Below are 115343 nucleotides of genomic sequence, written 5' to 3'. Positions count from 1 at the left end.
GATGTTCGCGATGAAACCTTATTTGAAGCACATCAGCGTTTTAAAACACAAATTATAAATGATAGTTTTGACAATACTGAAGCACCTTGGGAAGCGCCAGCAGAAATATTCAATGTAGTTAAATATCCGGCCAAACTAGGTGATATGTATGCTTATTTAACCCCTCCGCCGGCGAATAAAAAAAAATAAACTACCTGCGGTGATTTGGCTGAATGGAGGATATGGTGGGATAGGAGGAGATGATTATTTTTGGACACCACAACCAGTTGAAAATGACCAAACAGGAGCGACGTTTCGTGATCCTAATATGGTACTCATGATACCTTCTTTTCGTGGTGAAAATACCAACCCTGGTCGCTATGAAATGTTTTATGGTGAATTAGAAGATTTAGACTCAGCTAGAGAATATTTAGCGTCATTACCTTATATTGATCCTAAACGTATTTACGTAGTAGGACATAGCACTGGGGGAACGAGAGCATTATTGGCTAGTGAATACAGTGATAAATTCAGGGCAATATTCTCTTTAGGAGGAATACCTGATCTTAAACTACGCACAGAAGGGCGGATGATGGTTGAATTACCCTTTGATAAAAACAACGAAGAAGAATTTAATGTCCGCTCTGTATACCGCTATATTAAATCAATAAAAACACCAACATTTTATTTTGAAGGTCATGATTATTTTTGGAATGAATTCAATGAATTACGTGTGGTTGCAATGGAACACGATATTCCTCTGAAAATTTATAATATAAAAAATGGAGACCATTTTAATATTATTGTCCCTGTTAGCCAATTAATTAAAGACAAAATCTTGCAAGATACTGATACAAATAAAGAAAGCAATATTCGATTCACGAACGAAGAAATTAAGTGGATCAATAAAATGGTGAAATAAATTTCAAAATGATAAAACCGCTCTATTATCAATTAGATAAAAGAGCGGTAGTGTCTATTTTGAGCCGATATAGTGAGTCTAAAATTTCATCATATGTGCTTAAAAGTATTTAGAACTTTGTTGATTGTCTCTTTCAATAATCAAAACAGAAGATGTTAGAATTGCTTATACTGTCTTATAAACATATAGTTTTAGGTAAGAATATTAAGTATATTATATATGATATGAAAGAATACAATTTTAAAATAGAAAGGATTGAATATGAAAACTAAAATAGTTTATCAATGGAAGGAAAAAAGACGGGATAGACTCTCTTTTTTAGGAGCAGAAGTGGTTTTTTCTGTGTTATTTGGTATTGTAAACGGTTTAATATATATGTTATTTATGACCTTGTTACCTGATTCCGTTGAGAATGATCCTGATAAATTATTTTTCTACCAATTCTCTTTTAGTTCTTATGGTATAGTCGAATTCATATTATTAATAGCACAAATCTACGTATTTGCACTTATTTTAACTCAACGAGTAAGAGATTTCGGTTTCAAATATCCTATCACTATTGCACTGATCTTTACCATAGGCACCATGGTCCTTACACCATATCCATTACTTATTTCTTCAGATACAATGGTGATAGTGCGTTTTATTTTATTATTAGGATATATTATTGCATTATTATTGCCATCTTCGAATAATGTTGAGTGTAATAACGATGAAAATAACAAGATAACTATACTAAAATAGTTAACTAACAAGTGAATTAGCCTAAGTGTATCAGGCGTAATGGATACACTTAGGACATTATAAAAATAATCTTATAATAGTGATATAAAAATAAAATAGTGAATAATAACTTCTATAATTACAATATATACAGTGGCTAATGAGGTTATAATGGAAGGTGTTCAACTTAGGCTTGCGGAGCCTCATGAAGCAAAACGATTATGGTATTTAAGAAATAAAGCGTTACGTTTTGGCTGTCAACATGTCTATCCGCCCGATATATTAGCCGCTTGGACTCCTGATGAAATGCCTGACGGCTATAGACAATCTATTATTAATAATCCTTTCTATGTTATTGATGATAAAAAATTATCTATTCCCGTAGCTTCTGGATTTTTAGATCTTAAAACAGGCTTTGCTGAAGCTATTTTTACATTACCGGAATGCATGGGAAAAGGATATGCAGGACTTATTCTTAAAAAGCTACAATATGAAGCTAAACAAAGAAATTTTGTTAAATTATTTTTAGATGCAACGCCTAATGCGATGCTATTTTATTTAAAACAAGGGTTCACTGTTTTAGAAGAGCGAGAGTACTATTCTAGCTTGGCTCAGGCAAGTTTACACTGTTATCGAATGTATATTGATTTATAAAATTTATAAATAGTGCCTTATTGACATAAAAATTATACCTAGCATTATAGAACAGAAAAAGTTGGGCTTAAAATGCGAAAATTTTTTATTTTTATCATTTTTTGAATTAGCTTTTATATTAACAATATCAGTTGGTAATTTTGCTAATGTTACGATATTGTAAATTATGACTATTTTTCTGGGGCAAACACTATGCAAAATGTGTTGTTAACGTTATGGCCTTTATTTGCGTTAATTGCGCTAGGCGCTATTTTAAGAAGAAATAAAGCATTTGAACCTGCATTTTGGGTAGGGGCTGAAAAATTAAATTATTTTTTACTCTTTCCTGCATTACTTCTCAATAGCTTGGCTAATGCTCCTTTATCTGATCCTCAATTACCTCACCTTGCTGGGGCTATTTTCTCAGTAGTCATCATTACCACTATTTTGTGTGTTATTTTTAAAAAAATAACCGGCTGGTCTGCTGGCCGCTTTGGTGCGATCGTTCAAGGCAATATTCGGTTTAACACTTATTTAGGTTTAGCTATTGTCGCTGATTTATTTGGCGTTGAAGGTTTAGGAATAGCTGCTTTGATATTAGCAACCTTGGTTCCTCTATCAAATGTGACTTCAGTGCTTTGTTTAACCGCAGGGCAAAATGTAACTTTTCGTCAATTAATCTTCCCAATTATTAAAAATCCATTAATTATCTCTTGCGTAATAGGGATTGTTATCAATTTATCAGGAATAGGGCTTCCTTTTGGTAGCGATCAATTTCTAAAATTGTTAGCTGCGACTAGTTTACCTTTAGGGCTTATCTGTATTGGTGCGGCATTACATTTATCAACACTAAAAGCAGAAAGTAAAATGATTAGTATTAACACAGTGACTCGGTTGCTTATTGTACCGATAATTGCATATAGTGTTGCTAATTTTTTAGGTTTGTCTCCATTAGTTATGATGCTTTTAGTCATTTTCTTTTCTATCCCTACAGCCCCAACTTCTTATATTTTAACTCGACAGCTAGGAGGGGATTCTGAGCTAATGGCGGGGATCATTACATCACAAACCATGCTTGCAGCAGTTACCTTGCCGATCGTATTAAGTTTTTTAATTCCATAAACTTAAAGGAAATACGACTAATATGATTTATAGTGGGTGATTTTTTATAGCATAGTTTCACTAAAAGTGTTCTTCTCTTAAATGTAATTTTAATTATTATATGGTTAATTTAAGAGGAAAATATGATGAGTGTAAAAATTAATCACAATGATATTTCTAATTCACAAATATTAAGAATATCACAAGGAGAAAAAACAAAAGATGTGATGTCATTATGGGATAAAATAAAAGACTGGTTCCAATCAAACAAAAGAGAAAAAGCACTAAAAACAGTTGAAAATATTGTATATCAAGATCTATTTGATGACAAAAATCATTTTAAAATGCTATATCATGTTTTAATGCTAAAAACTATGGCTTCAGATGCATATAAAGAAAGAATAAAAATTGATATTAATGATAGAAATATTACGATTTCAATAGATAATTATAATATTTCTATAACGGATATAGACAATGAACAACTTAATAAAATGTCAACAATAATTAATGCATTTAATCGGCATTCATCAATTTTTTCTAATGAAATTGCATTGAAATGTCTATATGAAAAGTTAGATAAAAATGAGCTTAATGATCAAATTTTTGCTGAGTTGTATATTGAATTAGATAATAAAATACGTTCTGGTGAAATAGACTTAAAGCTTAATAAAAGTAACTTTAATCAAGTTAACTTTAGTGCAATAAGACAGCTCGTAAGCAAAGCGATAGAAAATAGTAATGTTAACTTAGAAACAGAAAATAGTAATACTAACTTAAATATAAAAAATGCACTAATAAAAGATATAAATAGAAATACTTATATTTTCAATGGTGAAAAAATAAAAAGTAAAGATCAAAACGAGGCAATGGAAGAATTTGAAACTTTAACTAAAGATATCTCAGAGGAAAATAAAAAGGCAATTTATTATTTACTAAATCAAGAAGGGATCACCTTAATTAAATCATATAATGATTCTTTTGATTACTACACATTAACAACATCTTTTTCTATGAGTAATGTTGTTAAGCAAGAACAAATTTATAGTATAAAGACTCTTTCTGATGATTTAATTGAATTAAAAATAAAATTTTTTAAAAAAAGTAGCGATAAAATAAATCTAGATATTCCCTTAGCTCAACCATTTGAAAGTAAGTTATATAATTTTATCTATGATATGGTTGCTATTAATAATAATATCGAAATAACTTATGATAAAATTTTAAATGAAAAGATGAACGAGATAATAAAACAACTAAATAATAAAAAACCAAGGCTAGGAGAGCTATTCTCCCATCTATTGAGTCGAAATAAAATCATTAAAGAAGACAGCGTTGATATTACGTTAAAACTAAATAAAGGACAACTAGTCTCATTAGGTGGAAAATGCTCATATAATTTTTATTAATTTTATTCTTTGGTCAAAATAGAGCTTCTTGCTATGATGTGAAAAACGTGAGAATAAGTAGAGGCTCCTTTATGTCAAAACCTCATAACCCAGAAATTCAAAAAATTATTAATGAGTTAAAACAACAATATCAAAATGCTGTTGATGCCTTACGTAATGCTATTATTATGTATGCTCAAGATGGAAAATTACCTGATATAAAACAAAGGGCTGAAGGTCTATTTGCTTATCCGCAATTAACCGTACATTGGTATGGTGATGTTAAAAAAGAAGATAAAACAAGAGCTTATGGGCGTTTATCAAAATCAGGTACTTATTCTACTACTATCACCAATCCAACTTTATTTGAAAATTATTTAACTGAGCAACTGCAACTTATTGCGGATGCTTATCATGTCTCTTTTGAAGTGACGGCCTCAAAACAAGAGATACCATATCCTTTTGTCATTGATGGCACTGGCATTGGTTTTGATCGGTCAATGAGCGCCTCTTTAGCAAAATATTTTCCGACTACCGATCTCTCTAAAATTGGTGATGATATTACCGATGGTTTAATTGATGACAGCGAGCTTTTACCTCTTTCACATTTTGATGCACTACGGACGGATTTTTCTTTGGCTCGTTTAAAGCATTATACCGGAACTTTACCTGAAGATGTGCAACCTTATATTTTATTCACCAATTATAACCGCTATGTGGATGAATTCGTTCGTTGGGCCTGTGCACAAGTTGCTGATAAAAATAGTCCATATTGCGCACTTTCTTGTGCAGGTTTTCAGCAAATAACCGCCGATACGGTTGATCCGGAAAAATTAATTTCTGATCTGACATGGAAAAAATATCAAATGCCCGCCTATCATTTAATTGCAAAAGAAGGGCCGGGAATAACATTAGTGAATATTGGTGTTGGGCCGTCAAACGCCAAAACAATTTGTGATCATCTGGCGGTTTTACGTCCTCATGTTTGGTTAATGATTGGTCATTGTGGAGGCTTAAGAGAAAGCCAATTATTAGGTGATTACGTTTTAGCTCATGCTTATTTACGAGATGATCATATTTTAGATGCTGTATTACCGCCAGATATTCCTATTCCTAATATTGCTGAAGTTCAGCGTGCACTTTATGATGCCACTAAAGCCATTAGCGGTAAGCCTGGACATGAAATCAAACAACGATTAAGAACAGGAACGGTTGTGACAACAGATGATCGCAATTGGGAATTACGTTTTTCAGCAACATCAAGGCGATTTAGTTTAAGTCGAGCCGTTGCCGTGGATATGGAAAGTGCCACTATTGCCGCTCAAGGTTATCGTTTTCGCGTTCCTTATGGCACTTTGTTATGTGTATCTGATAAACCGTTACATGGTGAAATAAAATTACCAGGACAAGCTAATCACTTTTATGAAGGTGCGGTATCAGAGCATTTACAAATAGGTATTCATGCAATTGAGTTATTAAAAGACGAAGAAGATAAATTACATTCTCGTAAATTAAGAACCTTTAATGAGCCGCCATTTAGATAAGCCATAGCTAAAATTAATAAGATGAAAATTTATATACCCAATATCATTGATTGAATTGGGTATATTTTTACAATATAAAAGGCTAAAAACGTAAATGTCGAGCCGCTTTTCTAAGACGATCATCACCACGTCTATCATAGCGCTGTGTAGTCATAATACTGGCATGACCCATGGCATCTTTTACGGTTACAATATCTTCGCCATTATCTAACATTGCAGAGGCAAAAGTGCGTCGCAGATCGTGAGGAGCAAATTTATCAATGCCACTTTCTTGTTGACGTGTCTCTAAAATATAATAAATGGCTTGGTCTGTTATTCGTTCATCCGTTACATCATCAAAGCGGCGAATACGTGTGAAAAGGGCGCCATCTTGTGATCCCCTTATTTCATCGATCCATAATTGAACACGCTCCCAAGTATCTTCTGGCATATAGGATATTCTTTCTTTATTACCTTTTCCTCTAACAATAAAAGCTTGATCACGAAATTGAATATGCTCGTAATTAAGCGCAACAATTTCTGAACGGCGTAATCCACAACCAAGTAGTACACTTAATATGGCCGCATCTCTTAAACCTTTTGAGGAGTGGTCTTTTTCACAACAGCGAAAAAGTGCGCGAATTTCATGTCCAGTAAGCGCTCGACCTTTAGGTAATCGACTGCCTCTTACCGATTTTACTTGGCGAATATGTTGATAGCTTTCTGTATCCATCAACTTCATCGCCCATGCTTCTAAAGCGACACCTTTTAGTGCAGCTAAATAAGTGTTAATCGTGGCGGGTGCTTTATCCGCATCAGATAACATGTCGATAATTGCTTGAATATGGTGGCGGCGAAGTGCTCCCCATTGGCAATGCTTTATTGAAGAGAAGCCAATCATTTTTGCCACGATCGTTAAAAACGATCCCATCGTTTGGCGACTACGTTTAGAGCCTAAACTGCGTAAATAAGCCAGTGCAGGGTTAGTTTGTGTCGGAGAGGTGAAAGTTGCATTGAGATCTAATAATGGTTGTTTTTCCGCTAATACAAGTGATGTTTCTGGTGTTATTTCTTGATCGTCGTGGTGAAAATCCACAGCAATTTCCTTATTAAATCAATATAACTATGCTGAATATTCTAACAGATCTAAAAAAGAAAAAAGCTACTTTTTCAAAGGATCATTTTAATAAGTAGAGGCGATCGTGTTTGTTTTTAGTCCATAACGTTTGTTTTATAAACGGTTTTGGAGTGAAAAGTGAACAGTGGGTTTTACCCATGAAAGGAATAAAGAGATCAAAATAGGGGGATGATCGTGGAAATGGCTTAATATTATGCCCTTGGTTTATCTGTATTTTTAATAACAGTCGCTAAAAACCAAAGGCATAGTTTTAAAATAATGAAGGTTAATCTTTATAAATGGCGACTAGTGGTTTGCCATCATTACCAATGGTGCCTCGATACATTCCCTCAGAGTTAAAGCTCATCGTATAGTTTCCAGATTTGTCTAATACGATAACACCACCACTTCCATTTATCGCTTTTACTTCATCAAGTGCATTTTGTGCCGCTTGCTCTAGTGGTAGTTTTTGATATTTAACTTGGGCTGCAATATTAAATGCGGTCAGCGTTCTAATAAACATTTCACCTGATCCTGTTGCCGATACCGCAACCGTTTCATTATCCGCATAATTACCTGCACCGATAATAGGGGAATCGCCCACACGACCATAACGTTTATTGGTCATTCCACCTGTTGATGTTCCCGCCGCTAAATTACCATGTTGGTCTAATGCAACAGCGCCAACAGTGCCGTATTTATAATCATACATCATCGGATCAGCAAAAAGAGCCGCAGTTTTACCATCATGATCTAATACAACTTGTTCTTTTTCTAATGCTTTTTGTAGTTGTTGCCAACGATATTCAGTACGGAAATAACTCGGATCAACGATGGTTAACCCTTGCTCTTTGGCAAAAAGATCAGCCCCTTGAGAAACCATCATAACATGTGGACTTTTTTCCATTACCGCAATAGCGGCATTAATCGGATTTTTTACTGTGGTAACACCAGCAACAGCACCCGCTTTGCGCGTTTTACCATCCATAATAGAAGCATCAAGTTCGTTTCTACCATCGTGAGTAAAAACAGCACCTTTACCTGCATTAAAAAGAGGAGAGTCTTCCATAACATTAATCGATTTTTGTACAGCTTCAATACTGGTGCCTCCGCTATTTAAAACAGCATATCCAGCATTTAATGCTTCGGTCAGTTTGGCTTTATATTCTTTTTCTTGTTCTGGGGTGATGGTATCTTTAGTTATTGTACCTGCACCACCATGAATAACGAGGCGGATAGGGGCTTGTGTATTATTAGCTAACGCAGAAGAGGCAAAAAGAGTACAAAGGGTAAGTGTAGCGAGCTTATAGTTAATGTTTTTCATATAAACCTTCTCTTAATCGGATTGAGTTGTGTATTTGCAGGGAAGTTATTACTTTAATTGTATATTGTTATTTGATATATAATTATTAACTGCAATAATCACTATATAAAAACTTTACCTAATAAGTGGTCTGATGACAGGCAAAAATAACAAATAATTTTAATTTAAATTAATGCTATAATAATCAAACTGTTATATTTAAGGAGTTTTATGCAATTAATTTAAAATTAAATCTTGCAAATAAAATATTAAAATAAAAGTATGTTGGTTATTATTTATTTTTAACGTTGTTAAATTTATAGCAAAATCAAAAAATAACTAACTTCATCAACATTAAATATGTGACTTCGATCAATTATCGTAACCAAGTGTTATTATTATATTTTGATTTTAATGAAGCTAATGGATGCTAAATTTTATACATTTTGTGTGTTATCTCGAATAATCAAATTTTGATAGTGTATTATGTGATAAAAGTACTACATTAAATTCACACAACACACTATCATATTCTTATTATATTTTATAATTCATATGGTTAACTTTTGTTTTTCTCTTTTTTTATTTTATTTTAATTCGCTTTATATATATAAATGGACTATTTTTAAAGTAGATGAAATAAAATTAAAAATTGTTATTTAACTATTTTCTTACACACAGTAAATCACAAAAAATTGGGTTATTTATGGCAAAAGGAAGGTTAAATAATTTATATGAAAAATCAAAAAACGAATCGTTTTTTTGTTTACGGCATTATTATTGTTGCAATTATTGCAGCAGGTATTTTTTGGTGGAAAACACAAGCACCAGCACTCCCTGATGGGTTTGCTCAAAGTAATGGGAGAATTGAAGCTACTGAAATTGATATTTCAACCAAAACACCAGGAAGAATTGACACTATTTTGGTCAAAGAGGGGGATTTTGTTAAAGCGGGTGAAGTGTTGGCAACAATGGATACTCGTACCTTAAAAGAGCAACTTCATGAAGTTCAAGCCCAACTAGAGCAAGCCAAAAGTAGCGTTATGACGGCAGAGTCGGCACTTTCTCAACGTCAAAGTGAGCAAGTTGCAGCGCAGGCGGTTGTTCGTCAGCGTATTGCAGAGCTTGACGCATCAGTAAAACGCCTTAATCGCTCCCGAGCATTAGTTAAAACAAAAGCAATTTCCATTCAACAACTGGATGATGATATAGCAAGAACCGAAGGGGCTCGTGCTGCTGTTGAAGCTGCAAAAGCACAAGTGACTGCAACTATTGCGGCAATTGATTCGGCAAAGTCTGGAATTATTCAAGCAAAAACTAAAGTTGATGCAGCAACAGCTACCGAACGACGTATTATGGCTGAGTTGGATGATAGTATCTTAAAAGCTCCTCGTAATGGCCGTGTACAATATCGTGTTGCGGAACCCGGTGAAGTGCTAGGCGCTGGCGGTCGAGTGTTAAATATGGTCGACCTTAGTGATGTGTATATGACATTCTTTTTGCCAACTGAAGCCGCTGGCAAAGCAGCCTTAGGCAGTGATGTCCATATTATTTTGGACGCAGCCCCACATATTGTGATCCCTGCGAAAACGACTTATGTTGCCAGTGTTGCACAGTTTACCCCTAAAACGGTTGAAACTGACAATGAACGTTTGAAGCTAATGTTTCGTGTAAGAGCGAGGATCTCCCCTGAGTTACTAGAGAAACACCTTGAATATGTCAAAACAGGTTTACCGGGACGTGCCTATATTCGCTTAGATAATAGCCAACCTTGGCCGACTGATTTAGAGGTGAAATTACCACAATGAGTCAACTAATGAGAACGCAAAGTCATTCTCATATCATTGAATTGACTCATGTATCCCAACATTATGGTGATACCAAAGCACTTGATGATGTGACATTGACTATTCCTGCCGGAAAAATGGTCGGCTTAATAGGCCCGGATGGTGTCGGAAAATCGAGTTTAATTTCTCTTATTTCAGGAGCCAGAGAAATTCAGCAAGGGCAAGTGATAGTACTTAATGGTGATATGAATGATGTTAATCACCGGCGAGCTGTTTGCCCAAAAATTGCCTATATGCCGCAAGGGTTAGGTAAAAATCTTTATCACACACTTTCTGTTTTTGAAAACGTCGATTTCTTTGGTCGCTTATTTGGTCAATCAAAACAAGAGCGAGAAGAGCGCATCAATGATTTACTTGAAAGTACTGGGTTAGCGCCTTTTAAGGATAGACCTGCGGGTAAACTATCTGGTGGTATGAAGCAAAAACTGGGGCTTTGCTGTGCATTAATTCATGATCCACAATTGCTGATCCTTGATGAACCCACCACAGGGGTTGACCCATTATCACGGGCGCAATTTTGGGAGTTAATTAATCGTATTCGTAAACGTCAAACCAATATGAGCGTATTGGTTGCAACGGCTTATATGGAAGAGGCTGAACGCTTTGATTGGCTGGTTGCAATGGATGCAGGTAAGGTTTTAGCCACTGGTCATGCGGAAGAATTAAAGGCGCAAACGGCGACAGATGAATTAGAAGCTGCTTTTATTGAGCTTTTACCGGAAGAAAAACGTAAAAACCATCAAAAAGTGATTATTCCTCCACGGGATAAAAGTGATGACGATATTATCGCCATTGAGGCCAAAGAGTTAACAATGCGCTTTGGTCAGTTTGTTGCTGTTGATCATGTCAGTTTTCGTATTCCTAAAGGCGAAATTTTTGGTTTTCTAGGCTCGAATGGTTGTGGTAAATCCACCACCATGAAAATGCTTACAGGTTTACTTGAGGCAAGTGAAGGGCGCGCTTGGTTATTTGGGCAAGAGGTTGATCCAAAAGATATCGAAACCCGTAAACGTGTTGGTTATATGTCGCAAGCATTCTCACTGTATAGCGAATTAACGGTTCGACAAAATTTAGAGCTACATGCCAAACTCTTTCATATCCCAGAACAGGATATTCCTCAACGTATCAAAGAAATGAGTGAGCGTTTTAATTTGACCGATGTGGAAGATATGATGCCTGATGGTTTACCTTTAGGTATTCGACAACGCTTATCGTTAGCGGTGGCAGTGATCCACAAACCAGAAATGCTGATCCTTGATGAACCCACCTCTGGGGTTGACCCTATCGCTCGAGATATGTTCTGGAAGCTGATGGTTGATCTCTCAAGACGTGACGGTGTCACTATCTTTATCTCTACCCACTTTATGAATGAAGCGGCGCGCTGTGACAGAATGTCTCTGATGCATGCCGGAAAAGTGCTAGTGACAGATACTCCGGCTAATTTAGTGAAAAATAGTCAATTTGATACACTAGAAGAAGTATTTATTGATTATTTGAAAAAAGCATCCGGTGAAACAGAAGCGCCCGATATTGAAGATAAACAGCTACAATTGCCCGCCTCTAGTGAAGAAAGTGCGGAAAAAGCGTTAAAACAACGATTTAGTTTACGCCGTTTATTTAGTTATAGCATTCGTGAAGGGATGGAATTACGCCGTGACCCAGTACGCCTTACCTTAGCATTACTAGGCACGGTAATATTGATGTTTATTATGGGTTACGGCATCAGTATGGATGTTGAAAACCTACGCTTTGCCATTATGGATAGAGATCAAACAGGGCTAAGTCAGGCTTATAGTCAAAACCTATCAGGCTCTCGCTATTTTATTGAAAAAGCGCCGATTACCGATTATAACCAACTTGAGCGTCGTCTCCGCAGTGGTGATATTACTGTTGCGATTGAAATTCCGCCTAATTTTGCTCGAGATGTTGCTAAAGGACATAAAGTAAAAATAGGGGTTTGGATTGATGGCGCGATGCCAAATCGTGCAGAAACTGTCCGTGGATATATTCAGGCAATGCATCTAACTTGGATGTTAGATATGGCCATGCGTCAACCTACCAATATGGTTGATCAATTTTCCCCCATTGATATCGAAACCCGTTATCGCTATAACCCTGATGTAAAAAGTTTACCCGCCATAGTACCTGCGGTTATTCCGTTGTTGTTGATGATGATCCCCGCGATGTTAAGCGCCTTGAGTGTGGTACGTGAAAAAGAGCTAGGCTCTATTATTAATTTATACGTTACTCCAGTCACTAAAGCCGAGTTTTTATTAGGCAAACAGATCCCCTATATTTTATTGGGAATGTTTAACTTTTTTATGCTCTGTGCGCTTTCGGTATTTGTTTTTGGTGTCAGTTTTAAAGGAAGCATGTTGACACTCTCATTAGGGGCGTTGCTTTATATCACTATTGCTACGGGAATGGGATTACTGATTTCTTGTTTTATGAAAAGTCAGATTGCGGCTATTTTTGGTACTTCAATTATTACCTTAATTCCTGCTACACAATTTTCCGGCATGATTGACCCAGTATCATCCTTAGAAGGTATTGGTAAATGGATAGGGCATATTTATCCGACTTCTCACTTTCTTACTATCACTCGAGGAACGTTTTCAAAAGGACTTAACTTATTTGATTTGCCTTGGTCTTTTATTCCGTTACTTATCACGATCCCCATTGTGATTGGGCTGAGTGTCTTTTTCTTGAAAAAGCAGGAGGCTTAAATGTGGCATACCGTACAAAATATTTTTAATTTAGGAATAAAAGAGTTACGAAGTTTATCCCGTGATAAGGCGATGCTGGCATTAATTGTGTTTGCCTTTACCGTATCAATATACTCATCGGCTACTGTAACACCAGGCTCATTACACCATGCGCCGATAGCGGTGGCTGATCAGGATAAATCTCAACTTTCGGCCCGTATTGTCAATAGCTTTTATATGCCTTACTTTTTACCCCCTGCAGATATTACACCCGAGCAGATTGATGGTTTATTAGATAGAGGAACTTATACTTTTGCGTTAGATATTCCGCCTAATTTTCAACGCGATCTACTCGCAGGACGTAAGCCAGAAATTCAAGTCAATATTGATGCAACACGGATGAGCCAAGCTTTCTTAGGAAATAGCTATATTCAAAATATCGTTATGGGAGAAGCGAAAACTTTTCTTGCTAAAGAGCGCACTAACGATCCACTGCCTGTGGATTTAGAAGTTAGAATGAGCTTTAACCCAAACTTAACACAATCTTGGTTTGGCTCAGTTATGGCGATAATCAATAACATTACCATGCTATCTATTGTATTAACCGGGGCGGCACTAATACGAGAGCGAGAGCATGGCACTATTGAGCATTTATTAGTTATGCCTGTCACACCATTTGAGATCATGCTGTCTAAAATATGGTCAATGGGATTGGTTGTATTGTTAGCGTCGGCCATGTCTTTAGTGCTAGTGGTTAAATCACTGCTACATGTGCCGATCGAAGGCTCTGTTTTGTTATTTATGTGTGGGGTCGCGTTAAGTTTATTTGCAACGACATCCATTGGTATTTTCTTAGGCACTATGGCGCGCTCAATGCCACAATTTGGTTTATTGATGATTATGGTATTGTTGCCATTAAATATGTTGTCTGGAGGGATGACCTCAAGAGAGAGTATGCCTCAGTTTGTACAAGATGTGATGCAAACTATGCCAACCACACATTTTGTCAGCCTTGCACAAGCGATATTATATAGAGGCGCAGATTTCTCGATTGTTTGGCCTCAATTTATCGTTTTAATTATTATTGGCTCAGTATTTTTTGCATTGGCACTGTTACGTTTTAGAAAAACGATATCTGCAATGGCTTAGTCGTTCTGATAAACCGAAAAAAGAGACTTAAGGCATAAAACGATAACCGATCCCCGTTTCAGTAATTAAGTGCACTGGACAGGTGGGATCGGTTTCTATTTTCTGACGTAGATGCCCCATATAAATTCGCAAATAATGGCTATGCTCTACAAAGTTAGGCCCCCAAACATGCTGCATTAAATGACGTTGAGTTAATACTTTTCCACTATTGTTGACAAGTTCACTGAGTAGACGAAACTCGGTCGGAGTAAAGTGAATGGGTACGCCTTGGCGAGTGACTATTCTTTTAACCCAATCAATAGTGATATCACCAAATGTAAATTGAGTCGTTTCTGTTTCTTGTTTGACAAAGCGACGTAATGAAGCACGAACCCGAGCTAGTAATTCACTCATACCGAAGGGTTTAGTTAAATAATCATCAGCTCCAGCGTCTAAAGCATCAACTTTATCTTGTTCAGAATCTCTGGCGGATAACACAATAATCGGCGTGCTACTCCATTGACGGAAATCTTGAATAAAGCAAAGCCCATCTTTATCAGGTAATCCCAGATCAAGAATGACTAAATCAGGTTTTCTTGATGCTGCTTCTATTAATCCTCGTTGACATTCTGAGGCGTCATAAACACGAAAACCTTCGTTCTCTAATGCAAGGCGAACGAATCGTAAGATCTCTTTTTCATCTTCAACAATCAATATGTTATATGGCGTCACTGTTTTATTTCAATCTCATCAATATTCGGTAGTGATTTTAAAGGTAAAACAAAGTGAAAACTGGCTCCACCTTTTTTATTATTTTCAGCCCAAATTTTACCTTCATGTAAGTGGATAATAGCACTGCAAATAGCAAGCCCCAGCCCAACCCCCGGAATGGCGGACTCTTTTACTGCACGTGAAAATTTATTAAAAATAAGCTGCAATTGTTCAGTGGGAATACCTGCGCCTTCATCCCAAACTTCAACATGAATTTGATCCTCTTCAACCGTAGCTTTTATGCCTAATTTAGTTTGTGATGCGGTATATTTGACTGCATTTTCTAACAAATTAGTTAACACGCGCTCAATTAACAGACTATCGCAATAGAGTAATAAATCAGCTGGAATATCAATTTGTAATGGGTGTTTATCAAGTAAATAAGAGAGTGAACGTATTGCACTTCCAGCAATTTCTTGCAGTAAATTCCACTGCAAGTTGACTTGGATCCCACCTGATTGAATACGTGCCATATCCAGCAAATTGTTGACTAAGCGGGAGGTCGTCAAAATTTGTTGGCGGATCTGACTGACTTGTTCAGTATGAGCAGAGCCTTCAGCACTTAAGTCTAGAAGAAGAATTTCAGACTGGCCAAACAGGACGGTAAGTGGTGTTTTTAGATCATGAGAAAGGGCGGCTAAGAGCGCATTTCTTAATTGTTCTCGTTCTATATTAATACGAGATTGTTCGGCCATTTCCGCCTGTTGTAACCGTTCAAGAGCATTGGCAATTAGGCCATTAAATGTCTGTAGGAGTTGCTGTTGTTCAGGAATAAGTACTTGGCGTAGATTATTTGGCTCAATCGCTAAAATCGCTAATACTTGTTGAGATGCGCTAATAGGGTGCAACTGATAAGGGACACTAGGTAGGGTATCCGTTCCTGCACCTGCGATTTGATCTTTATCCCAACACCAACGGGCAATACCACTATCAATGGGAAGTTGTCCCATACCTTCAGCATTGTATGGCATTAATTCACCATGATGATTAGGCATTAATAAACAAACTTTGGCATCAAAAGCACTTGATAAAAAATGATAACTAGTACGTACCACTTCTTGTAAAGTCAGTGCCCGACTCAGCTCTCGGGTCATTTCAAATAAATGACGAGTGCGTTGTTCTCTATAACGAGCAACCCGGGTTTGATAACGCATTCCCGCAGTTAAATTACCCACCACTAACCCAACAATGAGCATTACGGAAAAAGTCACTAAATACTGCATATCTAATACAGCCAGTGAAAAATGCGGTTGCACAAAGAACAAATCAAAGCTTATCACATTGATTAAAGCAGCAAAAATAGAAGGGCGACGACCAAAAAATAGCGCGATAAGAACAACGCCTAATAAATAAAGAGTAACTAAATTTGCCTTATCTAACGCTAACAAAAAAGTACGTGAAAAAAGCGTAATAGCTAGACATAAACCAATAGCTGTTAGATAGCCTTTAAGATTTTGGCGCCATTTATCATTTTGTGGCACAAATGTTTTTGTTTTATAACGCGGCTCTTCTTCATTTAAAGCGACACTGATAACATGTAAGTCAGGTGCATAACGCGCTAACCTTTCTGCGAAACGCATGCGAACCCAACGTTTTAACCATTGCCACTTTTGATAGGGGCGTTGACCGATAATCACCTTGCCTAAATTATGCTCTCTGGCATAGCGGATCACCGCTTTTTCCGCTTGATTATCAGAAAGGATCGCCGTTCTTGCCCCTAGGTGTTGTGCTAACTTGAGGGAATGTAAAATAGCACGGCGTTTATGCTCACCTATCTGATGTAGCTTTGGTGTTTCAACATAAATAGCATGCCATTGGCAACCAAAAGCAGCAGCATAACGAGCAGCAGTACGCACTAATTTATCATTTCTTCCATGAGCACCAAGACAAACCATTAAACTATCAGTAGTATGCCAAACAGGCGTACCACCTTGGCTATCACGGAATTCTTTTACTTGGGAATCAACGCGATCTGCCATCCGTCTTAGGGCAAGCTCTCGTAATGCAATCAAATTACCTTTACGAAAAAAATGCTCTATTGCACGCTCTGCTTGTCCTGCCAGATAAACTTTGCCTTCATTTAAGCGCTGTTGTAGGTCGTCTGGTGGTAAGTCGACCATAACTACTTCATCGGCATTATCAAAGATATAATCAGGAATCGTCTCTTGAACGCGAATGCCAGTAATACTACCAACAATATCATTAAGACTTTCAATATGTTGTACATTAATGGTGGTTAAAACATCGATGCCCGCATCAAGTAACTCTTCAACATCTTGCCAACGTTTTGGATGGCGACATTTATGTGGATTACTAAAAGCCAATTCATCCATTAAGATCACCGCAGGATGTCTTGCTAAGGCCCCATCTAAATTAAAGGCAGAGAGCTTTCTACCACGATAATGTAATTTTAATGGCGGTAATAACGGTAATCCCTCAAGTTGTTGTGCCGTTTCTTGGCGCTGATGGGTTTCTACAACCCCAGCTAAGACATCAATACCTTGCTGATGTAAACGTTGAGCTTCTTGTAACATGGCGTAGGTTTTACCTACGCCGGCACAGGCACCAAAAAAGATCTTTAATCGTCCTCGATGGGGTGCTCGCGTTAATGCCAGCAAATCATCAGGAGAAGGGCGTTGCCACTGCGGAGCTTGTTCCATTTTATTACCCGCTCACTTTATTGTTTTTTTCTGCACTCAATCTATCAAGTGCCTGATTGAGTTTAAAGACATTCACCACAGGTTCACCTAAAAATGGTATTAATGGCGATGTCGTATTTTCTGTAATTAATTGTTTTATTTCATTTATTGTGAATTGACGTAATAACGCAATATGCGGTGCTTGGTAATAAGCGGCAGCCAATGAAATATGAGGATCAAGCCCACTGGCGGAAGCGGTCACTAAATCAACAGGAACGACTTGATGATTATCAACCCTTTTTTGCCATAAACGAACACCTGCAGCCACTTTCTCGCTTAAGAGTGGATTTGATGTAGCAAGTTGGCTAGCGCCGGAAGCCATACTATTGTAAGGCATTTCACTTGTCATTGAGGGGCGACCTTGAAAGTAATCGGCTCGATTAAATGACTGTCCAATCAATTCAGAGCCAATCAGTTTATCGTCCTGATAAACCAGTGAACCATTTGCTTGCCAAGGAAAAAACAATTGAGCTAATCCGGTTATAAATAAAGGATAGGCTAATCCAGTGATAAGTGTCAGTAATACTAACATCACTAAAGATGAACGAAAAAGATGCATAGTATTCTCCTTAAAGCCCAATAATAGCTAAAATCATATCGATGAGTTTAATGCCTAAAAAAGGAACAATTAACCCACTTATTCCGTATAAAGAGAGATTACGGCGTAATAATGAATGAGCAGAAACAGGACGATAATGCACACCTTTCAACGCTAAAGGGATCAAAAAGACGATGATCAAAGCATTAAAAATAACGGCTGATAACATCGCGGATGCCGGGGAGTGTAATCCCATAATATTGAGCATATTCAATTGCGGATATGTCACCGCAAAAGCTGCGGGAATAATGGCAAAATATTTTGCGATATCATTGGCAATACTAAAGGTGGTTAGGGCGCCACGGGTCATAAGCATTTGTTTACCAATATGAACGACTTCAATTAATTTGGTGGGATTTGAGTCCAAATCAACCATATTGCCTGCTTCTTTAGCGGCTTGCGTTCCTGAATTCATGGCCACAGCAACATCGGCTTGCGCTAAAGCCGGCGCATCATTAGTACCATCTCCGGTCATAGCGACAAGTCGACCTTCTGATTGATATTGACGGATCAACGCCAGTTTAGCCTCTGGAGTGGCTTGCGCAAGAAAATCATCTACACCGGACTCGGCAGCAATGGCCGCCGCAGTAAGATGGTTATCACCGGTGATCATCACGGTTTTAATGCCCATTTGGCGAAGTTGAGCAAAGCGCTCTTTGATACCCCCTTTGACGATATCTTTAAGTTCAACTACACCAAGGATATTTTGATTTTCAACGACGACTAATGGCGTAGCACCAGCTCTTGCGACTTGCTCGACTATGGTGTTGACTTCTTCGGGAAAATGACTATGACTAACTTCGATATGGCGACGAATAGCATCAACCGAGCCTTTACGTATAATACGCTCGCCAATATTTACGCCACTCATTCTGGTCATCGCTGAGAATGGAACAAAAGAGGCTCCCATCGAAGTTAAATCTCGTTCACGTAAATTAAAGCGCTGTTTGGCTAATATAACGATGCTACGACCCTCAGGTGTTTCATCTGCTAAAGAGCTTAATTGCGCCGCATCTGCCAATTGTTTTTCAGTTATTCCTGATAGAGGAATAAAACGAGAAGCTTGGCGATTACCTAAAGTAATTGTCCCTGTTTTATCGAGTAATAAAACATCAACGTCTCCTGCGGCTTCTACTGCACGTCCACTCGTCGCGATCACATTAGCGTCTAACATCCGGCTCATACCTGCCACACCAATAGAAGAGAGTAGTCCGCCGATGGTTGTAGGGATCAGACAAACTAATAATGCGATTAACGTTACAACAGAAATAACCTCACCATGCTCTTGGAATTGCACGGCAAACACACTAAAAGGATAGAGTGTGGTACAAGCGAATAAAAAGATCAGCGTTAGGGCCGTTAATAAAATAGTTAATGCAATTTCATTCGGCGTTTTTCTGCGTTTAGCCCCTTCCACCATACCAATCATACGATCGAGGAAAGAATTACCTGCTTCAGCACTACAACGAATAATCAACCAGTCAGATAACACACGAGTCCCTCCAGTAACAGAAGAAAAATCGCCACCTGACTCACGAATAACGGGAGCTGATTCACCGGTGATCGCACTTTCATCAACAGAAGCGCCACCTTCAATCACTTCACCATCACAAGGAATTACCTCGCCAGCATTGACCAAAACAATATCGCCTTTATGTAATAAAAGTGAATCAATGATTTCTTGGGGAGCGTGAAGATCAGCATGCTGTAAGCGCACCGCTTTAGATTGTTGTTTCGCACCTCGTAAGCTTGCCGCCTGTGCTTTACTACGACTTTCTGCTAAAGATTCAGCAAAATTGGCAAATAGTAGGGTTATCCATAACCAAAGCATGACTTGAAAAGTAAAATGATTATCTGGTGGTAGATACCCCAGTAAAACGGCAAACCAAATACCCGTAGTGAGTAGTGCACCAACATAAACAATAAACATCACCGGATTATGCCATTGCGCTTGAGGGGTGCATTTTTTGATAGCATCCAAGAAAGCCGACATCATTGTTTTTCTATTAAAAAGAGGTGTTTTTTTCATGATGAGTGTCCTTATTTAGCCCATAACAACTGTAAATGCTCAGCAATAGGGCCTAGTGCTAATGCCGGAACAAAGGTGAGTGCACCAATCATTATTACTGTGAGGAACAATAGAAAAATAAATAGCGGTGAAGTAGTGGACAATGTGGCTAAACTTTCAGCTTGGCGTTTTTTTATTGCCAAACTACCGGCGATAGCTAAGACAGGCAACATGACACCAAAACGTCCGACAAGCATAGTGATACCTAATAACAGATTATAAAAAACAGAATTAGCATTCAGTCCGGCGAAAGCACTGCCATTGTTATTGGCAGCTGAAGTAAAAGCGTATAAAACTTCACTAAAACCATGAGGACCAGGATTTAAAATCGCTTCGCGACCTACTTCGCTAAAGAGGGCAAGTGTTGTACCTAATAAGGTGATTGCTGGTGATATTAAAATAGCGACAGCAACCCATTTCATTTCTGCTACACCAATTTTTTTGCCGAGATATTCAGGTGCTCGACCCACCATTAATCCAGCGATAAAAACAGCTAACAAAACATACAAGATCATGCCATAAAAACCAGAACCAACACCGCCGAAGATGACTTCTCCAGTTTGCATTAACCACATAGGAACCATACCTCCTAATGCAGTTAATGAATCATGCATGGCATTTACTGCACCACAAGAAGCGGCTGTAGTGACGGCAACAAATAACGCACTGCCTATTAAACCAAAACGACTCTCTTTACCTTCCATATTTAATGAACTATCCGCACCCATTAAAGTAAATTGTGGGTTACCTCGCCATTCAGCCCAAACAATTACGCTAACCGCAACAATAAAAATCAATGTCATTACCCAAAGTAAGGTATAGCCTTGCCGTTGTGTACCACTCAGTCGGCCAAAGGCGAAGCATAGCGCGGTAGGTAACAGGAATATGGCAAGTATTTGCAAAAAGTTACTGAAAGAGGTTGGGTTTTCATAAGGATGAGCAGAGTTTGCTGCAAAATAGCCTCCTCCATTGGTTCCTAACAGTTTAATTGCCTCTTGAGAAGCAACGGGGCCCATTGGTAACCATTGCTGATTTTCAAGTCCTTGGCTTAATAGCGCGGGATGGAAATTTTGGATCACGCCTTGGCTAACAAATAACAGTGACCAAATAATGGCTAAAGGTAGTAACAGATATAGGGTAATACGACCAATATCTACCCAAGCATTACCAATGGAATGGCAAGAAGATTGTGTTAATGCTCTGATCAATACAAAGGCAACAGCGATCCCCGTTGTTGCTGATAAGAAATTTTGTACTGTAAGCCCCATCATTTGGCTTAAATAGCTGACGGCTGTTTCACCGCTATAGGCCTGCCAATTGGTATTAGTAATAAAACTAATGGTGGTATTTAATGCTAAATCCCAACTCATATTAGGTGCAAACTGTGGATTTAAAGGTAAATAACCTTGATTAAGTAAAATTACCAATAATAAAAATGCTCCCATTGAGTTAAAAATTAACAGGGCGAACATATAGTGATACCAACTCATAGGCTGAATTGCTTTGCCGGCAGGTTTAAAACCACAGCTACGCCAAATAACCTGTTCTGTTTTTGTTACCCAACGAGGTAAATCACCTTCTATGAGACGAGCAAGATAATTGCCAATCACTTTTCCCATAATCAGTAAGACGGTGAGAAAAACGGCAATATAGATCAACGTTGTTGTTGCCATTTTTAAAATGCCTCTGCATGAAACAACACATAAATAAGATAAGCAGTGAGCACAATCACTAATGCCACAGCACCGAATATCAACATTTGAACTATCCTTTTGTGATTTAGATTGAGTAAAGCTACTGAAAGAGGTGTAAAGATGTTGATAAAAGCGCTATGGCGGATGTAAAAAAAGTATAAAAATGCTGACCAAACCTAAATCAAGGCTTAATGGTGGAATATTTTATTCCTCAATGGGTTGAAATAATGCCATCCCTTTGTTAGATGTAATAAATAGTCGAATAATCTGCTGATTAAGCAGGCTGAAAATACCCCTTCACGAGGAGAGATTGAATGAATGCTATCTATTTAAAGACCAAGTGGTTTTTCTACTTCTTAGGCCTATTAATGGTTTCATCTATCTTTATGGTAAAAGCAATGGCAAATTCTGATAAAGCAGATCTAGTAACACTGGCACAAGAGGGAAACTTGCCAGAATTAAAGCGCCAGATAGCGCAAGGAGAGAATATTGAACAACGAGATATCAAATTGCGTACACCGCTAATGGCGGCTACTCATGCGAATCAAATTGAGGTGGCAAAATACCTGATTGAACAAGGGGCTAACGTCAATGCCCGCGATGCTATCTATGATTCACCTTATCTTTATGCTGGAGCGAGAGGATTGCAGGAAATTTTAGCTTTAACCTTAGCTCATGGCGCAGATCTGAATAGCATCAACCGTTATGGTGGTACGGCATTGATTCCTGCGGCGGAGCGCGGCCATGTTGCCACAGTAAAAACCTTGATTGATGCCGGTGTGGATGTCAATCATGTTAATCGCCTTGGTTGGACTGCGTTAATTGAAGCCATTATTTTAGGTGATGGAAGTCAAAAATATGCAGATATCGTGACGTTGCTGATCGATGGTGGGGCGGATGTTAATTTGGCTGATGGATCTGGACGTACACCATTAACCTTAGCGAAAGATAAAGGCTATACCAATATCATCAATATTCTTCAACAAGCAGGGGCAAAATAATGTCAGATAAGCAATTTATACAGCAAGCCATTTCGCTTGCCACAGAGAATGTGAAAGTTGGTGGGCGTCCCTTTGGCGCGGTGATCGTGAAAAATGGCCAAGTGATTGCTCATGCTGTTAATCAAATTACAGCGACAAATGATCCAACTGCACATGCAGAATTATTAGCATTACGAGAAGCCGGAAAAGTGTTAGGACGAGCAAAATTGGATGATTGTGTGGTTTATGCCAGTGGTCAACCTTGTCCAATGTGTTTGGCGGCTATGCGTATGGCGGGGATCTCACAAATATTTTATGCTTACTCTAATGATGATGCCCAGCCTTATGGATTATCGACAGCCAATATTGCTAAGGCATTAAGAGTCGCTCCGGAGCAACAAGAAGGGTTGCAATTTGTGCAAATAAAACCTGAAGACGAAAAACAACCGGCACTTTATCAGCTGTGGTCTCAACAATCTTAACTAAAAATAACAGCCCAATTAGGGCTGTTCTTCTTTTGATCAAATCAGTCGATTAGCAAAATAGCTGTTTTTCAACAGGAGTAATCGAGAGTAGGGATTGCCAGCTTTTAAGCGTTAACGTTGCTAACATGGCAAGACCTTCATAATAAGGGAATGCCCCTTGTAATGACAATTTCTCTAGATAGCGATAAGCCCAAGGTAATAAATGTTCAGCAAGTAGTTCAGTTAATTTTTCAGGGCGTGTTTCTGCAACCCATGCCACCATCATCACCATTAAACCAAAGTGATCTTCAGGTTCATTTTGAGTCAAGGCAATATCAATACCATTCTCCAGCATCCATTCACGTAAATCTAAGGTTGAATCACCAAATAAGACATTCTCATGATCAAGATACACCGATCCCCAAGGTGGTGCAGGTAGCGCATAAGGCCCAATAAATAAACGTTGATAGGCTTGTGCTAATGTTTCATCTTGATAGGTAGTTTGCGCCAATAATGAGGCAATGCGTTGTTTTTCTTCTTCAGAGCCATAAGGCCATTCAGTTAACCATTTGCCGCTTGAGAGTAACTCAACAATGTCACTTTTTTCAGTTGGTGGGTAATAGAAAGCAGCCCCAATAATACGGGCAGAGAGAGAAATATCTGTAATAACTTGTTGTTCCATAATATTTTTATTATCCGCTGAAATGTATATTATCTATAATAGGTTATTCCCTATATAAACATAATGACTAAGATTAAAAAAGGGTAACACAGTAAAAGAAAACCGCCATTACGGCGGTTTTTAAGGATAAATAGGTTGATTAACCTACAACAGCCATTCCTACTGTCATATGTAAGCCATAGAATACGCCACGACCAATAAATTCACCAACAAACACCAAAATAAAACCTAACACCATTAAAGAAACAGAAGGATTATTTTTGCGTAATAACGGTGCTATCCAACAAGCTAACCCTAATGTTAGGGCAATCAATTTAATGCCCATTAAAAAACCGTAATCAGGAACTAAATCAACCGCTTTTTGTACGGAGGTTTGAATTGAACCCAATTCAAAGCCTTGAGAGGTAGCCACAATAGCACTGATAATAATGGCGATGACACTTAATAGCGGTAATGCACTAATACAATTTAAGTTAAAACCGGCAATACGCATTAACAGTGCCGCTAAAATAGGGCCGCCAATAAATGCGGTTAGTACGAAGTTAACTGTGGTATAGCCATTATACCAAGTAGGTACAGTATCAATTTGATAAACTCGCGAAATAGCCGTGATAAATAGCACCGCAAGGATCATGACAACCACTAGCCACAATTTACCTAATGCAGCAGGCATTTTATTTAACACACTAATTAGCCAATATAAGCCACCTAAAGCAAAGAATGTGGCACCACTGGCAATTTCATTACTTAACGATGAATGACCAAAACGGATAAAAGAGTTAAAGGCACGCATTGGGGTTCCCATGTGGATCATGGAGAGTAAAAAACCAATCCCCATTAATAACCACAAACCAAACATGCTGTAATGCACTTTGCGATTTAACGCTTCAGGCAGTTTGCCTGAAAGAATGGCGCAACCCATAATAATAAAGGCGCCAGCCACACTTTGACCAATAACGGTAAAGAACATCAGTGGCCATTCATGTAATCCCATGCCCATCTTAAACCTCCTCTGGGTTAGCCAGATGCCCGGTGGTGTCACCTACAGGTCGGCTATTGGCATTTAATTTAAGTACAATATTCGGTTTAGTGTATTTCGCAGATGGAAGAGGGGCTATTTCAGCAAGATCACCATATTTAGCGCGTAACTCTTCAATCGGTGCCATATCTAATGCACGCAATGGGCAAGATCCGACACAAATTGGCTTTTTGCCTTCAGCAACACGCTCATAACAACCATCACATTTGGTCATGTGGCCTTTGACTTCATCAAACTGCGGTGCACCATAAGGACATGCCATATGGCAATAACGACAGCCTATACACACTTCTTCATTCACCACCACAAAACCATCTTCGCGTTTGTGCATGGCGCCACTTGGACAGACTTTTACGCAAGCCGGATCGTCACAGTGGTTACATGAAATAGATAAGTAGTAAGCAAAAACGTTTTGCGTATACACACCATCTTGCTCGGTCCAATCACCACCGGCATATTCATAAATACGGCGGAAATTGACCTCAGGGGATAAATTTTTAAAATCCTTGCACGCGAGTTCGCAGGTTTTGCAGCCGGTGCAACGACTTGAATCGATATAAAAACCATATTGCGTTGACATAACCAGACTCCTTACGCCTTGACGACTTCAACAAGATTACTGTGAGAAGGATTACCCTTAGCAAGTGGTGAAGGGCGTTGGGTCGTTAACACGTTAATGCAACCTGCATGATCAATACGGTTACTGTCTGGGTTATACCAAGCCCCTTCACTTAATCCCACAACGCCCGGCAAAATACGTGGTGTCACTTTAGCGTTGATACGTACTTCACCGCGATCGTTATAAATACGAACTAAATCGCCATGTTTGATACCACGTTTTGTAGCATCAACAGGGTTTATCCAAATTTCTTGTGGACAAGCCGCTTTTAATACATCTACGTTGCCATAAGTTGAGTGGGTACGAGCTTTATAGTGAAAACCCGTCATTTGTAATGGGTATTTATCCATAGCAGGGTCGCCATAGCTTTCAAAACCTGCGGAGTAGATTGGCAGTGGATCAATCACATCGTCTGCCGCTAATTCCCATGTCGCTTTAATTTCAGCTAATTGCGAAGAATAAATTTCAATTTTTCCTGACGGCGTTGTCAGTGGATTGTTGAGTGGATCAGCGCGGAATTCACGGTAAGCCACATGATGGCCTTGTGGATCACGTTTTTTAAAGATACCTTGTGCCCGAAATTCTTCAAAGGTAGGTAGTTCTGGTAAATTTTGACGAGATTGCTCATAAAGATGGCGTAGCCACTCTTCTTGGGTACGATTTTCGGTAAATTTCTCACCCACCCCCATACGTTTAGCAATTTCGCTGGTCATCTCATAGATATTGCGACTTTCAAAACGTGGCTTAATCGCTTGGTCAGCGAAAATCACGTAAGCCATATTCCCCGCAGAAGCATCCATACAGAAATCCATTTGCTCTGATGCCGTGCAATCTGGCAGTAAGATATCTGCATATTTTGCCGATGCGGTCATATGATTATCGATAACCACAATCATTTCGCATTTTTTATCATCTTGTAGGATTTCATGAGTACGGTTTATTTCTGAATGTTGGTTAACTAAGCAGTTCCCCGCATAGTTCCATACCATTTTAATAGGTACATCCAGTTTATCTTTACCTCGCACGCCATCACGTGTAGCGGTCATTTCAGGGCCACGTAAAATGGCATCTGTCCACATAAACATAGAAATACTGGTCGTGACAGGGTTAGTTAAGGTTGGCATACGGACAAAAGGAATGCTGTAAGAGCCTTCACGGGCACCAGTATTACCCCCGTTTATTCCCACATTACCTGTTAAGATAGCGAGCATTGCAATAGCGCGAGAGGCTAATTCGCCATTTGAACGGCGTTGTGGGCCCCAACCTTGAGTAATATAAGCCGGCTTAGCACCAGCGATTTCACGGGCTAATTTGACAATACGTGCCGCGGGAATACCGGTAATTTGTGCTGCCCATTCTGGGGTTTTGGGTTGACCATCTGCGCCATCACCTAAAATATAGGCTTTATAGTGGGCGTTTTTAGGTGCCCCTTCTGGCATCGTAGTTTCGTCGTAACCTACGCAGTATTTATCTAAGAAGGGTTTATCGACTAAATCTTCTTTGATCATGACATAAGCTAACGCATTAACTAAGGCTGCATCAGTACCTGGACGAATGGGGATCCACTCATCCTCACGACCTGCACCCGTATCAGTATAGCGAGGATCAATAATTATCATGCGAGCATCTGATTTTTCACGAGCTTGCTCAACATAATAAGTTACACCACCGCCACTCATACGTGTTTCGCCGGGATTATTACCAAACATAACAACCAATTTAGTATTTTCGATGTCTGAAGGACTATTGCCATCAGCCCATCCCCCGTAGGTGTAATTTAAGCCTGCAGCGATCTGCGCAGTACTATAATCGCCATAATGGTTGAGATAACCACCACAGCAATTCATTAAACGGGCAATAAGGGTTGCTCCTGGTGGCCAAGATTTTGTCATGGTGCCACCGAGGGTGCCTGTACCGTAATTTAGATAAATAGATTCATTGCCATAATCTTTTATCAGGCGTTTCATGGTGTCGGAAATAGTATCAAAGGCTTCATCCCAAGAGATACGTTCAAATTTACCTTCACCACGTTTACCTACGCGTTTCATGGGATAACGTAAGCGATCTGGATTATAAACACGCCGACGCATAGAGCGACCACGTAAGCAAGCTCGTACTTGATGGAACTCGTCGTAAACGTCATTGCCGGTATTGTCTGTTTCAACGTACTTAATTTCGCCATCAACGACATGCATACGCAATGGACAACGACTACCGCAATTGACGGTACATGCACTCCAGACGACTTTTTCTTTATTGGTAGAAGATGTCGGCGCTGTTTGCTCCGAAGCCATGGCTTGGCTAAAGGGGAGAGATAATCCACCCGCCGTTGCAACTAATCCACCAGCGGCTCCCACTTTGACAAAGCGTCGGCGAGATAGGGGGGTGGAAAGTAACGCCATCTCTTTGATGTTTTTCATACATTACTCACTTAATTATATTTTTAAGAAGAAAAATAAAGAGCTTATATAGAAATTATTGTTATCATTTTTGTTAATAAATAAGCACGCTAACGTAAGATAATAAAACCCAACTGTTAATGTGGATATTACTTACTTATAAAAAGTGGTAGTTGCTTTACATCAAAGAAACATGATTTATTACGAAGGTTATCAATTGTCGCCGTTTTCTTAACCCTATGTATTATTTAAAGTTAATCAATTGATTAATATTGATGTATAATTTAATACATATCGATTAATAAGAAAAAATAAACTAAATAACTAAAATAGCCCAATAGCGTCCAATTTATAATGTGTAATATACAGAATCATTAACTCATTATTTTTATCAATGATTACATCTGTGTATTTTTTATTATTGTTATTTAACAAGTGTCATTTGATATCGAGTAAACATTAAAAAATGTCGGGTAGCTTGAACTGCGTATCAATAATCTCTTATGTAATAAAACAAATAAGTCGTCAGTTAACATGGTATTTACAAAATCAACTGGTTCTAAAATAGAACATTGAAAATCAATGTACTTATAATAGACTGATTTTTCTTACGGTTAACAAACTCCTCATCAGATAAAGATTCGTTTCATCTCTCATTTTCCAGCTATCACAATTGAATTACTGTTAAAAAAATGTGATCTAAGTTGTTCGGATTTGGTTTTGCTTCCGTTTTTGGTTTTTTGTTTTGAATGTTATCGCAAAATCATCGGCTGGATATCCTTATTCTCGTATTAATGATACGGAGGCACTTTATATGTTTTCAGAAGAAAGACGACAGGAAATCTATAGCATTATTAGGGAACAGAAAAAAGTTAAAGTGGCTCAGCTAGCGGAAAGATTCAACGTCACATTAGAAACGATCCGCAGTGATTTGAAATACCTCGAAAATGAAGGGTTGATCAAACGTTGTCATGGTGGCGCCATACTAGGGAAACAAGAAATAAAAAAGATCAGTAAATTTAGTGATAGTTTTGATATCTCATGTTTACTACACGATTTATTGATCGTCAAAGAACATAAAAAGAAAACACCAGAAGGTAAAGTGTGTGTATTAGGCTCTTTTGTGGTGGACATTATTGCTAATGTTGATGCATTTCCTCGTGTAGGGGAATTGGTAAATTCAAAAGGAAACTCAATAGGTCCGGGTGGAAAAGGGACGAATCAAGCCATTTCTGCCAGTTTTTCTGATGCAAAAGTGCATTTAATTACCAAAGTCGGCGAAGATCATTTTAGTAAGTACGCTTATAAATATTTGCAAGAGAGCGGTATTGATTCATTTACTATTTTTCAAACAGAAATAGAGCCGACAGGTAGCTCAATTAGCTATTTAGCAGATAAAACCCAAAATAATATTACGGCTACCTATTTAGGCGCAAATAACACTTTTACCCTGCAAGAGGTTGATATCTCACTGCCTTATATTAGTGAAGCTGACGTGCTATTACTGCAAGGGGAAATTAATATTGATGCTAATGTGAAAGCCGCTTCTTTTGCTCATTCTATTAATAAAACCGTCATACTTAATGTCGCTCCGTATAGTGATGATTTAAAACAACTTTATTTATATGTGGATTTTATTACGTTAAACGCTTACCAAGCTTCAGATTGGTCAGGTATTGAAATTAATACGATTAATGATGCCAAGCAAGCAGTAGAGATTATTGCCGGTAACGAAAAGAAAAAAGTGATTATCTACATAGATGAATTAGGCGTGGTGTATTTTGATGGGAGGAATACTTTTCATATTCCGCCACTACCTTCTCTACGTGTTGATACGATGGCAGCAACAGATGCTTTTAATGGTGCATTTGCCTCAAAAATAGCCGCAGGAGGCACAATGCCAGAAAGTGTTTTATTTGCTAGCGCTTTCTTGTCTGCATTTATAGAACAAAAAGGGGTGACTTCAATGCCTTCACTATCACAAGTACAAGCCCGTCTTAAATTAAGAATTGAAGATATTCGACCACAAGTAATCTGCAATGAGAAAAGGTGCATATAATGAAAAAAACTCTCTTAGCTCTGACCCTATGCAGTTCTGTTTTTACTGTTCCTGCTTTTGCACAATGGCCTGAAAAACCTATTACGATTATTGTTCCTTGGGCTGCTGGTGGCAATACCGATACCGTTGCTCGTTTAGCAGCAAAAGGATTACAAGAAGAATTAGGTGTGACGGTTAATGTCGTTAATAAGACCGGAGGAAGTGGCGTTGTTGGACATGATGCTATTAAAAATGCCAAGCCAGATGGTTACACATTAGGTATTGCCACGGTTGAAATTGCGATGATGCATCATCAGGGGATGACTAATTTAACCTATCAAGATTATACCCCGATCACACGTTTAGCGGTAATCTACGGTGGATTACAAGTTGCAAAATCATCGCCTTTTAATAATGCACAAGAAATTATTGATTATGCCAAAGCCAACCCAGGGAAATTAAAAGCGTCAGGGAGTGGATTAAACTCTATCTGGCATCTTAATAATATTGGTATGTTACGTGCAGCAGGTTTACCTGATAACGCAATCCGCTTTATTCCTTCCCAAGGAGCCAGTGCGGCATTACAAGAGTTAGCTTCAGGGGGCGTTGATATTGTAACGTCTTCATTAGGTGAGGCTGACAGTATGGTCAAAGCCGGATTAGTCAAACATATGGCCATTATGTCTAATGAAAAATCGGCATTTTATCCTGATGTTCCTCTCTTTAAAGAAGCAACAGGTTATGATTGGGATTTACAAGCATGGAATATGTTAGTTGCCCCTAAAGGACTTGATAAAGAAGCACAAGATAAGCTTACCGCAGCAATGAAGAAAGTTTATGCTTCAGGTGAATTAGCTGAATTTGCTAATAAACAAGGATTTGAAGTCATTGAATTGTATGGTGATGATGCGACACAATTTATGGCCAATGAAGATAAAAAGTTTGGCGAAATTATAAAAAAATAACTGAGGAAACGGCTGATAATAGCCGTTTTTATGCCTATGCTAAATCGTCATATATTATCATTTATATTTTGCCTATTTGGATTATTTCTTATTATTTATAGCGCCTATTCATTAGGTGATTTTAGTGAATATGGTGCGGCTTTTATGCCTTCACTAATTGGTGGAGGAATGATTGTTTTTTCATTATTAGATATTTTTGCAAAAAAGCAGCAAATGGATACACCTTTGGTGACATGGCATGAAATAAAATTTGTGTTATTAATTATTGGTATCATTCTATTTTATGTGTTTTTTGCTGAATACCTTGGTTTTATTGTTACAGGATTTATTGTTATTGCACCATTAATGATGAAATACGCAAAAGTAAAACCGATATTTAGTTTCATTATTTCTGCTGGAATTGTATTAGGCGTTTACTATTTATTTACTGCTGTACTGTTAGTACCGCTACCTCAATTATTTTAATAAATAGAGAAAAACAGTATGGATATATTTATTAGCGCATTAGCTTATATTGATTACACGACAATACTTGTTGTCATAGGCGCTTGCTTATTTGGTTTATTTGTTGGAGCAATTCCGGGATTAACATCAACCATGGCAATTGCTTTAATGGTGCCTTTTACTTTCTTTCTTGATCCAATTCCTGCATTAGCACTGATGATCTCCGTAGGTGCATCCTCGATATTTGCCGGCGATATTCCAGGGGCATTATTAAATATTCCCGGAACACCCGCCTCTGCAGCTTATACTAACGATGCCCATACATTGGTTAAAGAAGGTAAAACTAATCGTGTATTAGGGATGTCATTAACAAGCTCCGTTATTGGTGGGGTGATCGGCACAATTATTTTAGCGTCAACCGCTCCGTTGTTAGCCGAGTTTGCACTTAAATTTAGCTCTTACGAATATATGTGGCTTACTTTAATTGGATTAAGCTGCGCCACTATTGTTTCTGGCGCTCAAATTAGAAAAAGTTTGCTAGCACTGTTTTTCGGTATTGCTTTAGCCACTATTGGCTACGATGAATTTACAGGACAAGCCCGTTTTACCTTTGGTGAAGTCTCTTTAATGCAAGGTGTTAGTTTTATTCCCGCCATGATAGGGCTATTTGCTATCTCTGGTGCGATTAAATATTACGTCGATCGCTGGAAAGAAAAGCAAATTAAATTAGCAGTTAATACAGATAATAGCTCATATAATATTTTTAAAGGGGTGGGAAAGGTTGTTTGCCAACGTAAAGGGGGCATTTTCCGTAGTGGTATTATTGGTACATTGATAGGTGCTTTACCCGGTGCTGGTGCCGATATCGCTGCGTGGATCTCTTATGCGGTATCTAAAAAATTATCAAAAAAACCGCAAAAGTATGGGCAAGGCTCAGAAGAAGGTATTGTTGATGCATCAGCAAGTAATAATGCTAGTTTAGCAGGAAGTTGGATACCTTCATTGGTTTTTGGTATTCCCGGTGATTCTGCGGCAGCTATTATCATTGGTGTATTGTATATGAAAGATATGCAACCTGGACCAACTCTCTTTTTATTTAATCCAGATAAACTGTACGCCGTTTTTATCATTTTCTTTATTGCGAATTTAATCTTATTACCTATAGCTTTTATTGTTGTTAATTTTTTAAAGAAAATTGTTGCTATTGATAATGCAATTCTTTATCCAGCAATTATTTTATTTAGTATTGTCGGTTCATTTGCTATTACCAATACGATGTCATCCATTGTGGTTATGATGGTGATGGGAGTTATCGGCTATTTTCTTCAACAGCGTAACTTTCCTATCTCACCGATTATATTAGGGATGATTTTAGGACCGATGCTAGAGAAGAATTTACTTTCTTCGTTGATGAAATCGGACGGAGAGCTAATTAATTTTGTTAATAGACCTATTTCAATTGTATTAGCCAGTGTTTTCCTATTAATTGTCGCTATGCAAATTAGGAGCGCATTTAAAACCAAATAACTAATAAGCTATTTATTATTTTCAAAAATATACACATATTCTATCCAATACCAGGGAAAATGCTTCTTAAATAATTAATTTTTAATTTAAGAGGGCAATATCCGTAGATAAATAAAAATATCGGGTGTTTTTATGAAAAAGATATTAAATAAACCAGAAAATTATGTTGATGAAACATTAGCTGGCTTATGCCTTGCACATAATGATATTTATCGTCAACCACAACCACGTTTAATTACGCGAGCTAACAGCTCAGATAAAGCTAAAGTGGGAATTGTTACTGGCGGAGGATCAGGGCACCTTCCCGTTTTCACCGGATATGTAGGTGAAGGTTTATTAGATGCCGCCGCAGTCGGTGATGTATTTGCCTCACCGTCAGCAGATCTAATGGCTGATGCGATACGCGCTGCGGATAATGGGCAGGGGGTATTACTGCTCTATGGTAATTATGGTGGCGATATTATGAATTTTGATATGGCTTCTGAAACGGTAGATTTTGAAGATAATATTCGATGTACAACGGTGTTAGCGACAGATGATATTGCTTCTGCAACACCAGAAGAAGCGCATAAACGTCGTGGTGTGGCTGGAATGATTTATGGTTTTAAAATGGCAGGGGCCAAAGCTCAAGAAGGGGCATCTCTTGATGAGGTGACCCGCATTGCTCAAAAAACCATGGAAAACACGCGAACAATAGGCTGTGCCTTAACATCTTGCACCTTACCCGCTGTTGGACATCCTACCTTTGAAATAGCTGACGATGAAATGGAAATGGGAATGGGGATCCACGGTGAACCAGGAATTTGGCGCGATAAATTACGTAGTGCAGATGATATTGCTGAAGAAATGTTTCAACGTTTACAAGCCGAATTATCACTAAAAAAGGGTGATAAAGTCTCAGTACTAGTCAACTCGTTAGGTGCAACGCCTTTAGAAGAACTCTATATTTTATATAATAAAGTTGTTCAACTTATTGATAATACAGGGGCGACTATCATTCACCCATTAGTCGGCCGTTATGCAACATCAATGGAAATGACCGGTGCTAGCTTAACTTTTTGTAAACTTGATGATGAGCTTGAAGCTTTATTGAATGCACCTGCTCACTGTGCATTTTGGAGAGTGTGATGATGACTAATATTACACTCGATAATATAAAACTTGCTGTACAACGTATCGCGATTGCCTGTGAACAGTCTCAAAATAGACTATGTGAAGCAGATAGCCAACTTGGTGACGGTGATTTAGGGGTAACCATGCAAAAAGGATGGCGACAAATTGCTAACGATGCCCAAGATTGGCCTGACGATTTAAGTAAAGCGCTTTTTCAATGCAGCAAATCATTACAAAAAGCCTGTGCGTCTTCTTTTGGTACTTTGCAAGCAACGGCTTTTATGGCAATGGCCAAATATTGCAAAGAAAACCACCTGCAAGAAATAGCGCTTACTGATATTTCCCCACTATTGACGGTCGCATACCAAAGCATGATGGCGAGAGGAAAAGGGGAATTAGGGCAAAAGTCAGTATTAGATATTCTTTATCATTTATCTGAAGATCTAGCGTCGATCTCATCTCTGACTGAACTAAAACCCACTGCTTTAAAAAGTATTAATAATACGCTAAATGAATTTCGCCCTAAGCCTAATTTATTGGGACGTGCCCGTATGTTCCCAGAAAAATCGATAGGATTAGACGATCCCGGTATGTTAGCGATTAACGTTATTGTTGAAGCAATTTGATTGAATAAATAAAAGGCTCTTACATGAAAAAATTATTTGGCGTTACAGTGGCGATGGTTACTCCGTTTGATTCAAATGATCATGTGGACATCAACGCGTTGTCTGCATTAACTAATATGTTGATCACTAAAGGTGTTGATTGCCTTTATCCTTGTGGCACGACCGGAGAAATGTTGCGTTTATCCGCATCAGAGCGTAAAAGTGTGGCGCAAACCGTAGTAGAGACGGCAAATAAACGTTTACCTGTTTTTATTCATGTTGGCGCAATGACGGTAACAGAAACCATTGAACTCGCCAAACATGCTGTAGAAATTGGTGCCGATGGTATTGGTGTAGTGACGCCACAATTTTTTGCTGCCACAGACAGAGAATTAGAGCACTATTTTGTGACTATCGCCAATAGCGTACCAGAAAATTTCCCAATCTATCTTTATAACATTCCACAATGTGCGGCTAATAATATCAAGCCTGAATTAGCGGCTAAAATTCAGCAACAATGCAAAAATGTGATTGGTATAAAATACAGTTTTGCCGATAACAATACGACACTTGGCTATTTAGCGGTTGCAGATAATTTTTCAGTACTTCATGGCTACGATAAATTATTCCTTGGTTTATTAGATGCAGGATGTGATGGCACGGTTTCAGGATGCGCCTGTGTTTTCCCTGAACCATTTGTGAATATGTATCAAGCCTATATTACGGGTAATTATCAAGAAGCGAAGCACTGGCAACAATTTTGTGTGAAATTTAGTGATGCTTTGAAATCAGGCGCGAACATGGCGATATTTAAGTCAGCATTAACTATGCGTGGCTTAAATGGTGGTCATATGCGTTTACCTCAACTTGATTTATTACCTGAAGAAAACCAACAATTGAAAGAAGATCTAACGCAATTATGCAAAGAAGCGGGGATCGCTTTTTCAATTAATTAACAGAGACTCAGCTTCAAAATATCTTTATTATATTAAGCAGTATAAAAAACAAGCTATACTGCTTTTTTATAATAAATAACATCTAGTTATTCAATTATTTTTGTGATAAAAAGTGACCATATTGCATAATATCGACATTGCCACCACTGATAATAATGCCAATTTTTTTGCCTTTTAACTTATCACCAAATTGACGAGCTGCAGCTAAACTTAAACAGCCTGTAGGCTCTACAATGATTTTCATTCTCTGAGCATAAAATTGCATAGCAGAAATTAGTTCTTCATCTGTTGCTGTTAAAATATCGTCTACGTTGTTGCGAATGATCTCAAAAGTATAATCGCCTAAATGCTGAGTTTGTGCGCCATCTGCAATAGTTTTTGGCGTATCAATATAAATTATCTCACCTTTGCGTAATGATTGTTGTCCGTCATTTCCCGCTAAAGGCTCAACACCAAAAATTCTACAATGTGGCGAAAGGGCTTTGGTTGATAATAATGAACCTGAAAGTAAACCACCTCCCCCTAAGGGAACAAACAGCATATCTAACTCACCAACTTCCTCGAATAACTCTTTAGCTGCAGTACCTTGACCGGCAATAACGTGAGGATGATCGTAAGGTGGTATTAAAGTTAATCCTTCTTCTTGAGCAAGCTTTTGTCCTATCTCTTCGCGATCTTGTGTATAACGGTTATATAGAATGACTCTACCACCATAGCCTTTTGTTGCTTGCATTTTAGCGGTGGGGGCATCTTCAGGCATGATAATTGTAGCTGGAATACCTAATAATTTTGCCGATAGTGCAATAGCTTGAGCATGATTACCTGATGAAAAAGTTATCACACCATTTTTGCGCTGTTCGTCCGTAAATTGTGATAATGCATTCATTGCTCCGCGAAATTTAAAAGCGCCTATGCGCTGAAAGTTTTCGCATTTAAAATAGAATTGAGCACCCGTTAACTCATTGATAGTGCGAGAGGTTAAGATAGGTGTTTTATTAAGATATGGCAAAATACGTTGATGTGCTTCAACCACATCTTGGTAAGTAGGAAGCGCTAATTTATTCATAAAGTTTGCTCCTTGATCACCATGGCTTCAATTTCAATTTTACTGCCAAAATGAAGCTCTTTTACACCCGCGACTAATCTGGCCGGTTTATGTTTACCAATCCATTTTGCATATAACTCATTGACAACAGGCCATTCGTTAATGTCTGTAATATACATCTTAACTTGGGCAATATCGGTTTTTTGTGCTTTTATTCCTATAAGGCAAGCGTTTAAATTTTCAAGCACTTGATTAATTTGAAATTCAATAGGTTTATCCGTTAATGGGACGCCGTTTTTATCTAAAGGTAATAGGCCTGAAATAAAGGACATATTATTGGCTGTAACAACATGAGAGTAGTGCCCCCCTGGCGATGAAAGAGCTTCAATATTTTGCATCACAAGATGTGAACTCATAGTATTTTCCTATTTCACTCTGGTTAGATTAAATGTATAACAACTTATACATTATGTCTAACTCTAGATCAATAGTGTAGTTTTAGCTAGTAAATCAAATAATAAATACGAGGAAATTGACGATAGCTATGATAGCTATATAGAAAGTAGTTATTAGCAAGGTAAAATTAATCGCCACTGTTTGGAGGGAAAGTAATGGCTTAATGGTGTTATTTTAACATAGATAACATAGCGTTAGCATTTGCTTTGTCGTAGGCCTTTTAAAGGTTGAAAAGAAGGTTCAATAACTTGATTGAGCCTTCTTAATGTATGCGGTTATTCGTTAATAAAGCTTAAATAGTTAAAAAGTGGCTTAAAACCAAATTTACGATATAGCGCTAGACCATCCGCTGACGCATCTAAGAAACAACGCTCGACACCTTGCTCTCGACAAAACTCTAATACGTGAGTAATTAAATGTGTGGCATAACCATTGCCTTGATAGGCAATATCCGTCCCAATATCGTCAAATCTTGCTAGTTTATCATGTAATGTCAGCGTTAATGATGATACAGGCTGCCCTGCAACTAATAATGCATAATGAAGGATCGTCGCACCATTATCTAACGCTTTTTGGTGATAACGAATATATTCATTAGTTATCGTATCGTCACCAACAGGAAAGGCGGTTTTCAATGGTTGCGCCCACTGTTTAAGATCATGGTTAGTTAAAATAATATCGCACGGGTTATTTTTATAGGGGGGATAAGTCGCATCAGACAATGAGAGATACATAGCGGTTGTCATACCGTCACCCGTATAACCTGCTTTTTTTATTATCTCTTCAAATTCAGGCAACAGAGATTCCGGCAGAACCAGCATGTGACCTTTTTTTTGCGAGGAGAACAGCGTACTTGCTTGTTGGAAAGTATTTTCGCTAGCGCCTTGGCGAAGGTAGATAAAATTAAAAATAGGCGCGTCCATCGGTGTCATAAAGCAGTGGGTATGATCACCAATACGAATATTGTTTTCACATATCTCTGACCAAAACGCTTTTTCTATAATTTTAAACTCTTTATACAGTTGTGCATCCATAATGGTTCTCTAGATAAATCATGATAAGCGATAAGAGGCTAACAGAGGATCCGCTTGTGTAGATTAATTTGGTTCAACTTACTCACCTAATAAAAGTGACAGTGTCACCAATGTGTCTGTTGCTACATGTAAATCTTTTAGCAAATAGGACATCGGGCTATAATCGATGTTCCATCTTTAGTAGTCGTTGCTGAGCAATTATAGCCTTTTTATCATACGTTTTCCGGTATCACTAAAGTTACCATAAAAAGTCATCTTAGTGGCTTAGCATTTGCTCAGGGTGATGTATATCACTAATTTCAATGTAATATGTGTAAGATTACGTTATCGGTAATCTACAATAGGGATAGATCTACTAAAGAATAATCACTTTGGTAAATCCTTGTGAATATTATACTCACTTTATGTGCTAAAAAATGCAAAATTTATAAAAAATAATTATTTTTCATAAAGATATATGGTTATTTCTATATAAAAAATGGCTTATAACAGTGATTCTCATCACAAAGAGATAAATAGACTATAACATTAACGATACAATAGGTTGTTCTCCCCATAAATAACCAAAAACCCAGCCAATAATTCTTATTAAAATGATTTATTAAGAATTTTATCTATATAAAAAAAGCAATTTCAGCACCATACTATTACCCGCATTCAAACCAGTCATATAATCCAAACATAAATGAAAAAATGAATCATTAGACTATATTTAAGCTCTAAAACCAGTTTAATTTACTTATTTATCGTTAAATATAAGTTTATTGTTTTACAAAAAAATTAATATCGATATGATAGCCCACATATACAGCATATTATTTTTTTAAAAAAGGCGTCATATGTTAGAAAGTATTGGTATTTCAAATATTTGGACATACCTTTTAGGCGTTATTTTTATTACACTAGTACCAGGTCCAAATTCAATTTTCGTCCTAACTTCGAGTGCGAAGCATGGCGTGAAAGGGGGGTATAAAGCCGCTCTTGGTGTTTTTACGGGTGATGCATTATTAATCTTTTTGGCATTTTTGGGGGTTGCTTCATTAGTCAAGACTTCACCCGTTTTCTTTATTGTGATCAAGTATGCCGGTGCACTTTATTTAACCTATTTAGGTTTAAAAACACTCTATGCGACATTCCATAAGAAAAAAGAGCAGCCGGAACAGGTTGCAGTAGAGGTTGTAAAAGCGAAAAATGGCTTATATATCAAAGCGCTTTTCTTAAGTTTATTAAATCCAAAAATGATCATCTTTTATGTGTCATTTTTTATTCAATTTATTGATCCTAAATATGAAAATGCAGGGGTTCCCTTTTTTGTATTAGGTGTAATATTAGAAATATGTAGCATGCTTTACTTATCTGTACTTATTTTTGGTGGCGTTGCTATTACTAATAAGGTTAAGCATAACAAACGATTAGCATCATTATCGAATAGTTGCATTGGTGCTGTGTTCTTATTATTTGGTGCCAAACTCGCTTTAACGGCTTAACAGATTGATAAGATTGATGAAAAGGTCACATTTTATGGTGACCTTTTTTTTATACGAAATTTGTATATGATGAGAATGAGCTAAATGATAACAAGGCCACCTTATGAAAAATATCGTTGTAAAAGATCTGAAAACACTGGAAGAGATTTATGGTCACCCCGCCGAACCATCGGTCTTAAAAGAAGTGGATTTTATTCACCCCCTTTATCGCCCTTATATTGAAGCTACACCATTTGTTGCATTAGCCACTTATAGTGCTGATGGTATGGATGTTTCTCCTCGTGGCGATGAGCCCGGTTTTATTCATATTGAAGACGACCATACTTTATTATTACCCGATAGACGTGGTAATAACCGCATTGATAGCATGCGCAATTTGTTAATTAATCCCGCGATTGCTTTATTAGTGCTAGTCCCTGGCATTAATGAAACATTACGAATTAATGGTCATGCAGAAATTTTAATAGATGAAGAAACACTCGCACGCTTTAAATATAACAATGCACTACCTCGCTCAGTCTTGCGCATCCATGTTGAGCGCGTATTTTTCCAATGTGGTAGGGCACTTATTCGTTCAGGTTTGTGGGAAAACAAATATTTAGCTGATAAATCAACTATTCCAGCACCGGGACAAATATTGAAATCCATTTCTCATCAACAATTTGATGGTGATAAATATGATGCACAATTGCCTGAACGTATTATGAAAACATTATATTAATCATATAGTTTGCTCTTTTTATATTAACATTTGCTAAAAAGAGCAAGAAACAGAGTGCATAATGGGGGGAAGTGCACGCTATACTGTTTTAATAAATACCTTAATTAGTAGCGTGATTTTATGTATTTTCAGTATGGTGAAAAAGAGATCTCTTTTTTAAAACAAAAAGATAAGCGTCTAGCCGCGGTAATGGAAAGAATAGGGGAAATTAAACGTCCACTTACTCCTGATTTATTTACCGCATTAATTAAAAATATTATTGAACAGCAAATTTCTGTTGTGGCTGCTACCACGGTTCAGCAACGCTTACTTACCCTATGTGATGGTATTTATACTCCTGCACATATTGCTAGTTTATCAGAGCAAGATATTCAGCAATGTGGAATGACAATGCGTAAAGCCGGCTATATTAAAGGTATCGCAGACTCAGTTATAAATCATACGTTAGATTTAGACCAAATCCCCGCTATGTCTGATAAAGCGGTGATCAATACCCTGATAAAATTAAAAGGTATTGGTATTTGGACAGCTGAAATGTTATTAATTTCATCACTTAATCGTCCTGATATTTTAAGTTGGGGGGATTTAGCTATTCAGCGTGGTATCATGCGTTTATATCGCCATCAAAGCTTAGATAGAACACGCTTTGAACGCTATCGTAAACGTTATTCTCCTTATGGTTCAACGGCTTCACTCTATTTATGGGCATTATCTAAAGAAAGCGCAGACTAAAGAGCAATAATCGGAGTGATCTAAATAGAAGTTTATTGATAATGGACTTCATCCAGCATACATAAATGTAGGAACTAAAATGGAAAAGAGACATTATCAACTTATTGAACAAGCCTGCCGTTTTATTGAAGAAAATCAGGGTGATGTTTCTCTTGCCGACATCGCCGCACATATTCAATCCAGCCCATATTATTTCCATCGACGATTTAAATCTATAATGGGAATTACACCTAAAGAGTATGCGAATGCTTATCGGCACAAACTAATTAAGAAAGCATTAGCTGGCGATAAAACAATTACAGATGCGATATATCAATCAGGCTTTAATGCGAATAGCCGATTTTATGAAAATGCGACAGCCATATTAGGTATGACGCCAACCCATTGGCGCAATGGTGGACAAAATATCGTGATTTTTTTTGCTGTAGGGATCTGCTCATTAGGCCATATCCTTGTAGCTCAAAGTGAAAAGGGCATTTGTGCGATAACACTTGGCGATGATCCTGCGTGTTTATTAGATGAATTACAAAAACAATTTCCTCAAGCTGAACTTGTTGGTGCAAACCAAGAGTTTGAAAAATTGATTGCCCAAGTCATTGGTTTTGTTGAACTGCCAACACAACCTTTGGCATTACCACTTGATATTCAAGGAACAGTATTTCAACAAAAAGTTTGGCGGGCATTATTAGATATTCCTTTTGGTTGTACCATGACATATCAAGAAATTGCTCAAAAAATTGGTTCGCCAAAATCTTATCGAGCAGTGGCGAATGCCTGTGCATCAAATAAACTAGCAGTGGCGATCCCTTGCCATCGAGTTATCAGACAAAATGGTGAAATATCTGGATATCGTTGGGGGATTGAGCGCAAAGAAAAATTATTACAAAGAGAAAAATCCCTTCATCATCAGCATGATAGATTGGCTATTAGCAAGAGCGATTAACCGTTATAATAAACATAATATCAATTTATAACAGATGAAATAAAATGGCATCAACAGCGATTGTACCAACAGATATTACATTTTTTGAGCGTTTAATCCCTTCAATTTTAGCTGGTATTAAAGTGATCACAATTAGGGATGAAGCAGAAAGCCACTATAAACCAAACACTATTGTTGATTTATTATCTAATGAACATGGCACTTATTATGGAAAGTTACAAATTATTTCTGTATCACCCTTAAATTTTAATGAGATAAATGAATTTCATGCTCAACAAGAGGGTATGAGTTTGCCTACTTTAAAGGCCTTAATTAAAGACATTTATCCTACAACGGAAAATCTTTATTTAATAGAATATAAATTAATACAATAAGTAGTTCTCTCTTATTAGTTAATACCAATAAAAGCGGAGGAGTCCCTCCGCTTTGTATTATAACTTAAAATCAATAGGTTAATCGTTAGAAAAATTAAGCTAAATCAAGTTGTTGCTTTAAGATCTCTATTTCTGCTTGCCATTGAGCCTGTAATATAGGCTTTTGATGAGCAGATTTTCTTGCTAAATCAGCATTCAATTTATCTTCAAGTGCTATCAATTTCATTAGCAATTCATCTTCATTATGATGTTTTACTATTTCAACAGATGGAGCATGATGGCCATTTTGCTCATTAGAGACCGATGACATATCTTGTTGAGAAATAAGCTGATAAATTGTTTCAATATCATGATGTTCGCTAAGAATACCATTGTGAATATACCAAAAACGATTACAGCTTTTCTCTATCAATTCTCTATCATGGCTGACGAGTAAAATTCCCCCTGAAAATCGTTGAATTTGCTCAGCTAATGCCTGTTTACCTTCCATATCAAGATGGTTTGTTGGTTCATCTAGCATTAATAATGAATATTTTGCCAAACTGAGACCAATAAAAAGTAAACGAGCTCGTTCACCACCACTTAATGACTTTACTTGCTGATTATGGCGAGAATAAACAAAACCTGCATTTATTAATGCCATTTTCCTTTGCTCATCTAATAGCGGTGCAAAGGGCTTTAGTGCATCGGCAAGGGTATCATTATCATTAAGTTGTGCGAGGCTTTGATCGTAATAACCTAACTCAACTCTGGGATGAAGCCTGATCATATTTTCTGTTGATGTGGTTGAACCATGAAATGATGACCAAATCATTTTTAATAATGATGACTTACCTGTCCCATTAGCACCAACAATAGCGACTCGATCACCACTTTTGATCCGTTGATTATCGATGGTATATAAAATCGGTGCATCTGGCGCAGGGATCATTGAAAGCTGATGCAGCTCAAGCAATCTATCTGCCCGTAATATTGTTCCTGATAACTGTAACGTCCATTGATTGCCTTCTGTTACATCGACTTGTTCGTCTTTTAAACGAACAATTTGTTTTTCCATTTGTTTGGCTTTACGTGACAAACTTTCGTTATCATACACTTTTCCCCAGATGGCCAATTGCTTCGCACTTTGTGCAATACGATCTATCTCTTTTTGTTGTGCATCACAACGATGTTGCGCACTGATATCTTGTGCTTCTTGCTCTTGTCTTGCCTGAGAGCAGGGCAAGCGAAAAACAGATAGGGTTTTATCACGAATGATCCACGTACAATTGGTCACTTTATCTAACAACCTATTGTCATGTGAAACAAGAATAAAACTTCCTCGCCACTGTGTTAAAAATGTTTCTAACCACAAGATAGTCGGTAGATCTAAGTGGTTACTTGGCTCATCTAATAGCAGTAAGTCTGGTTGTAAAATCAATGCTCTCGCAAGTAATAAACGAGTATGTTGACCACCACTTAATTGTGAGACTAATAGATTGATTTCATTGGCTTTAAATCCCATTTCACTTAATAATAATTCACTGCGCCAACTTTCAGATATGCGTAGCTCTTCAGGTAATTTATGAAGAACCGCATCAATGAGACGCATTGACTGTAGCTCACTTGGTAACTGTTGTTCGACATAAGCCATAATGACTTGATTGGCGATAGTAATAGAACCATCTGTTGGTATTAATTGGTGTGATAAAAGTTTTAATAGGGTACTTTTTCCACAACCGTTGTAGCCAATTAAACCAATTTTCTCACCTTTAGTGAGTGCCAAAGAAATATTACTCAGCAATATACCGTGATTATTATGAAAAGAGAGATTTTGTGTAGATAATAATGTGCTCATAGCTTACTCATTTTTTAAGCATAAAAATGCTTTGGGTAATATCACGCGATAACCCAGTAAGCTGAGGAGAGGTAATAGTTAACGTCGCTCAGGCAGGTTAACGCAGTAAAGAACTGTGAAAGCCTGAGCTATGGCGATTACCAAAGAAGTGTGAGTATTCAACAAGATCACACAACAACATAATTAGCCTCCTTTTAAAATTTATCAGTTAATCGGTAAAGTGAGTTTAGCAAGACAGGTTTCTTGATTGCAAGAATGTAATGATGAGAAACCGTGTCTTTTTGTGTGAAAGAGAAGGGAATAGGCGTTGCTGAATTAATATCAAAAATAGCTATTTTTTGCACACTAAATCATAGAATTTCATCATTTTATCGTAAATTTTCCTAGATAAGAACTATCTCCCTACATTGCGTGTTTTTATCATGATATATTGCTATTTATTCGCTATAGCTGTCCTATAAAAGGTTAGAAAATGAGTAAATTAAGAGTCGCTATTATTTTTGGTGGAAAATCAACCGAGCACCAAGTTTCATTACAATCAGCAAAAAATATTATCAATGAATTAGATCGAACGAAATTCGACCTTTGTTTAATTGGGATTAATGAACAAGGGCAATGGCATGAATATGCTGAAGACAATTATTTAATTAATAGCGATAACCCCTCAACTATCTCATTAAGCCAACCTTTGCGTCCAGTGGCTATTATTCCTGGCAGTACCCGTCAGCAATTTATCTCTTTAACTGATGGGCAACCTCTTGCACAAATAGATGTTGTATTTCCTATTGTGCATGGTGCTTATGGTGAAGATGGCACCCTACAAGGACTATTACATATGATTGATATGCCATATGTAGGCCCTAATATCATGAGTTCTGCAGCATGTATGGATAAAGATATCACTAAGCGCTTACTGGATGATGCAGGATTAGCGGTTGCACCATTTATTACACTGATGGCTCACCAATTAAATGATATTTCCTATAATGAAGTTGTTGAACAATTAGGGCTCCCTTTATTTATTAAACCAGCAAATTTAGGTTCTTCTGTTGGTATCAGCAAAGTCAATAATGAAGCCGAGTTTAATGCTGCCTTATCCATGGCATTTGAATATGATCTTAAAGTAATTATCGAAAGTGCTATTGTTGGCCGTGAAATAGAGTGTGCCGTTTTAGGTAATGAAGAGCCTGAAGTTAGCCCTTGTGGTGAAATTGTGTTAAATGATGCTTTTTATGCTTATAACACAAAATACATTGATGACGATGGTGCAAAAGTAGTAGTACCTGCTGATTTAGATAATGCGATTAGCTTACATATTCGCCAAACGGCATTGAAAGCTTACCAAGTTTTAAACTGTTTAGGTATGTCGCGCGTTGATGTATTCTTAACCGAAGATAATCAAGTTATTATCAACGAAATTAATACCTTACCAGGTTTTACTAATATCAGTATGTATCCTAAACTGTGGCAAAGTACGGGATTAGATTATCAATCACTCATCACGAAATTAATTGAATTAGCGCTAGAACATCATAAAAAAACAGCCGTATTAAAAACTAAGTGTGAGCTTTAATCACAATAATACTCTAACAGCGAAGTGAGGTTCAGATGAAAATTACACACCTTGATCATTTAGTATTAACCGTGGCTGATATCGAGGCGAGTTGTCATTTTTATCATAATGTATTGGGTTTTGAGATAATTACCTTTAAACAAGGGCGTAAAGCCCTTGCTTTTGGTCATCAAAAAATCAATCTTCATCAGCTAGGAAAAGAGTTTTTGCCTAAAGCTGCTAAACCAACGGCAGGCTCTGCGGATTTATGTTTTATTACTGAAACGCCATTGTTAGACGTGATAGAGCATATAAACCAGCAGGGTATCAATATAGAAGAGGGTCCTGTACCAAGAACAGGGGCTACAGGGCCTATTATGTCAGTTTACTTACGTGATCCAGATAATAACTTATTGGAAATTGCTAATATTATTGAATAGATTAACCACATATTCTAAATAAAATATAATAATATTTAGCTAAAAAGCTATAAGTGTTCTTTTTAGCTTAAATATTCTAAATTATTTATATTCAAAAAATGAACCCTCCAAATATGATAGTAATAAATAGACCTATTTGTGGCTATTTTCGCCTGATTAAAATAAAAAATAATAGATATAATTTAATGATATAGCCTTTCTTATTATAATAATGTTAGCATTATTCAATTATTTTTCAGGTAACAATGGATGGTATGATGAAAAAAGTTATTTTTGTAAGTGCAATATCAGGGGGGATCTTATTTTGGTCAATACATTTACAAGCGGATAATTTTGATTGTCGTAATGCGGAAACACAAACAGAAATTAACCAATGTGCATACCAAGATTTTCAACAAAAAGATGAAGAGCTGTCACAAATTTATCAACAATATTATGCGAAATTAGAAACTAAACGACAACAACAGTTACAGCATGCACAGTCAGTTTGGATGACATTTCGTGACCTCTCATGTCAATATGAGGCGGACTATTACCAAGGTGGCAGTTTGGCTCCGATGGTTTACAGTAGCTGCTTAAAAGATAAAACCATAGAAAGAATTAATGATCTGAAAAACTATATTGCCTTATATTAAGACTAAAGAACTTCTTATCTTGAAAATAGGCTACTCATTTTAAAAGTATTGTTTTTTATCAAAATCTATCGTTTTTATTTATATAAAATTATTATTTTTGTATTATTTTGAAACATTAAATAACTTGACTAATTCCACCTGTAAAGTACTCTAAATTATAAAGTAGCAATTAAAAATAGAAGATATGATATGAATATAATGACGAAATTAGGCGCAGCAGTATTGCTTACATCCTTATCCACTATTGCTATTTCTGCAGATATAAAACTAACATACGGTATTAATTTGATTGATTTTAACGGTGATGGTGTAAAAGATATTGTCGTTAAATCTAAGCGTATATTAAATGATGCATCATCAATTAATATGGTCACGGTTTATATAAAAGATGCAGATGAACAAGTTTATATTGTACCTTCAATTTATGATAATGCTCTTAGCTTATTTGATAATAAAGCTGAAAACAGCGATATTAAAATCTCTAACTTCAAATTTATAGAGAAAAAAAATCAAGTTATCTTAGTGAGCGGTGAGAAAATAGGTAATGATATGTTACAATCAACACCTATACGTTTTTCAAGTTACACTATCACGAAACAAGATAAACAATATAAATGGGCATTTTCTGCATATTGCGTAACCAATTCTACTTATCTTAATGTTGATGATGCTTTTGTTGATCCCTGCATAAATAAATTAATTCGAGATTGATACACGCATAGGTTGTAAATGCGTTGACTTTATTGAATTATTTTTCTTTTTAATATCAACCAATTACCTTATTTCCTCTCATATACCTCTCTTTATATAGTACGATCACTTGTATCATTTGGCATTCCTTGTTATTAATCTACACTTAGGATATTTCTTAATCATCAATATGCTGATAATTTTGTGTTTGTCATGTTCCGTTTTTAAGAGGGAGTTATGAAGGAAATTATTACAGGTTTGCTTCTAGCCTCAATAAGCTTATTTTCTGTCTCTTGTTCGCAAGAAGATACAGATGTCGTCAAAGTAGCAATCAATACTGGACCAGACCAAGTCATTTGGGATGAAGTGATCCGTTTAGCTAAACTTACCGAAGGATTAAATGTTGAAGTTATTGCATTTAACGACTATGAACGTCCTAATAAAGCCCTAGAAAATAGAGAAGTAGACGTAAATGTATTTCAATCTATTCCTTATTTACAATCAGAGATAAAAGCCCACAATTACAAATTTCATATTGCCAGCAAAACGTACATTTTCCCGTTAGCCGCGTATTCAAAGAAAATAAGCGATATTAGCGAACTCGAATATGGTGATGTGGTTGCCATTCCTAATGAAGCAAGTATGAAAGGGCGAGCTTTATTATTACTTGCAGAAAATCACCTCATTTCTTTAAAAGAGGGAGTTGGTTTTTTACCTTCCGTTGAAGACATTATTGATAATCCTAATGCCTTGATATTTCATGAAGTTGAAACTCCCATGTTAGTTGAAGCCCTTGATGATCCTGAGGTTACGATGGCGGTTATCAACAATAATTTTTCCTCTCAAATTGGCTTACTTGCTACCCGCGACGGTTTAATTATGGAGAATAAACATTCGCCTTATGCCAATGTTGTTGTTACTCGTATAGATAATATGAATGATGAAAAAATAAAGAAATTAATTACTGTTTTACATTCAAGACAAGTCGAATTAAAGGTGCAAGAAATGTATAAAGGGGACGCGGTTAAGGCGTGGTAGAACATATTTCAGGTTAAAAAACAAACAGTTCAATATAACTATGAGTTTCTATACCTAATAAAACAATCTAACAATATGAAGTTTTTTCAGTATGATGATAGAAACTTTATAATTCATAAATAGTAGAAATAAAAAATGTCTAGTTCTCAACTGAAAAAACAATATATTGGCGAACATCAATTATCTCCAGAAACGTTAATGATGAGCTATGGATACGATCCATTGTTATCGGAAGGCTCTGTCAAACCTCCTGTATTTTTAACATCGACATTTATTTTTAAAAGTGCAGAAGAAGGGAAAAATTTTTTTGATACGGTAAGTGGAAGAAAACCCCTTCCAGAAGGAGAAAAAGCGGGTTTAGTCTATTCTCGTTTTAACCAACCTAATAGTGAGATCGTTGAGGATAGATTAGCAGTTTATGAAAACACAGCATCATGTGTCCTCTTTTCATCGGGAATGTCAGCTATTACAACGACATTAATGGCTTTTACACAACCTGGCGATGTTATTTTACATTCTCAACCACTTTATGGTGGAACAGAAACATTAATAGCCAAAACATTCGCTAAGTTCGGTATTCAAGCAACACCATTTACAGATGGTTTAAATTTAGCACATATCCAATCGCAAGCTGAAATGGCTAGCCAAAAAGGGAGAGTTGCGGTGATATTTGCCGAAACTCCCGCCAATCCAACTAATTCACTGGTTGATATTCAAGCGTTAAAAATCGTTGCGGATAAATTAGAAACAAGCCAAGGCTATCGACCTATTATTATTTGCGATAACACCTTATTAGGACCTGTTTATCAACATCCCATAGAGCAAGGCGCTGATATTTCACTCTATTCATTAACAAAATATGTGGGTGGACATTCTGATTTAGTCGCCGGTGCTGCAATGGGATCACGCGAGCTTATTAATCAAGTTCGCCTATTAAGAGGTGCAATAGGGACACAACTTGATGCGCATTCTTGCTGGATGTTAGGCCGCTCTTTAGAAACATTGCAAATTCGCATGGAAAAAGCCAATCAAAATGCGCTATTAGTTGCACAATTTCTACGTGACCATGAAAAAGTGAAAGTGATCCACTATTTACCTTTTGTAGATGAAAATAGTATTGAAGGTCAAGTATTTGCTAGACAATGCACAGGCGCAGGATCAACATTCTCCTTTGATATTGTTGGTGGTGAAGCAGAAGCTTTTCGTTTTCTCAATGCGATGAAAATATTTAAATTAGCGGTGAGTTTGGGAGGAACCGAGTCATTGGCATGTCATCCTGGCTCTACCACACATTCAGGTGTTCCTATGGAATTACGCCACAATATAGGTATTCAAGAAACAACCATTCGTTTATCTATTGGTATTGAAAATCCTTATGATCTTATTGCTGACTTATCTCAAGCATTAGATCATGTTTAATGGATAAACAATAGCAAAACAGCGGATTATAAGATTTATAATCCGTTGTTTTTTTGCTTTGCTGTTTTTTATTGTTGTTTTTGCCATTCACTTTTGGTTAAACGACAAATAACTTCTGTTCTTATTTCGTCTAAATACTCCACATACTGATCTTTAATTATGTGATGATATTTAAATCCACACTTTTCTTGTACTCGCTTCGAGTTTACATTGTCTGCAAAATAACCACACCATAGATTATCTAATTGTAGAGTCTCAAAGCTATGACAAATAAGCGCTTTCACTGCTTCAGGAATAAGTCCTTTCCCCCAAAAAAGAGTACCAATCCAATAAGAAATTTCGGCATCATTATCCCCTATAGGGAAATTGCTCTCATGGCAAAAAGATAAGCCAATTAAACCAATCGCTTTATCATCATCGAGCAATGTGACAGCATAAACTTCATCACGCATAAATATAGTCTGGATAATTTCGGTACTTTCAGCAACACTTTTATGTGCTGGCCAGCCAGCGATAGGGCCTACTCGCTTATCCCTCGCATAATAATAGAGGCTCTCTGCATCTGATATTCGCCATGGACGTAATAATAATCGTTCTGTTTGTAATTTTTTCATACAATTTAGCTCTGTTATAACGTATGTTTCATTATGTTAGGATGATCGTATTTTAAAGAGAGCCAATATAAAACTGAATGGATTAATTAAGGTGTTATCGGTACTTTTGACAACTAAATCCATTAATGCTCTTGTGATTAACATTGAGATTATTAAAAATAAAAACAGTAGCAATATGCAATAGAGTGAATAATTTATGTTTAGTCAATCATTATTAAAGTTAAATATCCCTTCGGAGTATGCCGTTATTGGTGAAAGCGATATGCATAATGAATTAGGCTATCCATTAGCATTATCTTATGTTGTGGTTATTATTTGTTTAGATGGCAGGGCTGTTATTAATATAGATTTTCAAACAAAAACCATTAAAGCGAATGATATAGTGATACTCGGTGATGATAGAATGGTCACATTGCAACGTAAATCAGCTAATTTTCGTATTTTTTATTGTTTTCTTAAGAAATCTTTTGCCTCTGAGATCGCTTATGCACTTTCAAATAGTTTGTTTACATTTTTGCATGAAAACCCCATTTGTCGCCCTTCAACGGTTCACTTAAACGCCATAAACAATTGGGTGGAACAATTAAAATATATAGATAAAAGTTATACTGATCATAGAAAGTTAATGTTGAGAGGGCAGTTACAAAATCTTTTTTTTGCGATAACAGAATTAATACCATCTCATTATTCCTTATCTAAAAAAGAATTCAGCCGTAAAGAGCACTTATGTTGGCAATTTTGGGAATTAGTTATAAAACATAGCCACCAGCACAGAGACGTTGCCTATTATGCAAATCGCCTTAGCATCACACCGTTTTATCTATCACAGCTCACTAAACAATATTTTAATGATGTTCCTAAGACGCTGATTAATAGACAAGTAATTCTTAAAATAAAAGCGTTATTGACGCACACTACGCTATCAGTAAATGAGATCGCCATAAAACTCCATTTTGACGATCCCTCATATCTATGCCGTTATTTTAAGCGCGAGACTGATTGTTCCTTATCTGGATATCGCCAACAATATCAACGGCAATAAAATATATTAAGCAGCTATTCTTTTTTCACTGTAGTTCATACCTTGCAGCATACAAAGCCAAGCTAGTACTGCGATCCCCATTAAAATAGCGAATAACGAAATAGGGGGCAAGGTTGTCAGGATATAACCACTAGCAAGTGGATTTAATGCAGCACCTAACCAACCTAGAGATTGTGCAGAGAAATAACTTGCTTTCATTCCTAACGGCGCAATATTATCGATCATCATATACTCACCAGGTGCATAAATCAGTTCACCAAAGGTAAATATTGCTATCGCCATTGCCCAGAAAATTAAATTATCACCCGCCAGCATAAAGCCCGCTAATCCTAAGATAAAAAAGAGTGTGCCTAAGGTCATTAATTTACGTAGTCTTTCAGCAACCACTTGTTTACCGACGATATATTGTAATGAGACGACAATGGCCGCATTGACGGGGAGGATCACCGCAATAGCAGATTCAGCCAATTTAGCATCATAAACAACTAAAAGGTATTGCGAAATACACGAAGCAAATGTACCAAAAGTTAATGTGCCAAAAAAAGTTGAAAGCACAAACCAGCCTAATGCCTTATCTTTTAGCATTATTTTCGGCTCCCACTTTACACTATTTTCTTCTGTGGAATGGTCTACCACTGAACGTTGCACAAAACATTGGATCATAAATAAAGGAATACTGGCGGATATTGCCGCTAACCAAAAAGGTAATTGAGTACCATACATTAATAATAATGTGCCAATAGGTGGGCCAACCGTCCACCCGATATTAATAAAAGTATAGTTTAGTGAAAATATTTTAGGCTTTGCTGATATTGATAGAGTTTCAGAAAAATAAGCTTTCAATACCGTAGAAAAGACTAAATAGGAACAGTTAATAATTGAGAAAAAGATAACCACTAAAATAGTACTATTGACCATTGGGATAGCAGCAAATGCGATAATAAAGGTAATAATAGAAAAAACCATATAACGTTTTTTTTCAAATTTATCTGCCAGCATACCAAAGGCAAGGCTGAATACTATCCCCGTAGTCAGTGAAATAGACATTGCGATACCAATATCATCAACAGGCAATTTATATTGTCGTGATAAGTATATCGCCATAAAAGGCAGTGTTGCACCTCTTCCTATAGTCAGAATAAGTGATGAAAAGAGTAGTGCAGTTGTAGAACGAGATTTTTTTGAGAACATATTATCATTTTAATTATTTGTATTAATGGATTATTGTTGTGTTTGGTAATTTTCTGGTGAAAACTGTCCAGCTGTATATTTATACATAACTTATAAATAACTGTATAGAGATAAAAGCTAGAAAATAAATTTTTTTAACCACTACCTATTTTATTATCCCATTTTTGATAACACTGTTTATCAAAAATATCTCTATAACAATAAGTTAGTTTTCTCTAGACTAAATAGTTTGATATAACCCGATTTAGCTAAGAGGCAAATTATGTCTATTATTCATCTTGAATTTGAAAAGCCTATTGTTGAATTAGACGAGAAAATAGATGCATTACTTGCATTTAAACAGTCTCAAGATGAAACAACGGCAGTTGATATAGACGAAGAAATCGCCAAACTTCGCCAAAAAAGCCTTTCATTAACACGCTCTATATTTTCTGATTTAGGGGATTGGGAGATCGTACAGTTAGCACGTCATCCTATGCGCCCTTATACATTAGATTATATCAAAGCTATTTTTACTGATTTCCAAGAGTTGGCCGGCGATCGTGCTTATGCTGATGATAAAGCGATTGTTGCAGGGTTAGCGCGTTTAGATAGAAAACCAGTGATGATTATCGGTCAACAAAAAGGGCGAGATACTAAAGAGAAAGTAAAAAGAAACTTTGGTATGCCATCACCAGAAGGTTATCGGAAAGCATTACGCCTGATGAAAATGGCTGAACGCTTCCATTTACCAGTGATTATTTTTATTGACTCCGCGGGTGCTTATCCGGGGGTTGGCGCTGAAGAGCGGGGGCAATCAGAAGCCATAGCACGAAATATTCTTGAAATGTCCCGATTAAAAACACCGATAATTTGTACAATAACAGGGGAAGGTTTTTCTGGTGGTGCATTAGCAATAGGTGTGGGGGATCGAGTAAATATGTTGCAATATAGTACTTATGCTGCCATATCGCCCGAAGGCTGTGCCTCTATCTTATGGAAAAATGCTGATAAAGCGCCTATTGCCGCCCAAACCATGGGAATGACGGCACCTAAATTACAGGCATTGGGTATTATAGACTCGATTATTCCTGAACCATTGGGAGGCGCACATCGCCACTACCAGCAAGCGGCTGAATTCGTAAAAAAACAGCTCCTCGCAGATTTAACAGAATTGAATCGTTATTCTAAAGAAGAACTGCTTGAGAAACGTTATCAAAAATTAATGTCCTATGGTTATTGTTAATTCTTTTCAAGTGAGAGAACAATCAATGTTACACTGCCTATATTCAATACTCCCCATATAGGCAGTATTTTTATGTCAATTGACCTTAATTTATTACGTATTTTTTCTGCGGTTGCAGAGCAAGCACAGTTTGCCAGTGCTGCACGATCACTTTCTATGCCAACATCTAATGTCAGTAGGGCAATAAAACAGCTAGAACAACAGCTTAACTGCCGATTAATTGATAGAACCACGCGAAAAATGCGTTTAACTGAGCAAGGGAAAATCTTGTATCAGCAAGCCAAAAAGACCTTATATGAATTAGATAATGTTGTAGAACATATAACGAGTGATGGCCCATTAACAGGAACCTTTAGACTCACGATACCCAGTGAATATGGTAGTGAGTTACTTGCCGATATTTTAGCGGATTTTGCTGCACTTCATCCTAACTTAACCATTCAATGTGATACGCAGCTAATGCCAAGAAATGTTATAGAAGATGATATTGATTTACTTCTAACATTTCATCGTGGCCAATTAGCCGATAGTAGCTACCATTCACGTCTCATAAAGTCGTGGCGTAGTATTGTTGTTGCCTCAGAGAGCTTATTAGCAAAAACGGGTATCCCTACAGATATTGAACAACTAAGCCAATTACCTTGTATTTCCAGTTTAAGTGCATTAGAAGGGCAGCCGTGGATCTTTATTGATAAAGAGCAGAACCCTGTAAAAGTGACAATTAATAGCTGTTATCGTGTAAATAGTGCTATCTTAGCCAAAGCTGCCGTATTAAAAGGTTTAGGTTTTGCTATTTTAGCTGAACATTGTTGCCTTGATGCGATAAAGGCAGGCAAATTGCGAGCTATTTCTTTTCCTCAACAGCCCGCATCAATTAGTTTAGTCGCGATATATGCAAGTCGTCGTTCGCTTTCACGTAATATTGAACATTTTCTTGCATTTTTAACTCAGCGTTTATAATAATTAATCCGCTATCTGCTGAGAAAGTGCACCTTGTTTCTCTTTGCAAGGAAAAAGCATAATAAACAGAGTAATAAAACAGGAAAGTCCTGCGGTTAGCATGGCATAGGCAAATCCTGAATTAAATGCTTCAGGTAATAGGGCAACCAACTGATTATCTAGGGAAGCGGTTTTATTTTCTGTTACTAACGTAATAATATTAATCGGTTCTGCCACTATTCCTAATGCTTGACTTTGTATCATCATATAATTAATTGCTTGCTGTATCATTAATGTACCTAATAACGCAATTCCCATTGTCATACCGGTTTGTCTTAATGCATTCATGGTTGCAGACGCCATGCCCGAGCGAGACGGTGCTACACTTTTCATCACTAAAACTCCGATTGCGGGTGTCGCTAATCCCATTCCTGCACCTAAGATAAATAAATAGCTTCCTGTTATTGCGTAAGGGCTATTTGTTGCTAATGTTGCCAATAAACAAGAAGATATTGCAATCAACAAAAAGCCAAAGATCATTAATTTTCTGACAGATATATAACGAGAGAACCGTCCAAATAACATAGAAAAAAGAGCCATGGCGATAAACTCAGGAGCCATTCTTAAACCTGTTTCTAATGCACTCCAGCCTTGTGCTTTTTGTAGGAAAAAAGCGATAAAAAAGACATTACTATAAGTGGCAAATCCCAAAGTAAAAGAGGAAAGGTTATATTGGAAAAACGAGCGATCTTTAAATAACGATAGCGGTAATAACGGGCGTTCAATACGTTTTTCGACTATAACAAACAGGGTAATAAAAATCAGACCGACAATTAATGCGAATACAGTACGATAATCAGACCAACCTACAGAGCCAGCTTCAATAAAACCATAGGTTAGTAAACCTAATCCCAAGATACTGGTTAATTGTCCTAGGGGATCTAACGCAACATCCTCAGGATCGGCACTTTCACTTAATCCATACCAGCCTAGTAATACTGTAATAGCACCAATAGGAATATTAATAAGAAATATACTTGCCCAACCACTGGCATGAACTAATGCACCACCAAGGATAGGGCCAATAATCAGCGATAATGCACTAACCGAAGACCAAATACCAATAATACGGATACGTTCAATATCAACAGGAAAGGCATGTGTAATAAGTGATAATGCGCCAGGAATAAGGGCTGCAGCTGCAATACCTTGGATAATACGCCCAAGGATTAATATTTCATGTTGTTGTGCAATAGCACAGATAAGGGAGCCTAGAGTGAAAATAATCACCCCCCAGAGCCACACTTTTTTTCGTCCGAAACGATCACTTAATGGCCCTGAAGACAAAATACAAGCTGATAGACATAGTGCATAAGCATCCACAATCCACTGTAATGTAGCCATATTGGCATTAATATCATTCTGAATAGTAGGTAGAGCAACATTGACGATACTAATATCAAGAGTGGCCATAAATGTGCCTAAACAGATAGCACAAATAAGTGACAACCGTTTTGTATAACTCATAAGTTTTATTACCTTTATGGTGAAATAATAGTAGTATCATAATATCCGACTGACCGTCGGTCAATCAATTGATGATAATAAGTTTCATTTACGGTTATTGTGGCTATTCTCAATATGGAGTACCCTTTAACAGCCACTTAGAGGGAGATGAGCAATGTCATTAGAAGAAAAAAATATCGATAAACCAAGAACAAAGCCAGCCGAAGTTCGTTTAGAAGAGTTAATGAACGCCGCAGAAACACTATTTCTTGAAAAAGGATTTGATGCCACAACCGTCAGCGATATTGTAAAACAAGCGGGGGTCGCTAAAGGAACGTATTATCACTATTTTACGGCAAAAACAGATATTCTCGACGCACTGCGAACTCGATATATGGATTGGTATATTGATAAAGTTGAGCAAGCAATGGCAAGCTGCCAAATTCAAGATTTTCGCGCTAAATTAAAACAGTGGTGTGAAACTAGCGTTATTGCTTATGTTGAAAAACAAGAATTACACGATATGCTTTTTCATCAAGTCTTTCATCAAAGCGGTAATATTCATGAAAATAGAGCGCTACAGCAGTTACAAAAGATATTAATGGGGGGGACAGAGAATAAAACGTGGCAAGTCCTACAGCCTGAATTAACCTGCACGCTTATTTATCATGGTATGCATGCTGCCGTTGATAATTTAGAACACAGTACGGAATACACATCACAAACATTAGGTGCGCTATTATATCGACAATTTACACAATTATTAAGTTAACCAGACTATTAAATAATGAATATTCGGGTTGTTGATATAAAATAAGCGTGACACTGTCACAAAAAAGAAAATTGGGCGCGATTAACAACCGAAATCATTTGTGGTGTTTCTAATATTGTTGCATCACTTTTATACGGTTGTCTGTTTCTTAGCAACATAACCATAAGGTAGGACTTCAAAAGAGCAACATGATAATTTCATCAAAAATGAAAGGGGATTATGATTGACTCGTGGTTGGTAACATACAACAACAGAATGTTAAATTTCAAACAAAAAAACATGTATTAATCTTTATATATTTAAATACCACATGAAATTAATATTACCTATATTTTTAATATAATGATGTAATTAAAAGATAAAATAAAATATTTTCCCAATATAAATAAAGAGAAGCATTTCAATTAATATGTAATTATCATTAAGGTGTTATATGAGTAAATTAACAATTGGTGGAGTAAATATATCAACTTCGCAAATAAACAAATTATCACACGCATCTAAAGCTAGAGATGCAATGTCTATTTGGAAAAAAATAAAAGATTGGTTTAATCATGGTCAAAAAGAACATGTGCTTAAATTACTTTATCATACCTATTTCAATCCTAAAAATTCAATATTTGATAAGGTTGATTGCTTTGCAGAATTATATTCTATGACAGGGGCGCAATATAAAGATAATTTTCATTTATATTTAAAAGATGGTTATGATTTAAAAATGAAATTTGTTATAAAAAACGTTTATAATGGTGAGGTATTATTAGATAATTTAATTAAAGACATGATGGATCGGATACATAATAAAAACCCAAGCATAGAAAAAGACATAGGAAATATAAGAAGTTATATAAGAAGAAGACTACATGAAATTCCTAATTATGTTAATTATGATATTAATCAATACAATTTCTATTTATCCCAAATAAAAAATGACTTACTACCAAATAATTATTTTAACGTAGAGCGTTATTTGGATGGTGTAACAGATTTTGTTCGTTTATATAATATAAATAATTATAGAATTAGTGTAGACGATAAAATTGAAGATCGTTGTAAATTACAAAAACTTATGAATATAATACAGCATATCGATATAGAATATAGAAAAAATATTCAAATAAAACTTTTGATGAATACTGTTTCTTTAAATATAAAAGATAAAAATTCAAAAGAGTTTTTGAATTTAATTAAAATCAAATTATTGTCATTCTGCAATCCTCATGTAGATATAGTAGAAGGATTTATAGAACATGGAATGGAAACTTTATTTAAAGATGAAAACAAAAAAGAAAAAGCCTGTGGATCATTAAGGAAAGCTATTATTGATTATAACTATCCATTTATTAGAACACTTGAATTCAATATTACTGATGAGACTATAAATAATATTTATATAAATAATATAGTACCAAGTGAGTATATCTCCTTCCGCCAATAACAAACGCCCATAATTACAATGAATTAAGTGACAATAGCTACAGCTATAACTCTATCTTTAAATAAAATAAAGGCTTGGAACGTAAAATAACACCAAGCCTTTTATTTTTTATATTAATAAATAAGGGGGGGTACTAACCATCAATCCCTTTCTTAGCCAAGAACTCATCATAAGTGCCTTGGAAATTAGTCACTTTTTCAGGCGTAATTTCAATAATGCGGTTAGCCAATGAGCTGACAAACTCACGATCGTGAGAAACAAAAATTAACGTCCCTTGATAGAGTTCTAACGCCATATTCAGTGACTCAATAGATTCCATATCTAAGTGGTTGGTAGGTTCATCCATAATCAGAACGTTTGGTTTTTGCATCATTAATTTACCAAACAGCATTCTGCCTTTTTCACCACCAGATAATACTTTGACTGATTTTTTAATATCATCTTGTGAGAAAAGAAGGCGACCCAATACACTACGCACCGACTGTTCATCATCTTCTGGCTTCATCCATAAACTCATCCAATCGAAAACGGTCATATCAACTTCAAAATCAGTGGCATGATCTTGTGCATAATAACCTATAGTGGCATTTTCAGACCATTTAACGCGTCCATTATCAGGCGTTAATTCACCCACTAATGTTTTGATCATGGTTGATTTACCCACACCATTGGTGCCTAAAATCGCCACTTTTTCGCCCACTTCCAGCATCATATTTACGTCTTTAAATAAAGGCGTATTTGCTTCATAACCTTTAGCAATATTCTCTACTTCTAACGCATTACGAAATAATTTCTTCTCTTGCTCAAAACGAATAAAGGGATTTTGTCGGCTGGAAGCTTTAACTTCGGTTAATTGAATTTTTTCAATTTGTTTTGCACGCGAAGTGGCTTGACGAGACTTTGATGCATTAGCACTAAAGCGGCTAACAAAGGATTGTAATTCACTAATTTGTGCTTTTTTCTTTGCATTATCAGCGAGTAAACGTTCACGCGCTTGTGTTGCCGCTAACATATACTCATCATAATTACCTGGGTGAACTGTTAATCCACCATAGTCAAGATCGGCCATATGAGTACACACCATATTTAAAAAATGGCGGTCATGGGAAATGATGATCATAGTGCTATTACGTTCATTTAATGTTTGTTCTAGCCAGCGGATCGTATCAATATCTAAGTTATTCGTCGGTTCATCAAGTAATAAGATGTCAGGATCAGCGAATAGGGCTTGTGCAAGGAGCACACGTAGTTTCCATCCTGGCGCCACTTCACTCATTGGGCCATTATGTTGCTCAAGTGGAATACCAACGTTTAATAATAATTCACCGGCACGTGATTCAACGGTGTAACCGTCCATTTCACCGAATTTCACTTCAAGATCGGCAACACGTAAACCCTCTTCTTCACTCATTTCCGGTAAGCTATAAATACGTTCACGCTCTTGTTTAATTTCCCATAACTCAGCGTGCCCCATAATTACCGTATCAAGCACGGTAAACTCTTCATAAGCAAACTGATCTTGTTTTAGCTTACCCAAGCGCTCATTAGGATCAAGGAATACGTTACCGCTAGTAGGCGTGAGATCACCACCGAGAATTTTCATAAAGGTGGATTTACCGCTGCCGTTAGCACCGATTAAACCATAGCGATTACCGCCACCAAACTTAACAGAAATGTTTTCAAACAGTGGCTTCGAACCAAACTGCATAGTGATATTATTACTTATTAACAAGACGAATACTCATGATTAGTGAATGATAAAGATAATGGGGCGGCATTATGCCATAAACTTACCCCATTAAGACAGTAGAGTAAGGTTAGTCGATGACTTATTTTACGATATCATGCACTTTTACGCGTTAATCACTTAACACTTAACTCAAAAAGACTATGTGATTTATCTGCTTTAAATAACGATATGAGTGGGAATGTGTTATTTTAATAGGATTAATTTTCAAAAAGAAACAATCAAAGAGAGTTACTATGCCGATATGGGTTGATGCTGATGCCTGTCCTAAAGTTATTAAAGAGATACTTTATCGGGCAGCAGATAGAGAAAAAGTGGTGATCACTTTTGTGGCAAATCAGCGATTAAGTATACCCGCATCGCCTTATTTGCGCACATTGCAGGTTTCTGCAGGTTTTGATGTGGCTGATAATGAAATTGTACAACGTGCAAACCAAGATGATTTGGTGATCACTGCCGATATTCCTTTAGCGGCTGAAGTGATCGAAAAAGGGGCTATTGCACTCAATCCTCGAGGTGAACGTTATACAGAGTCAACAATCCGCGAACGATTAAATATTCGTGATTTTATGGATACGATGAGAGCAAGTGGCATTCAAACAGGAGGACCGGCAAGTTTATCACAGCGCGACCGGCAACTTTTTGCTAATGAGTTGGATAAATGGTTACTACAGCAAAAACGTAAAAAATAATAAATTATCAATAAAATAATAAACTTTTGAATATTCTTACCATCCGAGAGGTAGTTATGTCATTTACTAAATCAATGCTTGCACTCGCTGTTATGGCGGTTTCTTTTACTAGTCACGCAGCCAAACAGGCTGATTTAATGATTGTCGATGGCACAGTGTTAACAATGGACGCACAAAATCAGGTTATCGAACAAGGAACGGTTGTTGTAAAAGAAAATAAAATTATCGCCGTTGGGGGGCCTGAGTTAACACAAGAATACCAAGCCAACAAAGTGTTAGATGTGGATGGTGATATCGTGATACCAGGATTAATTAATACCCACACACATGCATCAATGACGGTTTTTCGCTCTTTAGCCGATGACGTGCCAGACCGATTACATCGTTATATTTTCCCTTTAGAAAATAAAATGGTGTCTCGCGATATGGTTCGCGTGGGAGCAAACCTCGCCAATGTTGAAATGGTAAAAGGGGGAGTAACTACCTATGTTGATATGTATTATTTTGAAGATGAAGTTGCTAAAACGGTTGATAAGATGGGAAATAGAGCCATCTTAGGTGAATCAGTGATTAATTTTCCGGTGGCTGATGCACAAACCCCTGAAGAAGGCATTCAATATGCTGTCAATTTTATTAATGAATATAAAGATCACCCGCGTATTACTCCTGCCTTTGCACCTCATGCACCTTATACCAATACCACAGAGAACCTGCAAAAAATTGCTAAACTATCGGTAGAGCTTGATGCTCCTGTGATGATCCATTTAGCAGAAACCGATAGAGAGAAAGAAGAAATTGCAAAACGAACCGATGGTAAAAGCCCAGTTCAATATATGGCAGATATTGGCGCTTTAAATAATAAAGTCATTGCCGCTCATGCGATTATGGTTGATGAGCAAGATATTGATTTATTAAAGAAATATGATGTAGGTGTTGCTCATAATATTAGTGCTAATACCAAATCAGCCAAAGGTGTTTCGCCCGTTGTTGCCATGCTAGAAAAAGGTGTTCGTGTTGGTTTAGGGACTGACGGTCCAATGTCGAGCAATACACTCACAACGATGAATGAGTTAAATTTAGTAGGCAAAATTCATAAATTAGAGAATAAAGATCGCGCCGCAATGCCACCATTAACCGTCGTTGAAATGGCAACAATAGGCTCAGCCAAGGCATTACATATGGAAGATAAATTAGGCTCTTTAGAATCGGGAAAACTTGCTGATATTATTGTTGTTGATACTAAAGCACCTAATATGGTGCCTATGTATAGCCCATATGCAGCATTAGTTTATGGTGCGAATGGAAGTAATGTTCGTCATACCATTGTAGATGGTAAAATTTTGATGGAAGATCGTCAGCTGTTAACCGTAGATGAACAAGCGATTATCAGTGAAGCTCAAAATTTCGCGAATAAAGTACGTCAAACCGTTGTTGATAGTGGTGAAGTCGTTAAATAGATTATACTAATATAGCGTTAATAAGTTTATAAAAGGTGATTTGATATCAAATCACCTTTTTTATTTTAAACTATCAGATATCGGAGATTTGTTGGTTAATACTTTTTCTTATTGTATTTCTTAGCCATATAATTTTTGTATTATGGCTATTACGCTTATGCCATAACAAAACAAAAGGTAGATGAAGCTGTTCTAAAAACACAGGGGGGAGAGGGATAGGTAATGTTACAATATCGGGAAAATGTGTTTTTACATAATAACGACAATATCCTGGTGCACAAGTAATTAATTGATGGTCAGGTTGAGATATCATAAAAAGAGATTGCTCAAAAGAAGTATAAGTAATTGCTATCTGACGACTTTTGTTCATTTCTTTTAAGATATTATCCAAAGCCCAATGACTTTGTTTGTCATATTCTGTACTCACCTGAGAAAACGATAAAAAATTATTAAGATCCCACTTCATTTTCATTAACGGATGATTTTTGTGTAGATAAACGAGTGGGATATCATCAAATAATATTTCATAATCAATCACATCAGGAAGTAGCTCTAATAACTCTTTTGAGCGTGAATAGTATTCACGTCCAACAAGCCCAATATCAACTTCTCCATCAATAATATTAGAAAGGGAATTATATTCCCAATTTTTTATCTGAAGTGTGGATTTTGGGTAATGAGATAATATTTGTTGTGGTAAAGAAGGTAACATGACCTGATGTAACGGTGTTTCTAAAACTAAATTAAATTTAAGTCCAACAGGAACTTCTGTATTACGTTTATTGGCTATATGGTGGCTAATATTAATAAAATCAGATAAAGAATCTTCAATACTTAACGATAATGGTGTTGGGATCAACCCTTGTGGACTACGGATAAAAAGAGGATCATCAAACCATATCCTTAATTTGGCTAATGCTTTACTCACAGCAGAAGGAGAAATGGATAACCACTTAGCGGCCAAGGTGACACTGCGCTCCTGTAAAAGAATTTGAAATATGACTAACAAATTCAAATCAATTCTATGTAATGGTTTGTTAGACATTATATTTAACCTTTTTTTGTTCTGTGAACCGAGGAAAGCATAGAAAAAGAGTACCTACAATACAACTGATAAATAAAATAACCACCAACATATTTATTGAGGATACTTCAATCCACCCCATTACCCAAATATAAAGTGAAGAAAAACTTAATTGTGAAATACCCAGCACAGAGCTCGCAACGCCGGCTCGTTGGCTAAAGGGAGAAAGTGCTTGGCTCATAATAATCCCAAATAATAACGCAAATCCTGAGCCGCATAATGCAAAGGTAATAAAAAACCAACGCATGTCACTCTTTTTCCCTATAAAAAGGAAAATAATACCTATTCCAAAACATATAAACCCTACTGATAAAATATGCTTATAGCGGTATTTCATTAATATTTTTGGCATTAAAAAAGAAATGGTCATACTTATCATTGCTAATGATGTCATTAATATTGAATACTCTCCTGTTGAATAATTCATTTGTTGCATCACTACAATAGGGGAAATATTGACATAAGTAAGAATAACGGCCATTCCTAAGCAGGAAATAAGTAAACGACTTAAAAAATAGCGAGTGAAAAAAGAGTCTGTTGTTGGTTTTATTACAGATAGATTTACTTTTTTATTTTTAATTTCTTTTTTATGGTAGGTCTCTTTTATCCCCAAAAAACAAAAGATAAAAACCAATAGGGAATAAGCCCCCATAAGATAGAACATCATTGACCATTCGCAATATAATAAAATAATAAAGCCTAGAACAGGAGCTAATACCGGAATAATGCAAGTAATACCATTTATCATAGAAAGTACTTTAGCACGTTGTTGTTCTGTTAATGTGTCTCTTAATATCGCAAAAGTAACAACGTAACAAAAACCTGAGCCACTACCTTGAAAAAATCGTGAAATCAAGAACTGTTTTTCCGTTATCGAAAGCCCAGCACTTAATGACGCGAAGAAAAAAATCAGAGTACCAAATAAAATAACAGGCTTACGACCTAAATTGTCACTGCACCATCCAGCAATTAACATGGATGACACCATTCCCATCAAATAAATTGAAAATGCATGGTGTAATGTCACTTCAGAAGCATTTAAATCGCTAGCAATTGCTGTTAATCCAGTTAAGTATAGATCAACACCAAGAGGATAAATCAATACTAAAAAAAAACTAAAAATAACATATTTAGTCATAAACCACCTCGTTTTAGAAAGTGGCATTCTAGTAACTAAAAAAAATAAAACCTAATGATAAAAGAGCAATCGCTTATTTCCATAATGGAAATAAGCATGCTTTTAGTTTTTATATCCTTTATTTTCTACTTATCTTTAGGGATATACACTAAAATTCGATTATATTTTTCTAAATCAAATGCTAATGAGGTGTATTCATAACGCTCGTTTTTACCAGCAAAATTTAATGTTCTTACTCCATCACAGGGAGGGTAGATCTCATGTTTTTCCCACATATGCTTAAATTCTGGTGATGAACAGTTTAATTTAGCAATTAGCTTACGAATATTTGGATCATTTTTAGCTCTTGCATGGTCACGCCGGAAACTAGCAAGTAATCTATCCGCTGTATGCTCCCAATCATTGATGCGTGTTTTGTATCTAGGATCCATAAATAACAAATAGAGATAATTACGATTTTCAGTACAGTAGTCCGAAAAATGGAAGTATAGATCTGCTTTTTGATTATAAGCTAAAACATCCCAGTGTAGATTTAAAACATAGCAAATATATTCTGGTGGAAAGTCAGCTAAAATTTTTAAAATCGTATCAGGAACTTGGTATTCCACTATGCCGGTTTCTGTCGGCTCTCTCATATGTGATAATAAGTAAAGATGCTGCCTTTCCGCGCTATTTAAGTGTAAAGCTGTCGCTAAATTATCTAGAAATTGACTTGATACTCCAATATCCCGCCCTTGTTCAAGCCATGTATACCAAGTTAATCCGACACCAGAGAGTGCAGCCACTTCCTCTCGGCGCAAACCAGGAGTGCGTCGACGCCCTGTACCAGGTAAACCAACTGACTCAGGTGAAATACTTTGTCTTTTAGTACGTAAAAAATCAGCAAGCTCGGGGCGTGTTCTTTTTCTTTCTGTCATAGGCTATTGCTTTTAGTAATAGTATAAATGGTTAAATTGTATCAGGATAAACAACTTATTATAGTCTTATTTTTTCATCATTGAGATAAGAAATGAGCAAACAACAACGTATCGCTTTATTTGTTTTATTATTAGCTGGATTCGTTACTATCTTTGATCTATTTGTCGTTAATGTCGCTATAGTTAATATTGAACAAACACTTAACGCCACACTCACCGAACTCACATTGATTATTGTCGGATACGAATTAGCATTTGGCTTGCTATTAATCACAGGTGGACGATTAGGTGATATTTATGGACGTCGAACACTCTATCGCTTTGGAATGTTTGGCTTTACGTTATCATCTGTATTATGTGCAATTTCTCCAAGTGCTGTTTTACTTGTTATTGCCCGTTGTTTTCAAGGACTAACTGCAGCCTTGTTATTCCCTCAAGTATATTCAAGTATTCGCCTTAATTTTGATAGTTCACAAGCCAAAAAAGTATTCGGCTTACTTGGTATGACGTTAGGTGCTGCCGCTATAGCAGGGCAAGCCTTAGGTGGATTATTAATATCATTAAATATATTTGGGTTAGCGTGGCGTACTATTTTTTTGATAAATCTTTTTATTGGTGTGATCGCATTATTTTTTTCGCGCTATCTTACCCAAAATGAATTATCCGATCATATCAAATTGGATATAGGAGGAGTCATTTTATCTACACTTAGTATATCATTTACGTTATTACCATTGTTGATGCTTCCTATCTGGCACTGGCAATGGTTTAGTTCATTATTTTTTCTTGTTGGAATAAGTCTATTAATACTATTTTTTTGTTATGAAAAAAAATTAAAATACCAAGGGAAGCAACCTCTATTTGATCTGATACTCTTTACTAATCATCAATATGTTATTGGGCTCATTATTGTTGTTTTTGTTTATTCAACATCATCTGCTTTTCCTATGATAATGTCGATATTATTACAAAGTGGGTTTAATCGTACGGTTTTTGATTCTGGCTTAATGTTTGTTCCTGCAAGTATCGGTTTTATACTTTCCTCTTTATTCACACCGAAGTGGATCAAAAGTATTGGCGAACATGTTATCTATTGGGGCGCAGTCTGTTATGCCTTCAGCTATATTTTGCTTATTTTAGGCGTCTATTATTTGATTACCCCTAAGAACACTACATTAATTATTCCTTTCTTATTGTTAGTTGGCTTTACACAAGGCATGATTATGACTCCTATGCTGAATTTAGTGTTAGAAAAAGTGAAGCCTGAACTTGTAGGGATTGCTTCCGGATTAACGGCAACATTACAACAAATTGGGGCTGCTATAGGGGTAACATCTGTTTCCATCATTTTGCAATTTAGCCTCACACAGGTTATATCAACGAATATAATTGAACATTATAAGATAGCGTTTAGTTTTAGTATGTTGTTTAATTTTATAATGGCTATATGTGCGGCTTTTTTCTTGAAAAAAATAACAAACCATAAGAATACGTTATAAAGTTAGTCATCTTGTTATACGTTTTAACAGAACTATTTGGTTATTTTACTGTTTGTGTAAAAGAAGTGAATAGTCGTAGAACTAAGAATATTAATTGTCAGTTAACTCTTTTGATTTAGAGAAAATAGTGCTTTTTTAACAAAAATAATTAACCCCCAATATCTATTGGGGGCTTTATTTTAGTACAGAAAATCTAAGGAGTTAATGGTTAGCAAACCATTGTTCAACTTCTTCATAGCTACCCGTATAGATAATTTTATCTTGTTTTTTACTTAACTGGTAACGATACATAGGATCGTAATATTCTTTTAGTAAAGGCGATAACCATGAAAAATGCACTTCTGTATTCGCACTTATTTTTTGTGCGGCTAAAGCATTATCAAGTAATTGGGTTAACTCCGCGGCTCTTTGAGCACCTAATCGACGTCGAATAGCATACAATCCATGATGCAAATAATCACTGTATTCTTGCCAACCTTTTTCTTCACCATACGCTTCAATAAAGTCATGAGTCATACGATCAAAATATTCTTCTTTGAGTCTTGCCATACGCCGCTCAAATGGATCATCCACCACAACCAAATGGGCTGTTGCCATTTGTATACGCAAGCTTTCCGGTAAACCATTAGCACCAATAGCACGGCCTTCGTCTTCGAGTACCCAGCGCGAATGATAGGGGGATTTTTTTAACATATCGACAGCAAGGTAGTTTTCGAAAGTCGCTTGAGCAAACTGAGCCTCAACAGTGCGACCAAATGAGGAGCCTCGATGATGAGCGAATCCTTCTAAATCAATTCCCTCTGGTAAAGAGCGTACTAAGGTTGTTTTACCATTACCTGTACAACCACCAATTAAGATAATAGGGCGTTGTACTAGCTCATTGGTCATTTCGATTGTCGCTTGTCTTAACGCTTTATATCCACCTTCAATTAAAGGATAATCGATGCCTATTTCAGCTAACCATTTTTGAACAATGTGTGAACGCATACCGCCACGAGCACAGCAAATAAATCCAGAAGGAAAACGCTCGCAAGCCTCACGCCAAGCAGCAACACGATGTGCTTTTATCTCGCCTTTAACTAATTGATGCCCCAACTCTACCGCTTTTTGAGAGCCATGTTGTTTGTAGCAAGTCCCTACAGCCGCACGCTCTTCATTATTCATTAAAGGTAGATTTATTGCGTTGGGCATCGCTCCTTGATTGAATTCAATTGGCGCACGAACATCAATAATTGGTGTTTCATTGGCAAGGAGTTGGCGTATATTTTGAGCAGAAAGCGTTGATTCCATAATAAAAACTATAATATCTAAACAGGCAGAAAGATTGTCTACTATACTCTTAAAATTACCTAATAGCACACACAGAGCATGTTTTTGTGAGTAATAAAATCAAACTCTATTTAACCAGCACTGCGGCATTATTTTGAAAAGCGTATTTAAAATAAAGAAAATTGAATTGATCATAAATAATTCAACTACAATAACCTTATGCTATTTTTAGCAAAATAATATAAGTCACTTTATTACAACTAAAAATATTATAGTATTGATAGCTATGAATGGATTTAATCATAAAATGATAGGTGTATTACCTTGAACTTAATAAAAAAACATCATCGAATTATCAGCTTAACTGTGATGACTGTATTGTTGACGGGCTGTTCACAAGGGCATTCTCCTTTTATTCCTATGCTAGGTGCTTATTTTCCCTATTGGATGTTATGTACATTTATTGGCCTATTAGGTGCTTTTTGTCTACGGGTTTTACTTATCTACTGGGGAATTGATGATAAATTGCCAGTACCTTTGTTATTTTATTTTGCGATTATGTTATCAATTTCTTTAACTATCTCCTTACTTTATTTTACTTATTAAACTATGGATAAAAAAATTAAAAAAAGCCTAGCACGCGTGATCACCATTATTGTTTTTTTGATAACGCTCATTTTATTATGGCAAAGTATTCATATATCGGCATTAAATCCTCTTAGTGAAGATGCCATCATTGATGCAAATAAAATTAATATCTCAGCCTCGGTGCCTGGACGCATTGCTGCTGTTTATGTCAAAGAAAATAGTAAAGTCAAAAAAGGCGATTTACTGTTTACACTTGATCCCACAATGTACGCACTCAGGGTAGAGCAAGCAAAAGAGCAACTACAGATTGCACAAGCGACATTAAGCAATAAGCAACGTATTATTATTGCGGAAACATCCAATTCAGAAGTGGCACAAGAGCAAATAAAACGTGCGCAGGTCAATTTATCATTAGCCACACAATCATTAAATCGATTAGAACCTTTATTAGCAAAAGGCTTTGTCACAGCACAACAAGTCGATGATGCTCGGACGTTAAAACATGATGCTGAAGTGACATTAAAACAAGCACAGAAACAGAATGTGGCATCTGAAGCACTTATTAATAATACCGATTCAGAAGAAGCATTAGTCAAGTCATTAAAAACATCGCTTGCCATGGCAGAGTGGGAGTTAAGTAATACTGAGGTAAGGGCGCCAAGTAATGGATATATCGCAGGGGTCGTTTTATCTCCCGGTGAATTTATTTTGTCAGGGCAATCTGTTTTTACCTTAATTGACTCTGATACTTGGTTTGCTTCGGCCTATTTTAAAGAGACAGATTTAAATAATATAAAAATTGGTAGCTGTGTGGTGATTTACTCCATGATTGATAATCAACACCCCATTAAAGGTAAAGTTGAAGGAATTAGTCGGGGAGTCATGTCGACCGATCTGATTAATATTCCAAGAGACTTACCTTATGTACCTAAATCATTAAATTGGGTTCGGGTTGAGCAGCGTTTTCCTGTCAAAGTCATTATTACTGAACCACCAGAAGCACTCATGCGCATCGGTGCCACTGCTACTGTAAATATTGTACCTAACGATGATGACTGTTAAATCTTCGCTGATAGCAAAACAAGTCAAACAAGATTTATTACCTTTTGACTATCGATTCGCCACTACGTGGCGCATAGCGTTACTGTGTGCCTTAATGGCCGTGATCGCTATGGTTTATGAAATCCCTGAATCAGCAATCAGCTGTTATTTAATTATCTATTTGATTAAAGCGGATGCAGTACAAAATATATTACTCTCCCTTGGGGTCATTATTTTATGCTCCATTGTGGTTGGTGTGGCGTTAGTACTGTTTAATCTCACTATTCAAAATATTATTTTACGCTTCTTTTTTATGGCTTTTTTCTCAGCCATTTTTATGTATTTAGCTTCAGCAAGTAGTCTCGGTGATATAGGTAATTTAGTTGCTTTGGTGATCGCCTTTTTAATGACGCTAATTGAAGATATCCCATTTGGTGATGCTGCAACCAGAGGATTGCTTTATGCATTATTAATGGCCGTTTCGCCGATGCTATTGGTGATTATATTCAATTATTTTTTTGGTATTAGCCCACGGAAATTACTGCTTAATAAAATTTCAACGCGCTTTATGGCAGCCCATGATTTTTTCTTAGGGAAAAAAACTAACCAGATAACGCTGAGTGAAATACTAGGAACACAAGCAGAATGCCAACGTTATTTGATGGTTATGAAAATCCTTTATCTATTAGGTAAAGAAGATATCCAATGGTTAGAAAACATGGTTGATAACTCCTATGCAATATTGGTTATGTCAATAACAGTGGATGACAATACCCCAACATCATTACGTTTTATGTTAGCGAAAAGATGTAAATATATTGCGGACTGTTTTGCCAATCACTCGTTAGATAACATTAAAGATAGTGTGCAACGTTTTCAGCCAATAAAGAGAATCGCTTTATTGGATAAATTTAATACTATTTTGCTAACAAAACGAACCACTAAACCCATTAAAAAAGCCACACCCTTTTTTGTAAGCGATGCATTTAGTAATCCTAATCATAAATACTTTGCTATTAAAACAACTCTTGCCGCTATTTTATGTTATTTGTTTTATGATTATTTTAAATGGCAAGGTATCCATACAGCGATGATCACTTGCTATGTGGTTGCACTTACTTCAGTGGGCGAAACGGTTCATAAACTTACACTAAGAATAATAGGGTGTCTGATTGGCGCATTAATTGGCATGATCTCACTGCTTTATATTATTCCTAATATTTCTGATATTTTTCAGTTGATGGTATTGATCTTCTTCTGTCTTTTACCTGCAGCCTGGGTTGCCGCCGGTAATGAACGTATCTCTTATGCTGGCGTACAAGTAGGGTTAGCCTTTTTGCTAACGACACTACATGGCTTTAAACCGAGTTTTGATATGGATGTGGTTTCCGACCGTATTTTGGGTATTTTATTAGGCAATATTGTTATGTATGTCATTTTTACTCGAGTCTGGCCCGCGAGTATCGTCAATACAATATACAAACAGCTCGCCACGATTTTAGATGACTATACAAAGTTAAGATGCTCTGCCAATAAAAGTGAGTGTTTAGATTTAGTCGCCTCTATTAATGAGACTATTGCACAATCTAAAGATAATATTGATTTACTGCTGTTTGAGAGAAAAGATAAAGAAAGAAACAAAGTATTCACCTTGTTTTTTAAACAGTCATTAAGCAAGATTTCTTACATTAGTCGCCATAGTTATGCTGATAGGTTTATTTTTGATGATAATGGTGAGTATTCCGATACACTGCCTTTATCTCCAGATGATTTTAAGAAAAATGTCTTAACTGAAGAAATAAAAATGTTGCCCATCAATGAAAGAGAACAAGTATTTAAACAGTTAATAAGAGAAAATAGATGATGATAAAATCGGCCATTAATCATAAAAAATATATTCTATCATCGTGGTTAAGTTTATTACTTGTTGGATGTATTGATACTAGCGATTATGGGAAATACTCAGCACAACAACCGATGCCTTATAATAATACAAACTATATGGCAGCTTCTGAGCAATACCTCGCCACACCTCAGCAAGAGCAAACCACTAAAACGAGCTATGGATTGGCCGAGCTTATCGATCTTGGTCAGCAAAATAATCCTGAAACACGGATTGCTTGGTTATTAGCGAAAAAATCAGCCACCGATATTGGTATGGTAGAAAGTACTTATTTACCAATTATTACCGCAACGGCATTGGCAGGTTATCAAAGAGGAAAAGTAGATTTACCCGCCAATCCAATTGTTGATGATATTAAAACATCAAACAGTGCTTTTATTCCAGCATTAACCTTTAGATGGCTTATTTTTGACTTCGGTAAACGAGGAGCTTTAGCCGATGCTGCTAAACATGCTTCTTTGGCAACAAACCTTAATTTTAATCTGATGCATCAAAAAATAATTCATGATGTTTCTGTTGCCTATTTTAGTTATGGTGCGGCCCTTAAAAAAGTCACTCTTACCCAAGAGGCACTGCAAAGAAGCAAAGATATTTTATATGCCATAGAGCAAAAACGTGCGCGGGGATTAGCAACCGTATTAGATGTTGCTTTAGCCAAACAACAAGTTGCCCAAGTAGAATTACAACATGTGTTAGCTAAAGGTCATGAAAAAGATCAATATCAGTTATTACTGTCTGCAATAGGTGTCTCTCCCTTTGAAAAGATAAAAGTGAATTATGATAATGACGCGCGCTTACCTGATGATATTTCCCCATTGACTCACGATGTGATAAAAAAAGCGTTATCACAACGCCCTGATATTTTAGCTCACTATGAATTAGAGCAAGCGGCATTAAAAACGGCACGCTCTGTTGAATCTGACTATTTTCCTAAAGTGTATCTCGCCGGTGCTCTTGCTGGTGGTTCGGGGCATTTTGATGTTCAAGGGTTACCTGAAATTAGCCAACGAACTTCATCGTCGAATATTTTAATTGGCGTGAGTATTCCCTTATATGAAGGGGGCATGCGTCAGTCGCGAATGAGCAATGCTCAATCAGATATCCAATTAGCACAAGAAAATTTGCGCAAAAGTCAAGATACGGCAATCAAAGAGATCTCTCTCAGTGAGAATGCATTAAGATCGGCCCTTGAAGCAAACAAAGCGGCTAAAAATCTCGTTGATACCGCACAATTAAGTTATACCGCCAGTGTCGATTTTTTTAACAATGGACTAGGTACAGTAACGGAGATTAATACTGCAGAAATTGCACTATTAAATGCGCAACTCTCACATATAGATGCTTATACAGGCTCATTAATTGCCGCAGTAGATTTAGCCTTTGCTTTAGGGGATATTGATCAGGGCTTACCTAATATACACCTTGATAAATAGAGATAATCACCTTATAAAAAGGGCTGCCTATCAAATAACAGTGCAATAGAGACGTTTGTGATCTTTGAAATCGCCAGAACAATAATACATTATGGTTTACATTTTTTAGCGCCAATAGCACTCGCTTATCTATTTTGGGGTAAAAACTGGCGGCTTGCTGCGCTTCTTATGATGAGTACGATGGCAATAGACATTGACCATTTGTTTGCAACGCCAATCTTTGATCCCAATCGTTGCAGTGTTGGTTTTCATCCATTGCATACTCTATGGGCTGCCATTGTCTATATCGTTTTATGGTTTATTCCTTCTTGGAAATGGAAAGCCATTGCCGTTGGGTGCTTATTTCATCTATTAACCGATTCTGTTGATTGTTATTTAGGTGGTTTAAAACCTGATATGGCTATAACAATAAGCTGTAATAAACTTTATTCGCCAGAAACGCCATTCGAATATTAAAAGACAAAACACCACAATCTGGTAGTAATTACAATAAGCTTGATGTAGAGTGCTCAGTCTTTTTTTTAACGAAGTCTAGCTGGGAGGCGATATGTTTATTGGCTTTGACTATGGAACATCAAATTGTTCTGTGGCAATAATGAAAGAGGGGAAACCAACGCTATTACCTTTAGAAGGTGAGAATGTTTATATTCCATCTACTCTTTGTGCGCCAACCCGTGAATCTGTTTCCGAACATTTATTTCGCCACTTAAATATTAAACCTACCAACTCTATTGGCGAACAACTATTAAGAAAATCAATCGCGTTTAATCGTGATGAAGATATTGAATTAGTGCCTGAGGATATTGTTTTCGGTCAGGCAGCATTAAGTTTGTATCTAAAAGATCCCCGTGATGTTTATTACGTCAAATCGCCTAAATCTTTTCTTGGTGCCTCAGGCTTACATGAGATACAAATCAGCTTTTTTGAAGATTTAGTGTGCGCCATGATGGCCAATATAAAACAACAAGCGGAAAAAAGCACACAAACAACCATTACTGATGCCATGATTGGTAAACCTATTAACTTTAATGGGTTAGGGGGAGAGGCTGCCAATAAGCAAGCCGAGCGTATTTTAATTAATGCAGCTAAACGAGCCGGCTTTAAACAGGTTTTATTTGAATTTGAACCGGTAGCCGCTGGTTTAGAATATGAATCCACATTAACCAAAGACCAAACAGTCTTGGTAGTTGATATTGGTGGTGGTACAACGGACTGCTCATTGATTCAAATGGGCCCTAGCTATCGGGGTAAAACCGATCGTGCCAGTACACTATTAGCGCATAGTGGACAACGTGTGGGTGGTAATGATCTTGATATTTATCTAGCTTTTAAACAGCTAATGCCTTTATTTGGCATGACAGGGCTAACTTCATCGGGCATAAAATTACCGCTAAAACAATTTTGGGATCCTATTGCCATCAATAATGTTGAAGCACAAAAAGATTTTTATTCTCAACAAAATTTAGCGGCATTAAATCAACTACGTCGTGATGCTCAAGAGCCAGAAAAGATAAAACGCTTAATTGAAGTCTATAATGAAACACTAGGATATGGCATTGTCCGCAAAGCGGAAGAGGCGAAAATGGCATTATCAGATTGCCATACCTATTTAGCCAGCATCGCGTTATTAAGCGAAACATTAGAAACCAATATCACTCGCCAGCAAATGGTTGAAGCCATTGGCTCCCCTAAAGATAAGATGATTGATTTGGTCAATGATGCCGTACAACAAGGGGGCGTAGTACCTGATGTGGTGTTTATGACCGGAGGCTCTGCGCGTTCACCGATTTTATGTCAAGCTATCGAGCAACAGTTACCTAATGTGCCTATTGTAAAAGGTAATGATTTCGGCTCAGTAACCGCAGGGTTAGCCCGTTGGGGTGAAGTTTGTTTTAAATAGGCGGTTTTAAATCGCTCTATTTTTAAATATATTAGACTCAGCATGTGGTGTTTATTTGATAATTTGTCAATTAAAGGCCATATGCTTTTCTTTTATCTATAATAGACAGACCAAACACAACATAAATAGGAGTACACGTGTACCGCTTCCAAAATGATTATAATGAAATTGCACATCCTGCGGTCATGAAGGCAATTACAGATACAGTAGGTCAACGTTATGATGGTTATGGTATGGATACCCTTTGTCATCAAGCTAAAGAATTAATCAAACAGCGAATTAAACAACCCGAAGCGCAGATCCATTTTTTTAATGGTGGCACTATCACTAATTTAACCGCTATTTCTCACTTTTTACGCCCACATCAAGCAGTAATTTCTGTCAGCACCGGGCATATTGCGACTCATGAGACGGGAGCGATTGAGGCAACAGGCCATAAAGTGATCACCACTTTTTCTGCTGATGGTAAATTGACCCCAGATTTATTGAAGCCGATCCTCGCTGAACATAACGATGAACATTGGGTGCAACCTAAACTTGTTTATATAACCAATGCCACTGAAATTGGTACGGTATATCGTAAAGCCGAATTACAAGCATTACGCGAATTTTGTGATGCACATAATTTATGGTTATATCTTGATGGTGCACGTTTAGCGACAGGGTTGATGTCTGATAACAGCGATCTAACGATTGAAGATATCGCACACTTAACTGATGCTTTCTATATTGGCGGCACGAAAATTGGTGCTATGTCAGCAGAAGCATTAGTGATTTGTCATCCTGCATTAAATTCTGATTTTCGCTTTAGCTTAAAACAAAAGGGCGGATTACAGGCAAAAGGTTGGTTATTAGGGGCACAATTCGCGGCATTATTTAGCGACGACCTCTACTTTAAATTAGGTAAACATCTCAATGAGATGGCCTCACAATTAGCCGCATTCTTTACTGAGCATGGTTTTGATTTTTTAGCACCACCAGAATCTAACCAAGTGTTTGTCATTTTACCTAATGATATTGCAGAAAAGCTAACGCAGCAGTTTGTTTTTCATCGCATATTACTTGACGATCCACAGCTAAGCTGTTTGCGCCTTTGTACTTCTTGGGCAACAACACAACAAGATATTGATGATTTTAAAGTTAAATTTCTTAAACTTATTTAATCGGTCTATCTGTTAGTTTAATCCTTCACTCACTTTATGATATTACGCGTGTAATAAGCGCGTAATATCTATCTCGATCGCGTTTTACTATCAAAAAAGGCAATTGATTGATTGTGAGTCGTTGAAATGATGTTATATTAAAGACTCCTTTCTCAATACAGGGTGTGATTGTATGAAAAAGCTGACTCTTCAAGAGATGACAGATGCCCAACAGATGCGCGTTAGAACCAGAATCGGTCAAGAGAGAAAGAAATTGGGGCGTGAATTAACTAACGCCGAAATGAATAAAGTGAAAGATGCTATTATTACCGAAATCTCCCTCGAAGTAGAAAAAGCCAGCAAAAAAGCCCTTTCCCAGAAGAAAAAACAGAAATTAGTCTCTAGTGATGAAACCTATAGCTGGTCTGCCCAAAACCATCGTCGCGGGTATCGTTAGCAATAGCTATTATATTAGCCCTAATATATCAATATATTTATTAGGGCTAATAGTTATATTTTCTTGAAAGGTATCAGAATAATATATTTGTAGGGCAGGTTATATCTTCTAGTAATAAGTCACCTTCAATTACCTTATTATATAATATCGTTATTTTAACTTATCATACCGTAGAAAATTCCATATAATAGAATAAAAGCTGAAACTTATCCATATGGATAGACAAATTCCTAAAATAATGAATTTCTCTAGCGCTAAGTATTACCATTCCTATAAAATTAAGCACTAGTTGGTAAATAAAAAAAGAAAAGGCAATTTAATATCTCCTTATTCATTATTTATTGATTAGAATTTTATATATGACTTTCGACATTTTTTTATCATTAGCCATATTTTCATTTGTTACTTCAATTACACCAGGCCCGAATAATATTATGCTTCTAGCATCAGGTATTAACTTTGGCTTAAAGCGTACAATGCCTCATGCTATCGGTGTGTCTCTCGGTTTTTTTGTGATGTTATTGGCTGTGGGGATAGGCATAGGAGCACTTATTAAATCATCGCCCATTATTTACAATATATTAAAATATCTCGGAGCGCTGTATTTATTGTGGTTAGCTTGGAAAACGGCAATTAGTCATTCTGTTGAGCAAAATAGTAATAAACAAGGCTCACCGTTAACCTTGTTAGAGGCTGCATTATTTCAATGGATTAATCCTAAATCATGGATGATGGCGATTTCAGGGATAACATTATATACCTCACCACAATATCCTTATATTTCAATGTTGTTAGTTGCTATTATTTTCACATTAATTAATTTTCCTTGTGTTGCTATATGGGCCACTTTTGGTCATAGCTTACGAGAGCGATTAAAAAATCCCAAAATATTAAGGCTATTTAATTTTATTATGGGTGGTTTATTAGCATTAAGTGCTATTTCTGTATTATTCCAATAAATAGAAAAGGGCAAGTATCATCTCGCCCTTTGTATAACCCTGATGTTAACGCAATATTGTTTTATATTTTCATTGTTTCAATAAGTGTGTAGAGCTTTTTAAAGGCATTATATTTATCTTGATATGCCTTATGTTTTTCTAAATTGGGAACATGACGTGTTTCAAGTTTTGGCTGAGAAAGAATAATTTGTGATAAATGAGCCGGATTTATCGCTAATTGCGCCAGTCTAGCAGCTCCCAGTGCAGGACCAACATCACCACCTTGACGATAATCCAAGGTTTTTCCTGTAATATCAGCTAGTAATTGTCGCCAATATTCACTTCTTGCCCCTCCACCAATTAACGTTATATTGTCTGCATGTTGTCCAGCCTTATCCGCTACTTCAATTCCTTGCCTCAACGCAAAACTAACACCTTCTAACACCGCTCGACATAAATCCGCACGCTGATGTTGGTGAGTTAACCCCCAAAATACGCCTTTGGCATCCGCATTGTTATAAGGTGTCCGTTCACCAGAAAGATAAGGCAAAAAGAGTAGGGAACTATCAGAATGTGCATGCTGTTCTATTTCTTTAAACATTGCACCAACATCACTGATCCCCGTTAATTGGCATACCCAATCTAGACAAGAAGCCGCACTTAATATTACCGACATTAAGTGCCAAGTTTGTGGCAATGCATGGCAAAAACTATGTACCGCATTGTCACTGTTTTGGAGAAACTTTTCACTGACAACAAAATAGACACCGGATGTGCCCAAAGAGAGCATTCCTTGACCCGGTTGATATACTCCTACACCAATTGCACCCGCTGCATTATCACCACCGCCCGCTATAATCGGTACTTGTTTCATTTGCCATTTTTTAGCAATTTCTGGCAGTAAGTAACCCGTTATCTGGTTACCTTCAAATAGTGTCGGCATTTGACATCGAGAAAGCCCCGTTGCCGCTAATAATTCATCACTCCAATCGCGTTTTTGCATATCCAACCACAGTGTACCCGCCGCATCCGACATATCACTGGCAAAATTACCACTCATTTTCCAACGTAGAAAATCTTTTGGTAATAGCACATGAGCAATCTGACAAAAGATCTCCGCTTCGTTTTCTGCGACCCATTGCAATTTAGGCGCTGTAAACCCAGGCATAACTAAATTGCCCGTAATTTCTTTAAATTGAGGGTACTGCTTTGCCAGTCGTAAACACTGTTTAACACTGCGGCCGTCGTTCCATAAAATAGCAGGGCGTAATATATTTTGCTGCGCATCAAGTAATACCGCGCCATGCATTTGACCACTGAGACCAATGGCTTGGATCTGTTCCATAGGTTGAGTACGACTAAGTTGTTTTATCGCTTCATCAGTTGCCTGCCACCATGCTTGTGGATCTTGCTCTGACCATTGAGGATGAGGGCGTGAGAGGGTTAAAGGTATAGAATGACTGGCAACGACATCACCTTGCTCATTCATGATGATCGCTTTAACACTTGATGTGCCTAAGTCTAGCCCTAAATACATGACGTTTTACCCCATGATCTTATGTTAATTAAATCAATAAACACAGCGCTACTCTGCTGTGTTTATCTTTTTATACCCTTAACCAAAAATATAACGATTCACTAAACTCTCTAGCATCTCTTGACGCCCGCTTTGTAAGCGGGGCGTTAAGGTATTGCTTTGTGCATATTTTGCCACTTCTTCAAGACTTAATTTACCTTGTAGGATATTTTGGCCAAGTTCGGCACTCCATCCCGCATAACGTTGAGCAATAAATTTATCAAGTCCACCGTCTTGGATCATTCTTGCTGCAATACGTAATGCCATTGCCATGGTGTCCATTCCGGATATATGCCCATAGAAAAGATCGTATTTATCATTACTTTGACGACGTACTTTGGCATCAAAGTTTAATCCACCAGTCGTAAAACCACCGGATTTGAGAATTTCATACATAACTAATGCATTTTCTTCTACACTATTGGGGAATTGGTCTGTGTCCCAACCTAATTGTGGATCACCTCGGTTAGCATCGACTGAGCCTAAAATACCTAATGCAATAGCTGTGGCGATTTCATGATGGAAACTGTGACCCGCTAAAGTTGCATGGTTAGCTTCTATGTTCACTTTAACTTCTTTTTCTAAACCAAATTGTTTTAAGAAACCATAAACTGTCGCAGTATCATAATCATATTGATGCTTAGTTGGCTCTTGTGGCTTCGGCTCGATGAGCAGTGTACCTTGGAATCCAATTTTATGTTTATGCTCAACAACCATCTGCATAAAACGACCAATTTGTTCCCGCTCTTGGCGTAAATCTGTATTTAATAATGTTTCGTAACCTTCGCGGCCTCCCCATAACACATAGTTTTCGCCTCCCAGCGTTTTTGTTGCTTTCATCGCTTCACAAACTTGAGTTGCCGCCCAAGCAAATACTTCTGGATCAGGATTTGTTGCGGCACCAGCTCCGTAACGAGGATGAGTAAAACAATTTGCAGTTCCCCATAATAATTTAACGCCCGTTTCTTGCTGTTTTTGCGCTAATACCTCAGTTATTGCTGCCATATTGGTGATATATTCATTAATGCTATTTCCTTCAGAGATAACATCAACATCATGAAAACAGTAAAAAGGTACATTGAGTTTATGGAAAAATTCAAAAGCAACATCCGCTTTACGCTTTGCTTGTTCTAGTGCTTCTCCCGGTGTCTGCCAAGGTCTATCAAACGTACCAATACCAAACATATCCGAACCATTCCAGCAGAAGTTATGCCAATAGCAGGCAGCAAATCGCAGATGATCTTCCATTCTTTTCCCTAAAATAATTTCATCTGGATTATAGTAGCGAAAAGCGAGAGGGTTATCGCTGGTGGTACCTTCATATTGAATTTGTTCAATTTTATCAAAGTAAGACATGGAACCGTCCTTATTTAGTATCAAGTTGTAATTCTGAATGTGATCCAAGCTCAGCAGTCATTTCTTCCTGCTCTTCTGGTGTTAATTTAGCAATGCCAAAACCGGTGAAACCCCATAACATGGCAAAGAAGATGCCACTCCAGCACAATACAGCCCAAGGTAAATAACTTAGGGTTGCAACACCTAATGTGCCCGCCATATAAGCGCCGGCAGCAGTCCAAGGTAAGATAGGCTCAAAAATAGTGGCGGAATCTTCAACGGTACGAGCAAGGTTTTTAGGGTGTAAACCGCGTTCAATATACGCACCACGTAACATTTCGATAGGAATAAGAATAGAGATTTGTCCATTGCAAGTAACACCAATCATGGTCAGTCCACAAGCAATAGTCGCTAAGATCATCGATCCCGTTGAATGCACCATTTTTAGCAGTGCATGAACTATCACTTCTAATGCACCGCTTAAAGATAGAGTTCCCGCAAAGGAGAGTGCGCAGAAACAAATAAGTAGGGTGCTCATCATGGAGTTCATACCACCACGATTTAATAAATTACCTAATAATTCAGGTACTTCTTTACCTTGGATCATGGAGACATTAAAGCCATCAACGGCACTTTTTACGATATCATGTAAGCCAAATCCTTGAATAAGATAAGCATTCAACATCGCAATAGCGGCAGAGGCCAGCATAACTGGAATAGTCGGTTTTTTCGTGACCGAACCATATAAAATGACTAATACAGGAATAAACAGGATCAAGTTGAAGTGATAAATATTCTCCAACCCATTGGTAATTAAGGTAACTTTTTCAGGCACTCCTTGTCCTGCTAAATCGCCATTCATACCATAGACAGTCATGATAATCGCTGTGAGGATCAAGGAAGGTAATGTGGTATAAAGCAGGTGACAGATATGTTGATAAAGATCTATTCTGGCCGCCATTGCAGCGAGGTTAGTATCCCCTGATAGCGGTGAGAGTTTGTCACCAAAGTAAGCACCAGCAACAACGGCACCCGCAGTTGCTGCAAGATTAGCCTCCATACCGACAGCAACGCCCATAAAAGCGACGCCAATAGTGCCCGCCGAGCCCCATGAAGTACCAGTACAAACTGATACTAATGATGTCACTAGCAGTGCTGTAACATATAGCATTTCAGGACTGATCATCTTTAATCCATAGTAGATCATCAGTGGAATGGTTCCTCCCACCATCCATGTCCCGATTAATAAACCAACGCTAATTAAGATCAGCAAAGCCGGCATCGTTTTGGCGATTTTTTGTGAGATAGCCGTTAAGATTTCGTCGTAACGATAGCCTAATCGTTTAACTAATAATGCCGCGACGACGGTTGATAACACCATTAGTGGTTCGGGAGGTAAATCAAAAGCGGCGTAACCTCCGCCTAATAGCACCACCATTGTAAATATAGGAAACAGTGACTCGAGAAGTGTAGGGGTTCTCGGATTATTTATCGTTTGCGTTTTCATTGTAATTTATTCCAAACTGGCGTGAGGTGAGGTACGAATAAGCCGAGTAAAAACGGTTTCTAATATTGAACGAGGTGTAGCAATATTAATGCGGAAAAAACCATCCCCAGCCGCACCAAAACCGCTTCCCCAACTCATTTCTACTTCGGCTAATGAAACAAACCAATGCTTTAATTGTTGTTCGGTTAACTGCATTTTTTGATAATTGATCCATAGCATGTAGGTGCCATGGCTTTGAGTGATAACCCAATCAGGAAAATAACGTGCACATTGCTCTTTTACCCACTGCCTGTTTTCAGCAAGGTAATGTTTAAGCTCCTTGATCCATTGTTGACCTTGTAAGGTATAAGCTTGTAAGAAAGCAGGGACAGAGAAGTAACCAGGATTATGAATACCTGCGGCAATTAAGCATTGTTTAAATTTCTCACGATATTCTGGATTAGCAATCACAATATTGGCTATTTCAAGCCCCGCTAAATTGAAGGTTTTAGCCGGTGATGTGCAAATAAAAGAGTGTTGCTCTACATAGCTACTTAAAGTTGATATAGGACGATAAATGGCATTATCAAAAACAAAATCAGCATGAACGTCATCAGAAATAATAAAAACTTTATATTTTTCAGCAAGTTTAGCAATTTTTAATAAATCAGCTTGTTGCCATACTGTTCCGGTTGGATTATGGGGAGAGAGCAATATAAAACAGACAGATTGTTTAAATTTATCTTCTAAATCGTCAAAATCTATTTCATAGCACCCATTATGATAAATTAATGGGCTTTCTAGTAGCTGGCGATGATTTACACAAACTGTATTGCTAATAGGATGATAAGCAGGTGACAAGGTTGTCACTTTATCGCCAATTTGAGTAAAATTTTGAATATAGAGAGAGACGGCTTGGATAATGCGAGGGCAAAACACTACAGATTCAGGTGTAACATGCCAAGCATATTGAGATTTAAACCAATTTACCGCAACATTATTCCAATCAGAACTAAGATCGGTATAGCCATAAATACCGGTTAAATTAAACTGACTGAGTTTGTTAATAATAAAATCTGGTGCAGAAATATCCATATCGGCAACCGATAATGGAATAACATTGGCGTTACTGTTGCACCATTTAGCACTGTAGGTATTTTGCCTAGAAATTAATTTATTAAAGTTATTCTGATTCATGAAAATCCCCTCGGCAATGTGGTTTAACAACAAAATACTCGTTGTACTTACTCTTGGTTATTCCTATTTTTTACTTTGCTATTACGAAATCTGACTTGTGTGATAGTAATCACATAGCCACGAAGGAGAATGCTGGCAAATACAAAGCTGTGGTTTAATGGCCAACATGGAAGAGTGGGTGATCTAATATGAAAAAAGATAAATATTTTCGTATCGTGCTGTTATTCAACGCTAATAAAGTCTATGACCGACAAGTTGTTGAAGGGGTAGGTGAATACTTGCAGGCGTCACAGTGCCATTGGGATGTATTTATTGAAGAAGATTTCCGCACTCGCCTTGATAATATTAATCATTGGGTTTGTGACGGCATTATTGCAGACTTTGACGATCCCATTATTACTCAACATTTAAGCCAATCACCCTTATCTGTTATTGGTGTCGGTGGCTCTTATCATCAAGCAAAAGATTATCCTTCTGTGCCGTATATTGCTACTGATAATTACCAATTGATTCATCAAGCTTTTTTACATTTAAAGCAAAAAGGGCTTAAACATTTTGCTTTTTATGGATTACCGGCAAAAAACTACCCGCATTGGTCTAATGAGAGAGAATATGCATTCCGGCAATTAGTTACTCGCGAAAAATACCCAGGCATCATTTATAACGGTATGGATATCACACAAGAGAATTGGCAACATGCACAGAATCGTTTATCTGACTGGATACAAACGTTGCCACCACAAACTGGTATTATTGCCGTCACCGATGCCAGAGCGCGTCATTTACTACAAGTCTGTGATAACTTAAATATTAATGTGCCTGAAGAAATCAGTATTATAGGCATTGATGATGAAGATATGACACGTTATTTATCACGTATAGCGTTATCTTCTGTAGTACAAGGTTCACGACAAATGGGATATTTAGCCGCGAAGCTTCTGCATCAAATATTAGAAGGGCATCCAACCGAACAACTACCAAGAATATTAGTTCCTCCAGTAAAAATCATTGAACGTCGCTCAACAGACTTTCATTCATTTAGTGATCCTACCGTTGTACAAGCAATGCACTATATTTATTACAATGCTTGTAAAGGAATAAAAACTGAGCAAGTGTTAGACGCTGTAAATATGTCGCGTTCTAATTTAGAACAGCGTTTTAAGAAAGAAGTAGGGAAGACTATCCATGCCGTGATTTATGAAGAGAAGCTGAAAAGGGCGAAAAACTTATTAGCCACAACAACATTATCAATACAAGAGATTTCTTTGATGTGTGGCTATCCGTCGTTACAATATTTTTACTCTATTTTTAAAAAAGAGTTTGGCATGACACCAAAGGATTTTAGAGATGAGAATTGATAAAAATAACAATTATTTTTTATAGCGACTATTTGCCCAAGGATCACTTTCAGAATAATTGATTGTATCATCAAGGTTTTCTTCAACAAGATTTAGATATAGTGCTTCTACCTCAGAGCGCGCCCAAGGAGTTCTGCGCAAAAATTTCAAACTCGACTTTACACTTGGCTCGTTTCTAAAACAGTTAATTTTGATTAGTTGGCTTAATTTAACCCAACCATATTTAGCCACTAACGCATTAACTTGCATTTCAAGCGTGATACCGTGTAGTGGATCTTTAGAACGAGCTTCTGTCATAGTTTACTCAAATAGGTTGATAATAAAGCGTAGCAGAGTACAAGAAAGTAACACAAGAGACAACCAAAGTATAAAGCCATCTATATTGTTATTATGGTTAAAAATCATAAATTACAATCCATATTATAGGGAGAGAAATCCGGATTTTTATTTTTTATCCAATCGATAATAAGCAGTAACGAACCTTCAGTGTAAGCTTTACGACCAGCCCACAGAAATTGTAATTGACGGTATATTGGCCAATCACTTTCTAATTGGTAATTAAATTCTGGCACACGGAGTAATCCATGACTAGCATGAGGGAAAACAACAATATCAGCTTGATGATGAGTATTTAATATTGCACGATAGCGACAAGCATTAAGCTGAGCATTAACGTTTAAGTCATTATTTCCCCATACCGCTAATATACGACCATTCATTTTTCTTAAATAACTTGATGAATCACTTAAGTAATTTTTAACAACAAAATTAAATCGATCTTCACTCATATCATTGCGACGAGAGCGATCTTTTGTACCATGTAGTCCAAAAATATCATCATTTTCTTTTTGTTCTTTTGCCAGCAATTGTATAATTTCATCCGGTGTTTTTCCTTGCTGTTCATAACGCAATTTTTGATAATATTGTCCTTGTTCTCGCCAATTGACAGCACCACCAATAATCACAGAAAAAGCTGGTTGTGATTGACTAGCGGCGATAGGAATAACCCATCCTGCTTGAGAAAACCCTAAAAAACCGACTTGAACTTCGGGATAACGAAGTTGCATTAATTTTAATGCTGCTACCGCTTCTTCAGCTCGAGCTTCCATTGATTGATGTAGCCAGTTTCCTTGACTATCACCAATGCCTGCTTTATCCCACGAGAATATCGCGATATTTGCATCCAAAAATGTATTGAACAGAGGGTTGTAGCCACCATTTGAATAACGATCTTGAGGCCCATCACCATGAATAATCACGATAACCGCTGACGGAGTCTTATGTTGAGGAGTAAGAAGAGTTCCTGATAGCCGGTTTCCTTGAGATACAAAACTTAATTCTTCTTGATCTTTGTTTTCATAGTCAAAGTCTTGAATATGGCTTGTAAAAAATAATAGGGTGGTGATAACAAGCAGTAATAGAATAAATATAGCAATTATATATTTACCTACAGCATAATGAACTTTCATTATTTTTCTCTTACGTTATGTTTTTGCACATAAAAATCTGATAATACTACATTTTTTGTTATAAATATAACAAGTAACAAGTGCTTTTAAAGATATCATTGCTTAATAAAGATACTAACATCATTTCTACTCTACATTCAGTACGGAGTAACATTTCAATAGGTATCGAAACGTTTATTATTTTCCTTGTTATCCTGCTTATTCTTAACAAGGAGAATAAAATGATCGCTGTTATTTTTGAAGTTCAAATAGCCACAAGTAAGCAGGGGCAATATTTATCTTTAGCATCGCAACTAAGACCATTACTAAACAACATTGATGGATTTATATCTATCGAGCGCTTTCAAAGCCTAGCGACGGAAGGAAAGAAAGCTATTATCGCTTTCTTGGTGGAAAAATGAAGATGCTATACTGCAATGGAAAAATAATATTTTGCACAGCAAAGCACAGCAGGAAGGTAAAAAGAGCATTTTTGATTTTTATAAAATAAGTATAGTTAAACTAGAACGTTGTTATGAGTTTACAAGTACTCACACGTAATTGCACCGTACTGGACAATAGAGCCGTTATAAGATGAATAATTACAAAACAAAAACGGAATATGAGCATACTTTGGAGTCAGCAATAGCCGCGGTTGGAGCCGCTATTGCGGATATTTCCAGAGTAAAAATACTCTGTGCTTTGATGGATGGAAGGGCGTGGACAGCCACCGAGTTGAGCATTGCTGCGGATATCTCCGCATCTACCACAAGTAGCCATTTATCAAAATTACTCAGTAGCGGCCTTATTTCTGTGATCTCTCGTGGTAAATATCGCTATTTTCGATTAGCTAGTGATGATATAGCAAAAGTTATTGAAAATTTGATGAGCTTCTCAACAGTTCATGTATCACAAGCAAAAATTACCACCCCAGAACATTTAAGAAAAGCACGTACATGCTATAACCATTTAGCCGGTGAAATTGCCGTTAAAATTTATCAGGTACTTTGCCAAGAAGAATGGATAACAAAAGATGGAACAGAAATAACTGAATTCGGAGATAAACGCTTTAAATTGATGGGACTTAATTTCCAAGCAAAACATTCGCGCAATATTTGTTGTCCTTGTTTAGATTGGAGTGAAAGGCGTTTTCATCTAGGTGGACAAATTGGCAGTGCATTACTTAATCATGCACAGACACAAGGTTGGATAAAACGCCACCAAGGATATAGAGAAGTGACGATTAATGAAAAGGGCAATAAAGCTTTTGCCCAATATTTTAATATAACAATATGATCTAGATGTAGGGGATATCGTGCACAGATTAGTTATTAATAAAACCTGTATAGATATCGATAGAGTAATCGAATAAAAATCTCACACAAACATGCAATTAATGGGATTAAGAATGAACCGTATATGATATAGATAGTCACTGTTATGTAGCCAAATTCACCAAGTAATGTCCCACTTCCTAAGTTAGAATTTTTGGGTAAATCGAAGTAGATATGTGTATACCATGCAAATAGAGATAAAAAATAAGGAAAAACAAAATAAAACAAACACTTATATAGTGAATTCATTTTTCCATTAAAAAAAACAAACACAGGTGTTATAACAATCAGATAGACAAGGTAGTAGTGACTTATAATATTAATATGATCTAATAATGCTATGGCATTCGTCGCATGCGAAAATATATTAAAAAAAAGCTGATGAGCCATTTCAGCATAATAAAAAAGCACACTGATAAATATTGATATATATGGTATTAGGGAGTTCTTATTAATACGCACCTGAAATGATTCCTCGTTCTACTTCAGAATATTTTCTCCAAAGTTTGCTGATAATTAAAGTCAGTCTATATTTCTTATCTATACGTAAATTTTGTATCGAGTATCCCATTAAAATTCTCAGATTGGCTAGAAGTGGAGTTATTAAATTCTTAACACGTATCTGAGTCAATAGGGCTTTGAAGCGCTAAATCATTAAAAGGAAGCATCCAGCGACCATTCATCGTTCGGCATGATGAGTTAATGCTTACGCCAAACGATAGCCTATATCCACATGTCTGAACCTGATTGGGCTGGAGGGCAACCTTACACAGAGGATTTTCGTCAAAAAGTTCGTGAGCGTTTCAGTGGAGTGATTATTGGCGCGGGAGCTTACACCACAGAAAAAGCAGCATCATTGATAGGAAAAGGCTTAATTGATGCAGTTGCATTTGGCCGCGATTTTATTGCGAATCCAGATTTAGTTGCTAGGCTTCAGCAGAACGCTGAGCTTAATCCACAACGCCCTGCAAGTTTCTACGGTGGAGGCGCAGAAGGTTATACTGACTATCCATTTCTTTTATAACAATTCGTTATTGATAAAATAATATATTAAATAAAAAATCCGATATTAATTCAATATCGGATTTTTTATTATTCAAACTACATTACACAGAAGTACAAGCATCGTTAATTTGCCTTTAGTAATTAGTGCAAGCCATCATTGGCTATGCAAACCTAACCAATTGATTATAATGTTATTTTCATTTTTGGTATAAATCGTCCAGGGATTGACTCTGAAGGTGTATTGTACATCGTTATTGCGCCCATTTTTTTATAAAAATTTTCAGCATTAGGATCTGCATCAAGTACTAGCTCTTTTACATTCATCTTTCGTGCATGTTCCACAGCTCGTTCATACAAGGTTTTACCAATCCCTTGGCCAATAAAAGAGGGGGCGACAAATAGCTTTTCTAGCTCCCCTTGTCCTGCGTTATCATTAAACTTGAGTTGAACAAAACCACAATATTTTTCATTATTTTTTGCGACCAAAATTAAAGAGTTAACAAAATCGGCTTCTTTCAATGTGAGTTCATCACGGCACATCTCAATAAAGTCAGAACTGTATCCCCAGTATTGCTTAGATTCCAGAGCGATTGTTGTAAGTTCTTTTGCTTCAGAGGCATTAGCTATATCAATACTAATCGACATATCATTAAGTTCTTGTTGGGGATCCGCGCAGAATTGAATAATTTATTCTAAAGATTATCTCAATACCTGAAGTGCAACAACAAATATAATAAGAAATGATGTGCATGCGGTGAAGATTGAAATCACATCACAAGATATTTGATAGAGGTTTGGTTGAGAATAAGTTGTTCGGTCAGTATCTGTTTTTATCTATACGTAAATGCGGTATCACTAAAACTATCAGGTTTGACTAGAAGTGAAGTTATTAGATTCTTAACACGTATCTGCTGAGTCAATAGGGCTTTGAAGCGCTAAATAATTGAAAGGATCCATCTTATGAAGTTATTGGTTATTACGTCCCATTTAACATAATATACATTATGCGAACCATAATAGGTAAATACGGATAGGCGCTGAAATCTCTGTTTTTGGCTGATTGATTATGTTGGTTGGAACCCAATGTTTTTTGTCTTTTTATCAGATACTACTTTAGAAAGGATTTTAATAAAGCCTTTTTAGATGTTTCTACCGTCAGTTAAGTTGATGCCTGTGACACTATCATAAGAATCAAAGACATCTATCCAATAATAATCCTTAATATTTTTATTTATTATTTCAAACTTCTACCGTTGATATTGCTCTTTGCTGTAACTATAAATCTAACTGTAAAATTGCCAATATATTTGTGATCGTTTATCACTTCAATATTGCATAAATCCCCCGCCACAAATAATTTTCTGTAGAGGTAATCATTTACCGCACCTTTTCAGATATCACACTAAAAGCTTTTTGTATTAACAGTTATCACAGATACCTTCTAAGCCACCTTTTCTTCTTGATATATAATCATAGAAATATGATATCTGACGCTATTAAACATATAAGAATATGTTATATTAAATTTGACAAAGATTTTTGATGTAAATGATTAATTGGTGTGGGTGTTTTTTAATCACTTATGTAAAAACCTTGGTATTACCCTGAGACTACCCCCGTAGTACATGACGGGGGGCTTCTTCCTCTATTTTTTCATTAAACAGAGAAATTGAATAAGTATATGAATGAACAAGAATTTATAGATGCGGCAAACAACATAATTGGAAGTAATTATCAAATAGAAATTTATGACTGGAAACTCATAAAGCAAATAATAAATCATATTGTTGTTAATAACTTTCATGGCGAGGGGAGAAATATTGTAGATTTTATTGATAGAGGAAGTTGGGACTCAATTTCGCAATTAAGATTTGATGATGTGAATAGGCAAATAGAAATGATTTGGCATGACGGCTGGATTTATCATGCGACAATAGAGTCAATATTTGTAATAAATGCTAATGGTAGCTTTTATGTTCTAATAAAAGCATATTATCAGGAAAAAAAAACATTAAATAGAAAATATTCCGCTGGTTGCCGAAATCATCAAATTTCTCATTTTGGTGACTATATGGTTGAAGTTAGAAGAGAATTCAGAGATAGAGAAGACTTTATACAAATACCAAATATAAACTGTTATACAACTTGCATAATGACACGACCATCAACTGGAGCTGTGACTAGTAATGGAACATCAGAAAAGGTTATGCATTTTGTTAATTTACTGCTAGCAAATAATAAATTCTTATCATTAATAAATGAGATAAATGCAATAGATGAAAATGATAGAGACTCATTGCAAGAAAAAGGAAATACAGCTAGAAGATATTTTGAATATATATTAATGCTTATAAACATAAAAAAACAAATATCTCTAAATGGTCCTTATCAAAAGCAAATGTTAGGAAGCTTAACCCCAGTAATAAATACTTTAAATCCCTCTACAACATTGCAAAGAGAACTAAATACTGCGCAAAACGTATTAAATGCATGTAGTCATCACGGAGGAGTTAGAATACAAAAAACATCTTTAATATCCGCAATTAACTCAATAATAAATTTGATAAAGCTCATGTAAGAATATAATCATTGATTCGCACAATGCACTCTATGTATAAAGACGAACCTTCTCGATTGCGGTAAACCCCAACCCCATTCTACCGCAATCGCTCAGAACCCTTTTGTAACATAGCGTCATAGATTATGCGAACCATGGTAGGTAATACGGATAGTCGCTGAAATCTCTGTTTTTGGCTGATTGATTATTCAATTGGGCTTGGTCACTACTTTAGTATTTCCAACCAACCGACTTTCTTTAATTTAAATGCTGATGCTACATTGCTAGCCGAGGTTTATTATAAGAAATGACAACATGTTCATAATATATAACACATCTCATATATGAGAGTGATTTTTGTATATTTTCTTGTTCGTCTTATTTCTATATTTAATATATCAGAATAGATAAAATTAAAACTCCATTATAGTTAAAGTAAATTACTCCCATAAAGATACTCGCATAAAGATAATCATATTGGAATGTAAATATTTTTATGAATATTCCTTTTTTATATGCTAGGCTAGTTTAATAAAAACCTTGTCTCTTAATAAGAAATAATTTCTAGTAAACTCCTAGGAACATTTATGAAAATGAAATACTTACCATTTTTTATATTACTCATGACAACAGGTACAACATTAAGCTATGCTACTGATGGTGAAATTAAAATAATGGCAGGGAAAACTGGCTATGTAGGCGAAGTTGTTCCAGTGACAAAATTAGCTGAAACCTTTCCTAAAAGTTTCACTGCCCCTTCGAGCGCTAATTATTATGCTAGGCTTGGTTTTCTGAGCCTTACCAACCAGACGGGTTATTGTGGTAGTACCGATGGGCTACAAAAAATACCTGAAATTAATGAATGGGGATTTAAACTAATAAATAAAAACTATCCTACCTCTGGCTATTTACTATTGGCGATAAATGGAAACATTGGAGGACAATATAAAACTAATAATTCAGGTATCCAAAATATAAAAGGAGTATTAACTCGATCTAAGTTAACTCGTTCAAGTTTATATAATGTAAGCAAAAATGGTTCTTTTTGCTGGGGACCTTCGGCTTATGATCAAGAAAATTTTTATGATCCTTCTTTTCGATCTTATGTCTCTATCAGTATAAATAGTTATTCAGTTTATGCATATGGCGATATAAAACCTGGTATTTTTTCATTAGAAACTAGTTTTAAGTTGTCAAGAAATACAGCTAATAGCGTTGATGATAGTACTGCTTATTTTATCCGCCCTGGAGAAATTAAAGTTACGGCCTTAAGAAGCTGTAACGTGACAAGTAGTACTGAGACTAATATTAAATTTAAAGATCAATTTACATCAACATTTACTTCACCAACATTATTAGATACTTCACCAGTAAATTCCGTTAATGTTACATGTACTCAAGGTGGAAAAAACTATATTACAATAAAAGCTTATAATAGTCTTGTTAGTGGAAATATGTCTGGAATGCTTTTAAATGGAACAAAATCAAACAATCAATCAGAAGTTTATGTTGTTGCATCATTAAAAAATTTAACAAATCAAACATGTCAAGCGAATGATACAAGTGCCATTAGATTCTTTGATGGTCACTATATACCCAATATGGATAATATAAAATCCTTTAATCAAACTTTTCTGTTCGGTCTATGTGCTAATGGCAAAGTTATAGCAGATAAATATTCAGGAGCTGTCGATGTTTCATTTATCGTTGAGTAATTATTCTGATTGAGCAGAAATCAGATATTAAAACCAATTTTAACTAAGTTTTTTATTAATATTTCTCTAAAGGTATAAATAGTAATTTTACACCTATTTATACTATTTACGCCATTTGTTACACCACTTGTGAATTATACAACTTCCCCATTTAATTCTAATATATTTACATTCCAATTTTGACTACCTAATTCACACACCATACCACCGTCATATATAAATTCTTTCTTCTCATTATTCTCAATAAAACGGGTGAGATTTTTCATCGGAATATATCCAGAGGAGAGATAATAAGCATGAGAAACAGCAAATAAAATAGAAAAATTAACAGAATGCTCTTTCAGTATAGCATGAGCCCTTTTTATTAATGATGCAGCAACGCCCTTTCCTCGGTATTTGTGAGCTACCACTACACAACTCAATATACCAATGGTTTCAGGAAATGAATCTAGGTAAACATCTCGTAAATAAACAGCTACATGTCCGATAACCTGATTATCATCAATTGCCAGTACCAACTTGTAAGGTATATCAACCTGATAAAAATTACCCTTCATATCCTCAAAAGCTGAATTCTGTAAGGCTATTGCTTGCTCCAGAATTTGTTCACTAACATCTGACCAACTATAACATTCAATTCTCATTTGATTTCTCGCTCTTATAAAACCCTTTATTTATTAATGGAATAATGTTAAATAATATTAATTATTTATTCTATTGGTGGCCTATTGTTTTTCATTTATACTCCCCACCATTATAAACATATTTTTATAAAACACCTGTACAAATAGAGGACCAATGGAATATTTAAATACAAAAATTATTATCGGTAGTTCAATCATCGCTTTAGCAACACTGTATTTTGCTATTTATTTAATACTATATCTTATTAAATGCGTTAGGACTCAAACGCCTTTTACTTTAAGAAAAATATGGAAACAATGGTTATTGAGTAGTGTTATTGGTCTAATTGGTGCTTATATTGTACAACTTGGTGATAATCAAAGAAGAAGCGAATTTACCAAAGAAGAGATTAGCTTTATGAATGAAAATAAAGCATATAGCCAATTTACCTCGGCAGACAAAGATCTCGCGTCAAAAATAACCCATAAATGTACTTACAATTCAGATGCTGTATTTGAACAATGTTTACCAAAAATACTGACTTGGGAAGCAAAAATTTATCAATCATATAATGCACATCGTAAAATTTCTGATAGTGAAGCGATAAAATATACAGAAGAAGAATTACGCGATAAGCATAATTACTGGATCAACAAAAAACGCTAACTACCCGTCTGATCCGTTAGATTTAATAGGCTTAGAGTCTGTAAGTTATTTTAAGCCTATTCTTAATATCTCTCATTTTGTAATACAATGCTCATTGTATTAACTAACTTAATCAGATAGTTAGTTATTATTACTTTTTTAATGCTTTTTAATACGCATTTTAGGAGTATTGCACCCTATTCTTCCCGAATATTCTGATGCCAGTACGATTATGATAGCAGTAACTTTATAATGTTCTTTATACTGGAGCTTATAAAAATGAATATCACGTTTAAGAAAATTGGAACAATGTGTGTCGCTTCTGTTCTGCTTTTTTCACTTGCGGGTTGTTCAAGCATGACAAAACGCGATCGTAATACAGCAATTGGTGCCGGTGCTGGTGCTATAGGTGGTGCAATTTTAACAGATGGTAGTCCATTAGGAACCATTGGCGGCGGTGTATTAGGTGGTGTTATTGGCCATCAAGTTGGCAAAAAATAACTATTACCGTTATTTACTATGCTAAACTGAGCTTATAAATTTTTATAAGCTCAGATTCGAGCAATGACCTATATAGTAATCATAGTTACGAGTAAATGATGGTAAGAACGGCTCTATTGAAAATTAAAAATTTGATTATTTGGCTTTATCATCAGTTTAGCGATCTGCTCCATATCGCGGTGACTTTTGTACTCTGTTATTTTTGCTTTCTTTTATCTCCCACACTTACCATTGCCGTTATAGGCGTCGTGATTATTGTTGTAACCATGTTTTTATTAAGCCTATTTGTTTTGCCCTAGCTTTTTTATGACACCTCTGTATTAAACCTTCTCTACTGTGACACGAAATAAAAACCCCCTTTCAACCCACTTTGATCAGTAGTGAAAAACGTATAACTCAGTGATGATTAAAGTTAAAAATCTTTTACATTGGCAAAGAACCTTATCTTTCCCCTGATTTATCTCAAAGCTGCATTTTTCAACTTGACTCTTGTTAACGTTCGCTTTTTACTTTCAAAGATTAAAACAATGAGGATAAGTAAATGATTATATTTATCACCGGTGCTTCAGCAGGTTTTGGAGAAGCTATTGCTCGTCACTTTATTAACCATGGACACAAAGTTATTGGTACCGCGAGACGTCTTGATAAACTGCAAGCTCTTCATCAAGAACTGGGCGATCTATTCTATCCTTTACAATTAGATGTCACCGATAAAAAAGCAGTCAGTGAAATTTATCACCAATTACCAGAACAATGGCGCTCAATTGATGTATTAGTCAATAATGCAGGACTCGCTTTAGGATTAAGTACCGCTGATAAAGCCAATCTTGATGATTGGGATACTATGATCGAAACTAATAATAAAGGTTTAGTGCATGTCACTCGTGCATTACTACCCTCAATGGTTGAACGCAATGTCGGGCATATTATTAATATCAGCTCAACAGCGGCTTCTTGGCCTTATATGGGGGGAAATGTGTATGGTGCAACCAAAGCCTTTGTTAAGCAATTTAGCCTAGGCTTACGTGCCGATCTTCAAGGTAAAAAAATACGTGTTACTGATATTGAACCCGGTCTTGTGGGGGGAACTGAGTTCTCATTAGTACGCTTTAAAGGTGATACCGATAAAGTAGAACAAACTTATGCAGGAGCAGATGCGCTTACTCCTGAAGATGTTGCACAGGCGGTTTTTTGGACGGCAACATTGCCTGCACATGTTAATATTAATACGCTTGAGATGATGCCCGTCAGTCAATCTTTTGCCGGATTAAGTGTGCACCGACAAAATTAAACGCACTGAAAACTCATTTTTTGTTAAGGGATCATATATACTTGTTGATATAAAATAGTCATTATTCAGTGCTACATAATTTTAGAGGATAGCCATTATGATAAATACGTTAACTAAGAAACAAGCAACAAGGACTCTGCTGTTTTCACTATTTCTTGGTTTATCCGTGTCTTCTTTTTCTTCTGTTGCAGCTTCAACAAATGTAACCATTAATGGCAATGGCTATGATAATGTTTTAGATAAAGAGCAAGCTCGACAAATGAAAGAAGATTGGGATCAAAAACGCGATCTCCGTAATAAAATCAACCAACGCGAAAAAACTGAGTTTAATAAAATAGATAAAGCTATTGATGAGCGTGATGCTTGTTTAAAAAGCGCCAATATCTATGCTTACTGGGAGCCAGAAACACGTCGCTGTTTAGACAGTAATACTGGTCGCCCAATTAACCCTTAATATAAATAAAACAATGATGTTTTAAAAATCAAGCAAGGAGAGAAATGTTATGAAAAAATATCTATTTGCAGTACTGGCTACATTGTTCGCATTTGCACCTTTAGCCGCAAATGCTGGATGTGATGAAGTCGTTCAAGATATTCAACAAAAAATTGAAAATAATGGTGTTCCTGCAGCTAACTTTACCCTAACAGTGGTTGAAAATGATCAAGTTGCACAGACTGAAGGTAAAGTTGTAGGTACTTGTGAAAATGATTCTAAAAAAATCATTTATACTCGCCATTAATCATTGATTTAATAGAATTAATAGCTAAAAAGGGTACTTTGTGTGCCCTTTTCTTTTTTAACCTAAATAGCGATTAGGCTATTAATATTTAGTATTCATTGTTAAATAAAAAAACACCCAATGAGTTAACCCATTAGGCGTTGATAAGTAATAAGTAAAACTAAATATTAATAGGAAATAAGTTATTGAATAGAAATAACTTATTGTTATTCTCTTTGATTGACCTTAACTAAGCGGGTTGAGCGATTTCTAACTGACTTAAGTCAAGATAACAAGAGAGATCACGTTCTTCAGGGCGCAATAAATACGGGATTTCACCAATCAATGGGGCTGGAATATGTTGAGATAACCTTTCTACAATTTTTGCATAGTGCGGTAACCCAGGATTAATTCTATTAGCCACCCAACCAACTAATTCTAAACCATCATTAATAATAGATTGCGCGGTTAGAATTGAGTGATTGACACAACCAGGTTGGATCCCAACCACTAGAACAACAGGAATTTTTTCTTTAGCCACCCAGTCTGAATAAAAAGTATTATCATCAAGTAAATAGCGCCAACCACCATTTCCCTCAATAACAACGCATTCAGCTTTTTGGCCCAAATTATTTAGTTCACTTGAAATTTGATGGAAGTCTATTGCATTTTCACTTACATAACAATTTTCTAGCAAAATAGGGTTAATTTCGTCGTAGCGAGCGTCAATAGGTGAGGAATTATGAATAATCTGAGCATCACGATTACGATTACCCTCAACCGTTTCATGTAATTCGGTTGCGATAGGCTTAAAGCCCACTGCTGTTGTCCCGCCACGATTTATTGACTGAAGAAGTGCTCGGGTGACAACAGTTTTACCTATGTTGGTATCTGTCCCCGTAACAAACAAGCGTGTTAACATATAATTTACTTCCGTTATGACAGATAAATCAGGTTTACGAAAAATGACAGAGATTAGAGTTTAGGGTAACACTGTTTATGGTGGCTTGAGTTAGCTCAATTTTTTAGTTAATTGAGTAAAAATAGGGTAATGTAAGTGATCAATTGGCCTACTTCTCTATGCATAATACTTTAATTATACTTTATTGTATTATTATTAGCCTTGCATTAACTCAAGTAATAATGAGCCATTATATAAGGCTTCTTTTACTAGTGATGCTGCTGGCAATGTGCCTTTATTGCGCAGTTCTGTTTCTTCAATAACCAAGTTATGGGCATATCTAGGTAATACATGGTGTTGGATACTACTAAGGATCAGGGGGAAAAGTGCAGATTTTGCTCTACACAGAGGTGAACCTATTAATATTTTTTGAGGATTAAAAATATTGACCATCACGGCTAAAATAAAACCAAGTCGTTGCGCCACTAAATTAATGATGTCTAATGCTTGTTTATCACCAATTAATACAGCATCACATAACGTTTCTACCGTAATCGGATATTGATTAAGTATTGAGGTGGGATTTTCTTGCGCCAAGTGCTGTGCTTTTTTAATTAACTGAGGGATCGATATTTCCGTTTCTAAACACCCTTTTGCACCACAATAACATTGCGTCTGTGAATCAATAACTTTTGTATGCCCTATTTCGACGGCACTATGGCTGTTTGAATGTAATGTCTTTCCATTAGTCACAACCCCTGCACCGACAATATCATCAATAACAATTTGCAGAATATCGGTGTTATTTTTGGCTGCACCATAGAGTGATTCAGCCATCGTCCAAGCCGTTACACTGTGTTGTAAGAAAACAGCAACACCTGTTTTTTCCTGAATTTTATCAGCCAGCGGAATATCTTGGATAGCATAGTAAGGAGAGCTATAAATAACGCCACTAATCGGATCAACAATTGCATTCATGGTAATACTAATTGCAGTAAGGCGCTCTACTCTTGATTGATAACGTTGAAAGAATGTATCTATTGCAGCAAGGAAATGATGCAAAAAAGCATCACTATTTTGTTTAGGAAAGTCGAAGGTATCTTCAACAACTAATTGATTATCTAGCTCTCTTAAACTAAAAAGTAGACTACCATTATTTACTCGAATACATAAAAATTGCCACCCTTTGCTCTCTAACTTTAAACCAACAGCCGGCCGTCCCCGAAATCCCAACCCAGGAAATTCTGTTTCATGAATAAGGTGTGCTTCGACTAATTCTCGCGTAATTTTAGTAATACTGGCAGGCGCAAGTGTTGCTTTTTTAGATAATGAGATACGAGAAATAGGACCATGTTCATCAATTAATCGAAAAACAGTGCCAAGATTAAATTGTTTTACATGATCAATATGGCTAGGCGGGATCCCCATTTCATCTTATCCTTAATAAAAAAGCCGTAATTAATTCGAAGCTCTAAATAATTATTTTTCGATTATGTCGTCAGTTTGTGATAATTGTACAATAATTACATAAAAATCGTGATGGAAAGCACATATAAATCAAGATTTTTGATCTTCTAAGATATTTTTTAGCAATAATTGAGTCAACCTGTTGGCCGCAGCGGGGATCGTTCGTTTGTTATGAGAAACTAACCATACTTCAGAGAAAGCATTCGAATTAGCAAAATGCAGATAATGCACACCATCAACTTTCATGCGGGTAAATGATTTTGTCACAATAGAAATACCTAATCCGGCAGCAACAAGCCCCAAGATGGTCATCGCCTCTCCGGCTTCCTGTGCTATCGTTGGTGTAATTCCCGCAAGGCTAAGCAATTGAATAATTTCATCATAAAGCGCCGTTCCTACATCTCGCTCAAAAAATACAAAAGGATATTGCCCAATATCTTGAATATTTACGCCTGTTTCTTTGTATTCAAGTAAAGGATGCCCTTCATAAACAGCCAAAATAAAAGGTTCACGAAATAGGAGCTGGTGGTGCAAATTATCAGGTAACACCGTATTACGCATAATTCCCAAATCAATGTGGCCAGTTAATAATGGTGATATCTGCTGTTTGGTATTCATTTGATGCATATGAATACCGACTTCAGGATAATTTTCCCTAAATTGACGCAAACTTAACGTAACCAAATGCATAAAAGGTGTTGTTGAGGTAAAACCAATTGAAATTTCACCTAATTCTCCTTTTTCCATTCTTGATGCTCGTGTCGCTACCGCCTTAACTTGTGCCATAATTTGATAGGATCCTTTTAAAAACATTTGTCCTGCCGGGGTTAACGAAACAGAACGATTGGTTCTTTCGAGTAAACGAGCCCCTATCTCACTTTCTAAGGCTTGTATTTGCTGACTTAAAGGAGGTTGGGAAATATTTAATCTCTCAGCTGCCTTACCAAAATGTAATTCTTCAGCAACAGCAATAAAATAACGTAAATGGCGAAGTTCTATATTCATAATTTGTATTATTCGTTTATGTAAATGCCTATTGATACTTTAAAAGTCTTATTGCTAATGATTAATATATTAGACAAAAAAATCAAATGTTTCTAACATTGATATAAATCAAATTTAAGTATTGGATAGCCACTTTTTATGGACACTCATGAAATAAGCAGTAAAAACATGGCCCTAAAAGAAGATGTTTCTATCAACACCACTTCTAAACCAAACAGTCCGAAACACTATATCCAGCGTGATGACGCGCTTTATATAAAAGTGACAGTGTCATTTTTTATGGTTGGTTTAGCCACTTTTGCATTACTCTACTTTGTGCAACCTATCTTACCTATCCTATCAAAAGAATTTTCAGTCACCCCAGCAACCAGTAGTCTTGCTTTATCGCTTTCTACAGGTCTTATGGCTTGTGGTCTATTGATTACAGGGCCTCTTTCTGATGCGTTTGGTCGAAAAAATGTGATGGTTATTGCGCTATTTTGTGCGGCTTTTTTCACACTATTAAGTGCCATGATGAATAGCTGGACGGGAATTTTAATTACACGAGCACTCGTAGGGCTATCACTTAGTGGTGTTGCAGCCGTTGCGATGACCTACCTTAGCGAAGAGATCCATCCTGCTTATCTAGCCTTATCGATGGGGCTTTATATTAGCGGTAACTCTATTGGTGGTATGAGTGGCCGTGTTATTACTGGTGTTTTGAGTGATTATTACTCTTGGCGTGTGTCTGTGATTATTTTAGGTATTTTTGCCCTTGTTGCTGCTATCATTTTTTGGCGAATATTGCCGACATCACAACATTTTAGGCCAGCAACCTTAAAACCACGTAATCTTCTTATCACAACTAAATTGCATTTTAGAGATAAAGGACTCCCTCTTCTTTTTATTGAAGGTGGCTTGTTAATGGGAGGGTTTGTAACTTTATTTAATTATATTGGTTATCGCCTATTAGATGCACCTTATTCATTAACTCAAACAACCGTTGGTTTAATTTCAATTGTTTATTTGAGTGGAACTTATAGTGCATCGAAAGCAGGCTTATTAACCAATAAATATGGATTAGGTAAAGTGTTTATTGCCGGTGTTTCTATGATGCTAGCGGGTATATTAATTACACTATTTGACTCTCTAGCAATTATTTTTATAGGTATGCTTATTCTAACTACAGGTTTTTTTGCTGCCCATGCGGTAGCAAGTAGTTGGGTTGGACGTCGAGCTAAACGAGGACGTGCGCAGGCCTCTTCTCTTTATCTATTTACCTATTATGCAGGCTCGAGTATTGCGGGAACACTAGGTGGGATCTTCTGGGTCAATTTTGGTTGGCTTGGTGTTGGTTTGTTTATTGCTTTTTTAATGTTAACAGCACTATTAATCGCACTGCGCCTTAATCAAATAGCACAATAAAAAGTCATAATTTTCTATCTGTTAATTTATAAAAACCTATTAATAATAAAGAAAATTGTGACTTTAATTTGCTTTTTTTAATATGGATTCTCTATTTTGAAAAGGACAACAACCATGACTTTAATAAAATTACCAATAATACTAGCAACACTATTATTTGCATCTATATCTGTTGCCACAGTAGACAACTGTCCACCGACTAAGCCAGATTGTGTAGACGAATATACAGCTTTTCATTACCCTCCTGAAGAAGATTAAAAATAAAACCAAGCTAGCTTAAAAAAACCGCATATAACGATATTTAAGAAAAATATCATCAACAAAGTGCCCTTTTATCGCTATACTGTATAAATAAACAGTATAGCGTAATTTTTTAATTTTCACCCTACTAGACGATATACATTCCACTGAAGTTTATGTATTGTTTTTAATAACGGCTAATTGTATGTTGTAACTAAATAAGGTTATAGAGATGAGCAAATATGATGCAATACAGCGATTTAATCTCTGTTTTCAACAACTTGAAACAGAAATCAATGCTCTTACCGATTTTCTTCGTCAGTTAAAGCAACTTCCTTCTGCGGTTTTTGAATTACCTGAGGTAAGTAAAGAAGATGAACATGATGAGATAACAAATGTTACAGTGTCACCTAGTTATGATCTCGATGCTTTAGAACTCTCTTTAAAATTAATGACCAATCTCTTTATCTATGATAATGCCCCACATGTCAGTAGCAAGCGTGCGATACGTTTACCGGGGGTACTCTGTTTTAGTGTCAGCAATCCTGTATTTAAGAATGTAAAAACACAAGTAGAGAGCATTAATTCATTAAAAAAACAGCTTTCAGATATTGTGACGAAAGAGTCTGGTATTTCGAAAGAAGAACGTTTTGATTTTGTCCATAATCAGCTAAAAGGCTTAATTACACTTAATGCTTATCGCACCCTCACCCTACTTTCTGATCCTGATACAGTACGTTTTGGCTGGGCCAATAAAAACATTATAAAAAACTTAACTCGTAATGATGTGTTAGCTCAGCTAGAAAAAAGTCGAGAAGCCAATCGCGCCGTACCTCCTTATACTAGTGAACAATGGGCTGAACGTATCGATAAAGAGATAATGACCCTTTCACAACTCCCGGAAAATGCCAAATTAAAAATTAAGCGTCCAGTGAAAGTCCAACCTATTGCCAGAGTTTGGTATTCGGAGCAACAAAAACAGGTACAATATGCTTGTCCCCTACCATTATTAGCTTTCTATATTGATAAAGAGTCAGACTTTAAGCCCATAATAGGTGAATTAGCTGATTATGATGTAAATAATATTCAAATTCGCCATCGCCCTAAAGCCAAAAAGTTACAATTAATTATTCCACGCTTACATTTATATCTTGAAAAATAAGCAATAGATAAAAAATCCCGCTATCTGGGATAGCGGGATCCAATATTGTACTAGATAAAATAAGCGTATAATTGCTTATTTTTTCATACTACCAACCATATCTTCTGGACGTACCCAGCTATCAAATTCTTCTGCTGTCAGGTAGTTCAGTTTCAGTGCAGATTCTTTCAGCGTTAAGCCCTCTTTATGAGCTTTCTTCGCGATCTCTGCAGCTTTGTCATAACCGATATGGGTATTTAATGCCGTAACCAGCATTAAAGACTCATGCAATAATTTATTAATACGCTCACGGTTTGGTTCAATACCAATAGCACAATGCTCGTTAAAGCTACGCATACCATCAGCCAATAAACGCACTGATTGTAGGAAGTTATCAATAATCATTGGGCGATATACGTTCAGTTCAAAGTTACCTGAAGCACCACCGATATTGATAGCAACATCATTACCCATAACTTGAGCGCACAGCATGGTCAACGCTTCACACTGAGTTGGGTTCACTTTACCTGGCATAATGGAGCTACCTGGCTCATTTTCTGGAATAGAAATTTCGCCAATACCGCAACGAGGGCCAGATGCTAACCAACGTACATCATTAGCTATTTTCATTAATGAGGCAGCTAAACCTTTTAACGCACCATGAGAATGAACCAGTGCATCACAGGTTGCTAATGCTTCAAATTTGTTAGGAGCCGTGACAAATGGCTGACCTGATAATTCAGCGATACGTTTAGCAACGCGAACTGCGTACTCAGGATGTGTATTTAATCCTGTACCAACCGCCGTTCCGCCCAACGCAAGCTCACACACATGAGGAACTGAATCTTCGATATGTTTGATATTATGCTCAAGCATCGCCGCCCAACCGGAGATTTCTTGACCTAATGTAAGTGGTGTCGCATCTTGCAGGTGAGTACGACCAATCTTGACGATATCATGGAAAGCTTCTGCTTTCTCTTTAAATACTTTCAGTAATGATTTTAATTCCGGCAGTAAATCCTGACGTAATGCGATAACAGCAGCGACATGCATGGCCGTTGGGAACACATCATTTGAACTTTGACTTTTGTTAACATCATCATTCGGATGAATTTTGCGTTCCATGCCACGGATACCACCTAGTATCTCACTACCACGGTTAGCTAACACTTCATTCATATTCATATTTGATTGAGTGCCAGAACCGGTCTGCCAGATTGCTAATGGGAATTCAGTTGGGTGTTTACCTGCCAGCACTTCATCAGCAGCAGCAATAATTGCATCTGCACGTTCTTTAGGTAATAACCCGAGATCCATATTGACACCGGCGGCGGCTTTTTTGGTTAAAGCAAGCGCGTGGATCAGTGCAACAGGCATTTTTTCTACTGAAATACGGAAGTGTTCTAGAGAACGCTGCGTTTGAGCTCCCCATAACTGGTCAGCTGGTACTTCGATTTGTCCCATTGAGTCTTTTTCAATGCGAGTGGCTGCCATTTCAATCTCCTTAAGTACACAGAATAATTGATTAGTTCCGAATTACTTTCTAGTAAATAACTCGGATACAGCTATCATGCCATAAATAGAATAATAAATATGAGAGCTAAAGCGAGCTTATGAAATTTATAACAGAATGAAATTGGTTGATTTTTCTGATTAAATGAGGTTGGCTCACGATAATATTGGTGTTTTTGCTCTCTATTTATAACCATATTAATTACAAGCTTTTATTCTGTATCATAAATACAAATATGGCTTAAATAAATATACTTTTAATCCAAAAAAGACCAAAAAACGACATTTTTATCTTTAATTGCCTTATTTAAGTTATCTATAATTATTTCTCTTTAAACTCATTGTGTTAGCTTATAACTAAGTAAGTTCTGATTGCGTTCTTATTTCACTAAATCTATATTTACAGAGAATATAGATAGCAATTAATATACGCTAATTATCTATATTCATATTCAGAGTATTGATAACCAAAACCAATTTGTTGGATTGTTTAAGGGTAGCAAAACAATCTTAAGAACGTATGCTACGAAGCATACACAGAGGATGGACTAGAATTATGAAGAAATCGCTTGTCGCTGTTGGTGTTATTGTTGCACTAGGTGTTGTTTGGACCGGTGCATCATGGTACATGGGCAGTAAAATTGAAAGCCGCTTACAGGAAGAAACCAAACGCACTAACGTTCAATTAGCGCAACTTGCTAAAGAAAGCCAATTAGGTGCGGATATTAAACTTGAAATTCGTGACTATAAGAAAGGCGTCTTTACTTCTACTGCTGATCTTGCGGTTGTGATTTCAGAGCATGCCAAATCAGATGAAGATAAAAAAGTAGAAGAAGTGCTCTTTAAGACGGATATTGACCATGGGCCATTCCCTCTTTCTGATATTGCTCAATTTAATCTAGCTCCTAAGTTAGCAGCAATGAATAATACTTTAGTGAATAATGAGACCACTAAAGATCTATTTAAGTTGACCAAAGAGCCATCATTTATTGATATGCACTCTTCTTTATCGTTTGATGGCAGTGTATCGGGTAAAGTTAACATAAATCCTATTAATTACAGCAAAGAAGGTAGCCAGTTAACAACATCTGCGTTTCAGATTGATTTTTCTTCCGATAAAAATGCAACAAACATCTCAACAGCAGTAAAAGGTGATGAAGTCATTGTTAAGAAAGGTAATGATGAAACCTTTACGCTGAAAAATATTGCAGGCTCTGTCGAAGGAACTAAAGTTAAAGACGATCAATATCTATTTGATACACAAACACTGAACTTTGGCGATATTACCTTTACGAGCCAAGATAAGTCATCTAATTTCACTTTAAAAGATACTTCTCTTGCTACTAAGAGCCAAATTAAAGATAAATTATTCTTTATCACTCAAGATTATAGTTTTAAATCTCTTAATGTTGGTGGTTTTGATTTTGGTGCGGGTAAATTTGCTTACTCAATTGATAAAGCAGATCCAGATGCGATGTTGCTATTAACAAAAGTTTATAACAGCACCTTCTTACCTTGGAATCAAAATAAATACGATAATTCAGCGATGATTGAGCAAGCTGTACGTGATGTTTTGGAAAAAGGTTTAGTATTCCGTATCGATGAAGCATCGCTTACCAATAGCAGTGGCGCAAGCAAACTAAACTTTAAGTTAGATTTAAATGCGTTCAATGCTGATGCACTGAAAAAAGAAGACAAGGCGCCTTCAGTTCTGTTTAATGAATTGTTTAATAATATCGATTTTAATATCGATCTTTCTGTACCAATGCTAACGGAGTTCCGTAGTACCACACAATACCTTGATGTTATGCGTTATTCTGAAAAAGGCTTAACAGACGAAGATAAAGCTGAAATTCAGAAAACAACCGCTAACGACATGGCACAGTTAAAAACTGAATTACAGCAAAATATCAATCAAATTTCTCAAGACGAGAAAGATGCTCTGCCATTGATGCTGTTATCACAAGACGGTAATAAACTGTCTTTAAACCTGAACTATGCTGCTGATAAATTTACTATGAACGGTAAAACTTACAGCTTTGATGAGTTTATGGAAGTAACACAAGCCCCTCAAATGTTAGGTTTAGCGGCGATGTTATTTGGTGCGGGTGCTTCTTCTTATGATTATGATGACTCTGATTATCCTGAATATTCAGAAGAGCCAGATCAAAATGATGCAATAGAAGAGCCACAAATTGAGATCCCAGCAGCACCTGCTGAAAACAATTAATTTTAGTCACTGATAGCATACAGTCACTAATCAATAAAGCCCCCTATCACCATTCTTATGATAAGGGGCTTTTTATTGTTATTAACAATCACAATTGGGCTTAAACACTTCGCGAGTGCCCCAATCATCTTTACAACATGAATCAATCGCTTTATGCATTATTTCTGCAAGGGTATTAACTGTTGATATAATAGTAGAGAGCTCTTCACAAACATGACGACACGTTGAATTATCTTTATTCAGATCAGGAAGTTTAGGTAATGTTAAACTATCACATAGAATTTCTTGTAGAACTAAAGAAAAATTAGCGATACCTGTTGTGTATATATAAGAGCGTCCTCCCGTCATCTGCGCTAAGCGCACATACTCTTTCGTGATGTTATCTCTATCAGCAATAGTAGGAAAGCGATCCACATTAGAGGGATCATCATTAGGCGTTCCCTGATAAGTATATACTTTTACTTTTTCGCTTCTAGCAACCACTATTGCCTCATTGTTTTTAAGCACAGCGGCTTGTGTTAATACACCTCCGCCACCTTCCATACCTTCATCACCTAAGACAAAAATTGCACGACGAGCGCCATCTCGCCAATCGAAATATTTACACACATCAATGACGGCTCGGCATAAATCTTCTTTATTTCCAGCATGATCTCGTCCATCAGCCTCTTTAAATGGCGCTCTTGCTTGTAATTTGTGAGCAGATACACCTTGTGTCATTAAATAGTCAGTCACTGAGCGATCGAACTTAGTATTATCCCACGTACCTTCTATTCCTAAAAAAGTGACTCTTAAACTTGATGGGCAACGTCCTAATGCCTTTTGAACAGCATCATCTATTTGTTGACTTAAATCAGAAGATTCATCAGCCATTGAGCCACTTGTATCTATTACCACAACTAAATCTAAAGCAACATTGCCATCTCCTGTCTCCATTTGTGAACTTAAAGTAGGGTTAGCAGTTGGTGGCGGAATTATTGGTTTAGCTATTTGTTTATTACTATCATTATTTATTAAACTATTATTTGATTTTCCATTCATATTCTCGCTCCAATATAATGCAATATTAAAAATAAAGTGATTAGCCTTTTTCTAGCAAGAATATATTATGATTTTATTTTGTTTATTCACTTCCTTATTAAATATAATAGATTTGTTATTTTTTAATATCCCAATATTATTAACAATAATTAATAAAACAATCACTTTATTTATAATTAGATAATCAGCCCTTCCGCTAATAGACATTCTTAATTCTTACTAACACCTATCAGTATATCTGATAGCTTATATCAAAAACTATGATATGTTTGTTTTTAAAGGAAAAATTACATTTTCAGCCAAGTTGATAAGAAGCATCAACTATACTGAAAAATAAAGATAATAAATGTACAGTATTAATTTAAAAATAATTTTTATCATCGAAAAATACAAAAAAAACGCCTCTTTATGTATTAAAAATAAACAACTTCAGTTTAATTTATAGTGAATCAATTGAAAATCATTCATAATAATAGGCAATTTATTACTTTATTCCCCTTAAAAGAAAGTCACCATAACAAGTGGATTTTCATTATTATTATTAAAAAGGAAAATAACACGTGATTGACACACAGTTGCCTTTAACCGATTTGCACCGCCATTTAGATGGAAACATCCGTCCGGAAACAATTTTAGATTTAGCACAACAACATAATATTGCCCTACCTGCCTATGAGCTAGAAACATTGCGCCCACATGTGCAGATAACTAAAAATGAGCCTAGCTTAGTGAGCTTCTTACAAAAGCTAGATTGGGGCGTTGCTGTACTCGCCGATTTAGACGCTTGTCGCCGTGTTGCTTATGAGAACGTCGTCGATGTTGCTAATGCAGGTATTGATTACGCAGAATTACGCTTTTCACCTTACTATATGGCCATGAAGCATCAATTACCGATTGAAGGTGTTGTTGAAGCAATTATTGATGGTGTACAAAGTGCCTTACACACTTATGATGTTGAGATCCGTTTAATCGGCATCTTAAGCCGTACTTTTGGTGAAAATGCCTGCCAGCAAGAATTAAATGGTCTATTAAAACATCAAGATAAAATCACCGCACTTGATTTAGCTGGCGATGAATTAGGTTTCCCTGGGCATTTATTCCAACCTCACTTTAACCGTGCTCGTGATACTGGCTGGAAGATCACCGTTCATGCAGGTGAAGCGGCTGGTGCTGAAAGTATTTGGCACGCGATTAAAGAATTAGGGGCAAGTCGTATTGGTCACGGTGTTAAAGCCATTGAAGATCCCCGTTTGATGGATTATCTCGCAGAGCACCAAATTGGTATTGAATCTTGCTTAACCTCAAATATTCAAACCAGTACTATTGCCTCTTTAGCACAACATCCTCTTAAGAAGTTCTTAGAGCACGGTATTATCGCCTCGCTCAATACTGACGATCCGGCCGTGGAAGGTATTGAGTTAAAACATGAGTATACTGTTGCTGCTCCTGCGGCGGGTTTAACCGCAGCACAAATTCGCCAAGCACAAATTAATGGTCTTACTATGGCTTTTATTAGCCAAGCTGAACGTGATGCATTAATTAAAAAAGTGAGTTTAGGTTAATATTAACGAAAAAATACCGCCTTATTGCTAAGGCGGTATTTTTATCTTTTGCTCTATTTTTACAGTGACTACTGATGGTGTTTTTTAGCTTGATTGGCATAACGCTGAGCTAATATGGCACAAACCATTAATTGAATTTGATGAAATAGCATCAGCGGTAATAGCATGATCCCCACCGTTGCTGCGGGAAATAGTACATTTGCCATGGGAACCCCATTCGCCAAGCTCTTTTTCGAGCCACAAAATACAATCGTGATTTCATCAGCTTTATTAAAGCCAAGCCATCTTGCACTATAAATATTAATAACAAGTACAATAGCCAGTAATACACAACTGACAATGGTGATAGTCAATAACGACCAACCGTCAATTTTATGCCAAATACCTTCAACGACGGCTTCACTAAATGCAACATAAACCACCAGCAAAATAGAAGAGCGATCGGTTCTATTCACTAACATCTTATGATTATCAACCCAACGGCCAATTAATGGACGAGATAAATGACCGATAATAAAAGGCACCATCAGTTGTAATAAAATAGATTGTATCGCCCCCGCAGTATCAAAATGCTCAGCAGAGCCTTGTGTTTCCATTAAAAAACCCACCAGCACAGGGGATAAAAATACCCCTAAAATGCTTGATGCTGATGCACTACAGATTGCCGCGGCTACATTACCACCGGCAACAGAAGTAAAGGCAATAGCGGATTGTACTGTCGCAGGTAAAGCACAAAGATATAAAAATCCCATATAAACGGTAGGTGACATCCAGTCAGGCACCATAAACTGTAGTCCCAACCCTAGTAATGGGAATAAAACAAAAGTACTGGCAAAAACCACTAAATGTAAGCGCCAATGACCAAGTCCTGACAATATCGCTTCTCTAGAAAGCTTTGCCCCATGCAAAAAAAACAATAAGGCAATCGCAGCCGTAGTGAGATGTTGAAAGATGACTTTTATCTCACCTTGCGCAGGTAATAATGTTGCGAGTATGACCACCAAGATCATAATCATTAAAAAAGAGTCAATTTTTAGCTTTTGCCACCAAGACATGTTTTTTGTCACTCCCTAATGTTTACAGCTTAATTGTGGTTTTTGATTGATTTGAAAGGCTACCGGCTTCAATTAAACGCATAACATTAATGGCCTGTGACACAGTAACAGGACTCTCTTCACCAAATGCAATCGCACGATAAATTTGCTGATAATAAGCGGGATAATTACCTGATAGAGTCGGTAACTTTGTTGTTACTAATTCACCACACTCTGTCGATAATGTTAATTCACCCTCTTGAGGATCAGCCCCCCAGTTATACATTTCAGTCGGAAGATAACCCGCTTTTAATGCATCTTCTTGGGTATCTAAACCATATTTTACATAACTGCCTTTGGTCCCATAAATAGCAAAAATAGGCGTAGGTGAGGCAACCAACATAGAGGCATGTAAAATAACTTTCAGATGACCATAGTCTAATAGTGTATGAAAGTAGTCAGCATTTTTAGCATTAGGGCGCAACTGAGCAATATCAGCAGTGATTGCATAAGGTTGACCAAAAAGACATACCGCTTGGTCTAGTAAATGAGGGGCCAGATCGTACCAAAGTCCTCCACCAAGTCCGGCATCTTCACGCCAACGTTGGCGCACAGCGGGTCTAAAACGATCGAAATGCGCTTCATAGGCACTGACTTCACCTAATGTTTTATCGGCGAGTAATTTTTGAACGGTAAGAAAACCGGCATCCCAACGACGATTATGAAAAACTGAGAGTAATCTCTTAGCTTCTTTCGCTTGTTGTGCCAATTTTTCTGCTTCATCGAGTGTCAAAGTAAAAGGTTTATCGACAACAACATGCTTACCGTTTTTTAAGGCTTGTGAGGCGTAGGTATAGTGAGTGTTATTAGGTGTTGGAATAACAATTAAATCGATGTCTGGATCATCAATCAGTCGTTGTGGGTTGGCATACACCGTAATATTAGGAAAATCAGCGATAACTTTACTTTCATCAGAGCTTGAAATGGCTGATAGTGTTAACCCCTCAGTGGTACAGATCAGGGGAGCATGAAAGGTTTTACTTGCATAACCATAGCCTATAATCCCCACGTTTAAATTTTTTGTCATAACCCTATCCCGCTTTTATCTTTTTATTCTATAAATGAAAAATGACTTTCACTTCTACAGCTAAATAAATAATAACAAAGTTTGTGATAATATCTCGTTTAGAACTTAGTATAATAGTAGGATCTTTGATTAATGAAATTAAAACCTCAGACAAACGTTTTGCCCGAGCAATCCCCTAAAGCCCCTATTACGGGTTGGTTACTTGCCCCTTTGGCTTATTTGCTGTTGTCGATAGTGGGCTTAGGTTTAATGTCTGTTTTATATTTAATACGATATTTTTCAGATTTTTCGATTATCCACCAGCTACCTTTTCATGTGGTATCAAGCTGGTATCTTTCCGTGTTAACAACATGGGCGATGTTTGCATTTACCGCTTATTTGTTAAGACAGTTTTTTTACCGCGCTAAAAATTTTCCTCGTTTATTTATTATTTGGTTATTAATTAACTTATTGTTGGCGATAAAAAGTTTCGGTTTTTCCCCTGTTGATGATCAAACCGCAGTTAAGTCACTATTATGGGCCGTTATGGCAACTGTCTGCTTTGTGCCTTATATCAAATATGCTAAGCGTGTCCGTGAAACTTTCACACAAGATCGATAACTTCATACATTTCAGCTTGATATTATACTCGCCCGTTTAGCCTCTTTATTTTATGAGGCTTTTTCTCCATTTTTTAACAATTTTGGCATAGCAATGACTGATTACTTGCTTTTATTCGTTGGTACCGTCTTGGTGAATAACTTTGTACTCGTCAAATTCCTCGGTTTATGCCCATTTATGGGTGTATCAAAAAAATTAGAAACCGCGATAGGAATGGGGTTTGCGACAACGTTTGTCATGACGATTGCCTCTATTAGCTCTTGGCTAATGGATACCTTTATTTTAGTTCCCTTAGACTTACTCTATTTACGTACACTCAGCTTTATTTTAGTGATTGCTGTTGTGGTGCAATTTACAGAAATGGTCGTAAGAAAGACGAGTCCAACGTTATATCGTCTATTGGGGATTTTCTTACCTTTAATTACCACCAACTGTGCCGTATTAGGGGTCGCATTACTGAATATCAATCAATCACATACCTTTATGCAATCAGCAGTATATGGTTTTGGTGCTGCGGTAGGATTCTCCTTAGTTATGGTGTTATTTGCAGCCATTAGAGAAAGACTGGCTGTCGCCAATATTCCTGCTCCTTTCAAAGGCTCTTCTATTGGCTTAATTACTGCGGGTTTAATGTCTCTTGCCTTTATGGGTTTTAGTGGTTTGGTGAAACTGTAATGAATTCTTTATGGATAGCAATTGGTGTACTGGGTGTACTAGGGCTTCTATTCGGCCTGATTTTAGGTTATTCCGCTCGTCGCTTTAAAGTAGAAGAAGATCCTATTGTGGAAAAAATTGATGCCATATTACCACAGAGTCAGTGTGGTCAGTGTGGTCATCCTGGTTGCCGCCCTTATGCAGAAGCGGTAGCTAATAATGGAGAAATGATTAACCGTTGTGCACCGGGTGGTGAACAGGTTATGTTAAAAATTGCCGAACTGATGGGGGTTGATCCACAACCACTTGACGGTGATGAAGAAGCATTAAATCCGGTGAGAAAAGTGGCTTTAATTGATGAAGACAACTGCATCGGGTGCACAAAATGTATTCAAGCATGCCCAGTGGATGCCATCGTCGGCGCTACTCGTGCAATGCACACCATAATAGAAGATCTCTGCACAGGGTGTGATTTATGTGTTCCACCTTGTCCAACAGACTGTATTACTTTAGTTCCTGTGAAAATGACGACCTCTAATTGGAAATGGGATTTAAATACGATCCCTGTAAGAAATATTCCTGCAGAGCCAGAAGAAACACCCGAAGATGAACCGTCATTAAAGGCGGAGGATAACGCTCATGTTTAATCTCTTTTCGTTATTTAAAAAAGATAAAATTTGGGATTTTAAAGGCGGTATTCATCCTCCCGAAATGAAATTACAATCAAGTCGCACGCCTATGCGTATTGCCCAGTTACCGGATGAGGTTACCATCCCTATTCATCAACACTTAGGTACTCCTGGGCAACTTTGCGTTAAAGTGGGTGATCATGTTTTAAAAGGCCAAGCCTTAACTCGTGGCGTAGGAAGAACATTACCTGTTCATGCTTCTATATCAGGTACGGTTACGGCAATAGAGCCATTTCCAAGCACTCACCCTTCTGGTCTGCCTGAAATTGCAGTGAAAATTGTCTCTGATGGTAAAGACGAATGGCGAGAAAAATCACCGCTAGTTGACTATCAATCACAAAGTAAAGAAGTATTGCTTACCCGTATTCATGAAGCAGGCATTGCTGGATTAGGGGGAGCGGGTTTTCCAACAGCCACAAAATTAAAAGGTGGTGGTGATTTAGTTAAAACGCTCATCATAAATGCCGCTGAATGTGAGCCTTATATCACAGCTGATGACAGACTTATGCAAGAGCACGCAGATGAAGTTATTGCGGGTTGTCAGATATTAATGCATATACTGTCACCGGATGAAGTGCTGATTGGTATTGAAGATAACAAACCTGAAGCTATTGCCGCCTTAAAACAAGCATTAGCAGCACTCACAAATGAAAAACGTATTTTTATTCGGGTGATCCCTACCAAATATCCATCTGGAGGCGCTAAACAGTTAACCAAAATATTAACGGGCAAAGAAGTTCCTTCTGGCGGTCGCTCCTCTGATATTGGCGTATTAATGCAAAATGTGGGGACGGTAGTGGCAATTAAACGTGCCATTATCGATGATGAACCTTTAATTGAACGTGTCGTCACCGTAACTGGACAAGGGGCTAAAACCCCAGGCAACTTTTGGGCGCGTTTAGGTACTCCTATTTATGCACTTATAAAACAAGCGGGCTTTGTTGCTGGCTCTGAGCAGATGGTCATTATGGGGGGGCCTTTAATGGGCTTCACCTTACCTGACTTAAATGCCCCCGTTATAAAAATTACTAACTGCTTATTAATTCCCTCTCCAGAAGAGATGGATACAGATAATATTGAAGAAGCCTGTATCCGTTGTGGTCAATGTGTTGACGCTTGCCCTAGTGGTTTACTACCACAACAACTTTACTGGTTTAGTAAAGGGAAAGAGCATGAGAAAGCGCAACAACATAATTTATTTGACTGCATTGAGTGCGGGGCTTGTGCTTTTGTCTGCCCTAGTAATATTCCATTAGTGCAATATTACCGCCAAGAAAAAGCAGAAATACGAGAAATTGATGCGGAAGCTAAGCGAGCGGCTGAAGCTAAGGCTCGCTTTGAAGCGAAAAAAATCCGTATGGAACGAGAAAAGCTTGAACGTGAGGCAAGACATCAACGTGCTGCAGTTAAGCTTGATGATCACCAACAAAATGAAGTGCAATCTGCACTTTCTCGTGTAAAAGAAAAACATGGCATTGGCAAAATTATTGCTGTTAAAGCAGGAGAACAACCTGACAACGCAGCGGCTATTGCTGCACGCAAAAAACGTAAAGAAGAAGCCCGAGCAAAACAAGCTGCTAAATTGGCACAACAGGTACCACAAAATACCCATACCACCGC

The 115343-nt window shown here is 36.8% G+C and carries 102 protein-coding genes and 2 pseudogenes (1 of these 104 running past the window's edge); 66 read left to right on the top strand and 38 right to left on the bottom strand.

The window, feature by feature from the left end; all coding sequences use genetic code 11:
- The 7 genes from AACV00_RS04110 to AACV00_RS04080 all read left to right on the top strand — a co-directional run.
- On the top strand, positions 1–189 hold the 3' portion of the coding sequence (locus AACV00_RS04110; protein ID WP_223302926.1) for a hypothetical protein. Its footprint begins 93 nt before the window's first position; 189 of the gene's 282 nt are visible here — the last part of the coding sequence; its start codon lies off the left edge, out of view; it ends in the stop codon at positions 187–189.
- Between the two features lie 10 nt (positions 190–199).
- On the top strand, positions 200–901 hold the full coding sequence (locus AACV00_RS04105; protein WP_223302927.1) for an alpha/beta hydrolase family protein: 702 nt from the start codon (positions 200–202) through the stop codon (positions 899–901).
- 261 nt (positions 902–1162) lie between these two features.
- Positions 1163–1645: a hypothetical protein gene (locus tag AACV00_RS04100; protein ID WP_004248034.1), complete on the top strand. Its 483-nt coding sequence runs from the start codon at positions 1163–1165 to the stop codon at positions 1643–1645.
- Between the two features lie 150 nt (positions 1646–1795).
- Positions 1796–2278: a GNAT family N-acetyltransferase gene (locus AACV00_RS04095; RefSeq protein ID WP_036918295.1), complete on the top strand. Its 483-nt coding sequence runs from the start codon at positions 1796–1798 to the stop codon at positions 2276–2278.
- Between the two features lie 192 nt (positions 2279–2470).
- The gene (locus tag AACV00_RS04090) at positions 2471–3379 is read left to right on the top strand and encodes an AEC family transporter (protein ID WP_004248036.1); all 909 of its coding nucleotides are present in this window, start codon (positions 2471–2473) and stop codon (positions 3377–3379) included.
- Positions 3380–3501: 122 nt separating this feature from the next.
- Complete coding sequence (locus tag AACV00_RS04085; RefSeq protein ID WP_036918297.1) at positions 3502–4767, top strand: hypothetical protein; 1266 nt, start codon at positions 3502–3504, stop codon at positions 4765–4767.
- 71 nt (positions 4768–4838) lie between these two features.
- Positions 4839–6290, top strand: coding sequence for an AMP nucleosidase (locus AACV00_RS04080; RefSeq protein ID WP_004248038.1), 1452 nt, complete (start codon positions 4839–4841; stop codon positions 6288–6290).
- Positions 6291–6372: 82 nt separating this feature from the next.
- On the opposite strand, the gene AACV00_RS04075 is transcribed toward AACV00_RS04080, so the two are convergent.
- Together AACV00_RS04075 and AACV00_RS04070 are read right to left on the bottom strand one after the other, a co-directional pair.
- Positions 6373–7365, bottom strand: a complete 993-nt coding sequence (locus AACV00_RS04075) for a tyrosine-type recombinase/integrase (protein WP_004251263.1) — start codon at positions 7363–7365, stop codon at positions 6373–6375.
- Positions 7366–7672: 307 nt separating this feature from the next.
- On the bottom strand, positions 7673–8710 hold the full coding sequence (locus AACV00_RS04070) for an isoaspartyl peptidase/L-asparaginase family protein (protein WP_004242876.1): 1038 nt from the start codon (positions 8708–8710) through the stop codon (positions 7673–7675).
- Between the two features lie 713 nt (positions 8711–9423).
- On the opposite strand from AACV00_RS04070, the gene AACV00_RS04065 reads away from it, so the two are divergent.
- From AACV00_RS04065 to AACV00_RS04055, 3 genes are read left to right on the top strand one after another with little or no spacing between them, the layout of a single operon-like run.
- A complete protein-coding gene (locus AACV00_RS04065; protein ID WP_004242877.1) occupies positions 9424–10497 on the top strand; it encodes an HlyD family secretion protein in 1074 nt (357 codons plus the stop codon).
- Positions 10494–13262, top strand: a complete 2769-nt coding sequence (gene rbbA, locus AACV00_RS04060; RefSeq protein ID WP_080591811.1) for a ribosome-associated ATPase/putative transporter RbbA — start codon at positions 10494–10496, stop codon at positions 13260–13262. Before AACV00_RS04065 ends, rbbA begins: the two co-directional genes overlap by 4 nt.
- The gene (locus AACV00_RS04055; protein ID WP_004242881.1) at positions 13263–14390 is read left to right on the top strand and encodes an ABC transporter permease; all 1128 of its coding nucleotides are present in this window, start codon (positions 13263–13265) and stop codon (positions 14388–14390) included.
- A gap of 27 nt (positions 14391–14417) precedes the next feature.
- Here AACV00_RS04055 and kdpE read toward each other — a convergent pair whose 3' ends face one another.
- From kdpE to kdpA, 5 genes are read right to left on the bottom strand one after another with little or no spacing between them, the layout of a single operon-like run.
- Positions 14418–15101, bottom strand: a complete 684-nt coding sequence (kdpE, locus tag AACV00_RS04050) for a two-component system response regulator KdpE (protein WP_004242882.1) — start codon at positions 15099–15101, stop codon at positions 14418–14420.
- Positions 15098–17800, bottom strand: coding sequence for a two-component system sensor histidine kinase KdpD (kdpD, locus tag AACV00_RS04045; RefSeq protein WP_036971957.1), 2703 nt, complete (start codon positions 17798–17800; stop codon positions 15098–15100). Before kdpD ends, kdpE begins: the two co-directional genes overlap by 4 nt.
- A gap of 4 nt (positions 17801–17804) precedes the next feature.
- Complete coding sequence (kdpC, locus tag AACV00_RS04040) at positions 17805–18398, bottom strand: potassium-transporting ATPase subunit KdpC (RefSeq protein ID WP_004248042.1); 594 nt, start codon at positions 18396–18398, stop codon at positions 17805–17807.
- A gap of 10 nt (positions 18399–18408) precedes the next feature.
- Positions 18409–20466: a potassium-transporting ATPase subunit KdpB gene (gene kdpB, locus AACV00_RS04035; protein ID WP_161679985.1), complete on the bottom strand. Its 2058-nt coding sequence runs from the start codon at positions 20464–20466 to the stop codon at positions 18409–18411.
- 11 nt (positions 20467–20477) lie between these two features.
- Positions 20478–22178, bottom strand: coding sequence for a potassium-transporting ATPase subunit KdpA (kdpA, locus tag AACV00_RS04030; protein ID WP_088207217.1), 1701 nt, complete (start codon positions 22176–22178; stop codon positions 20478–20480).
- 335 nt (positions 22179–22513) lie between these two features.
- On the opposite strand from kdpA, the gene AACV00_RS04025 reads away from it, so the two are divergent.
- Entirely contained in the window at positions 22514–23200 is a 687-nt protein-coding gene (locus AACV00_RS04025) for an ankyrin repeat domain-containing protein (protein ID WP_004242887.1), read from the top strand.
- Positions 23200–23661, top strand: a complete 462-nt coding sequence (locus tag AACV00_RS04020) for a nucleoside deaminase (protein WP_004242888.1) — start codon at positions 23200–23202, stop codon at positions 23659–23661. Before AACV00_RS04025 ends, AACV00_RS04020 begins: the two co-directional genes overlap by 1 nt.
- Positions 23662–23713: 52 nt before the next feature.
- On the opposite strand, the gene dmsD is transcribed toward AACV00_RS04020, so the two are convergent.
- The 4 genes from dmsD to dmsA form a co-directional block, all read right to left on the bottom strand.
- Entirely contained in the window at positions 23714–24325 is a 612-nt protein-coding gene (dmsD, locus tag AACV00_RS04015; protein WP_004242890.1) for a Tat proofreading chaperone DmsD, read from the bottom strand.
- Between the two features lie 139 nt (positions 24326–24464).
- Entirely contained in the window at positions 24465–25325 is an 861-nt protein-coding gene (locus AACV00_RS04010; RefSeq protein WP_004242891.1) for a DmsC/YnfH family molybdoenzyme membrane anchor subunit, read from the bottom strand.
- A gap of 1 nt (position 25326) precedes the next feature.
- The gene (locus AACV00_RS04005; RefSeq protein ID WP_004242892.1) at positions 25327–25944 is read right to left on the bottom strand and encodes a DMSO/selenate family reductase complex B subunit; all 618 of its coding nucleotides are present in this window, start codon (positions 25942–25944) and stop codon (positions 25327–25329) included.
- Between the two features lie 11 nt (positions 25945–25955).
- Positions 25956–28403, bottom strand: coding sequence for a dimethylsulfoxide reductase subunit A (gene dmsA, locus AACV00_RS04000; RefSeq protein ID WP_143475438.1), 2448 nt, complete (start codon positions 28401–28403; stop codon positions 25956–25958).
- 793 nt (positions 28404–29196) lie between these two features.
- Here dmsA and AACV00_RS03995 point away from each other — a divergent pair.
- The 7 genes from AACV00_RS03995 (at position 29197) to AACV00_RS03965 (ending at position 36030) form a co-directional block, all read left to right on the top strand.
- Positions 29197–30441 (top strand): PfkB family carbohydrate kinase, encoded by a 1245-nt coding sequence (locus tag AACV00_RS03995; protein WP_004242894.1) that lies wholly within the window; start codon positions 29197–29199, stop codon positions 30439–30441.
- Positions 30441–31385 carry a tripartite tricarboxylate transporter substrate binding protein gene (locus AACV00_RS03990; RefSeq protein ID WP_004242895.1) on the top strand — a complete coding sequence of 315 codons (945 nt, stop codon included), beginning with the start codon at positions 30441–30443 and terminating at the stop codon, positions 31383–31385. The genes AACV00_RS03995 and AACV00_RS03990 overlap by 1 nt, the downstream gene beginning before the upstream one ends.
- Before the next feature lie 30 nt (positions 31386–31415).
- On the top strand, positions 31416–31850 hold the full coding sequence (locus tag AACV00_RS03985; RefSeq protein ID WP_012367913.1) for a tripartite tricarboxylate transporter TctB family protein: 435 nt from the start codon (positions 31416–31418) through the stop codon (positions 31848–31850).
- Positions 31851–31868: 18 nt separating this feature from the next.
- Positions 31869–33356, top strand: a complete 1488-nt coding sequence (locus AACV00_RS03980; protein WP_004248045.1) for a tripartite tricarboxylate transporter permease — start codon at positions 31869–31871, stop codon at positions 33354–33356.
- 132 nt (positions 33357–33488) lie between these two features.
- Positions 33489–34484, top strand: a complete 996-nt coding sequence (locus AACV00_RS03975; protein ID WP_004248047.1) for a dihydroxyacetone kinase subunit DhaK — start codon at positions 33489–33491, stop codon at positions 34482–34484.
- A complete protein-coding gene (locus AACV00_RS03970; protein WP_004242903.1) occupies positions 34484–35095 on the top strand; it encodes a dihydroxyacetone kinase subunit L in 612 nt (203 codons plus the stop codon). Before AACV00_RS03975 ends, AACV00_RS03970 begins: the two co-directional genes overlap by 1 nt.
- 23 nt (positions 35096–35118) lie before the next feature.
- Positions 35119–36030: a dihydrodipicolinate synthase family protein gene (locus AACV00_RS03965; protein ID WP_004248048.1), complete on the top strand. Its 912-nt coding sequence runs from the start codon at positions 35119–35121 to the stop codon at positions 36028–36030.
- Between the two features lie 94 nt (positions 36031–36124).
- On the opposite strand, the gene AACV00_RS03960 is transcribed toward AACV00_RS03965, so the two are convergent.
- The 3 genes from AACV00_RS03960 to AACV00_RS03950 all read right to left on the bottom strand — a co-directional run bounded on the left by AACV00_RS03960 (position 36125) and on the right by AACV00_RS03950 (position 38565).
- Complete coding sequence (locus AACV00_RS03960) at positions 36125–37096, bottom strand: threo-3-hydroxy-L-aspartate ammonia-lyase (protein WP_004251225.1); 972 nt, start codon at positions 37094–37096, stop codon at positions 36125–36127.
- Positions 37093–37491, bottom strand: coding sequence for a RidA family protein (locus AACV00_RS03955; RefSeq protein WP_036905679.1), 399 nt, complete (start codon positions 37489–37491; stop codon positions 37093–37095). Before AACV00_RS03955 ends, AACV00_RS03960 begins: the two co-directional genes overlap by 4 nt.
- Before the next feature lie 315 nt (positions 37492–37806).
- Positions 37807–38565: a GNAT family N-acetyltransferase gene (locus AACV00_RS03950; protein ID WP_004242909.1), complete on the bottom strand. Its 759-nt coding sequence runs from the start codon at positions 38563–38565 to the stop codon at positions 37807–37809.
- Positions 38566–39404: 839 nt separating this feature from the next.
- Between AACV00_RS03950 and leuE the strand changes: the two genes are divergently transcribed.
- From leuE to yqfB, 5 genes are all read left to right on the top strand, one after another.
- Positions 39405–40052: a leucine efflux protein LeuE gene (gene leuE / locus AACV00_RS03945; protein ID WP_004248051.1), complete on the top strand. Its 648-nt coding sequence runs from the start codon at positions 39405–39407 to the stop codon at positions 40050–40052.
- A 103-nt stretch (positions 40053–40155) separates the two neighbouring features.
- Entirely contained in the window at positions 40156–40773 is a 618-nt protein-coding gene (locus AACV00_RS03940; RefSeq protein ID WP_036905677.1) for a pyridoxamine 5'-phosphate oxidase family protein, read from the top strand.
- Between the two features lie 120 nt (positions 40774–40893).
- Complete coding sequence (locus AACV00_RS03935; protein ID WP_036905674.1) at positions 40894–41505, top strand: DNA-3-methyladenine glycosylase family protein; 612 nt, start codon at positions 40894–40896, stop codon at positions 41503–41505.
- Positions 41506–41584: 79 nt separating this feature from the next.
- Positions 41585–42448, top strand: a complete 864-nt coding sequence (locus tag AACV00_RS03930; RefSeq protein ID WP_036918307.1) for a methylated-DNA--[protein]-cysteine S-methyltransferase — start codon at positions 41585–41587, stop codon at positions 42446–42448.
- A 44-nt stretch (positions 42449–42492) separates the two neighbouring features.
- On the top strand, positions 42493–42822 hold the full coding sequence (gene yqfB / locus AACV00_RS03925) for a N(4)-acetylcytidine aminohydrolase (protein ID WP_004248055.1): 330 nt from the start codon (positions 42493–42495) through the stop codon (positions 42820–42822).
- 94 nt (positions 42823–42916) lie between these two features.
- Here yqfB and AACV00_RS03920 read toward each other — a convergent pair whose 3' ends face one another.
- Positions 42917–44659 carry an ABC-F family ATP-binding cassette domain-containing protein gene (locus AACV00_RS03920; RefSeq protein ID WP_161679984.1) on the bottom strand — a complete coding sequence of 581 codons (1743 nt, stop codon included), beginning with the start codon at positions 44657–44659 and terminating at the stop codon, positions 42917–42919.
- A gap of 472 nt (positions 44660–45131) precedes the next feature.
- On the opposite strand from AACV00_RS03920, the gene ddlA reads away from it, so the two are divergent.
- From ddlA to AACV00_RS03890, 6 genes are all read left to right on the top strand, one after another.
- Positions 45132–46232: a D-alanine--D-alanine ligase gene (ddlA, locus tag AACV00_RS03915; protein WP_004242920.1), complete on the top strand. Its 1101-nt coding sequence runs from the start codon at positions 45132–45134 to the stop codon at positions 46230–46232.
- A gap of 35 nt (positions 46233–46267) precedes the next feature.
- A complete protein-coding gene (locus tag AACV00_RS03910) occupies positions 46268–46651 on the top strand; it encodes a VOC family protein (protein WP_004242922.1) in 384 nt (127 codons plus the stop codon).
- A gap of 257 nt (positions 46652–46908) precedes the next feature.
- Entirely contained in the window at positions 46909–47286 is a 378-nt protein-coding gene (locus AACV00_RS03905; protein WP_223231925.1) for a lysozyme inhibitor LprI family protein, read from the top strand.
- A 189-nt stretch (positions 47287–47475) separates the two neighbouring features.
- Positions 47476–47997, top strand: coding sequence for a carbapenem self-resistance protein CarG family protein (locus AACV00_RS03900; protein ID WP_004242928.1), 522 nt, complete (start codon positions 47476–47478; stop codon positions 47995–47997).
- Positions 47998–48213: 216 nt separating this feature from the next.
- Positions 48214–49014 carry a MetQ/NlpA family ABC transporter substrate-binding protein gene (locus tag AACV00_RS03895; protein WP_004248058.1) on the top strand — a complete coding sequence of 267 codons (801 nt, stop codon included), beginning with the start codon at positions 48214–48216 and terminating at the stop codon, positions 49012–49014.
- A 135-nt stretch (positions 49015–49149) separates the two neighbouring features.
- Positions 49150–50433, top strand: a complete 1284-nt coding sequence (locus AACV00_RS03890; protein WP_004248059.1) for a cystathionine gamma-synthase family protein — start codon at positions 49150–49152, stop codon at positions 50431–50433.
- A gap of 68 nt (positions 50434–50501) precedes the next feature.
- Here AACV00_RS03890 and AACV00_RS03885 read toward each other — a convergent pair whose 3' ends face one another.
- The gene (locus AACV00_RS03885; RefSeq protein ID WP_060555442.1) at positions 50502–51047 is read right to left on the bottom strand and encodes a GNAT family N-acetyltransferase; all 546 of its coding nucleotides are present in this window, start codon (positions 51045–51047) and stop codon (positions 50502–50504) included.
- A 196-nt stretch (positions 51048–51243) separates the two neighbouring features.
- Between AACV00_RS03885 and AACV00_RS03880 the strand changes: the two genes are divergently transcribed.
- Positions 51244–52089, top strand: a complete 846-nt coding sequence (locus tag AACV00_RS03880) for a helix-turn-helix domain-containing protein (RefSeq protein ID WP_004242935.1) — start codon at positions 51244–51246, stop codon at positions 52087–52089.
- A 6-nt stretch (positions 52090–52095) separates the two neighbouring features.
- Here AACV00_RS03880 and ydeE read toward each other — a convergent pair whose 3' ends face one another.
- On the bottom strand, positions 52096–53280 hold the full coding sequence (ydeE, locus tag AACV00_RS03875; RefSeq protein ID WP_060555444.1) for an efflux MFS transporter YdeE: 1185 nt from the start codon (positions 53278–53280) through the stop codon (positions 52096–52098).
- A gap of 262 nt (positions 53281–53542) precedes the next feature.
- On the opposite strand from ydeE, the gene accA reads away from it, so the two are divergent.
- Together accA and AACV00_RS03865 are read left to right on the top strand one after the other, a co-directional pair.
- A complete protein-coding gene (gene accA, locus AACV00_RS03870) occupies positions 53543–54505 on the top strand; it encodes an acetyl-CoA carboxylase carboxyl transferase subunit alpha (RefSeq protein ID WP_004251201.1) in 963 nt (320 codons plus the stop codon).
- 72 nt (positions 54506–54577) lie between these two features.
- Complete coding sequence (locus tag AACV00_RS03865) at positions 54578–55465, top strand: LysR family transcriptional regulator (protein ID WP_004242940.1); 888 nt, start codon at positions 54578–54580, stop codon at positions 55463–55465.
- A gap of 3 nt (positions 55466–55468) precedes the next feature.
- On the opposite strand, the gene AACV00_RS03860 is transcribed toward AACV00_RS03865, so the two are convergent.
- The gene (locus tag AACV00_RS03860; RefSeq protein ID WP_004251198.1) at positions 55469–56971 is read right to left on the bottom strand and encodes an MFS transporter; all 1503 of its coding nucleotides are present in this window, start codon (positions 56969–56971) and stop codon (positions 55469–55471) included.
- A gap of 154 nt (positions 56972–57125) precedes the next feature.
- On the opposite strand from AACV00_RS03860, the gene AACV00_RS03855 reads away from it, so the two are divergent.
- A complete protein-coding gene (locus AACV00_RS03855; protein ID WP_012367925.1) occupies positions 57126–57722 on the top strand; it encodes a TetR/AcrR family transcriptional regulator in 597 nt (198 codons plus the stop codon).
- A 433-nt stretch (positions 57723–58155) separates the two neighbouring features.
- Positions 58156–59160, top strand: coding sequence for a hypothetical protein (locus AACV00_RS03850; RefSeq protein ID WP_161679982.1), 1005 nt, complete (start codon positions 58156–58158; stop codon positions 59158–59160).
- 133 nt (positions 59161–59293) lie between these two features.
- Here the strand turns inward: AACV00_RS03850 and AACV00_RS03845 are convergent, their stop codons facing one another.
- On the bottom strand, positions 59294–60892 hold the full coding sequence (locus AACV00_RS03845) for an ABC-F family ATPase (protein WP_036918317.1): 1599 nt from the start codon (positions 60890–60892) through the stop codon (positions 59294–59296).
- Positions 60893–61143: 251 nt separating this feature from the next.
- Here AACV00_RS03845 and AACV00_RS03840 point away from each other — a divergent pair, with 251 nt between their 5' ends.
- Together AACV00_RS03840 and AACV00_RS03835 are read left to right on the top strand one after the other, a co-directional pair.
- Positions 61144–61599, top strand: coding sequence for a YaiI/YqxD family protein (locus tag AACV00_RS03840; protein WP_004251194.1), 456 nt, complete (start codon positions 61144–61146; stop codon positions 61597–61599).
- A gap of 56 nt (positions 61600–61655) precedes the next feature.
- Positions 61656–63056, top strand: a complete 1401-nt coding sequence (locus AACV00_RS03835) for an amidohydrolase (RefSeq protein WP_161679980.1) — start codon at positions 61656–61658, stop codon at positions 63054–63056.
- A gap of 73 nt (positions 63057–63129) precedes the next feature.
- Here AACV00_RS03835 and yidZ read toward each other — a convergent pair whose 3' ends face one another.
- The 3 genes from yidZ to AACV00_RS03820 all read right to left on the bottom strand — a co-directional run bounded on the left by yidZ (position 63130) and on the right by AACV00_RS03820 (position 66195).
- Complete coding sequence (gene yidZ, locus AACV00_RS03830) at positions 63130–64101, bottom strand: HTH-type transcriptional regulator YidZ (protein WP_049210325.1); 972 nt, start codon at positions 64099–64101, stop codon at positions 63130–63132.
- Positions 64094–65278, bottom strand: coding sequence for an MFS transporter (locus AACV00_RS03825; protein WP_020945656.1), 1185 nt, complete (start codon positions 65276–65278; stop codon positions 64094–64096). Before AACV00_RS03825 ends, yidZ begins: the two co-directional genes overlap by 8 nt.
- A 125-nt stretch (positions 65279–65403) precedes the next feature.
- The gene (locus AACV00_RS03820) at positions 65404–66195 is read right to left on the bottom strand and encodes a helix-turn-helix transcriptional regulator (protein WP_004248073.1); all 792 of its coding nucleotides are present in this window, start codon (positions 66193–66195) and stop codon (positions 65404–65406) included.
- A 92-nt stretch (positions 66196–66287) separates the two neighbouring features.
- On the opposite strand from AACV00_RS03820, the gene AACV00_RS03815 reads away from it, so the two are divergent.
- Positions 66288–67694 carry an MFS transporter gene (locus AACV00_RS03815; RefSeq protein ID WP_020945657.1) on the top strand — a complete coding sequence of 469 codons (1407 nt, stop codon included), beginning with the start codon at positions 66288–66290 and terminating at the stop codon, positions 67692–67694.
- A 201-nt stretch (positions 67695–67895) separates the two neighbouring features.
- Here AACV00_RS03815 and mnmH read toward each other — a convergent pair whose 3' ends face one another.
- A complete protein-coding gene (mnmH, locus tag AACV00_RS03810; protein ID WP_023843561.1) occupies positions 67896–68984 on the bottom strand; it encodes a tRNA 2-selenouridine(34) synthase MnmH in 1089 nt (362 codons plus the stop codon).
- A 303-nt stretch (positions 68985–69287) separates the two neighbouring features.
- On the opposite strand from mnmH, the gene AACV00_RS03805 reads away from it, so the two are divergent.
- The 9 genes from AACV00_RS03805 (at position 69288) to AACV00_RS03765 (ending at position 78386) form a co-directional block, all read left to right on the top strand.
- The gene (locus AACV00_RS03805) at positions 69288–69569 is read left to right on the top strand and encodes a YtcA family lipoprotein (protein WP_004242955.1); all 282 of its coding nucleotides are present in this window, start codon (positions 69288–69290) and stop codon (positions 69567–69569) included.
- A 3-nt stretch (positions 69570–69572) separates the two neighbouring features.
- Complete coding sequence (mdtN, locus tag AACV00_RS03800; RefSeq protein ID WP_004242957.1) at positions 69573–70613, top strand: multidrug transporter subunit MdtN; 1041 nt, start codon at positions 69573–69575, stop codon at positions 70611–70613.
- A complete protein-coding gene (locus AACV00_RS03795) occupies positions 70600–72456 on the top strand; it encodes an FUSC family protein (RefSeq protein WP_104731645.1) in 1857 nt (618 codons plus the stop codon). Before mdtN ends, AACV00_RS03795 begins: the two co-directional genes overlap by 14 nt.
- Positions 72453–73928: a TolC family protein gene (locus tag AACV00_RS03790; RefSeq protein ID WP_004242959.1), complete on the top strand. Its 1476-nt coding sequence runs from the start codon at positions 72453–72455 to the stop codon at positions 73926–73928. The genes AACV00_RS03795 and AACV00_RS03790 overlap by 4 nt, the downstream gene beginning before the upstream one ends.
- Positions 73929–73985: 57 nt before the next feature.
- Entirely contained in the window at positions 73986–74384 is a 399-nt protein-coding gene (locus tag AACV00_RS03785) for a DUF6122 family protein (protein ID WP_004242961.1), read from the top strand.
- A gap of 91 nt (positions 74385–74475) precedes the next feature.
- Positions 74476–75828, top strand: a complete 1353-nt coding sequence (yegD, locus tag AACV00_RS03780) for a molecular chaperone (protein ID WP_004251172.1) — start codon at positions 74476–74478, stop codon at positions 75826–75828.
- 137 nt (positions 75829–75965) lie between these two features.
- On the top strand, positions 75966–76991 hold the full coding sequence (locus AACV00_RS03775) for a threonine aldolase family protein (RefSeq protein ID WP_004242965.1): 1026 nt from the start codon (positions 75966–75968) through the stop codon (positions 76989–76991).
- Positions 76992–77163: 172 nt separating this feature from the next.
- Complete coding sequence (locus AACV00_RS03770; protein WP_004242966.1) at positions 77164–77427, top strand: DUF3811 domain-containing protein; 264 nt, start codon at positions 77164–77166, stop codon at positions 77425–77427.
- Between the two features lie 359 nt (positions 77428–77786).
- Positions 77787–78386 (top strand): LysE family translocator, encoded by a 600-nt coding sequence (locus AACV00_RS03765; RefSeq protein WP_012367932.1) that lies wholly within the window; start codon positions 77787–77789, stop codon positions 78384–78386.
- A 61-nt stretch (positions 78387–78447) separates the two neighbouring features.
- Here AACV00_RS03765 and xylB read toward each other — a convergent pair whose 3' ends face one another.
- From xylB to AACV00_RS03745, 4 genes are all read right to left on the bottom strand, one after another.
- Positions 78448–79902: a xylulokinase gene (gene xylB, locus AACV00_RS03760; RefSeq protein ID WP_004248082.1), complete on the bottom strand. Its 1455-nt coding sequence runs from the start codon at positions 79900–79902 to the stop codon at positions 78448–78450.
- A gap of 78 nt (positions 79903–79980) precedes the next feature.
- Positions 79981–81297 (bottom strand): xylose isomerase, encoded by a 1317-nt coding sequence (xylA, locus tag AACV00_RS03755; RefSeq protein ID WP_036908018.1) that lies wholly within the window; start codon positions 81295–81297, stop codon positions 79981–79983.
- Between the two features lie 10 nt (positions 81298–81307).
- A complete protein-coding gene (gene nhaC, locus AACV00_RS03750) occupies positions 81308–82783 on the bottom strand; it encodes a Na+/H+ antiporter NhaC (protein ID WP_161679978.1) in 1476 nt (491 codons plus the stop codon).
- 6 nt (positions 82784–82789) lie between these two features.
- The gene (locus tag AACV00_RS03745) at positions 82790–83959 is read right to left on the bottom strand and encodes a MalY/PatB family protein (protein WP_012367936.1); all 1170 of its coding nucleotides are present in this window, start codon (positions 83957–83959) and stop codon (positions 82790–82792) included.
- Positions 83960–84147: 188 nt separating this feature from the next.
- Here AACV00_RS03745 and AACV00_RS03740 point away from each other — a divergent pair, with 188 nt between their 5' ends.
- On the top strand, positions 84148–85317 hold the full coding sequence (locus AACV00_RS03740) for a XylR family transcriptional regulator (protein WP_004242974.1): 1170 nt from the start codon (positions 84148–84150) through the stop codon (positions 85315–85317).
- 12 nt (positions 85318–85329) lie between these two features.
- On the opposite strand, the gene AACV00_RS03735 is transcribed toward AACV00_RS03740, so the two are convergent.
- Together AACV00_RS03735 and AACV00_RS03730 are read right to left on the bottom strand one after the other, a co-directional pair.
- Positions 85330–85614 carry a VF530 family protein gene (locus AACV00_RS03735; protein WP_004242975.1) on the bottom strand — a complete coding sequence of 95 codons (285 nt, stop codon included), beginning with the start codon at positions 85612–85614 and terminating at the stop codon, positions 85330–85332.
- A 104-nt stretch (positions 85615–85718) separates the two neighbouring features.
- On the bottom strand, positions 85719–86786 hold the full coding sequence (locus AACV00_RS03730) for an alpha/beta hydrolase family protein (protein ID WP_104731647.1): 1068 nt from the start codon (positions 86784–86786) through the stop codon (positions 85719–85721).
- Between the two features lie 221 nt (positions 86787–87007).
- Here AACV00_RS03730 and AACV00_RS03725 point away from each other — a divergent pair.
- The 3 genes and pseudogenes from AACV00_RS03725 to AACV00_RS03715 form a co-directional block, all read left to right on the top strand.
- Positions 87008–87326, top strand: a pseudogene (locus AACV00_RS03725) (antibiotic biosynthesis monooxygenase family protein).
- 33 nt (positions 87327–87359) lie between these two features.
- On the top strand, positions 87360–88061 hold the full coding sequence (locus AACV00_RS03720) for an ArsR/SmtB family transcription factor (RefSeq protein WP_004242979.1): 702 nt from the start codon (positions 87360–87362) through the stop codon (positions 88059–88061).
- Between the two features lie 747 nt (positions 88062–88808).
- Positions 88809–89123, top strand: a pseudogene (locus AACV00_RS03715) (oxidoreductase); the annotation flags it as partial.
- A 164-nt stretch (positions 89124–89287) separates the two neighbouring features.
- Here the strand turns inward: AACV00_RS03715 and AACV00_RS03710 are convergent.
- Complete coding sequence (locus tag AACV00_RS03710) at positions 89288–89749, bottom strand: GNAT family N-acetyltransferase (protein WP_004248088.1); 462 nt, start codon at positions 89747–89749, stop codon at positions 89288–89290.
- A 1036-nt stretch (positions 89750–90785) separates the two neighbouring features.
- On the opposite strand from AACV00_RS03710, the gene AACV00_RS03705 reads away from it, so the two are divergent.
- Both AACV00_RS03705 and AACV00_RS03700 read left to right on the top strand, forming a co-directional pair.
- A complete protein-coding gene (locus AACV00_RS03705; protein WP_161679976.1) occupies positions 90786–91682 on the top strand; it encodes a hypothetical protein in 897 nt (298 codons plus the stop codon).
- Between the two features lie 566 nt (positions 91683–92248).
- Positions 92249–93376: a hypothetical protein gene (locus tag AACV00_RS03700; RefSeq protein WP_161679974.1), complete on the top strand. Its 1128-nt coding sequence runs from the start codon at positions 92249–92251 to the stop codon at positions 93374–93376.
- A gap of 134 nt (positions 93377–93510) precedes the next feature.
- Here AACV00_RS03700 and AACV00_RS03695 read toward each other — a convergent pair whose 3' ends face one another.
- Positions 93511–94020 carry a GNAT family N-acetyltransferase gene (locus tag AACV00_RS03695; RefSeq protein ID WP_036972007.1) on the bottom strand — a complete coding sequence of 170 codons (510 nt, stop codon included), beginning with the start codon at positions 94018–94020 and terminating at the stop codon, positions 93511–93513.
- 154 nt (positions 94021–94174) lie between these two features.
- On the opposite strand from AACV00_RS03695, the gene AACV00_RS03690 reads away from it, so the two are divergent.
- The 5 genes from AACV00_RS03690 (at position 94175) to AACV00_RS03670 (ending at position 97177) form a co-directional block, all read left to right on the top strand.
- Positions 94175–94666, top strand: coding sequence for a hypothetical protein (locus tag AACV00_RS03690; RefSeq protein ID WP_161679972.1), 492 nt, complete (start codon positions 94175–94177; stop codon positions 94664–94666).
- Between the two features lie 258 nt (positions 94667–94924).
- Positions 94925–95146 carry an osmotically-inducible lipoprotein OsmB gene (gene osmB, locus AACV00_RS03685; RefSeq protein ID WP_004248092.1) on the top strand — a complete coding sequence of 74 codons (222 nt, stop codon included), beginning with the start codon at positions 94925–94927 and terminating at the stop codon, positions 95144–95146.
- A gap of 541 nt (positions 95147–95687) precedes the next feature.
- Positions 95688–96437, top strand: coding sequence for a bifunctional NADP-dependent 3-hydroxy acid dehydrogenase/3-hydroxypropionate dehydrogenase YdfG (gene ydfG, locus AACV00_RS03680; RefSeq protein ID WP_004242991.1), 750 nt, complete (start codon positions 95688–95690; stop codon positions 96435–96437).
- 97 nt (positions 96438–96534) lie between these two features.
- Positions 96535–96891: a DUF1283 family protein gene (locus AACV00_RS03675; RefSeq protein WP_004242992.1), complete on the top strand. Its 357-nt coding sequence runs from the start codon at positions 96535–96537 to the stop codon at positions 96889–96891.
- Positions 96892–96940: 49 nt separating this feature from the next.
- The gene (locus AACV00_RS03670; RefSeq protein WP_004242993.1) at positions 96941–97177 is read left to right on the top strand and encodes a DUF1161 domain-containing protein; all 237 of its coding nucleotides are present in this window, start codon (positions 96941–96943) and stop codon (positions 97175–97177) included.
- A 229-nt stretch (positions 97178–97406) separates the two neighbouring features.
- On the opposite strand, the gene bioD is transcribed toward AACV00_RS03670, so the two are convergent.
- The 3 genes from bioD to AACV00_RS03655 all read right to left on the bottom strand — a co-directional run bounded on the left by bioD (position 97407) and on the right by AACV00_RS03655 (position 100529).
- Positions 97407–98078 carry a dethiobiotin synthase gene (gene bioD, locus AACV00_RS03665; RefSeq protein ID WP_004242994.1) on the bottom strand — a complete coding sequence of 224 codons (672 nt, stop codon included), beginning with the start codon at positions 98076–98078 and terminating at the stop codon, positions 97407–97409.
- Positions 98079–98273: 195 nt separating this feature from the next.
- On the bottom strand, positions 98274–99485 hold the full coding sequence (mlc, locus tag AACV00_RS03660; protein WP_004242997.1) for a sugar metabolism global transcriptional regulator Mlc: 1212 nt from the start codon (positions 99483–99485) through the stop codon (positions 98274–98276).
- 129 nt (positions 99486–99614) lie between these two features.
- Positions 99615–100529 carry a LysR family transcriptional regulator gene (locus AACV00_RS03655; RefSeq protein ID WP_004242999.1) on the bottom strand — a complete coding sequence of 305 codons (915 nt, stop codon included), beginning with the start codon at positions 100527–100529 and terminating at the stop codon, positions 99615–99617.
- 138 nt (positions 100530–100667) lie between these two features.
- Here AACV00_RS03655 and AACV00_RS03650 point away from each other — a divergent pair, with 138 nt between their 5' ends.
- Both AACV00_RS03650 and tus read left to right on the top strand, forming a co-directional pair.
- On the top strand, positions 100668–101933 hold the full coding sequence (locus tag AACV00_RS03650; protein ID WP_004251149.1) for an MFS transporter: 1266 nt from the start codon (positions 100668–100670) through the stop codon (positions 101931–101933).
- Positions 101934–102405: 472 nt separating this feature from the next.
- Positions 102406–103335 (top strand): DNA replication terminus site-binding protein, encoded by a 930-nt coding sequence (gene tus / locus AACV00_RS03645; RefSeq protein ID WP_017628102.1) that lies wholly within the window; start codon positions 102406–102408, stop codon positions 103333–103335.
- 75 nt (positions 103336–103410) lie between these two features.
- On the opposite strand, the gene fumC is transcribed toward tus, so the two are convergent.
- Entirely contained in the window at positions 103411–104808 is a 1398-nt protein-coding gene (fumC, locus tag AACV00_RS03640) for a class II fumarate hydratase (RefSeq protein ID WP_004243002.1), read from the bottom strand.
- 574 nt (positions 104809–105382) lie between these two features.
- Between fumC and AACV00_RS03635 the strand changes: the two genes are divergently transcribed.
- A complete protein-coding gene (locus AACV00_RS03635; protein WP_004251140.1) occupies positions 105383–107056 on the top strand; it encodes a YdgA family protein in 1674 nt (557 codons plus the stop codon).
- Positions 107057–107137: 81 nt separating this feature from the next.
- On the opposite strand, the gene AACV00_RS03630 is transcribed toward AACV00_RS03635, so the two are convergent.
- Positions 107138–108097: a hypothetical protein gene (locus tag AACV00_RS03630; protein WP_004248097.1), complete on the bottom strand. Its 960-nt coding sequence runs from the start codon at positions 108095–108097 to the stop codon at positions 107138–107140.
- A 560-nt stretch (positions 108098–108657) separates the two neighbouring features.
- Here AACV00_RS03630 and add point away from each other — a divergent pair.
- Positions 108658–109659, top strand: coding sequence for an adenosine deaminase (gene add, locus AACV00_RS03625; RefSeq protein ID WP_004248098.1), 1002 nt, complete (start codon positions 108658–108660; stop codon positions 109657–109659).
- 68 nt (positions 109660–109727) lie between these two features.
- Here add and AACV00_RS03620 read toward each other — a convergent pair whose 3' ends face one another.
- Positions 109728–110714 carry a bile acid:sodium symporter family protein gene (locus tag AACV00_RS03620; RefSeq protein ID WP_004243014.1) on the bottom strand — a complete coding sequence of 329 codons (987 nt, stop codon included), beginning with the start codon at positions 110712–110714 and terminating at the stop codon, positions 109728–109730.
- Positions 110715–110736: 22 nt separating this feature from the next.
- Entirely contained in the window at positions 110737–111780 is a 1044-nt protein-coding gene (locus AACV00_RS03615; RefSeq protein WP_004248100.1) for an oxidoreductase, read from the bottom strand.
- Between the two features lie 132 nt (positions 111781–111912).
- Here AACV00_RS03615 and AACV00_RS03610 point away from each other — a divergent pair, with 132 nt between their 5' ends.
- The 4 genes from AACV00_RS03610 to rsxC form a co-directional block, all read left to right on the top strand.
- Positions 111913–112380, top strand: coding sequence for a DUF2569 family protein (locus AACV00_RS03610; RefSeq protein ID WP_004248101.1), 468 nt, complete (start codon positions 111913–111915; stop codon positions 112378–112380).
- 93 nt (positions 112381–112473) lie between these two features.
- Entirely contained in the window at positions 112474–113055 is a 582-nt protein-coding gene (rsxA, locus tag AACV00_RS03605; RefSeq protein ID WP_004243017.1) for an electron transport complex subunit RsxA, read from the top strand.
- Entirely contained in the window at positions 113055–113681 is a 627-nt protein-coding gene (rsxB, locus tag AACV00_RS03600) for an electron transport complex subunit RsxB (protein ID WP_004248102.1), read from the top strand. The genes rsxA and rsxB overlap by 1 nt, the downstream gene beginning before the upstream one ends.
- Positions 113674–115343, top strand: a 1670-nt coding sequence (gene rsxC, locus AACV00_RS03595; RefSeq protein WP_161737330.1) for an electron transport complex subunit RsxC, incomplete at its 3' end; no start/stop codon positions are given. The genes rsxB and rsxC, both read left to right, overlap by 8 nt.

Origin of the sequence: Proteus sp. G3927, from assembly GCF_963894685.1 — a bacterium.
GTDB lineage: Bacteria > Pseudomonadota > Gammaproteobacteria > Enterobacterales > Enterobacteriaceae > Proteus > Proteus mirabilis.
The sequence above is the reverse complement of the archived record's forward strand: the minus strand, read 5'-3'. Positions and strand labels throughout refer to the sequence as shown.

Bases quoted from the DNA above. Each gene is read 5' to 3' on its own strand.
- AACV00_RS04025 (WP_004242887.1), top strand. From the start codon at position 22,514: ATGAATGCTATCTATTTAAAGACCAAGTGGTTTTTCTACTTCTTAGGC.
- AACV00_RS04010 (WP_004242891.1), bottom strand. From the start codon at position 25,325: ATGGGCATGGGATTACATGAATGGCCACTGATGTTCTTTACCGTTATT.
- mlc (WP_004242997.1), bottom strand. From the start codon at position 99,485: ATGGGGATCCCGCCTAGCCATATTGATCATGTAAAACAATTTAATCTT.
- AACV00_RS03815 (WP_020945657.1), top strand. From the start codon at position 66,288: ATGAGCAAACAACAACGTATCGCTTTATTTGTTTTATTATTAGCTGGA.
- AACV00_RS03980 (WP_004248045.1), top strand. From the start codon at position 31,869: ATGGATATATTTATTAGCGCATTAGCTTATATTGATTACACGACAATA.
- kdpC (WP_004248042.1), bottom strand. From the start codon at position 18,398: ATGCATCTTTTTCGTTCATCTTTAGTGATGTTAGTATTACTGACACTT.
- yegD (WP_004251172.1), top strand. From the start codon at position 74,476: ATGTTTATTGGCTTTGACTATGGAACATCAAATTGTTCTGTGGCAATA.
- AACV00_RS03620 (WP_004243014.1), bottom strand. From the start codon at position 110,714: ATGTCTTGGTGGCAAAAGCTAAAAATTGACTCTTTTTTAATGATTATG.
- mdtN (WP_004242957.1), top strand. From the start codon at position 69,573: ATGGATAAAAAAATTAAAAAAAGCCTAGCACGCGTGATCACCATTATT.
- AACV00_RS04070 (WP_004242876.1), bottom strand. From the start codon at position 8,710: ATGAAAAACATTAACTATAAGCTCGCTACACTTACCCTTTGTACTCTT.
- AACV00_RS03890 (WP_004248059.1), top strand. From the start codon at position 49,150: ATGTCTAGTTCTCAACTGAAAAAACAATATATTGGCGAACATCAATTA.
- nhaC (WP_161679978.1), bottom strand. From the start codon at position 82,783: ATGAAAACGCAAACGATAAATAATCCGAGAACCCCTACACTTCTCGAG.
- yqfB (WP_004248055.1), top strand. From the start codon at position 42,493: ATGGCATCAACAGCGATTGTACCAACAGATATTACATTTTTTGAGCGT.
- mnmH (WP_023843561.1), bottom strand. From the start codon at position 68,984: ATGGAATCAACGCTTTCTGCTCAAAATATACGCCAACTCCTTGCCAAT.
- AACV00_RS03955 (WP_036905679.1), bottom strand. From the start codon at position 37,491: ATGAGTTCACATCTTGTGATGCAAAATATTGAAGCTCTTTCATCGCCA.
- AACV00_RS03905 (WP_223231925.1), top strand. From the start codon at position 46,909: ATGAAAAAAGTTATTTTTGTAAGTGCAATATCAGGGGGGATCTTATTT.
- AACV00_RS04080 (WP_004248038.1), top strand. From the start codon at position 4,839: ATGTCAAAACCTCATAACCCAGAAATTCAAAAAATTATTAATGAGTTA.
- AACV00_RS03920 (WP_161679984.1), bottom strand. From the start codon at position 44,659: ATGAGCACATTATTATCTACACAAAATCTCTCTTTTCATAATAATCAC.
- leuE (WP_004248051.1), top strand. From the start codon at position 39,405: ATGTTAGAAAGTATTGGTATTTCAAATATTTGGACATACCTTTTAGGC.
- AACV00_RS04100 (WP_004248034.1), top strand. From the start codon at position 1,163: ATGAAAACTAAAATAGTTTATCAATGGAAGGAAAAAAGACGGGATAGA.
- AACV00_RS03745 (WP_012367936.1), bottom strand. From the start codon at position 83,959: ATGAATCAGAATAACTTTAATAAATTAATTTCTAGGCAAAATACCTAC.
- bioD (WP_004242994.1), bottom strand. From the start codon at position 98,078: ATGTTAACACGCTTGTTTGTTACGGGGACAGATACCAACATAGGTAAA.
- AACV00_RS03975 (WP_004248047.1), top strand. From the start codon at position 33,489: ATGAAAAAGATATTAAATAAACCAGAAAATTATGTTGATGAAACATTA.
- AACV00_RS03690 (WP_161679972.1), top strand. From the start codon at position 94,175: ATGGAATATTTAAATACAAAAATTATTATCGGTAGTTCAATCATCGCT.
- AACV00_RS04020 (WP_004242888.1), top strand. From the start codon at position 23,200: ATGTCAGATAAGCAATTTATACAGCAAGCCATTTCGCTTGCCACAGAG.
- AACV00_RS03610 (WP_004248101.1), top strand. From the start codon at position 111,913: ATGAAATTAAAACCTCAGACAAACGTTTTGCCCGAGCAATCCCCTAAA.
- AACV00_RS03765 (WP_012367932.1), top strand. From the start codon at position 77,787: ATGACTTTCGACATTTTTTTATCATTAGCCATATTTTCATTTGTTACT.
- AACV00_RS03675 (WP_004242992.1), top strand. From the start codon at position 96,535: ATGATAAATACGTTAACTAAGAAACAAGCAACAAGGACTCTGCTGTTT.
- AACV00_RS03635 (WP_004251140.1), top strand. From the start codon at position 105,383: ATGAAGAAATCGCTTGTCGCTGTTGGTGTTATTGTTGCACTAGGTGTT.
- AACV00_RS03860 (WP_004251198.1), bottom strand. From the start codon at position 56,971: ATGAGTTATACAAAACGGTTGTCACTTATTTGTGCTATCTGTTTAGGC.
- AACV00_RS03990 (WP_004242895.1), top strand. From the start codon at position 30,441: ATGAAAAAAACTCTCTTAGCTCTGACCCTATGCAGTTCTGTTTTTACT.
- AACV00_RS03885 (WP_060555442.1), bottom strand. From the start codon at position 51,047: ATGAAAAAATTACAAACAGAACGATTATTATTACGTCCATGGCGAATA.
- AACV00_RS04005 (WP_004242892.1), bottom strand. From the start codon at position 25,944: ATGTCAACGCAATATGGTTTTTATATCGATTCAAGTCGTTGCACCGGC.
- rsxA (WP_004243017.1), top strand. From the start codon at position 112,474: ATGACTGATTACTTGCTTTTATTCGTTGGTACCGTCTTGGTGAATAAC.
- AACV00_RS03615 (WP_004248100.1), bottom strand. From the start codon at position 111,780: ATGACAAAAAATTTAAACGTGGGGATTATAGGCTATGGTTATGCAAGT.
- rsxB (WP_004248102.1), top strand. From the start codon at position 113,055: ATGAATTCTTTATGGATAGCAATTGGTGTACTGGGTGTACTAGGGCTT.
- AACV00_RS03655 (WP_004242999.1), bottom strand. From the start codon at position 100,529: ATGAATATAGAACTTCGCCATTTACGTTATTTTATTGCTGTTGCTGAA.
- ydfG (WP_004242991.1), top strand. From the start codon at position 95,688: ATGATTATATTTATCACCGGTGCTTCAGCAGGTTTTGGAGAAGCTATT.
- AACV00_RS03965 (WP_004248048.1), top strand. From the start codon at position 35,119: ATGAAAAAATTATTTGGCGTTACAGTGGCGATGGTTACTCCGTTTGAT.
- AACV00_RS03900 (WP_004242928.1), top strand. From the start codon at position 47,476: ATGAATATAATGACGAAATTAGGCGCAGCAGTATTGCTTACATCCTTA.
- AACV00_RS03720 (WP_004242979.1), top strand. From the start codon at position 87,360: ATGAATAATTACAAAACAAAAACGGAATATGAGCATACTTTGGAGTCA.
- AACV00_RS03710 (WP_004248088.1), bottom strand. From the start codon at position 89,749: ATGTCGATTAGTATTGATATAGCTAATGCCTCTGAAGCAAAAGAACTT.
- AACV00_RS03855 (WP_012367925.1), top strand. From the start codon at position 57,126: ATGTCATTAGAAGAAAAAAATATCGATAAACCAAGAACAAAGCCAGCC.
- kdpD (WP_036971957.1), bottom strand. From the start codon at position 17,800: ATGGAACAAGCTCCGCAGTGGCAACGCCCTTCTCCTGATGATTTGCTG.
- xylA (WP_036908018.1), bottom strand. From the start codon at position 81,297: ATGTCTTACTTTGATAAAATTGAACAAATTCAATATGAAGGTACCACC.
- dmsD (WP_004242890.1), bottom strand. From the start codon at position 24,325: ATGGAACAACAAGTTATTACAGATATTTCTCTCTCTGCCCGTATTATT.
- AACV00_RS03910 (WP_004242922.1), top strand. From the start codon at position 46,268: ATGAAAATTACACACCTTGATCATTTAGTATTAACCGTGGCTGATATC.
- AACV00_RS03935 (WP_036905674.1), top strand. From the start codon at position 40,894: ATGTATTTTCAGTATGGTGAAAAAGAGATCTCTTTTTTAAAACAAAAA.
- yidZ (WP_049210325.1), bottom strand. From the start codon at position 64,101: ATGTCTAACAAACCATTACATAGAATTGATTTGAATTTGTTAGTCATA.
- AACV00_RS03835 (WP_161679980.1), top strand. From the start codon at position 61,656: ATGTCATTTACTAAATCAATGCTTGCACTCGCTGTTATGGCGGTTTCT.
- AACV00_RS03895 (WP_004248058.1), top strand. From the start codon at position 48,214: ATGAAGGAAATTATTACAGGTTTGCTTCTAGCCTCAATAAGCTTATTT.
- AACV00_RS03695 (WP_036972007.1), bottom strand. From the start codon at position 94,020: ATGAGAATTGAATGTTATAGTTGGTCAGATGTTAGTGAACAAATTCTG.
- rbbA (WP_080591811.1), top strand. From the start codon at position 10,494: ATGAGTCAACTAATGAGAACGCAAAGTCATTCTCATATCATTGAATTG.
- AACV00_RS03880 (WP_004242935.1), top strand. From the start codon at position 51,244: ATGTTTAGTCAATCATTATTAAAGTTAAATATCCCTTCGGAGTATGCC.
- AACV00_RS03705 (WP_161679976.1), top strand. From the start codon at position 90,786: ATGAATGAACAAGAATTTATAGATGCGGCAAACAACATAATTGGAAGT.
- fumC (WP_004243002.1), bottom strand. From the start codon at position 104,808: ATGGCAGCCACTCGCATTGAAAAAGACTCAATGGGACAAATCGAAGTA.
- tus (WP_017628102.1), top strand. From the start codon at position 102,406: ATGAGCAAATATGATGCAATACAGCGATTTAATCTCTGTTTTCAACAA.
- AACV00_RS04095 (WP_036918295.1), top strand. From the start codon at position 1,796: ATGGAAGGTGTTCAACTTAGGCTTGCGGAGCCTCATGAAGCAAAACGA.
- AACV00_RS03950 (WP_004242909.1), bottom strand. From the start codon at position 38,565: ATGGATGCACAACTGTATAAAGAGTTTAAAATTATAGAAAAAGCGTTT.
- accA (WP_004251201.1), top strand. From the start codon at position 53,543: ATGTCTATTATTCATCTTGAATTTGAAAAGCCTATTGTTGAATTAGAC.
- osmB (WP_004248092.1), top strand. From the start codon at position 94,925: ATGAATATCACGTTTAAGAAAATTGGAACAATGTGTGTCGCTTCTGTT.
- AACV00_RS03840 (WP_004251194.1), top strand. From the start codon at position 61,144: ATGCCGATATGGGTTGATGCTGATGCCTGTCCTAAAGTTATTAAAGAG.
- AACV00_RS03970 (WP_004242903.1), top strand. From the start codon at position 34,484: ATGATGACTAATATTACACTCGATAATATAAAACTTGCTGTACAACGT.
- AACV00_RS03770 (WP_004242966.1), top strand. From the start codon at position 77,164: ATGAAAAAGCTGACTCTTCAAGAGATGACAGATGCCCAACAGATGCGC.
- AACV00_RS03700 (WP_161679974.1), top strand. From the start codon at position 92,249: ATGAAAATGAAATACTTACCATTTTTTATATTACTCATGACAACAGGT.
- AACV00_RS03850 (WP_161679982.1), top strand. From the start codon at position 58,156: ATGAGTAAATTAACAATTGGTGGAGTAAATATATCAACTTCGCAAATA.
- AACV00_RS04090 (WP_004248036.1), top strand. From the start codon at position 2,471: ATGCAAAATGTGTTGTTAACGTTATGGCCTTTATTTGCGTTAATTGCG.
- AACV00_RS03630 (WP_004248097.1), bottom strand. From the start codon at position 108,097: ATGAATGGAAAATCAAATAATAGTTTAATAAATAATGATAGTAATAAA.
- AACV00_RS03735 (WP_004242975.1), bottom strand. From the start codon at position 85,614: ATGACAGAAGCTCGTTCTAAAGATCCACTACACGGTATCACGCTTGAA.
- AACV00_RS03940 (WP_036905677.1), top strand. From the start codon at position 40,156: ATGAAAAATATCGTTGTAAAAGATCTGAAAACACTGGAAGAGATTTAT.
- AACV00_RS03670 (WP_004242993.1), top strand. From the start codon at position 96,941: ATGAAAAAATATCTATTTGCAGTACTGGCTACATTGTTCGCATTTGCA.
- dmsA (WP_143475438.1), bottom strand. From the start codon at position 28,403: ATGAAAAACATCAAAGAGATGGCGTTACTTTCCACCCCCCTATCTCGC.
- AACV00_RS04085 (WP_036918297.1), top strand. From the start codon at position 3,502: ATGATGAGTGTAAAAATTAATCACAATGATATTTCTAATTCACAAATA.
- AACV00_RS03825 (WP_020945656.1), bottom strand. From the start codon at position 65,278: ATGACTAAATATGTTATTTTTAGTTTTTTTTTAGTATTGATTTATCCT.
- AACV00_RS03650 (WP_004251149.1), top strand. From the start codon at position 100,668: ATGGACACTCATGAAATAAGCAGTAAAAACATGGCCCTAAAAGAAGAT.
- ydeE (WP_060555444.1), bottom strand. From the start codon at position 53,280: ATGTTCTCAAAAAAATCTCGTTCTACAACTGCACTACTCTTTTCATCA.
- AACV00_RS03790 (WP_004242959.1), top strand. From the start codon at position 72,453: ATGATGATAAAATCGGCCATTAATCATAAAAAATATATTCTATCATCG.
- AACV00_RS03740 (WP_004242974.1), top strand. From the start codon at position 84,148: ATGAAAAAAGATAAATATTTTCGTATCGTGCTGTTATTCAACGCTAAT.
- AACV00_RS03960 (WP_004251225.1), bottom strand. From the start codon at position 37,096: ATGAATAAATTAGCGCTTCCTACTTACCAAGATGTGGTTGAAGCACAT.
- ddlA (WP_004242920.1), top strand. From the start codon at position 45,132: ATGAGTAAATTAAGAGTCGCTATTATTTTTGGTGGAAAATCAACCGAG.
- AACV00_RS03930 (WP_036918307.1), top strand. From the start codon at position 41,585: ATGGAAAAGAGACATTATCAACTTATTGAACAAGCCTGCCGTTTTATT.
- AACV00_RS04065 (WP_004242877.1), top strand. From the start codon at position 9,424: ATGAAAAATCAAAAAACGAATCGTTTTTTTGTTTACGGCATTATTATT.
- AACV00_RS03995 (WP_004242894.1), top strand. From the start codon at position 29,197: ATGTTTTCAGAAGAAAGACGACAGGAAATCTATAGCATTATTAGGGAA.
- AACV00_RS03795 (WP_104731645.1), top strand. From the start codon at position 70,600: ATGATGACTGTTAAATCTTCGCTGATAGCAAAACAAGTCAAACAAGAT.
- AACV00_RS03985 (WP_012367913.1), top strand. From the start codon at position 31,416: ATGCCTATGCTAAATCGTCATATATTATCATTTATATTTTGCCTATTT.
- AACV00_RS03865 (WP_004242940.1), top strand. From the start codon at position 54,578: ATGTCAATTGACCTTAATTTATTACGTATTTTTTCTGCGGTTGCAGAG.
- kdpB (WP_161679985.1), bottom strand. From the start codon at position 20,466: ATGAAAAAAACACCTCTTTTTAATAGAAAAACAATGATGTCGGCTTTC.
- AACV00_RS04055 (WP_004242881.1), top strand. From the start codon at position 13,263: ATGTGGCATACCGTACAAAATATTTTTAATTTAGGAATAAAAGAGTTA.
- AACV00_RS03820 (WP_004248073.1), bottom strand. From the start codon at position 66,195: ATGACAGAAAGAAAAAGAACACGCCCCGAGCTTGCTGATTTTTTACGT.
- kdpA (WP_088207217.1), bottom strand. From the start codon at position 22,178: ATGGCAACAACAACGTTGATCTATATTGCCGTTTTTCTCACCGTCTTA.
- xylB (WP_004248082.1), bottom strand. From the start codon at position 79,902: ATGTATTTAGGGCTAGACTTAGGCACATCAAGTGTTAAAGCGATCATC.
- AACV00_RS03730 (WP_104731647.1), bottom strand. From the start codon at position 86,786: ATGAAAGTTCATTATGCTGTAGGTAAATATATAATTGCTATATTTATT.